At 34.9% G+C, this 115,343-nt stretch carries 91 protein-coding genes and 1 tRNA gene (1 of these 92 only partly in view); 44 read left to right on the top strand and 48 right to left on the bottom strand.

The features are described from left to right. The 3 genes from AB674_RS07310 to AB674_RS07300 form a co-directional block, all read left to right on the top strand. Positions 1–385: the 3' portion of a transposase gene (locus AB674_RS07310; protein ID WP_047775247.1), read on the top strand. 293 nt of this gene lie to the left of the window's left edge; the window shows 385 of its 678 coding nt (coding positions 294–678); the start codon falls outside the window, past its left edge; it ends in the stop codon at positions 383–385. Further along, entirely contained in the window at positions 382–2,442 is a 2,061-nt protein-coding gene (locus tag AB674_RS07305; protein WP_047775245.1) for a M1 family metallopeptidase, read from the top strand. The genes AB674_RS07310 and AB674_RS07305 overlap by 4 nt, the downstream gene beginning before the upstream one ends. 136 nt (positions 2,443–2,578) lie before the next feature. Beyond that, positions 2,579–3,478, top strand: coding sequence for a patatin family protein (locus AB674_RS07300; RefSeq protein ID WP_047775243.1), 900 nt, complete (start codon positions 2,579–2,581; stop codon positions 3,476–3,478). Positions 3,479–3,761: 283 nt separating this feature from the next. Here AB674_RS07300 and AB674_RS07295 read toward each other — a convergent pair whose 3' ends face one another. The 5 genes from AB674_RS07295 to AB674_RS07275 form a co-directional block, all read right to left on the bottom strand. Then, the gene (locus AB674_RS07295; protein WP_047775241.1) at positions 3,762–4,994 is read right to left on the bottom strand and encodes a lanthionine synthetase LanC family protein; all 1,233 of its coding nucleotides are present in this window, start codon (positions 4,992–4,994) and stop codon (positions 3,762–3,764) included. 11 nt (positions 4,995–5,005) lie between these two features. After that, positions 5,006–5,971 (bottom strand): T3SS effector HopA1 family protein, encoded by a 966-nt coding sequence (locus AB674_RS07290; protein WP_047775239.1) that lies wholly within the window; start codon positions 5,969–5,971, stop codon positions 5,006–5,008. Beyond that, positions 5,958–7,061, bottom strand: a complete 1,104-nt coding sequence (locus AB674_RS07285; protein ID WP_047775238.1) for a phosphotransferase family protein — start codon at positions 7,059–7,061, stop codon at positions 5,958–5,960. The genes AB674_RS07290 and AB674_RS07285 overlap by 14 nt, the downstream gene beginning before the upstream one ends. Before the next feature lie 72 nt (positions 7,062–7,133). After that, entirely contained in the window at positions 7,134–8,567 is a 1,434-nt protein-coding gene (locus tag AB674_RS07280; protein ID WP_047775236.1) for a hypothetical protein, read from the bottom strand. 1,152 nt (positions 8,568–9,719) lie between these two features. Further along, entirely contained in the window at positions 9,720–10,241 is a 522-nt protein-coding gene (locus AB674_RS07275; protein ID WP_047775235.1) for a hypothetical protein, read from the bottom strand. Positions 10,242–10,364: 123 nt separating this feature from the next. Between AB674_RS07275 and AB674_RS07270 the strand changes: the two genes are divergently transcribed. Then, a complete protein-coding gene (locus AB674_RS07270) occupies positions 10,365–11,132 on the top strand; it encodes a sulfite exporter TauE/SafE family protein (protein WP_047775232.1) in 768 nt (255 codons plus the stop codon). Between the two features lie 102 nt (positions 11,133–11,234). Here AB674_RS07270 and AB674_RS07265 read toward each other — a convergent pair whose 3' ends face one another. After that, the gene (locus AB674_RS07265; RefSeq protein WP_047775230.1) at positions 11,235–13,949 is read right to left on the bottom strand and encodes a T9SS type A sorting domain-containing protein; all 2,715 of its coding nucleotides are present in this window, start codon (positions 13,947–13,949) and stop codon (positions 11,235–11,237) included. A 236-nt stretch (positions 13,950–14,185) separates the two neighbouring features. Between AB674_RS07265 and AB674_RS07260 the strand changes: the two genes are divergently transcribed. Beyond that, positions 14,186–16,522 (top strand): ATP-dependent helicase, encoded by a 2,337-nt coding sequence (locus AB674_RS07260; RefSeq protein ID WP_047775228.1) that lies wholly within the window; start codon positions 14,186–14,188, stop codon positions 16,520–16,522. Positions 16,523–16,650: 128 nt separating this feature from the next. Continuing rightward, on the top strand, positions 16,651–17,271 hold the full coding sequence (locus tag AB674_RS07255) for an L-threonylcarbamoyladenylate synthase (RefSeq protein WP_047775227.1): 621 nt from the start codon (positions 16,651–16,653) through the stop codon (positions 17,269–17,271). A 483-nt stretch (positions 17,272–17,754) separates the two neighbouring features. On the opposite strand, the gene AB674_RS07250 is transcribed toward AB674_RS07255, so the two are convergent. From AB674_RS07250 to AB674_RS07240, 3 genes are read right to left on the bottom strand one after another with little or no spacing between them, the layout of a single operon-like run. Beyond that, on the bottom strand, positions 17,755–18,588 hold the full coding sequence (locus AB674_RS07250; RefSeq protein ID WP_047775225.1) for a flagellar motor protein MotB: 834 nt from the start codon (positions 18,586–18,588) through the stop codon (positions 17,755–17,757). A 32-nt stretch (positions 18,589–18,620) separates the two neighbouring features. Beyond that, on the bottom strand, positions 18,621–19,640 hold the full coding sequence (locus tag AB674_RS07245; RefSeq protein ID WP_047775223.1) for a glycosyltransferase family 2 protein: 1,020 nt from the start codon (positions 19,638–19,640) through the stop codon (positions 18,621–18,623). A gap of 26 nt (positions 19,641–19,666) precedes the next feature. Next, positions 19,667–20,110: a type I restriction enzyme HsdR N-terminal domain-containing protein gene (locus tag AB674_RS07240; protein WP_047775222.1), complete on the bottom strand. Its 444-nt coding sequence runs from the start codon at positions 20,108–20,110 to the stop codon at positions 19,667–19,669. A 95-nt stretch (positions 20,111–20,205) separates the two neighbouring features. On the opposite strand from AB674_RS07240, the gene holA reads away from it, so the two are divergent. From holA to ettA, 3 genes are all read left to right on the top strand, one after another. Next, a complete protein-coding gene (gene holA, locus AB674_RS07235) occupies positions 20,206–21,210 on the top strand; it encodes a DNA polymerase III subunit delta (RefSeq protein ID WP_047775220.1) in 1,005 nt (334 codons plus the stop codon). A 72-nt stretch (positions 21,211–21,282) separates the two neighbouring features. After that, entirely contained in the window at positions 21,283–21,465 is a 183-nt protein-coding gene (locus tag AB674_RS07230; protein WP_047775219.1) for a CAL67264 family membrane protein, read from the top strand. 34 nt (positions 21,466–21,499) lie between these two features. Beyond that, positions 21,500–23,194 (top strand): energy-dependent translational throttle protein EttA, encoded by a 1,695-nt coding sequence (gene ettA / locus AB674_RS07225; protein WP_047775217.1) that lies wholly within the window; start codon positions 21,500–21,502, stop codon positions 23,192–23,194. Between the two features lie 552 nt (positions 23,195–23,746). Here the strand turns inward: ettA and recQ are convergent. The 5 genes from recQ to aroB all read right to left on the bottom strand — a co-directional run bounded on the left by recQ (position 23,747) and on the right by aroB (position 30,250). Next, on the bottom strand, positions 23,747–25,861 hold the full coding sequence (gene recQ / locus AB674_RS07220; RefSeq protein WP_047775215.1) for a DNA helicase RecQ: 2,115 nt from the start codon (positions 25,859–25,861) through the stop codon (positions 23,747–23,749). A 127-nt stretch (positions 25,862–25,988) separates the two neighbouring features. Beyond that, positions 25,989–26,396 carry a hypothetical protein gene (locus tag AB674_RS07215; protein ID WP_047775214.1) on the bottom strand — a complete coding sequence of 136 codons (408 nt, stop codon included), beginning with the start codon at positions 26,394–26,396 and terminating at the stop codon, positions 25,989–25,991. 9 nt (positions 26,397–26,405) lie between these two features. After that, entirely contained in the window at positions 26,406–27,374 is a 969-nt protein-coding gene (locus tag AB674_RS07210) for a deoxyhypusine synthase family protein (RefSeq protein ID WP_035681188.1), read from the bottom strand. Between the two features lie 107 nt (positions 27,375–27,481). Beyond that, entirely contained in the window at positions 27,482–28,885 is a 1,404-nt protein-coding gene (locus AB674_RS07205) for a decarboxylase (protein WP_047775211.1), read from the bottom strand. A gap of 297 nt (positions 28,886–29,182) precedes the next feature. Further along, positions 29,183–30,250: a 3-dehydroquinate synthase gene (aroB, locus tag AB674_RS07200; protein ID WP_047775209.1), complete on the bottom strand. Its 1,068-nt coding sequence runs from the start codon at positions 30,248–30,250 to the stop codon at positions 29,183–29,185. 91 nt (positions 30,251–30,341) lie between these two features. Here aroB and AB674_RS07195 point away from each other — a divergent pair, with 91 nt between their 5' ends. Further along, entirely contained in the window at positions 30,342–31,511 is a 1,170-nt protein-coding gene (locus AB674_RS07195; protein WP_047775208.1) for a proline dehydrogenase family protein, read from the top strand. Between the two features lie 531 nt (positions 31,512–32,042). Here AB674_RS07195 and AB674_RS07190 read toward each other — a convergent pair. The 3 genes from AB674_RS07190 to AB674_RS07180 form a co-directional block, all read right to left on the bottom strand. Further along, entirely contained in the window at positions 32,043–33,362 is a 1,320-nt protein-coding gene (locus AB674_RS07190) for a hypothetical protein (protein WP_131701522.1), read from the bottom strand. A 96-nt stretch (positions 33,363–33,458) separates the two neighbouring features. Continuing rightward, positions 33,459–34,670: an OprO/OprP family phosphate-selective porin gene (locus AB674_RS07185; RefSeq protein WP_047775206.1), complete on the bottom strand. Its 1,212-nt coding sequence runs from the start codon at positions 34,668–34,670 to the stop codon at positions 33,459–33,461. Between the two features lie 153 nt (positions 34,671–34,823). After that, positions 34,824–36,608: an ABC transporter ATP-binding protein gene (locus tag AB674_RS07180; RefSeq protein ID WP_047775201.1), complete on the bottom strand. Its 1,785-nt coding sequence runs from the start codon at positions 36,606–36,608 to the stop codon at positions 34,824–34,826. Positions 36,609–36,874: 266 nt separating this feature from the next. Between AB674_RS07180 and AB674_RS07175 the strand changes: the two genes are divergently transcribed. The 7 genes from AB674_RS07175 (at position 36,875) to AB674_RS07140 (ending at position 45,372) form a co-directional block, all read left to right on the top strand. After that, positions 36,875–36,952, top strand: a tRNA-Val gene (locus AB674_RS07175). Between the two features lie 234 nt (positions 36,953–37,186). Next, complete coding sequence (locus AB674_RS07170; protein WP_047775199.1) at positions 37,187–38,041, top strand: DUF6602 domain-containing protein; 855 nt, start codon at positions 37,187–37,189, stop codon at positions 38,039–38,041. A 627-nt stretch (positions 38,042–38,668) separates the two neighbouring features. After that, positions 38,669–39,211 (top strand): RNA polymerase sigma factor, encoded by a 543-nt coding sequence (locus AB674_RS07165; protein WP_053004218.1) that lies wholly within the window; start codon positions 38,669–38,671, stop codon positions 39,209–39,211. A 140-nt stretch (positions 39,212–39,351) separates the two neighbouring features. Then, positions 39,352–39,945 (top strand): hypothetical protein, encoded by a 594-nt coding sequence (locus AB674_RS07160; protein ID WP_047775198.1) that lies wholly within the window; start codon positions 39,352–39,354, stop codon positions 39,943–39,945. 8 nt (positions 39,946–39,953) lie between these two features. Then, positions 39,954–42,314 carry a TonB-dependent receptor gene (locus AB674_RS07155; RefSeq protein WP_131701521.1) on the top strand — a complete coding sequence of 787 codons (2,361 nt, stop codon included), beginning with the start codon at positions 39,954–39,956 and terminating at the stop codon, positions 42,312–42,314. Between the two features lie 26 nt (positions 42,315–42,340). Beyond that, positions 42,341–43,558, top strand: a complete 1,218-nt coding sequence (locus AB674_RS07150; protein ID WP_047775196.1) for a hypothetical protein — start codon at positions 42,341–42,343, stop codon at positions 43,556–43,558. A gap of 614 nt (positions 43,559–44,172) precedes the next feature. Continuing rightward, positions 44,173–45,372 carry a PQQ-binding-like beta-propeller repeat protein gene (locus tag AB674_RS07140; protein WP_047775193.1) on the top strand — a complete coding sequence of 400 codons (1,200 nt, stop codon included), beginning with the start codon at positions 44,173–44,175 and terminating at the stop codon, positions 45,370–45,372. A 108-nt stretch (positions 45,373–45,480) separates the two neighbouring features. On the opposite strand, the gene AB674_RS07135 is transcribed toward AB674_RS07140, so the two are convergent. After that, the gene (locus tag AB674_RS07135; protein ID WP_165579363.1) at positions 45,481–46,146 is read right to left on the bottom strand and encodes a hypothetical protein; all 666 of its coding nucleotides are present in this window, start codon (positions 46,144–46,146) and stop codon (positions 45,481–45,483) included. 310 nt (positions 46,147–46,456) lie between these two features. Here AB674_RS07135 and AB674_RS07130 point away from each other — a divergent pair, with 310 nt between their 5' ends. The 3 genes from AB674_RS07130 (at position 46,457) to AB674_RS07120 (ending at position 49,211) form a co-directional block, all read left to right on the top strand. Further along, positions 46,457–47,050, top strand: coding sequence for a hypothetical protein (locus AB674_RS07130; RefSeq protein WP_047775189.1), 594 nt, complete (start codon positions 46,457–46,459; stop codon positions 47,048–47,050). A gap of 46 nt (positions 47,051–47,096) precedes the next feature. Next, the gene (locus tag AB674_RS07125; protein WP_047775188.1) at positions 47,097–47,894 is read left to right on the top strand and encodes a hypothetical protein; all 798 of its coding nucleotides are present in this window, start codon (positions 47,097–47,099) and stop codon (positions 47,892–47,894) included. A 213-nt stretch (positions 47,895–48,107) separates the two neighbouring features. Beyond that, complete coding sequence (locus AB674_RS07120) at positions 48,108–49,211, top strand: pyridoxal phosphate-dependent aminotransferase (protein WP_047775186.1); 1,104 nt, start codon at positions 48,108–48,110, stop codon at positions 49,209–49,211. A gap of 58 nt (positions 49,212–49,269) precedes the next feature. Here the strand turns inward: AB674_RS07120 and AB674_RS07115 are convergent, their stop codons facing one another. After that, positions 49,270–50,184, bottom strand: a complete 915-nt coding sequence (locus tag AB674_RS07115; protein ID WP_053004216.1) for an alpha/beta fold hydrolase — start codon at positions 50,182–50,184, stop codon at positions 49,270–49,272. A gap of 76 nt (positions 50,185–50,260) precedes the next feature. Beyond that, positions 50,261–50,818, bottom strand: a complete 558-nt coding sequence (locus AB674_RS07110; RefSeq protein ID WP_047775184.1) for a Crp/Fnr family transcriptional regulator — start codon at positions 50,816–50,818, stop codon at positions 50,261–50,263. Positions 50,819–51,410: 592 nt separating this feature from the next. Between AB674_RS07110 and AB674_RS07105 the strand changes: the two genes are divergently transcribed. Together AB674_RS07105 and AB674_RS07100 are read left to right on the top strand one after the other, a co-directional pair. Continuing rightward, positions 51,411–54,875 carry a T9SS type B sorting domain-containing protein gene (locus AB674_RS07105; protein WP_165579362.1) on the top strand — a complete coding sequence of 1,155 codons (3,465 nt, stop codon included), beginning with the start codon at positions 51,411–51,413 and terminating at the stop codon, positions 54,873–54,875. Between the two features lie 129 nt (positions 54,876–55,004). Further along, entirely contained in the window at positions 55,005–55,994 is a 990-nt protein-coding gene (locus AB674_RS07100) for a type IX secretion system membrane protein PorP/SprF (RefSeq protein WP_047775181.1), read from the top strand. A gap of 161 nt (positions 55,995–56,155) precedes the next feature. Here the strand turns inward: AB674_RS07100 and AB674_RS07095 are convergent, their stop codons facing one another. The 15 genes from AB674_RS07095 to AB674_RS07025 form a co-directional block, all read right to left on the bottom strand. Beyond that, positions 56,156–56,722: a DUF4256 domain-containing protein gene (locus tag AB674_RS07095; RefSeq protein WP_047775179.1), complete on the bottom strand. Its 567-nt coding sequence runs from the start codon at positions 56,720–56,722 to the stop codon at positions 56,156–56,158. Between the two features lie 22 nt (positions 56,723–56,744). Next, the gene (locus AB674_RS07090) at positions 56,745–57,326 is read right to left on the bottom strand and encodes a YdeI/OmpD-associated family protein (protein WP_047775178.1); all 582 of its coding nucleotides are present in this window, start codon (positions 57,324–57,326) and stop codon (positions 56,745–56,747) included. Positions 57,327–57,349: 23 nt separating this feature from the next. Then, positions 57,350–57,724, bottom strand: a complete 375-nt coding sequence (locus AB674_RS07085; RefSeq protein ID WP_047775176.1) for a DoxX family protein — start codon at positions 57,722–57,724, stop codon at positions 57,350–57,352. 7 nt (positions 57,725–57,731) lie between these two features. Continuing rightward, a complete protein-coding gene (locus AB674_RS07080; RefSeq protein ID WP_047775174.1) occupies positions 57,732–58,199 on the bottom strand; it encodes an SRPBCC domain-containing protein in 468 nt (155 codons plus the stop codon). A gap of 5 nt (positions 58,200–58,204) precedes the next feature. After that, positions 58,205–58,522, bottom strand: a complete 318-nt coding sequence (locus tag AB674_RS07075; RefSeq protein ID WP_047775173.1) for an ArsR/SmtB family transcription factor — start codon at positions 58,520–58,522, stop codon at positions 58,205–58,207. Positions 58,523–58,656: 134 nt separating this feature from the next. Then, complete coding sequence (locus AB674_RS07070) at positions 58,657–59,232, bottom strand: YdeI/OmpD-associated family protein (RefSeq protein ID WP_047775171.1); 576 nt, start codon at positions 59,230–59,232, stop codon at positions 58,657–58,659. A 354-nt stretch (positions 59,233–59,586) separates the two neighbouring features. Then, positions 59,587–59,952: a hypothetical protein gene (locus AB674_RS07065; RefSeq protein ID WP_047775167.1), complete on the bottom strand. Its 366-nt coding sequence runs from the start codon at positions 59,950–59,952 to the stop codon at positions 59,587–59,589. Between the two features lie 186 nt (positions 59,953–60,138). After that, positions 60,139–61,071 (bottom strand): hypothetical protein, encoded by a 933-nt coding sequence (locus AB674_RS07060; RefSeq protein WP_047775165.1) that lies wholly within the window; start codon positions 61,069–61,071, stop codon positions 60,139–60,141. Positions 61,072–61,090: 19 nt separating this feature from the next. Next, the gene (locus AB674_RS07055) at positions 61,091–61,942 is read right to left on the bottom strand and encodes a substrate-binding domain-containing protein (RefSeq protein WP_047775163.1); all 852 of its coding nucleotides are present in this window, start codon (positions 61,940–61,942) and stop codon (positions 61,091–61,093) included. 60 nt (positions 61,943–62,002) lie between these two features. Continuing rightward, positions 62,003–62,476: a DUF4265 domain-containing protein gene (locus AB674_RS07050; protein ID WP_047775161.1), complete on the bottom strand. Its 474-nt coding sequence runs from the start codon at positions 62,474–62,476 to the stop codon at positions 62,003–62,005. Next, positions 62,476–62,868 (bottom strand): VOC family protein, encoded by a 393-nt coding sequence (locus AB674_RS07045; RefSeq protein ID WP_047775159.1) that lies wholly within the window; start codon positions 62,866–62,868, stop codon positions 62,476–62,478. The genes AB674_RS07050 and AB674_RS07045 overlap by 1 nt, the downstream gene beginning before the upstream one ends. A gap of 36 nt (positions 62,869–62,904) precedes the next feature. Then, on the bottom strand, positions 62,905–63,345 hold the full coding sequence (locus AB674_RS07040) for a DinB family protein (RefSeq protein WP_047775157.1): 441 nt from the start codon (positions 63,343–63,345) through the stop codon (positions 62,905–62,907). Beyond that, positions 63,346–64,218 carry a nucleoside phosphorylase gene (locus AB674_RS07035; RefSeq protein WP_047775155.1) on the bottom strand — a complete coding sequence of 291 codons (873 nt, stop codon included), beginning with the start codon at positions 64,216–64,218 and terminating at the stop codon, positions 63,346–63,348. A gap of 160 nt (positions 64,219–64,378) precedes the next feature. Next, entirely contained in the window at positions 64,379–64,711 is a 333-nt protein-coding gene (locus tag AB674_RS07030; RefSeq protein WP_047775153.1) for a translation initiation factor, read from the bottom strand. 115 nt (positions 64,712–64,826) lie between these two features. Continuing rightward, positions 64,827–65,777, bottom strand: a complete 951-nt coding sequence (locus AB674_RS07025; protein WP_047775151.1) for an isopenicillin N synthase family dioxygenase — start codon at positions 65,775–65,777, stop codon at positions 64,827–64,829. 255 nt (positions 65,778–66,032) lie between these two features. On the opposite strand from AB674_RS07025, the gene AB674_RS07020 reads away from it, so the two are divergent. The 3 genes from AB674_RS07020 (at position 66,033) to AB674_RS07010 (ending at position 71,397) form a co-directional block, all read left to right on the top strand. Further along, a complete protein-coding gene (locus AB674_RS07020) occupies positions 66,033–66,782 on the top strand; it encodes a 4-hydroxy-tetrahydrodipicolinate reductase (protein ID WP_047775149.1) in 750 nt (249 codons plus the stop codon). An 847-nt stretch (positions 66,783–67,629) separates the two neighbouring features. After that, the gene (locus tag AB674_RS07015; protein ID WP_047775148.1) at positions 67,630–69,606 is read left to right on the top strand and encodes a thiamine pyrophosphate-dependent enzyme; all 1,977 of its coding nucleotides are present in this window, start codon (positions 67,630–67,632) and stop codon (positions 69,604–69,606) included. 48 nt (positions 69,607–69,654) lie between these two features. Continuing rightward, positions 69,655–71,397 (top strand): DUF885 domain-containing protein, encoded by a 1,743-nt coding sequence (locus AB674_RS07010; RefSeq protein WP_047775146.1) that lies wholly within the window; start codon positions 69,655–69,657, stop codon positions 71,395–71,397. A gap of 791 nt (positions 71,398–72,188) precedes the next feature. Here the strand turns inward: AB674_RS07010 and AB674_RS07005 are convergent. Together AB674_RS07005 and AB674_RS07000 are read right to left on the bottom strand one after the other, a co-directional pair. Further along, positions 72,189–72,602: a thiol-disulfide oxidoreductase DCC family protein gene (locus tag AB674_RS07005; protein WP_047775145.1), complete on the bottom strand. Its 414-nt coding sequence runs from the start codon at positions 72,600–72,602 to the stop codon at positions 72,189–72,191. Positions 72,603–72,951: 349 nt separating this feature from the next. Beyond that, positions 72,952–75,117, bottom strand: a complete 2,166-nt coding sequence (locus AB674_RS07000) for an endonuclease MutS2 (RefSeq protein WP_047775143.1) — start codon at positions 75,115–75,117, stop codon at positions 72,952–72,954. 111 nt (positions 75,118–75,228) lie between these two features. Between AB674_RS07000 and AB674_RS06995 the strand changes: the two genes are divergently transcribed. Further along, a complete protein-coding gene (locus AB674_RS06995; RefSeq protein WP_047775140.1) occupies positions 75,229–75,900 on the top strand; it encodes a uracil-DNA glycosylase in 672 nt (223 codons plus the stop codon). Positions 75,901–75,903: 3 nt separating this feature from the next. Here AB674_RS06995 and AB674_RS06990 read toward each other — a convergent pair whose 3' ends face one another. The 10 genes from AB674_RS06990 to AB674_RS06945 form a co-directional block, all read right to left on the bottom strand. After that, complete coding sequence (locus tag AB674_RS06990) at positions 75,904–76,278, bottom strand: DUF4258 domain-containing protein (protein WP_047775138.1); 375 nt, start codon at positions 76,276–76,278, stop codon at positions 75,904–75,906. 36 nt (positions 76,279–76,314) lie between these two features. Beyond that, positions 76,315–77,514, bottom strand: a complete 1,200-nt coding sequence (locus AB674_RS06985) for an alanine dehydrogenase (RefSeq protein ID WP_047775136.1) — start codon at positions 77,512–77,514, stop codon at positions 76,315–76,317. A gap of 83 nt (positions 77,515–77,597) precedes the next feature. After that, positions 77,598–78,071: a GNAT family N-acetyltransferase gene (locus tag AB674_RS06980; RefSeq protein WP_047775134.1), complete on the bottom strand. Its 474-nt coding sequence runs from the start codon at positions 78,069–78,071 to the stop codon at positions 77,598–77,600. Then, on the bottom strand, positions 78,061–78,825 hold the full coding sequence (locus AB674_RS06975; protein WP_047775132.1) for a DUF4262 domain-containing protein: 765 nt from the start codon (positions 78,823–78,825) through the stop codon (positions 78,061–78,063). The genes AB674_RS06980 and AB674_RS06975 overlap by 11 nt, the downstream gene beginning before the upstream one ends. Before the next feature lie 9 nt (positions 78,826–78,834). Beyond that, positions 78,835–79,242 carry a tRNA (adenosine(37)-N6)-threonylcarbamoyltransferase complex ATPase subunit type 1 TsaE gene (gene tsaE, locus AB674_RS06970; RefSeq protein WP_047775130.1) on the bottom strand — a complete coding sequence of 136 codons (408 nt, stop codon included), beginning with the start codon at positions 79,240–79,242 and terminating at the stop codon, positions 78,835–78,837. Between the two features lie 127 nt (positions 79,243–79,369). Continuing rightward, positions 79,370–80,923 (bottom strand): bifunctional response regulator/alkaline phosphatase family protein, encoded by a 1,554-nt coding sequence (locus tag AB674_RS06965; protein WP_047775128.1) that lies wholly within the window; start codon positions 80,921–80,923, stop codon positions 79,370–79,372. Between the two features lie 165 nt (positions 80,924–81,088). Next, entirely contained in the window at positions 81,089–82,489 is a 1,401-nt protein-coding gene (locus AB674_RS06960; RefSeq protein ID WP_047775126.1) for an efflux transporter outer membrane subunit, read from the bottom strand. Next, positions 82,479–85,655, bottom strand: coding sequence for an efflux RND transporter permease subunit (locus AB674_RS06955; RefSeq protein WP_047775124.1), 3,177 nt, complete (start codon positions 85,653–85,655; stop codon positions 82,479–82,481). Before AB674_RS06955 ends, AB674_RS06960 begins: the two co-directional genes overlap by 11 nt. A gap of 8 nt (positions 85,656–85,663) precedes the next feature. Continuing rightward, positions 85,664–86,782, bottom strand: coding sequence for an efflux RND transporter periplasmic adaptor subunit (locus tag AB674_RS06950; protein WP_047775121.1), 1,119 nt, complete (start codon positions 86,780–86,782; stop codon positions 85,664–85,666). A 20-nt stretch (positions 86,783–86,802) separates the two neighbouring features. Further along, positions 86,803–87,300: a GbsR/MarR family transcriptional regulator gene (locus AB674_RS06945; protein WP_047775120.1), complete on the bottom strand. Its 498-nt coding sequence runs from the start codon at positions 87,298–87,300 to the stop codon at positions 86,803–86,805. Positions 87,301–87,538: 238 nt separating this feature from the next. Here AB674_RS06945 and AB674_RS06940 point away from each other — a divergent pair, with 238 nt between their 5' ends. The 10 genes from AB674_RS06940 to AB674_RS06895 all read left to right on the top strand — a co-directional run bounded on the left by AB674_RS06940 (position 87,539) and on the right by AB674_RS06895 (position 98,397). Beyond that, the gene (locus tag AB674_RS06940; RefSeq protein WP_047775118.1) at positions 87,539–88,768 is read left to right on the top strand and encodes an HD domain-containing protein; all 1,230 of its coding nucleotides are present in this window, start codon (positions 87,539–87,541) and stop codon (positions 88,766–88,768) included. Positions 88,769–88,807: 39 nt separating this feature from the next. Next, entirely contained in the window at positions 88,808–89,851 is a 1,044-nt protein-coding gene (gene lpxD / locus AB674_RS06935) for a UDP-3-O-(3-hydroxymyristoyl)glucosamine N-acyltransferase (protein WP_047775116.1), read from the top strand. Further along, positions 89,844–91,232: a bifunctional UDP-3-O-[3-hydroxymyristoyl] N-acetylglucosamine deacetylase/3-hydroxyacyl-ACP dehydratase gene (locus AB674_RS06930; protein WP_047775377.1), complete on the top strand. Its 1,389-nt coding sequence runs from the start codon at positions 89,844–89,846 to the stop codon at positions 91,230–91,232. The genes lpxD and AB674_RS06930 overlap by 8 nt, the downstream gene beginning before the upstream one ends. A 74-nt stretch (positions 91,233–91,306) precedes the next feature. Beyond that, positions 91,307–92,092 carry an acyl-ACP--UDP-N-acetylglucosamine O-acyltransferase gene (lpxA, locus tag AB674_RS06925; protein ID WP_047775114.1) on the top strand — a complete coding sequence of 262 codons (786 nt, stop codon included), beginning with the start codon at positions 91,307–91,309 and terminating at the stop codon, positions 92,090–92,092. Positions 92,093–92,282: 190 nt separating this feature from the next. Further along, complete coding sequence (efp, locus tag AB674_RS06920) at positions 92,283–92,849, top strand: elongation factor P (RefSeq protein ID WP_047775112.1); 567 nt, start codon at positions 92,283–92,285, stop codon at positions 92,847–92,849. A gap of 109 nt (positions 92,850–92,958) precedes the next feature. Then, the gene (locus tag AB674_RS06915; RefSeq protein WP_047775111.1) at positions 92,959–93,888 is read left to right on the top strand and encodes a UDP-3-O-(3-hydroxymyristoyl)glucosamine N-acyltransferase; all 930 of its coding nucleotides are present in this window, start codon (positions 92,959–92,961) and stop codon (positions 93,886–93,888) included. Between the two features lies 1 nt (position 93,889). Continuing rightward, positions 93,890–94,252: a hypothetical protein gene (locus AB674_RS06910; protein WP_047775109.1), complete on the top strand. Its 363-nt coding sequence runs from the start codon at positions 93,890–93,892 to the stop codon at positions 94,250–94,252. An 85-nt stretch (positions 94,253–94,337) separates the two neighbouring features. Further along, positions 94,338–95,210 (top strand): succinate--CoA ligase subunit alpha, encoded by an 873-nt coding sequence (gene sucD / locus AB674_RS06905; protein ID WP_047775108.1) that lies wholly within the window; start codon positions 94,338–94,340, stop codon positions 95,208–95,210. Positions 95,211–95,345: 135 nt separating this feature from the next. Beyond that, positions 95,346–95,774 (top strand): hypothetical protein, encoded by a 429-nt coding sequence (locus AB674_RS06900; RefSeq protein ID WP_047775106.1) that lies wholly within the window; start codon positions 95,346–95,348, stop codon positions 95,772–95,774. A gap of 100 nt (positions 95,775–95,874) precedes the next feature. Further along, positions 95,875–98,397: a leucine-rich repeat domain-containing protein gene (locus AB674_RS06895; RefSeq protein ID WP_047775105.1), complete on the top strand. Its 2,523-nt coding sequence runs from the start codon at positions 95,875–95,877 to the stop codon at positions 98,395–98,397. Positions 98,398–98,451: 54 nt separating this feature from the next. On the opposite strand, the gene AB674_RS22530 is transcribed toward AB674_RS06895, so the two are convergent. Beyond that, complete coding sequence (locus AB674_RS22530; protein ID WP_053004214.1) at positions 98,452–101,580, bottom strand: T9SS type B sorting domain-containing protein; 3,129 nt, start codon at positions 101,578–101,580, stop codon at positions 98,452–98,454. 153 nt (positions 101,581–101,733) lie between these two features. On the opposite strand from AB674_RS22530, the gene AB674_RS06885 reads away from it, so the two are divergent. From AB674_RS06885 to AB674_RS06850, 8 genes are all read left to right on the top strand, one after another. Further along, entirely contained in the window at positions 101,734–104,208 is a 2,475-nt protein-coding gene (locus tag AB674_RS06885) for a T9SS type A sorting domain-containing protein (RefSeq protein WP_047775103.1), read from the top strand. 269 nt (positions 104,209–104,477) lie between these two features. Further along, entirely contained in the window at positions 104,478–105,089 is a 612-nt protein-coding gene (locus AB674_RS06880; protein ID WP_047775102.1) for an RNA polymerase sigma factor, read from the top strand. Positions 105,090–105,178: 89 nt separating this feature from the next. Further along, positions 105,179–106,291, top strand: a complete 1,113-nt coding sequence (locus AB674_RS06875) for a FecR family protein (RefSeq protein ID WP_047775100.1) — start codon at positions 105,179–105,181, stop codon at positions 106,289–106,291. A gap of 306 nt (positions 106,292–106,597) precedes the next feature. Next, a complete protein-coding gene (locus tag AB674_RS06870) occupies positions 106,598–110,323 on the top strand; it encodes a SusC/RagA family TonB-linked outer membrane protein (RefSeq protein ID WP_053004213.1) in 3,726 nt (1,241 codons plus the stop codon). 11 nt (positions 110,324–110,334) lie between these two features. After that, complete coding sequence (locus AB674_RS06865; RefSeq protein WP_047775098.1) at positions 110,335–111,816, top strand: RagB/SusD family nutrient uptake outer membrane protein; 1,482 nt, start codon at positions 110,335–110,337, stop codon at positions 111,814–111,816. A gap of 23 nt (positions 111,817–111,839) precedes the next feature. Next, complete coding sequence (locus AB674_RS06860) at positions 111,840–112,700, top strand: putative zinc-binding metallopeptidase (protein WP_047775096.1); 861 nt, start codon at positions 111,840–111,842, stop codon at positions 112,698–112,700. 34 nt (positions 112,701–112,734) lie between these two features. Next, on the top strand, positions 112,735–114,096 hold the full coding sequence (locus AB674_RS06855; protein WP_047775093.1) for a DUF4302 domain-containing protein: 1,362 nt from the start codon (positions 112,735–112,737) through the stop codon (positions 114,094–114,096). 961 nt (positions 114,097–115,057) lie between these two features. Beyond that, entirely contained in the window at positions 115,058–115,282 is a 225-nt protein-coding gene (locus tag AB674_RS06850) for a hypothetical protein (protein ID WP_047775091.1), read from the top strand. Positions 115,283–115,343: the final 61 nt, after the last annotated feature.

The following is a 115,343-nucleotide window of genomic DNA, read 5'->3' as shown; positions in this document are numbered from 1 at the left end:
GAACGATGTAGAGACGCACAGTGTAGAGACGCACAGCAGTGCGTCTCTACGGGAACGTAATTTGGAAGATAATTTGGAACATGATTCGAAACATGATTCGAAACATGATTCAAAACATAATCACGATCAAAAATCGGCCCCACAACAAGACCACAATAACCCCAAAAAAATCAAATTAACCCGAAAACCAAATTCAATTTCATCATTTGTTGCGATTTTTAAATCGGTCACAACAAAACAAATCGGTAATGAAACATCAATCTGGCAATCCAATTATCACGATAGTATTGTTAGAAACCATATTGCCTTTGATAAAATCTATAATTACATAAAAAACAACCCTAGAAATTGGGAGACGGATCCCATAAATTCAAATTTTAAATGAAATACTTTCTTCTTTTTATTACCAGCTTCGCTTTTGCACAGCAAACCCAGTTCGTCGATTTTAAATCCGTTTCAGGGCAATTAAAATTAGATACCAAGGAAAAATCTGTTTCTGGTAGCGTTACGTACGATTTTGAAGTCTTGAAAGCTGTAGATACAATTAAAATTGATGCGAAAAACATGGAATTTACCAATGTTGAAATCGACGGAAAAGAAGTGATTTTTCTTAACACAGGCAAACAATTGCAAATCATTGATAATCTTGAAAAAGGCAAAAAGCAGCTTCGTTTTAACTACTCGGTTAAACCCAAACAAGCTTTGTATTTTGTTGCTGTTGAAAATTCAGAAGTGCAAATCTGGACGCAGGGCCAGGGGAGATACACCAGTAATTGGTTTCCGAGTTTTGATGATGTAAATGAAAAAGTAATTTTTAATATGGAAGTTACTTATGAAAAAGGCTATCAGGTAGTCTCGAATGGAATCTTGAAAAATAAAACAGAGCATAACAATCAGGTTCAATGGCAATACCAGATGAAAAAGCCAATGAGTTCTTATTTATTGATGCTTACGGTTGGTAAATATGATAAAAAAGAGTTCAAATCTAAAACAAACATTCCATTAGAGTATTATTTGGAGAATAAGGATTTGGATCGTTTTGAACCTACTTATCGTTATTCGAAACGCATTTTCGATTTTCTGGAAAAAGAAATAGGAGTAGGGTATCCGTGGGGAATTTACAGAGAAATTCCGGTTCGTGATTTTTTGTATGCAGGAATGGAAAACACAACAACCACACTTTTTGCAACGCGTTACGTTATTGATTCCACCGGTTTTGAAGACCGAAATTATACCAATGTCGACGCACATGAGTTGGCACATCATTGGTTCGGGGACCTGATTACGGCCGAAAGCAGCACACATCATTGGCTTCAGGAAGGTTTTGCGACTTATTATGCTTTACTTGCCGAAAGGGATATTTATGGTGAGGATTACTTTTATTCTAAATTATACGAAACCGCACAGCAATTAAAGTTTGCCTCAAGAACAGATACAATTCCGGTTTTAAATGCCAAGGCAAGTTCTTTAACCTTTTACGAAAAAGGAGCTTGGACGTTGTTCGTACTGCACGAATCAATAGGTGATAAGTCCTTTAAAAAAGCCATTAAAAGTTACCTCAAAAAATACGCTTATCAAAATGTAAATACGCAAAATTTCTTTGATGAAATTAAAAAAGTATCCGATTTTGATTTGGATAAATTTCAGAAGACCTGGTTAGAATCAACTGCTTTTGATACCGCAACCGCTAATGCTTTATTGAGCAAAAACAAAGCAATTCAAGTTCGTTTGGAAGTGGATAAACTAAAAAAAACGCCTTTATCAGAAAAGAAAGAATTCTTAATTAAAACTTTAAATTCAGACATCTACCACACTGTAAAAGAAGCTATTGTTAATCAAATAGAAAATGATAAATATGATGCTAAAAAGGAATTATTAGTAATCGCTATGCAAAGTAATGATGTACAGATTCGTCAGGCAGTTGCGGGTAATTTTAATCAAATTCCGGAAGATTTCAGAGTCACCTATGAAACTTTGCTTGATGACAAATCGTACCAAACTCAGGAAATCGCCCTCTATAGTTTATGGAAAAGTTTCCCCGAACATCAGACTGAATACCTGAACAAATCAAAGAATTGGATTGGTTTTAATGACTATAATCTTCGTACACTATGGCTTTCATTGGCTTTATCTACACGAGATTACAGCGAGAATCCGGAAGATTTAGTTACGGAGCTGATTGGTTTTTCATCCACAAAATACGAAGCAACAACAAGACAAAATGCGTTAGAAAAATTAATTGCTTTTAGATTGATAAACGATACTGTTTTAACAAATTTAGTAGGTGCGACAACGCATCATATGTGGCAATTTTCAAAATTCGGAAGAGATTCTATTAGGATTTTATTAAAAAATTTGGAAATGCGTGCGTCGTTTGAAAGAATTTTGCCTAATTTGACATCCGATGAACAGTTTCAATTGAATCGTTTATTAAAGGAGTAAAGAATATAGAACAAAGAATATAGAGCATAGAATATTAGGATGTAGAGCAAGGAAAACACCCCAATCTATATTCTATGTTCTATACTCTATTTTCTCCCCACATTCTAAATAAAAAAATAATACCTACATTAAATTTATGAGAGCATTGGTTATTTCAGGTGGAGGCAGTAAAGGAGCATTTGCGGGTGGTGTGGCACAATATTTAATAGAAGAGAAGAGACACGAATACGATATGTTTTTAGGGACTTCAACCGGGAGTTTGTTAATTCCGCATCTGGCTCTGGGGCATTTGAAAAAAATCCACTGGGTTTACACCAATGTTACCATGTCCAAAATTTTTAATATTTGTCCATTTGTGGTAAAAGTCAAAGACGGAATTGACATCGTAACCATCAATCATTTTAATGTTTTACGTCAATTTTTTAGAGGGAAAAGGACTTTTGGAGAGAGTAAAGGACTGCAAAAATACATCAAAAACAATTTTTCGATAGCCGATTTCAATAAACTCAAAAAACTTAAGAGTGATGTTATTGTTACTGTTACCAATTTAACCAAAAACGAGGCAGAATACAAGTCCGTTAAAGACTGTACCTACGAAGAGTTTTGCGACTGGACTTGGATTTCAAGCAATTATATTCCGTTTATGAGTTTAGTAACCAAGAACAATTATGAATATGGAGACGGCGGTTTCTCTAGTTTGGTACCCATTCGCGAAGCCATAAATCGTGGCGCAACCGAAATTGATGTGATCATTCTGGAAACCGAAGTTAATATGGATAAAATGGTTATCGGCAAAAACCCGTTTTCCTTGATGATTGACTTATTTCGAATTGCTCTGGATCAGGTAGAAAAGCATGATATCGCAATTGGAAAACTAATGGCCAGTAATAAAAATGTAAAATTAAATCTATACTACACACCGACAAAACTCACAAATAACGCTTTGATTTTTAATAGAGAAGTTATGAAAGTGTGGTGGGAGCAAGGTTATGAATATGCTCAGAATAAATCTGAAATTATGAGTGATAATAAGTAGTTTGTAATTTTATAAAGAATAGAAGCATTATTTTCCATTGCCTCCTGCTTTAGCTGGAGGACTATAGTTTAATTTAAAGATTTAATGGCTTAAGCCAAATTAGCGACTTATTTTAGCTAAAGCCAATTACACTTCTCTATCTATATACCTCCAGCTAAAGCTGGAGGCAAATTAAATAAATTGTTGTCTCATTTAAGTTTTTACTTGCTCAAATTTAACAGAAGTTCGGAATTGTAATTACTATATCACCTTATAAGTTAATTACAAAGTGGTTATTAGCTCCCTAAGTCAACCCAAGTTGCGGCAGCAACACACTTTTATGCTTATCTTTATTCAGTAAGCGAAGATAAAAATACCCTGTTCCTGCTATCCCCATCATCAGTCCCGGCGTATACTGTCCGCTACTTAATCCTGTAGACCATTGCATATTATTGTTTGGATATTTGCTAATGCCGGCGTTCCCGACAGCTTCTGCCAGTTGTTGGTATTCAATTCCTCCACAATCCATCATAATATCCGCATTTCCGGCTATACCGTGGCAAATCGAGTAGTTGGTACTCGTCAGATTTTCCATTAGCCCCTGATAAACTGAATTAGCGGTAGTTGCGAGTGCAATATTCATTTCGTTTGTAAAAACAGGATTTGAATCTAATTGATTGGCTTTTAATCTTGAAATTGTAATCCCGGGAGCTCCATGGCACCAGGCTAATCCGCATACATTGGTTGTGGTGCTTGCGACCACATCGTCTCTAAAGTCAGGCCAGTTTTGTTGTGTGTTATCAAAAGACTGGCGTTCGTAATTAAAACCACCTTCAGCAGCTTCCATAAATGTGGGGTTTCCCGTTACTTTATACAATTGCAATAATGCCAAAGCTATCCCTGAAGAGCCGTGTGAGAAACCTGTTAGATTTTTTTGGGATGGAACCGTAGCCCATGACCAAACGGTATTGTTTTTAACCGCCGCATTACACAATAAATGCCCTAGTGCAATTGCTTTATCCAGTAATTCCGGTTTTTTAAAAACAGTATAGGCATCCAGCAGCACCGGTATTGTTCCGGCAGCGCCACTTATAATATCAATTTCATAGGATTGAAGCGATTCAGAAGGAATGCTATCAAGTAAATCAAGTCCATCTTGTACCCAATCTGTTCTGTTTAATTCTTTTCCAATTTTGATTAATGCCGCAGCAATGCCGGGTTTTCCGGCATAGAATCCGTGATTAATAGCAGTATACATGGTACTTTTCATTTGTTCAACGCTGCCTTCTATTGTTTGGAGCAAAATTGGGTCCTCTCTTTCCGTATACAAAGCCGTCAAAAATAAAGCAATACCCGCTGTACCTGAGTAAACATCCGGTCCAAAAGTTCTGATCACCGGTTGATACGTACCATTCAAAGGCTCAAATGAATACCCTTGCCAGGTACAGGATTTATTATGCCAGATACTGGTTTTCATTAAATTAGTTCCGATATTCCATGCCGTTTCAAGGAAAATATTTTTATTGGTCTGATCCATAATTCTTGCTTTTAATTGAATAGTATTTTTGTTCCTTTATTGAGAAAAGTCGTTTTCGGGTCTATTCCTCTTTGTAGAAAAGCGCTTCCAATTTCGTTAACAACAGCTGTAGCCACCAGTTTTTTGTGTGTAGTTCGGAAGAGTGTTTCTGCTAGTATCGTTACTCTGTTCATTCCGAAACTTTCATTCTCATTTGGACTTTCAGCTATACCAACTCCTTTGGCATACGGATAAGCAAAAAGAGGCACATCTTCTTCAAGGTAATCTTCCATTTCGTTACAAATTTCAGGTAGTAACATTTTGATTATAGGAATCATAGTCTCTTCTATATAAAGCACTGCTGCGTCCCTTCGAAAGTACAAATCAGGGTGATTAAGGCATTTAAAGAGAAACGGAATCGAATAATAGTTTAGTTTTTCAGTAATGCTTTTTATAAGTTTTGGCGCACCATCGCTGTTACAATTCCAATATATTCTCGTGAAACTTTGAAACGGATTCATCGATTGATCGCTAAAAACATAATAAAAAGTAGGTTGCCTCTGTCTGTCTTCTTTTGGAAACAAAACCGAAACCGTTTGCCCAATTTCTGCAGTTGATCCGGACGGGACATCTACTAAATGAGAAACATGTATGACTTGTAGTTCGCTCTGTTTTGTTACTTCTAAATACCCGTTTGGATGTATGTTTTTTATAATCCAATCCTTTTCTGTTCTGTTTTTACTTAGATTGTTCTGAGAAAGCAATTCTAAAAAAGAGTCATTAGAGTCCGTAAAATGGAGCGCTCTTTCCTTCTGACCTGACTGATAGCTTTCTTTTAAGGCATAACATTCGGAATACAATATGCTAATGAGACTGCTCATTGCATTCTCAGGCGTAATAGCATATTGTTTTTCTCTAAATTGGAGAAAAGAGTCCGAAATATGAAGTTGACTAATCAGTCGCGTAAGTTCTTTAACAATGGTTTTATCCTGGAACATAATCTTGTTGTAGTTTTATATTAAACAATTCCTGTAATGCGTTAAAAGGATCACTCATGATATTGAATGCCAATTGAATACAACGCATATTATTTGCTTCAATTTTTGAATTATAAGTAATTCCTTCTAAACTCGTCTGAATAATTCTGGCAGCTGTTAGCTGTATTATTTTTACCAAAATAGTACCATAATACGATTCAGGATATTTTTGTATGGCCATATATTCATAAAGGAAAGCCTGTGCCGAAGATTGGGTGTTTTTGATATCGTAAGCTTGCATATACTCCGGTAATTGGTAACCAGCAGGGTCGTTATTATCAAATCCAAGGAGCCAAACACTGATATACGATTGCATGAGTCCGGCAACATCCCACAACGGATCGCCAATGTCAGCAAGTTCCCAATCGATGAGTTTTTGTGTGAAACCTTTTTCATCTTGAGTAATCATAAAGTTGATCCATTTGATATCACCGTGTATCAAGTGGGTGTAATTCCAAGATATCGCCAAGTTTATTAATGCGTTTTGCAGGACCTGATTCTCTTTTATCAGGCTTATAATAGAAGTGCTTGCTTCATTGTTTACAAAAAATTGATCGGCATCGTATTTATCCAATTGTAATACCCACGGCAGGTTTTTTGGAAACATTGATGCACTTGTTTTGTCTTCAGGTACAACATGACATGCTGATAATATAACAGCTTGCTCGCGGGCAAGGTTTAAGTCGAAGTTTTTGGTAAGCATATAATGCTCATATAAGTTTTTTGCATCATATAACAGTTCGGTTACCATTATATTAGCCGTATCATCGTAATCCAATAGTTTAGGAACAACAGCTGCAATTGATGAAAATTCTGCATTGTTTTTAAATAAAGTATAGGTACTGATTTCTCTTTGAAATAAACCGTCACTAACGATATCTTTTTGCATTTGCTTCACAAAAAGAGAATTCTCAGGGCGGACTATTATTTTCATGATGGTATTTCTGGTCTTTACCGGATGTACCATAAAATTGCCTTTAATCACTGCCTCTTCATCAATAAGTTGACGTTTATGTAGATACTGATATACGGTTTCTGGAGTTAATTGCATTACGTAAGATTTAAGGATTAAAAAACAATCGCAGGATTGTTTAGACCCTGCGATTTTTAAAATTAAATAGTATTAACAAATAAAAGGTATTCCGGTGCACGATGCCGTTGGGATACAAGACAAGGCTGGAACACACGATACAGTAGGCACACACTGATTTACCGGTAATGTCGGTATTGCAGCAGCATTACCCTGATAATCAGAGCCTAAATGTCTGCATACTATAGGACTAGTTGGGGCACAATAAAGTGTATAAGTACTTTGTTGTGTACTTCCCGCTTGAGCAGCAACACCATTACAAATAAAAGGTATTCCGGTGCACGATACCGTTGGGATACAAGACACTGTAGGAATACAAGATACCGTAGGTATACATTGATTTACCGGCAATGTTGGAATTGCAGCTGCATCAGCAACAGCTCCTGTTGGTCTACATGCCATTGGCAATGTTGGAAAACACAATACCGTATGTGGTGGTCCCGCATTTACACCGCCAGTACTTTGAACAGCATCATTACAGATAAAAGGGATTCCTGTGCAAGATATCGTTGGAATGCAAGAAACAGTAGGAATACAAGATGCTGTAGGAATACATTGACTTACAGGTAATGTTGGTATTGCAGCAGCATTTGCATCGGTAGCACTTAGTTGTCTGCATACCGGAGGATATGTTGGAAAACAAACTAATGTTCTAGCTTCCGCATTGGCAGTATTTCCAGCTTGAGCAGCGACACCATTACAAATAAACGGGATTCCGGTACACGATACCGTTGGGATGCAAGATACAGTAGGAATACAAGACACTGTAGGGATACATTGATTTACCGGTAGTGTAGGTATTGCCGCTGCATTTGCACCAGTATCTTGCTGTGTAAGACAAATAGGGGATATCCCTGTTACACATGATGTAATAGTTGGAATGCATTGTACAGTTGGTATCGGAAAGCATTTAGTAACCGGTATGGTTGGAAAAGCGGCCTGGCTGCTAAGATAGTTGTTGTAAATATCACCTTTCAACAACGGAGTAGCCGTATCATCGCAGTGACATCCCGCATCTAAAGCACCACTAGCGTGTAACGTTAACAAACTTGTAAAATGAGAATCGTCAATATCACTTTCGATGCCTGCTACTAATAACGGCACAGAGAATGTGTGGCTGAAATTAAAGCATTTCCATCCATAAAACGGAATGTCGATGCAAGGATTCAGAGCCAAATCAAAACTAAAAACACCGCCGGCTTCATTGAAGTTTGCGATGCTTATGGTAACTTTGAATTTACTAAAAGGCTGCCATGTAAAACTTACATTACTATTAAAACTAAAGCTTTTAGATACATTTCCGAAAGGAGTTCTTAATTCTATTGTGATCGTAACCTGACCTTTGACAGCACTGGCAGAGACACACGCGCTACATCCCAGAAATGATGGGGTACACCACTGTGAGGCAGCAAGACTGTCGTACCCTTCGTACACAGCCCCGTTTTCTACGTTAGAAATTTTAGTCATAACTTATTGGTTGATTTGTTACCTACTCTTTTTTAGGGTTTTTCGGCTTCCTTCCCTGTTTTTTGGTTGATTTGCTTATTGTTTGAAATAAATATGGACTATAACTTTTTCTCTTTAGCATGTAAACACATGATGGTTTTTATTGTCATATAATATTCTGATAATAAGATAAATAACAATTGACGCATGCTTTTCAGCTGTTATTAAGGAATAAAATTACTGGGGATGTAAACCTGTAAAGGAAGAAATGACACGAAGAGGGAGAATTTTTGTCATGAAAGCAGAAAAAATAGACATAAAAAAACTATTTCGCGGCAATAAACACATATAAGTAATTAAAAATCAACTATTTAAAACAGAGCATCTAAGTGATTATTTGTGATTTATCGCGATGTAGTTATTGAAGTAAAAAGCCTTTTTTTTCTATAGTCCAGTACTTTCGACGAAGGAGAAATCACATCTAATATTCGACAAAGATTAGAGCTTTTCTTTGCGGAATTCCTAGTGTGATTTCTCCTTCGTCGAAAGGACAAACCGAGGGTATTGTGCAAAATTAGGTGGAGTAGACAAACTAAATTTTAATACTCATTTTTGTTACCGCTTCACAGATTTTGGGTTTGATCCATAATCAGTGCAAATAGGAAATAAAAAAACAGCACGCAGATCTAGCGGATTAAGCGGATTTTCGCGGAATGCGATAATTAAAAATCTGCTACCCGTGCGATAGCGAACTGGCGAAGCAAATCTGCGTGAAAAAAAATCAGTGCTAATCTTTTTAATCTGTGGCAAAAGAACAATTCGTAAAGATTTGTGCAATTCGTGGCAAAAAAACAGCCAGAGCTTTCAATAAAGTATAATTAGCACTTTAACAAAGAGTAACTAACTTTTGAGAAATGACATTCAAATAGGAAATAAAAAAAATAGCACGCAGATCCAGCGGATTAAACGGATTTTCGCCGCAGTGTTTCTGCTATAATCTGCTAGATCTGCGTGAAAAAAATCAGTGCAAATCTTTTTAATCTGTGGCAAAAGAATAATTCGAGAAGATTCGTGAAATTCGTGGCAAAAAAAATAACGATTTCAGACAATAAGGAAGAAAGAGGAAAAAAATTGAAAGATTGACCAAACATCAATCTTTCAAAATAATTTGGTTTACCACATTTCGGCAACCTCATTTTTTATGTAACCCAAAGCTGCGTTACTTGGAGACTGTTTTTCTAATAAATCGTTCAGAATTACTTCACGTAATTTATCAGCATTCTCAACACGGTCGCTCATTGCGGCTTTACGAATAATTTGTATCGTTGAGTTTTTCGCAGTGGTAATAATAGTCCAGCATTCGTCGGACATATAAATCTGTTGCGTCAGATTGTGTTCAAATTCCTGTTCGATCTGATCAATTACAAAATTCTCATAATCGTGTTTTTCGTTAGAAATAGGAGCAATTCTAATCAATAACTTAGTCAGATTAATACGTTCTAAGTACAAAGTCATACGCTCGTATGCCTGTAAACGTATTGGTAAGGATTCTTTATGAGCCTGTTTATTTAATAGAAAAGCACGTTTTCTATCGTTGTTTTTAATATGTAATTCAAAAAAACTGTAGGCTACAAATCCGGTAACGATAGCTGGTAAAGTATAACTGGCTAATTCTATAATTCGTGTAAAATCCATTTTCGTAATTTTTCAACAAAAATATACTTTTTGAGGAGAAATCCACTTTAAAATTATTGTAATAAACAAAATGGAAGGTTACTTTTGTTCCCGATTTATTAAACCTGCTGATACCCAACCAAAATGGAATCCTACTTAATTATTTTACTTTGTTTAGCTGCCTTTGCTGCAGGATTTATTGATGCCATAGTTGGAGGAGGAGGGTTGATTCAAACGCCAATGGGCTTAATTTTGCTACCCAATTTACCAGTTTCTACCGTGATCGGAACTTTAAAAATTCCAGCCTTTAGCGGAACTGCAGTAGCCGCTTTTCAATACTTAAAAAATGTCGTAATTCAGTGGCGATTATTACTGATTATGATGGGGCTGGCAGTCCCATCAGCTTTTTTGGGTTCGACTATTCTAACCCTTGTCAGTAATGACTTTATGAAACCGCTATTATTGGTTGTTTTGTCTTTGTTGTTTATTTATACCTATGTAAAGAAAAACTTCGGACAGCAGGTTGCCAAAGACCATTCAGCAACAACTCAGATATTATATGCTGTTGTAATAAGTATAATTATTGGATTCTACGACGGCTTTATCGGGCCGGGAACAGGAAGTTTTCTGGTTGTGGCTTTTATAGCGCTTTTAGGTTTCGATTTTCTTCACGCTTCCGCGAATGCGAAAATGGTCAATCTGGCAACCAATTTTGGTTCGATTTGCCTGTTTATGATAAAAGGAAAAATCATCTGGACAATCGCCATTCCAATGGCCATTTGTAATGGAATAGGAGGATGGGTTGGCGCCAAACTGGCCATTAATAAAGGAAACGGATTTATCAGGATCTTTTTTTTGGTTGTAGTAATTGGTACTTTGATTCGTTTTGCCTACGACGTATTTTATAAGTAAAGAGACTAAGATAATAAGGCTCTAAGTTTCTGAGATTTCTTTTGAAGAAAAACTTAGAAACTTAGAGCCTTTGTACTTTAATAACTTTAAAAAAGTGGTAGTCTAATTTTTAATAACCTTCAAAGTATCACTTTTACCCTCCGAATATACCTTCACAAAATACAGACCTGATTTTAAAGCTGTAAAATCAATTTCTACACTGTTTTTGTTATAAGTACGACTAAATTGAAGTTGCCCCAGGATATTGTAAACCTGAACTTCGGTAATATCCTCACGATTGGAAATGGTATAATATTCTTTTACCGGATTTGGATAAGTCACCAAATTAGGCAGATTGTTTTCTTTTACTCCAAGTGTAGCAGAATATACGGTTACCGGTAATCTATAGCTGCTTTCTACACCATTTATACTTTGTGATGCGTAATAGGTTGTTCCGTTAACCAAAAGTGTTGTAGCAGGCAACAAAGTTTCAGTATCTGCGGCACTTTTGTTTGTTGTTTTATTGTTGATACCGCAATCACTTTGCAAAGTGTACCATTTTAAAGCTGCTCCATCCACTTTAAGATCCGCCAAAGTCTGTCCATTTGTGAAAGGCTGATAAATTTCGCCAGCTGGATTTGAACTTGAAGTACTGTTGGACGTCTTGTAGCGAACGATTCCACTTTTGTTAACACCATCAAGTTTGTCAAAATACCCGTGAAAAAGCAAATCTTCACAGTTTTGAATCACAAACTCATGAGAGGTATTAAAGGTCGTACTGTTTACTAATTTTCCATCCGAACTAAACGTTACTTTTTTTGTTGAGTCAGTAGCGTAAGTAGCTAAGAATAAATTAATCTCTCCATTTTCATAAAAATCAGAACGATTAACTTTACTTGAAGCAAAAGAATAAGTGGTAAAGGTAGGATCAGCCGAACCATTAGAATTTACTCTTGTCAAATAAAGATCTTCACCATTGGGACCAGTACGATATCGATCATAGTAGGTAATTAATAGTTTACCATCATTTAGTTCTTTTATTTTGGAATAAGGGTAGATCCCGGATTTGAAAGAAGCGTCTTTCGTGCCGTCTTCATTTAATTTTATAACCGGATAATAGGTATAATTTGGATTGTAATCCAGAAAGGAAACTAAAACTTTATTATCGGACAAAGGAGCTATTCTAAATGGCTTTTTGTATTGAACACTTTTGTAGCCATTATCAAGTGAACCATCTGAATTAAGTTGAATGATATTAAAAGAATAATAACTTCCTCCCGTGTTAATAAAAACACCATTTTCACCTATCATTAGAATTTTGCCATTATTTAAAAGCTGGATATCAGAAGGGTTGTAGGACACATACTGATCTATGTTAAAAGTAGGATCAATAGTACCATCAGGTTTTAATCTAATAATAGAGGTTGTACGACCATCTATCAACAGCGTACCATTATGAACCAATATAATTTTTCCGTCTTTCTGCTCCAAAATGCGATATGAACTGTCTGTATCCGCTAATATTCGAATCTTTGGATCCAGCTTAAAACTTGGATCGTAGGTACCGTTTTGATTGAGTCGGCATATATTTCTCACCGGAGTATCATTGTAGGTTGTAAAATTCCCAACTAATAAAACCTTTTGATCTAATAGTACTTTCGATAAAAAAGGAGACGTTTCACTAAAAAATAAATTAGGACCTGAATGCGGATTAAAAGTCAAATCAAGACTTCCATCAACATTTATTCGATGTATATCAGCTCTGGTAATTCCTTGACTGTCTTTAAAACGAGCGCTGATAATCATTTTATCCCCTTGAAAGTGCAAAACTCCTTCGTTTAGAAAACCTACTGTATTGGTGTATTTAAAAGTGGGATCTGTTGACCCATCAGGATTTAGTCGGATAAATTTATAATAGTCAATATTAAGGATGATTTTATTGTCTCTTTGTATATAAACTTTTCTTATTCTTTGCTCTCTGTCTGTAAACAATTTAAATCCCGTATCTCTCGTACCATTAGCATTTAGTCTAACAATAGAGTAAGAAATGGTTCTGCCGTTTTCGACATAATTACATCCAACTGCTATTACTTTTCCATCAGACTGCACAGCTATGTCATCAATAGTACTATTATCTGCCGTTTCAAAGCCATTCGTCACAAATTTTTGCACAGGATCGATAGTAGCAATTATTTTAAAACTTGAATCCATTTTCCCATCAGCAAAATATCGTGATGGTCTTGTTCCGCCTACAGCAACGTAATTTCCATCGTTCTGGATCACTATTTTTTTACCGGCAGATTTCCATTTAAAAGTAGGATCAAGACTCCCGTCCGCATTTAAGCGCACAAAACCTACAGCATAAACGTCATTCAAAGTATCAAACGCACCATAGAGAATGATTTTCCCATCGTCTTGATAAATGATATCATTGATTTTATAAGTATCGGTATTGGTGTTTTTTATAGTTGTAATAGTAAAACCTGCGTTAAGCGTTCCATCTGCATGAAAGGCTTTTAACTTACCGCTGTAATCAAGCGTTAGAAAAGCACCATCTGATTTAGCAAATATCCGAATGTCTTTTGATGAAAAAGAAGCTGCCGTATTAAAAGTATTATCCCGGCTTCCATCCGGATTCAAAAGCAATACATTACATTCAACCTGTCCATTTTTATAGACGCTTAGTATTTTATTGTTTGGAAGCAGAACAGCACCGGATCCAATTTTTTGTTTATAAACTCCATCATCTTTGGGGTTAAAAGTAGGATCTAGTCCCGGGTTTTGAGCCAGTAATTTTAAACTTAAAAATAAAAGTAATAGTAGGTAAAATTTCTTCATAGACAGTTTTTTATAGTTAGGATAAAAGTAAAATTTTATTCAAATAAATCCTGTTATTTTGCCTGAAATTTTAACATTTCTCACAACCTTTTTAGAAAAAGTCAAGATCTTCTGTTTAGAGCGTCTTTTACTTCAAAAGAGAATATAAAATAAGCACGTTTTATTGTTTAGAACCTCAGAAACTTACTAGCTTATTAAAACTAGAATTCTTATTTTTGCCTAAATAGAAAAATTTCATGCAAAATTATATTGACCAGCTAAACGAAGCGCAAAGAGAACCCGTTTTACAAAAAGACGGGCCAATGATTATTATTGCTGGTGCAGGTTCAGGAAAAACCCGTGTTCTTACCATTAGAATTGCTTATCTGATGCATCAGGGTGTTGATGCTTTTAATATATTGTCGTTGACTTTTACGAACAAAGCAGCTCGTGAAATGAAACACAGGATCTCTGATATCGTAGGATCTGCTGAAGCAAAGAACCTTTGGATGGGGACATTTCACTCTATTTTTGCCCGTATCCTTCGTGCCGAATCAGACCATTTGGGATACCCGTCAAATTTTACGATTTATGACTCGCAGGATTCTGCAAGGTTGATTTCTTCGATCATTAAAGAAATGCAATTGGATCGCGATGTCTATAAACCAAAACAGATTTTAGGCCGAATTTCAAATTATAAAAACAGTTTAATTACGGTAAAAGCCTATTTCAACGATCCTGAGTTGCAAGAAGCCGACGCTATGGCCAAAAGACCAAGGTTAGGAGAGATTTATCAGCAATATGTTGAAAGATGTTTCAAAGCCGGAGCAATGGACTTTGATGATTTGTTGTTGAAAACCAACGAATTGTTAACCCGTTTTCCCGAGGTTTTATCAAAATACCAAAACCGTTTTAGATACATTTTGGTTGATGAGTACCAGGATACCAATCACTCTCAATATTTGATTGTAAGAGCATTATCAGATAAATTTCAAAATATTTGTGTGGTAGGTGATGATGCGCAAAGTATTTATGCTTTCCGTGGAGCGAATATCAATAACATTCTGAATTTCCAGAAGGATTACGAAGGAGTAAAAATGTTCCGATTGGAACAAAATTACCGTTCTACCCGAAATATTGTAGAAGCAGCCAACACGATTATCGATAAAAATAAAACCAAACTGGATAAAATCGTTTGGACCGCAAATGATTTCGGACCAAAGATCAAAGTACACCGAAGTTTAACCGATGCCGAAGAAGGTCGTTTTGTGGCGAGTACAATTTTCGAACAAAAAATGCAAAATCAGTTGCATAATGGTTCCTTCGCTATTTTGTATCGTACCAATGCCCAGTCGCGTGCGATGGAGGATGCTTTGAGAAAACGCGATATTCCGTATCGAATTTATGGTGGTTTGTCTTTCTACCAACGTAAAGAAATCAAAGACGTTTTGTGTTATTTGCGTTTGGTTATTAATCCAAAAGACGAAGAAGCATTGATACGTGTTATCAATTATCCGGCTCGTGGAATTGGAGATACAACAGTCGAAAAATTAACTATTGCTGCCAATCATTATAAAAGATCGATTTGGGAAGTAATGGTAAACATCGATAAAATTGATTTGAAACTGAATACAGGAACAAAAAACAAGTTGAAAGATTTTGTGACCATGATTCAGAGTTTTCAGGTTATTGATCAGAATCAGGATGCTTTTTATATTACAGACCACGTAGCCAAAAAAACAGGTTTAGTACAAGAGCTTAAAAAAGATGCTACTCCGGAAGGAATGGCTAAAGTTCAAAATATCGAGGAGCTTTTAAACGGTATAAAAGACTTCACCGAAGGCCAAAGAGAAATTGACGGCGCAAGAGGTGCTTTGTCTGAATTTATGCAGGATGTTGCCCTGGCTACCGACTTAGACAACGATACAACCGATGAAGATCGTGTCGCTTTAATGACCATTCACTTAGCAAAAGGATTGGAATTTCCTCATGTTTTTGCAGTCGGAATGGAAGAAGATTTGTTTCCGAGCGCCATGAGTATGAGTACCAGAAGCGAACTGGAAGAAGAGCGACGTTTGTTTTACGTAGCCCTGACACGTGCCGAGCATCAGGCGTACTTAACGTATGCACAATCGCGTTACCGTTGGGGAAAACTTACCGATAGTGAGCCTTCCCGATTTATTGAAGAAATTGATGGGCAATACCTGGAATATTTAACTCCGGCAGAAACGAATTACAGATACAAATCCCCGATTGACGGTGATATTTTTGGAGATATTGACAAATCAAAATTGCGACTAGCAAAACCGATTGGAAGTACTCCTCCAAAACAGCATACCAATAATGAGCCAAGACCGGATTCAAATGTCCGCAAGTTGAAACCTGTTGCAGGAACGAATCCAAACAGTAGCGCTCCGAATTTATTCGATAATAAGTTAACAATCGGAAATGTAGTAATGCACGAACGTTTTGGTAGAGGAGAGGTAGTCAATTTGGAAGGAGTTGGCCCCGACAAAAAAGCCGAAATTAAATTTGAAGTAGGCGGACTCAAAAAATTATTACTTCGATTTGCTAAATTAGACGTGGTAGGATAACAAGGAATTTGTTTTAAGTTTTACGTTTCATGTTTCAAGTTCTCATTACAAGTCCTTAAACGTAAAACATGAAACATGAAACGTGAAACTTTAAACGTGAAACTTAAAACTTTAAACAAAAAAAACTCATGGCAGAATTTATAAAAATATACCCCGATAAACCAAGTGAAGCTGCAATAGCCAAAGTGGTAAAAGTACTTCAGAATGGTGGTCTGGTAATCTATCCAACAGATACGGTGTACGGATTGGGCTGTGATATTACCAATTCCCGTGCGTTGGAAAAAATTGCAAAAATAAAAGGCGTAAAGCTGGAGAAAGCAAACTTCTCTTTCATTTGTCATGATTTAAGCAATTTATCCGACTATGTGAGACAAATTGATACATCAACGTTTAAAATCCTAAAACGGGCGTTGCCTGGACCTTATACTTTTATTTTGCCGGGAAATAACAATTTGCCAAAAGAATTTAAGAAGAAAACCACTGTCGGTATTCGTGTGCCGGATAATAATATTGTTTTAGAAATAGTAAGACAGTTAGGAAACCCAATTGTTTCTACTTCGATACGTGATGAGGATGATGTAATTGAATATACAACAGATCCCGAACTCATTTTTGAAAAATGGCAAAATCTGGTAGACCTTGTTATTGACGGAGGTTATGGAGATAACGTTGGTTCAACAATTATAGATTTATCTGAACATGAGCCTGTAATTATCAGAGAAGGAAAAGGAGATATTGATATTCTGTAAAATATAAAAGAATACAATTTTAGGATAATAAAGAATGGTTTGATTAATTTACTTGTGAATTAATTAAACCATTTTTCTTTTATTTGAAAAAATTGAGTAATCCGGAATACGCTTTCAGACGGATCGTTTTTACATTTACAAGCAGGAGAGTAACTCAAATATTGAAAAACATCGTTTTTCTGAGTAAATGGGAAGAAAAGAAAGTGGGAGATAAACTGCTGTTAAACGATACAATACAGCAATAAAAATCTAATTTGCAGCTATAAATTGAAACCTTAATAGTGCTTTTGTAAAAAAAAACTTAAAACGTATCGTAATTTAAAAATAATAACTAACTTTAATACAGTTAAAATTTAGTTAGTTAATTAAAAATAATGCTATTCTTGATTTATATTTAATTGGTTATTAAACAAAGTTAAGAATACATAAAAGCAGGTCGTTCGACCTGCTTTTTCTGTTTAAAAATGATATGGAAATAAAGAATTATTTCGATTGTTTTTTCATTTCTTTTTCAATCATATCGTAGAATTGATCGATTTTTGGCATAACCACAATACGAGTTCTTCTGTTACGAGCTTTATTTTCAGGAGTGTCATTTGCAACTAAAGGCACATATGAACTTCTACCTGCAGCAATTAATTTCGCTGGATTTACACCCAGATCATTTGTTAATACACGTACAATAGCAGTAGAACGTTTCACACTTAAATCCCAGTTGTCTAAGATAATTCCGTTGCTTTTGTAAGGAACGTCATCTGTGTGACCTTCAACCATACATTCAAAGTCCGGTTTGTCATTTACAACTTTAGCCACTTTAGCCAAAACTGTTTTTGCTTTATCACTTACGTCATAACTACCACTTTTAAATAATAATTTATCTGCAATAGAAATAAATACAACTCCTTTTTCAACGTTGATTTCGATGTCCGGATCGTTGATTCCAACTGCTCCTTTTAAGCTTGTTACTAAAGCCAACGTCACACTGTCTTTTTTAGTTAAAGCATCTTGAAGTCTTGATATTTTTAAATCTTTCTCTTTTAAACTTTCTAAAGATTTCTCCAGATTTTCAGCTCCTTTTGTAGTTAATACAGTCAAGTCTTTAGAACTGTTTATTAAGTCCTGATTGTGCGATTTATAACTTTCAGCAGTAGCTGCTAAGCCTGCTTTCTCTTCCAAACATGAATTAAGTTTTACAGTACAAGAATTTAATAAGTCTTGAGTCTCTTTGTTTTTAGCTTCTAATGCCGCATATTGTTTCTTCGAAACACACGATGTTAAAGCCATTAATACGGATAGTGCAATTACTATTTTTCTCATAATTTTAATTTAATTAGACGTTGATTACAAATTTAGTTTTTAATATATTGAATTCTGTTAAAGATTTCTTTAAATAATGTCAATTTTTCCACGTAATACAAGTAAACGATACTTTTGACACTATAGTATTGTTGGATCTGAAAATCTTTTCTTTTTCTTTTATACGCAAAAAACAGGCCATAAAATGAGAAATGCGCTTTCAAAATCGCAATAGTGTGTTGAAATTTTCCTTGAAAAAGAAAACGTACTCCCGCAATTCCGTCTAAAACCATTCGGATGAAAAGAGTGGAGAGTAACCCTTTTTTCGGAAGGTTTTTTACCATCATTAGCAACGAATTTCTGAAATTCAGATACGTTTTTCTTGGATTTCCCTGTTGTAAAGTCGCGCCTCCCACATGATACACTATCGATTGTGAATTGTATTTAATAATATACCCTTCATTTAAAGCACGCCAGCACAAATCGATTTCCTCCTGATGCGCAAAAAAAGCAGCATCAAAACCCTCTAATTCATGATAAACAGTACTTCTAATAAAAAAACAAGCCCCGGAAGCCCAGAATAATTCGCAATTATCATCGTATTGACCATTGTCTTTTTCAATCGTTTCGAAAATACGTCCACGACAGTAGGGATAACCATATTTGTCCAAAAAACCACCCGCTGCACCGGCGTATTCAAAATATTCTTTATTTTTAAAGTCCAGAATTTTAGGTTGAATAATAGCTGTTTGCTTTTCATTATCAAATGTTTCGATAATAGGTTTCAACCAATTTTCAGTTACCTCGATATCTGAATTGACTAAAGCGTATAGTTCGGCGTCAATATGTTGTAAAGCATCGTTGTATCCTTTCGCAAAACCATGATTACCATCATTTTTGACAATCTTTATGGCTGGGAAGTTTTCTTTGACGAAATTTATAGAACTGTCCGTTGAAGCATTATCTGCAACATAAATAGTGGCTTCTGCCGAAAATTGGATGACAGAAGGTAAAAACTGCTCTAACAATTTTACTCCATTCCAATTTAAAATTACGACTGCTATTTTATCCAAAAGTATTTTTTTATAATTTATTAAATTTATTTATAGTCCGGAAGCGATGGTAAAAACGCATATTTCTCGTTTTCAAAGTCCATTTGACAATAATAATGATTCAGACCGTTCGTAACATTCAAAAACCGTGCCTGCATTGTCATATTATAACGGGCAATCTGGTCAAAAGTTGCCTGCGATATTTTTACTTCAGGTGCTTTGCACTCTACCAATATATGTATAGAACCATCAGAATTAAAGACCACAACATCGTAACGCTTTCGCAATCCGTTGACTGTCAGGACTTTTTCTACATTTATAAGTGATTTGGGGTATTTTTTCTCCTTCATTAAAAAATGGACGACATGCTGACGCACCCATTCTTCCGGGGTAAGAATGATGAATTTTTTCCTGATTTCATCAAAAATAGACACTTTATTTTCGCTATTTTTGAATCGGAAAGTATAAGTAGGGAAATTTAATTTTAGCATAAAGCAAAAATATAAAATTGTTGCAGGTTTCAAGTTTAAAGTTTCAAGTTATTGGAGCGTAAACTTGAAACCTGCAACTTGAAACATCAAAATGAATGGATGAAGTTGTAAAAATTGTAAATGATATAAAAGCCGGAAATATTAAGCCAATTTATTTTTTAATGGGTGAAGAGCCTTATTATATTGATAAGTTAGCGGAATACATGGAGAAAAATCTACTTGCAGAAGAGGAGAAAGGATTCAACCAGACTGTTTTATACGGAAGAGATGTTTCTGTCGAGGATATTGTTTCAACGGCTAAGCGCTATCCGATGATGGCTGATCGTCAGGTTGTTATAGTAAAAGAAGCGCAGGACTTATCCAGAAATATTGACAAAATAGAATCTTATGTTGCTAATCCGATGGAAACTACGGTTTTAGTCTTTTGTTACAAATACAAAACGCTTGATAAACGTAAAAAAGTAACCAAACTATTAGCTCAAAAAGGAGTAGTCTTTGAAAGTAAAAAATTATACGAAAACCAGGTTGGTGACTGGATCAAACGGGTATTAGCGGGAAAAAAATATACAATTGATCCCAAAGCAAATGCCATGCTGGTTGAATTTTTAGGTACCGATTTAAGTAAAATCAATAATGAGCTTGAAAAATTACAGATTATTTTACCGCAAGGAACTGTAATTACGCCACAACATATTGAAGAAAATATCGGTTTCAGTAAAGACTACAATGTTTTTGAATTAAGAAAGGCAATCGGAGAGCGCAATCAGATTAAAGCCTACAAGATTGCAGAAAATTTTGCTCACAATCCAAAAGAATACCCGCTGGTAATGACAACCGGACTGGTATTTGGATTTTTTATACAACTACTGAAATACCACGGGCTCAAAGACAAGAATCCTAAAAATGTAGCTACAGCCATCGGAGTAAATCCTTATTTTTTAAAGGAATACGACCTGGCGATAAAGAATTACCCCATGCGAAAAGTAAGTCAAATTATAGGCGCATTACGCGATATCGATGTAAAAAGTAAAGGAGTTGGGGCGAATGCATTACCTCAATCAGATTTGTTAAAAGAAATGCTTTACAAAATATTTAATTAAGCCATGAAAATTCACGATATTTGCATTTCCAAAAAAATAAAAATAATCTAGATTAAAAAATAATTCACAATTATGGGAATGAATAAAAATACTGTTTTAGGATGGGCTACTTTTATAATGATACTTATGGGATTGTTATTAATAGGTCTTGGAGCTTTTAGATATAGTGATGTTTCGGGTTGGGGATTTGGAGCTGTAGGTGTTGGTTTCTTTGCTAATGCATGGGTTTTTAATGCTTTAAAAGGTAGAGTTTAAAATAAAAATATAGAAATTTAAAAAATAGATCATAATGTCAGACGATAAGAAAGTAATTTTCTCCATGTCAAAATTGAGTAAAACCTACTCAAGCAGTGACAAACAAGTACTAAAGAATATTTATTTAAGCTTTTTTTACGGAGCTAAAATTGGTATTTTAGGTTTAAATGGTTCCGGAAAATCTTCTCTTTTGAAGATTATTGCCGGAGTTGATAAAAATTATCAGGGTGATGTAGTTTTTGCTCCGGGTTATACCGTTGGTTATTTAGAGCAAGAACCACAATTAGACGAAACAAAAACAGTTATTGATATTGTTCGTGAAGGAGTTGCCGAAACCATGGCAGTTTTAGAAGAATACAACAACATAAATGATTTATTTGGTCTTCCTGAAAATTACGAAGATGCGGATAAAATGGACAAATTAATGGACCGTCAAGCAGCATTACAAGATAAAATTGATGCGCTTGGAGCTTGGGAAATTGATACCAAACTAGAAATCGCAATGGATGCTTTACGTACTCCGGACGGAGATACACCAATCAAAAACCTTTCTGGAGGAGAGCGTCGTCGTGTAGCTTTATGTCGTTTGTTATTGCAACAACCTGATGTATTGTTATTGGATGAGCCTACCAACCACTTAGATGCAGAAAGTGTACTTTGGTTAGAGCAACACTTAGCACAATATGCCGGAACTGTTATCGCGGTAACGCACGATAGATACTTCCTGGATAATGTAGCGGGTTGGATTCTTGAATTAGATAGAGGAGAAGGTATTCCATGGAAAGGAAATTATTCTTCTTGGTTGGATCAAAAATCAAGCAGAATGGCATTAGAAGAAAAAGTAGCTTCTAAACGTCGTAAAAACTTAGAGCGTGAGTTGGACTGGGTTCGTCAAGGTGCAAAAGGGCGTCAGACAAAACAAAAAGCACGTTTACAGAATTACGACAAATTATTAAACGAAGATCAAAAACAACTGGATGAAAATCTGGAAATCTATATTCCAAACGGACCTCGTTTAGGAACAAATGTAATTGAAGCTAAAAATGTGGCGAAAGCATTTGGAGATAAATTATTGTATGATAATTTGAATTTCACTTTACCACAAGCTGGAATTGTTGGAATTATTGGACCAAACGGTGCTGGTAAATCTACTATTTTCAGAATGATTATGGGAGAGCAGGAAACCGACAGCGGGGAATTTTCTGTTGGTGAAACCGTAAAAATCGCTTACGTAGATCAATCACACTCTAACATTGACCCAAATAAAACAATCTGGGAAAATTTCTGCGATGGTCAGGAATTAATCATGATGGGTGGACGTCAGGTAAACTCTCGTGCTTACCTAAGCCGTTTTAACTTTGGAGGAAGCGATCAGAACAAAAAAGTCGCTATGCTTTCGGGTGGTGAGCGTAACCGTTTGCACTTGGCCATGACACTAAAAGAAGAAGGAAACGTACTTTTATTAGATGAGCCTACGAATGATTTGGATGTAAATACACTTCGTGCACTTGAGGAAGGTCTTGAAAACTTCGCTGGTTGTGCTGTAGTAATTTCGCACGACAGATGGTTCCTGGACAGAATTTGTACTCACATTCTTGCCTTTGAAGGAGAATCAGAAGTGTACTATTTCGAAGGTGGATTCTCTGAATACGAAGAAAACAAAAAGAAACGTTTAGGTGGTGATTTAACTCCAAAACGTTTGAAATACAAAAAACTTATCAGAAACTAAATTCCTGAGGGAATTTAAATTCCAATTTTATAAATTCCAAATTCCAATCTTTGCAGGTTGGGGTTTGGGATTTTTTTTGGTGAAAATTTTGAAAATTTAGTTGTAGATGAAATTCTGCGCTATACGGTAATTTTATTGCTAACCTATCAACAGCAAACCCTCACTGTCAGGCTGAGCGAAGTCGAGGTCCTTTATTACTTAAACAGCCTTCGACTTCGCTCAGGGTGACAAATCGTTTTAAATTTTCTATCTGTTGTGATCATTTTATTTTTCAACCAATAACACCAAGACTTAGCACATAAAAAAAACTAATTCCCCCACTGTCAGGCTGAGCGAAGTCGAAGCCCTTTACTACTTAAACAGCCTTCGACTTCGCTCAGGGTGACAAATAGTTTAAAATATTTTATCTGTTATGATCATTTTACTTTTTAACCAATAACACCAAACCATAATCTATAAACAAAAAACAAAGCTAATTCCCTTTCTGTCAGGCTGAGCGAAGCCGAAGCCCCCCCTCAATGTCACGCTGAGCGAAGTCGAAGCGCGCGCGCTCTACTTTTTATTATACCTCTCAATAACCGCAAGACCCAATCTGATTTTGTCATACGAAATACTTCCTTCAAAATGATCAAAATAAGGTTTTAAAGCTGTAGGGTTTTCTAATTTTATTTGCGCTCTTTCTAATAGAGCAATTTCTTTAGAAGTAACAAACTTGCTTAAGTCAATATCATAGCCCTCCACATATAATTTGGCCAAATGTGAGACCACTGTCGAAAGTCCGAGTTTTCTTTTGAAGGCGATTTCTTCAACAGAGCTACCGCTTTGGAATAATTCTAAAGTTTCTTTATAGGTATTGCTTTCTTTTTTGGTTTTTGTGTTGGTCTTTTTCTTTTTATAAAAATCAATAATCGCGTCTATGAACTCTGATCCATATTTTTCAAGTTTGACTTTTCCAACACCATCAATAGTCAAAAATTCTTCATCACTCATTGGACGAACAGTTTCCATTTGACGTAAGGCGGCATCACTAAAAATTACATAAGCCGGAACTTCTTCTTCCTGCGCAATTTCGTAACGTAATTTTCGAAGCGTTTCAAAAAGAGAATTTTTGGCAACTGTTGCTTTTTCTTCTTTTATTGCGTTTTTGTCGATCACTTTTTTGACAACGGTTGTCAGTTTAACTTTTTCGCCTTCAAACAACACTTTCTTTGCAAAGGGCGTTAGTAAAATTTTATTGTGTTGATGAAAGGCAATTTCGCAATATCCTAAATTGATTAGTTGTATTAAATACTGATTCCAATCGTACCAAGAAATATCAGCGCCAATTCCGTACGTTTTTAGCGTTTGATAATTTTTTTCGTAGATATACGCGTTTTTTGAGCCTCTTAAAAAATCAACAATTACAGCTAAGGGTTCGGATTCCTGCAAACGGATAATCGCTGACAATGCTTTCTGTGCTAAAATTGTTCCGTCAAAGAAAACGGGAGGATTTTTACAGATATCACAATTACCACAATTTTCTGTAACCAACTCACCAAAATACGAGAGCAGAATTTTACGTCTACAGCTTAAAGCATCGGCATATTGCTTCATTCGTTCCAGTTTTGCCAATTGCACATCGGCGTTTAAACCTTCTGATGCAAACTTCTGGAGCTGAATCACATCGGCATAACTTTCAAACAAAACAGTTTCAGACGGCAATCCATCGCGACCGGCACGTCCAATTTCCTGATAATAGCCTTCAATATTTTTGGGAAGATTGTAATGCACCACCCAACGCACATTGGATTTGTCAATCCCCATTCCGAATGCAATTGTAGCACAAACCACCTGACAATCATCGTTTATAAATTCATCTTGTGTTTTTGCCCGTAGCTTATTCTCTAAACCGGCATGATACGCTTTTGCTAAAATTCCTTTTTTTCGAAGTTTATCGGCTAATTCTTCTGTTGTTTTACGACTTAGACAGTATACGATTCCGGATTCGTTTGGTCGCTTTTCTATAAAATCTGTAATTTGTTTGATACGATCCAAAGCGGGACGGACTTCAAGACTTAGATTTTTCCTGTCAAAAGAAGCTACAAAAGTTTTTGGGTTTCTTAAATTTAACTGTTTTGTAATATCCGTACGCGTTGCTTTATCAGCTGTAGCGGTCAATGCCAGAATTGGAGTAGAAGGGAAGCGGCTTTTCAAATACCCTAAATTGGTATAGGCCGGACGAAAATCATGACCCCATGATGAAATACAATGTGCCTCATCTATAGCGATTAAGCTGATTGTTAACTCATTAAAAACCGCATCCAAATAAGACAAACTTTCTGGGGCTATATACACCAGTTTAATCGTATTTGACTTTAGGTGATCGATGTAAAATCGTTGTTCTTCAGAAGATTGACTACTGTTAATATAACAGGCCGAAATACCATTCGTTTTCAGACTGTCTACCTGATCTTTCATCAACGCAATTAGCGGAGAAACAACAATGGTAATTCCGGGAAGCACTAGCGCCGGTAACTGAAAACAGATTGATTTTCCTCCTCCGGTTGGCATAATAGCCAGTGTATCCTGACCGGAAAGTATCGTGTTTATAATCGTTTCCTGATTGGGTCTGAACTTTTCAAATCCAAAATTTTCTTTTAGTTTGGCATGTAAAATCTGTGAATTCATCTGGCGCTAGTACTTTAGAATTATATAAATATAGTATTTTTCTTATAAATAATAATAAATTTTATAAGGAAATAATAAAAAAAGGAACCCGAATAGAGTTCCTTTAGTTTATTAAGAAAGAGATAAATTAATCTTCATCGTCTTCATCGTCGTCGTCGTCAGCGATGTCTTCTTTATCTTCGTCGTCATCATCGTCATCTCCACCGTCAGAGTCTGGTTTATCTTGTGTATCCTCATCCTCGTCCTCATCAATATCATCATCAAGATCAAGACCTTTTACCGGCTCGATAGTATCTACATCAACGTCGATATCATCATCTTCGTCGTAGTTTTCGATTCTGTCTGCAAGTTTGGTACTAATTTTCACTAAATAAATAGTGTCTTCAGTACGAACTTCAACCGCTTCGATCAATTCGTTTTTAGCATTTCTAAAACGGATAACATCCGAATCATCATAACCATCAGGAAATTTCTCTACCAAAAGGTTTAAAATTTCGTTGGTAAGTTTAGCGTAGTCTACTATAACTCTTTTCATAAAATTATCCTATAAATCTAATAAATATGCAAAAATTAACGGAGCAACGATTGTAGCATCCGACTCAATAATAAATTTAGGGGTTTTGATGTCTAATTTACCCCAAGTGATTTTCTCGTTTGGAACTGCTCCAGAGTATGAACCATAACTGGTTGTTGAATCTGAAATTTGGCAGAAATAACTCCAAAACGGGATATCATGCATTTCCATATCCTGGTACAACATTGGTACCACACAAATAGGGAAATCTCCTGCAATACCACCACCAATTTGGAAAAATCCAATTCCGTTAGTGCTATTTTTCGGATACCAATCAGCAAGGAATGTCATGTATTCGATTCCTGATTTCATGGTAGAGGCTTTTAACTCACCTTTAATTACATATGAGGCAAAAATGTTACCCATTGTGCTATCTTCCCAACCCGGAACAATGATAGGTAAATTTTTCTCAGCAGCTGCATACATCCAGCTATCTTTTAAATCTATTTCGTAGTATTCTTCTAATACGCCGGATAATAACATTTTATACATGAATTCATGCGGAAAATAACGTTCTCCTTTGTCATCAGCATCTTTCCAGATCTTGTAAATGTGTTTTTGTAAACGACGAAATGCTTCATGTTCAGGAATGCAAGTATCAGTAACACGGTTTAATCCTCTTTCCAGTAATGCCCATTCGTCTTCCGGTGTTAAATCACGGTAGTTAGGAACTCTTTCGTAATGAGAATGAGCTACTAAGTTCATGATATCTTCTTCCAGATTGGCTCCGGTACATGAAATAATCTGTACTTTATCTTGTCTGATTATTTCGGCAAAAATTTTACCAATTTCTGCTGTACTCATAGCGCCAGCCATACTTACCATCATCTTAGCTCCATTTGCCAATTGTTGTTCGTATGCCTTTGCAGCATCAACTAAAGAAGCAGAATTAAAGTGCAAATAATGTTTTTCAATAAACTGACTGATTGGTCCTTTCATTTTCTTGTTTTTTTTGTTTTTTTATTTTGAATTAAAAGTGTAACCTTTTAGATGATACTGCAAATTAATAATTTTAAAGATATTAAATCATCAATTTGCAGCTTTTTTTATATTTTTTTAGAGTAGCCTAATATCTTCAATACATCATCAGAAGTTTGTTGTTCTGAAAAAACTTCAGTAGCCAAAATTCCGTTTTCATCTCGATCTATAAGGATGTGTTTGGGCTGTGGAATAAGGCAGTGGTGTAAACCTCCGTAACCTCCGATTGTTTCCTGATAAGCACCTGTATTAAAGAAACCAATATACAATGGTTTTTCTTTGTTGTATTTAGGTAAATAAATGGCGTTCATGTTTTGCTCGGAGTTGTAATAATCATCGCTATCACAAGTTAAACCTCCTAACAGAACCCGCTCGTAAGTATCGTTCCAGCGGTTTACCGCCAGCATGATAAAACGTTTGTTGATAGCCCATGTATCTGGCAAAGTGGTAATGAATGAAGAGTCAATCATGTTCCATTTTTCTCTGTCATTTTGTTGTTTTTGGTACAAAATCTGATAGATAGCACCACCGCTTTCTCCAACAGTAAAGGATCCAAATTCAGTAAAAATGTTCGGAACATCTACTTCTGCTTCGTCACAGGCAATTTTAATCTGATTGATAATTTCGTCAATCATATATTGGTAGTCGTATTCAAAGGCCAATGAATTTTTGATAGGGAAACCACCACCAATATTCAAGCCATCAAGACCAGGGCATTCTTTTTTTAGTGCAATGTATACTTTGATACATTTCACCAATTCGTTCCAGTAATAAGCCGTATCATTTATTCCGGTGTTAATGAAAAAGTGAAGCATTTTCAGCTCTAATTTATCATTCTCCTGAATTTGTTTCTTGTAGAAAGCAACGATATTTTTGTATCCAATACCTAATCTGGAAGTATAAAACTCAAATTTAGGTTCTTCTTCGGCAGCAATACGGATTCCAATTTTGAATTTTCCTTTTATTTCAGCCTGAAGCAAATCAAGTTCTTCATAGTTATCAATAATTGGAATAGTATTTTTATGTCCGTTATTGATTAGTCTCGCAATGTTGCTGATGTATTCGTCTCTTTTAAAACCGTTACAAATAACATACGTACTTTTGTTTATCTTACCGTTTTCTAACAAATTCTCCACGATATTCACATCAAAAGCAGATGATGTTTCGATATGGATATTGTTTTTGAAAGCTTCATTCATAATGTACTCAAAATGAGAGCTTTTTGTACAGTAGCAATAGTAATACTTTGCTTCGTACTTGTTTTTTTCCATAGATTTTCTGAACCAGCCTTTTGCCTTATTGATGTTGTTCGAAATCTGTGGCAGGTAAGTAAATTTTAATGGAGTGCCGTATTGTTCCACCAATTTCATCAAATCGATATTGTGAAATTGTAAGTTGTCTTTGTTTAATTTAAATTCTTCTTGCGGGAAGTAATACGTTTGATTTATTAAGTCCGAATATTTTGTATTCATTTATTTTTCAATATTTAAGATTGTATTTTTAATTTAGGTAAACGGTGCTAAATCTAAAATTCAAACTCTAATATTGGCGAATATAATCGGCAGTTTTTCGTGTTCTGCTTTTGAACATAAAAAAACATCAAAACAAAACGGACTCTTGCTATTATAAAAACGATTCAACATCCTTAGCAAGGAACTATTGAGGCGGTTTCTATAAGAACTAAATTGTCTTTGTTTTCTGTTTGTTTTCATCGTGGCAAATGTAAAAAATAAAATACACCTAAAGCAAAGCTTTTGCTTAAAAAAAGTTTAAGATTTATAATCCTCAAACGCGTCTAGAATTAATTTATTTTCAACGGATTGGTTAATTTTTATTTTTCCTATTCCTTCAATCAAGGCAAATTGAATGGTACCGTACTCATTTTTTTTGTCGTGAATAAGCAATTCAAGGATCGGATCGATGTCTTTATCATCAAACTTCACGTCGTCATATATACCTTGAATAGCCGTTTTGATTTCGGCATATTCTGTAGCGCTAATCAATTCTTTTTGCAATGAAATATAACTTTCCAGTATCATTCCTACTGCAATCGCTTCCCCATGCAATAAAGTCTTTTTAGTTTCACTTTCTAAAAAGTAGCTTTCAATGGCATGACCTAAAGTATGTCCGAAATTTAATGCTTTACGAATATTCTTTTCTGTTGGGTCCTGTATTACAATTTCATTTTTAATTTCAACGGAACGATAAATCAGTTCATCAAAATCAGCATAGTCAATAGATTTCAGGTCTAAAAATTGTTTCCAATATGGAGCATCATAGATCAAACCGTGTTTCAACATCTCAGCCAAACCGGAACGCATTTCGCTTTGCGATAAAGTTTCCAGATATTGCGTGTCAATTAATACCATCTGAGGTACGTTAATAACCCCAATCTGGTTTTTCAGATTCCCTAAATCAACTCCGGTTTTTCCTCCAACAGAGGCATCCACCATAGATAGTAAGGTAGTCGGAATATTGATAAAGTCAACTCCACGTTTAAAAGTAGAGGCTACAAATCCGCCTAAATCGGTTACAACACCACCACCAAGATTAATTATAAGTGATTTTCTATCTGCACCAAGTTCCGTTAAAACATTCCAGATTTCGATACAGGTGTCAATATTTTTATTGATTTCACCTGCCTCAAATTCAATTATTTCAATAGTTAAATCCGTTTCAAGTAAAGGTAAAAACTTAGACAAACAATGCTCATTTGTATGATTATCGACTACAATAAACAGGTTTGAGTATTTATTTTCTCTTAAATGTACATTTAGAGCTTCGTATGCATTTTGATTAAAATGTACCAGATAATTATTGGCTTGAATGGATTGCATAATTCTTTAGTTAATTGAAAGCGCAAAATAAGGCATTTTTAAGTAAATAATATTGAAACTCTGTCTATATTTGCACAAAAAAATAACCTAAATGGAAAAAATATTCGATAACACTCAGGTTGCATTTTCGTTAAAAAGCGATACGGAACTTGACAGAGCTTATTTTCTTTTTAAAATGATCGACAGTGAACCCTTGGTGAGGATAGGAACGGCTGTTACTAATTTTGCTATTAAAGCACATTTGCCAGTAGAAGGATTAATCCGTGCAACTGTTTTTGACCATTTTTGTGGTGGTATCAACGAAGACGATTGTATTACTGTAGTAGACAAAATGTTTACCAAAGGCGTTTCATCTGTTTTAGATTATTCAGTTGAAGGAAAAGAAGAAGAAGAGCAGTTTGATGCTGCTTTAGAAATGACTTTAAAAACGATTGAATTTGCTAAAGAACGTTTAGCAATTCCGTTTGCGGTTTTTAAACCTACGGGCTTAGGTCGTTTTGAACTTTATGAAAAATTAGGAGAGCAACAAACCTTGTCTCCTGCAGAACAAGCAGAATGGGATAGAGTAGTAGCCCGTTTTGATAAAGTTTGCAGTGAAGCACACAAAAAAGATGTTGCGTTATTAATTGACGGTGAAGAAAGCTGGATGCAGGATGCTGCAGATGACTTGGTAACCGATATGATGCGTAAATACAATAAAGAGAAAGCAATTGTTTTCAATACTTTACAAATGTACCGTTGGGATCGTTTGGATTATTTGAAAAAATTGCATGATATTGCCAAAAAAGAAGGCTTTTTTATTGGAATGAAATTGGTTCGTGGCGCTTATATGGAAAAAGAAAATAAGAGAGCTGAAGAAAAGAATTACGTTTCTCCAATTTGTGTTTCTAAAGAAGCTACAGACGTTAACTATGATGAAGCAGTTCATTATATGTTAGAACATTTAGATACGATGTCCATTTTTGCAGGAACTCACAATGAATTGAGTTCTTATAAATTGATGGAAATGATGCAAAACAAAGGAATTGCCAAAAACGATAACAGAATCTGGTTTGGTCAATTGTACGGAATGAGTGATAATATCAGCTACAACTTAGCCGAAAACGGTTATAATGTTGCCAAATATTTGCCATTCGGTCCTGTAAAAGATGTTATGCCGTACTTGATTCGTCGTGCAGAAGAAAACACGTCTGTAGCAGGACAAACAAGTCGTGAATTATCTATGATTAAAGCAGAACGCAGACGTAGGAAAGGGAAATAGTTTTCAGTTTGCTGTCGCAGTTTACACTTTAGAAGAGGTCGTTTTGGAACTCAAAAAGAGAAAAAGTTAGAAACAGATTAATTCTGCTGCTATCCAGTTAAATGAAGAGGGAATCTCAAGATTATGAGATTCCCTCTTTTTTTATCCTATTTGTCAGTTTAGCACGAGATTTCCTAACTTACACTTTATACTTGATTCCGTGTCATTTCGACGAAGGAGAAATCACACTAGGAATTCCGCATAGAGAGCGACCATTCTTTGTCGAGTCACGTTTGTGATTTATCGTACCTCGAAATGAACAAATGTTTTTCTAACTCACACTTTCACTCGATTCCGTGTCATTTCGACGAAGGAGAAATCACATCAGGAATTCCGCATAGTGAGCGACCATTCTTTGTCGATTTACGCGTGTGATTTCTCCTTCGTCTAAATGACAAGTTTGCGTGTAATTTCAAATTAAAATAGATTGTCGTACAACTCAAAAAAAAAAAAAAGAAGAAATCTCAAGATTATGAGATTCCTTCTTTTTTATTAAAACGAAACCTGACATTGCAGCACCACAGTTCCTAATCGGTCGCTTTGTTTGTATTTTCCAATTAGTGGATTATCGTAGATCGCTCTGTTTTGATAGTTTAGACTGAATTTCGGGCCAAAAGTACCTGTTGTGTAATAATTTGCCCCGATTTCATACATCGTCATTGGAGTGTCCAAGGCTTCTAAAGCAGCAACTTGTGCCGCTACATAGGGCTGGAATCGTCCTTTTTTAGCCGCATTAGAGGATTTAGCAAACAAGTATCCGAATTGTCCGTAATAAATATTTCCTGTACCTACGCCAATAAAACCGGCTCCGGAACCATTGATCAAACCATTATCTCCAACAGCCGGGTTGGGAGTTGAAACAGATTGAATGTAATTTCGACCGTAATTATTATTGTTGTAAGAAGCATAAGCGGTAATAGCAGCTCCTTTATCATTGATTGGACTGTCGTAAAAAACATCAAAGCCTAAAACACTCATGTCATCGTGGGCGATTTTATCGTCAGCTGTTAGATGCCACATCGCTTTTGCTTGTGTCATATAACCCAGTGCCAGATTAAAGACCTTTTTAGTCCCTAAGTAAGTTCCTTTGTGGTATGGATCTTCCAAAGATTCTTTCTCGAAAAAAGAATAGGTTAGGATTCCTGAATATTGTGCTCTCGGCGTTTCTGTACTTAATGTAGAGTTGATACCTAAATTATTTACACTGTTTTTATATGGATTTGTGATTGCAGCTCGGTAATTGAATTTTCCCAAATCTCCTTTGGCATAAATACTCAAGTTTCTGTTTCCAAAAGTAGAAGAGGTATTAATAAACTGCTGATACATCGGTGTATCCAGTGTTAAGTGAGAAGAACTACTATTTGCCGAATATCTTGTTGTTCCGGCTCCCCACGCGGTTAAACCACCACCAATATGAAGTTTATCATTAAAATGGTATTCTCCTAAAGCATCCATAATAGAAAGCGGTGCATTTGAAGGGCCTGAATTTTGTTGAAAATTGATGTTATTTTGCCCCAATTGAAGGTGAAAGAAAATGTTCTCGGTTAACATTCCCATCGCCTGCAAACGCAAACGTCTAATTACGATATCATACGTTTGGTTTACTTCGTCAGTTCCAATTTTGCTTCCGGGATTTAGCTCTGAATAGCGTCCCCAAACCTGAAGATTCATTCCGAATTTAATGTATTGTGATCCGTCTTCGGATAAATTAACTACAAATGGGGATTGTTTTTTTTGGGCGTTTAAATTAGAGAGTGAAAGGAGTAAAACAGCAAAAAAAATTAAACTGCTTCTGTAACGGATTTTTTTCATAATAGAGGCTTGTTTACCGGGTTTAAAGGCAAACATATAAAATCTGAGCTTATTTCAAGTCATAAAATTTTCCCAATTTTACAGAAATTACTTTATTTAAAGTGAAATATCCCATTGCACTCTAAAGCGCCAACCACCTGTATATTGCAGGCTAGAATCCTGGAAATCAAAGTAGGAGACCTCTCCGGTGAGCTTGTTTTTATGACCCTTAAAAAAGTAATTAAAAGCAACCGTAGATTCTCTTTGCAGGTTGTCTTTAAAATTTTTATCAGGACGATAAACCGCATGTCTCCCTGCCATTTCTAAATGTTTAGGAACCCAAGGCCAAATGGTATGAAAAAAGTAGCCAGCTTGTGCATAATACCCTCGTAATCGGGTTAATTGATTGTTGTTTACCCTGTCGATAATATTTTTGTGATGCCATTCGCTTTGCCAGGAAAATCCACGATACATGAATGCGGATTCTATATTGTATTGATTAACTCTGTATTGACCCGGTTTTTCTTCTTCAAATCCTTCCAAAGAACCACCACCGGCTTGAGAAAAACGAGTATATGGACTTCTGTTTGTTACTCCGGCCAAGGCTATGATAGCGGTTGGTTTTTCATGAAATTCTAAGTCTCCTCCTTCAAAATCAAGTGTTCTGCCTAAGAAATTCCATTGTGCTCTACCAAAATACATTAGGTTCTGGTCGTCATTTTTAGTGTTTCCTCTTCCGGTTCCGGTTAGAGCAGCTACCCAATAATTAAAATCGGCTATACCTTTTCCTTTTAGATGACCATAAATCTCAACTCCTTGCTGTCTGTCTGTGGTGAAAGGGCGGTTTAGTATAGAGCGTTCAACCATTTGTTGTTCACCGCTGCTAATAAAACGTTCGCGGGTAAACTCTGTTTTCCATTGCCCTATTTTAAAACTCATCCAGTCCCATTTTTCAATCATGATTCTAAAATCCAACAGATTGGATTGACTTAGCTCATATTCCCAATAATACTTCAACCACGGCTCAAAAGCATGACCTCCAACCTTTAGCCTTGCTCTGTTTATTTTAAAGGCGGTCTGATTGTCCTGATTGAAATCGTCATACGTTAACGGGTCCTGATCGTATGGAGTTGCAAAACGAAACTGTAATCTGCTTTGTAATTGAAACAAGAATTTATTATCTCTGGTCTCTAATTGAATTCCTTTACTTCCATAACTCACATTCATTAGTTTAGTGGAGTCCTTTTGCTCTTGAGAGAATGTAATTGAGCAAAAAGATAAAAGTAAGACACCAAAATAAATTTTCAAATTAAGTTCTTTTTGACTCATATTTAAAGGATTTGATTACGACATAAACTGGAAACGATTTAGGTAAAAAAAAGAAAAGCCAATGAGTTTTTAAACCCATTGACTTCAAATTTAAGTATTTGTTTGTTATTATTTCATATTTTCTTACAAAAAAAAAGAGACTTTTTTTAACCACTAATTATGGGTAAATTGTAAGTTACTCAGGTTTTTATAAGTTCCATTCTCCAAATTTATCAGCTCCTGATGTGTTCCTTCTTCGGTGACTTTTCCGTTGTCTAAAACTAAAATTTTATCGGCACTTCTGATTGTTGACAGACGGTGTGCGATAATAATACTGGTTCTTCCTTCCATTAGAATTTCTAAAGCTTCCTGAACTAATTTTTCACTTTCACTGTCCAAAGAAGAAGTTGCTTCATCGAGAATCAATATACTTGGATTCTTAAGCAAAGCCCTTGCAATGGCAATACGCTGACGTTGACCACCGGACAATTTTACACCTCGTTCTCCAACCAAAGTTTCGAATTTCTCCGGAAAACCATTCACAAAGTTGAATGCGTTTGCTTGTTTGGCCGCCTGAATAATTTCCTCGTCCGTAGCGTCGGGTTTACCGTAAGCAATATTTTCTTTAATTGTGCCTCCAAACAAAATCACATCTTGCGGAACGATACTCATGTTGCCACGCAGATTTTCAAGATCGTACTCATAAATATTCTTTCCATCAACGGTAATTTCCCCAGACGAAATATCGTAAAAGCGCAGTAAAAGAGACGAAATAGTCGATTTTCCGGCACCACTTGGCCCTACGATTGCTATTTTTTGACCAAATTCTGCTGTAAAGCTTACATTCTTAAGCACTTCAATTTCTTTACGCGAAGGATAGCTAAATGCTACATTGTTAAACGCTACATTTCCTTTAATTTTTTCATGCGCACCGTTTGCTTCAAGGTTTATTTCTTCCGGTGTTTCTTCTAATAGTTCAAAAACTCTTTCGGTAGCACCAATTGCTTTCTGTATTTGCGCATATAATTCGGCTATTCCTCCAAAAGACGCCCCTACAAAAGTAGAATACAACACAAATGAAATCAATTGACCGACACTCATTTCACCCGCAATACTCAATCGTACCCCGTACCAAACTACTGCTACAATCGCACCAAACAAACAGAATATGATAAAAGAAGCAAAGTAACCACGGTATTTACCGCCTTTAATCGCCAGTTTTACTACTTCGTTTATTTTGCCTTTGTATCTTGCAATTTCATACCATTCGTTAGCAAATGCTTTCACAATACTAATTCCTTGCATGGTTTCTTCTACAATAACCTGGCTTTCGGCCACCTGATCTTGCACTTGTTTGGAGTATTTTCTAATAAATCTTCCGAAGATTACAGCTGCAACAGCCACCAAGGGCACCACAGAAAGCATTAACAAAGTAAGTTTGAAACTTTCTGTAGCCAATAAAATCACACCTCCGATGATTAATATAAACTGGCGTAAAAATTCTGCTATAGTACTAGTCAGCGTGTCTTGAATCTGCGTAATATCAGCGCTGATACGACTGTTAAGTTCACCAACTCTTTTTTGAGAAAAGAACGTCATAGGCAACTTAACCAAATTGGTATATAAAGACAAACGTAGGGTTGCCAGCGTATTTTCGGTAAAATTGATAAATAAAGACAATCTAAAGAAAGAGAAGAAGGCCTGAAGAAATAGTATAGCAACTAAGCTTAAAGCAATTTTATTGGTCTCTGTATTGTCTTTGTTTTTGACGCAGTCTACTAACATTCCCATTAACTTAGGAAAGGCTAGGGCAGTAGCTCCTGTTAGCAACAGGAAGAATAAACCAACATAGAATTTCCATTGGTGTTTTCCGGCGTATTTGAATATTAGTTTTGCTTTATTGAGAGAAGTAGCGGTAATCTTTGATTTTGGCAAATCATTTTCTTTATATCTGGCCATTTTAAATATACAATTAAGATATACAAAGGTATGATTATAGCGACTGAAACCAAAGTTATATGCTAAACTTAGCCGTTTTGTGATTTTTTTAACGGAACCTGAATAATTATGGAGCAAATGGGATTACATTAATTTACTGTAAAAGAGTTCGCTAAAGAAAAACTCGAAAATTTATTTCACTTTTTTCGCAAATATGCTTGCAAATACAAAATCTAGCTGTATATTTGCACTCGCAATCACGATATGATTGCAACCTATGTAAAATAGGGCGATTAGCTCAGCTGGTTCAGAGCACCTCGTTTACACCGAGGGGGTCGGGGGTTCGAACCCCTCATCGCCCACCAAGAAACTCCTTAAGAAATTAGGGAGTTTTTTTTTGTTAATGTACTTCGCAAATTGCTTCGTCTAACTTAAATAAATCTCAATTTATTAAAAAATAGTAATCGTAGTATTTTGTTTTTATGTAGTATTGTAAAAACTTCTGCTTGGTTACATTGTGTATATACCCATAATAAGTTAGAAATGCACTATAGTAGCTGGTATGTAATATTCAAAACAATAATACTAAAAAATGACTTATGAATGCTGTTCACGGATCAATTATTGAAAATCTAAAACAAATAGAAATCATTTACGAGGAAACTATTGATGCATTTAAAAAGGACAGAACAAATACTGGAGACTCAAAAGAAGTTACAGTCAGTCAATTTATAGCTAGTTATCTTTCCAATGATTATCAAGTAAAATCTACAAGTAAAATATATTCCAGAACCCAAGAAACAAATAACATCGATTGTGTTGTTCTATCTCCAAATCATCCAAGATTAATCACGCCGAAACGTGAAGTTATATTGGCGGAAGGAGTTTTTGCGGCAATCGAAGTAAAACCCGACATTTCAACTTTGACAGAAAAAAGCGAATTTCAACGTGGATTAAATCAAATTAAATCAGTAAAAAACATCATTAGAGATGTAGATCGATTAGAACTTACTGGATTTCCCGGTGAAGAAACGACACCGAAGTATTATGATAAAATTCCTAGTGTAATTTTCTCCTCGAAGTCAACAGAACTTCGAAAAACCGTTGATTACATTTGTGAAAATGTTAGAGAAAGAAAATTAGACCACGAAGAAATACCAGACTTAATTGTCTGTCTAGATAAAGGACTAATTTTTTATTCTCCAGTTTTTTCTTCGACAGACATTGGACAAAATTTAAAAAGCAAATTGCCTTCAATTCCAAAAAAGGCATTTGTGACATATGCTTCATCGGAGAAGCCAATGATTTTAATTATGTTTTTGAGATATTTTCTCAATTTTCCTTCACCACATATGCTACTAACAGATTTTGTTGTTAAAAAATATTTAACTGATATAGAGACAAATTTTGTAGTTAAACTTCTTGACGCAGACAAGATGTTTATCAAAAAATAAAAACTATTACAGCTAACAGGCGTTTGGCTAGATTTCGAATTTAGTTATATATTCATGTCTGCGCTTCACAAGAAATTTTATCTTTATCAGAATAGGCATCAGGTGTTCGACTACAATCCCTGACACCCCACCAATTTCAACAAACCTCCAAAGTCATTGATTTTGGAGGTTTTTTTATGACTCGAAAAAATAATATCTTTTTTTTGAAGTCAGGTTCACTAATTGTGGAGAAGTGTAAATTTTATCGCAAATTTCACTAATTGGCACGAATTGTTTTTTTGCCACAGATTAATTAACTACTTAGACTTTTACTATTTAGCGCTTAAAATAATAGTTTTAAGGAACGATTATATAAAAAGAAGGAGAAATATATTCAAAGATATTTTTTACCGATACACTTAATCTATCAAATTATATAAAGTTCCGAGACCTGCAGATTCTGGTCTTCTATCCTTTAATTCAGTATAATCATATTATAATAATTAAGGCAAAAAGAATACATAACACTATACTTACAAATTTAAAAGTTTATTATTTTTATTTAAAATAATTATAAATAATGTTTTAGAAACATATTCTTTTACATAGTTTTGCATCGTTTTAAGATCAAAATTAAATACGATTCGCTTGCAACTTCCTCACAAAAATAGAACCATACTAACAGATATTAATTCTGAATCAGCATTTAAACTGGCTTATCTCAGGTATTCTGCTAAAGTCTATGGAGTATGCATACATAAAGTGCAGTCAAAAGAAGATGCTGAAGAAATTGTACAAGATGTTTTTAGAAGCGCCTGGGAAAACCGTGAAAAATTTAAAACAGGTAAACCTTTAGAAAACTATTTGATCAAAGCAGCAAAATACAAGCTCATCGATTATTACAGAAAACAACAAGTAAAAAATCAACACTTGACCATTGTAAGTGAAACAGCAGAAACTTCAAATAATAGTACCGAAGATCATATGCGCTTTACTGATTTAAAAGAAACGGTGTTTTCCGCACTTCACAAACTACCATCAAAAACCAAAGAAATATTTTGGATGAGTAGAAAAAAAGGATTAACCAACAAAGAAATTGCCGCCGAATTAAAAGTAAGTGAAAAAACAATTGAATACCATATATCGAGTGCTTTAAAAAAGTTCAAGGTACAACTTGCCGAATATATATAAACATTCGTTAAAGCATAAATCGTTTGTCAATTTTAGCCCTTTGAAATTGATATTTTAAAAAAAAATCCACTTCTCTTTAGGGTAAAACCTTTTTCATACGAATACTTAATTGAACGCCACTTAAAAGGGATTCCATTAAGATGAAAATTACACCACAAATCCTCGAAAAATACGCTCAAGGCAAATGCTCTGAAACAGAAGTAAAATTCGTAGAGCAATGGCTCGATAACCCGCAAGATGAAGAAGCCGAACAAAATGAACATTTATTTACGAATACCCAACAGCAAAGGGTTTGGAGAAAACTGCACAAAACTATTTTCTCAAAGAAAGGCTTGATTTCAATATCGCGCTACGCGGCGGCTGCCTGTTTTGTTGGAGCCGTTTTCTTTGCCGGACGTCAGTCAGCTATGGCTAATTCAGCTAAACTAGCGCAAGAAATAAAAATACAGGAAGCTAATAATTTATTCGTCTACGGAGGAAATGGTGCTTATGCAAAAATCCCCGGTAATGAATTTAGTTTACAGTTTGATGGACAATTAAAACTCTATAACGGTTCCAGAGAAATAAAAACAGTGAAATCAGGAGATAAAATCCATACGCTACACCCCATGAAGACCTATATTTTAATGGGGAATAAACAAAAAACGACACTTATAACAGGACTCGATGCTGAAATGGAGCAAGGAGGTCTTGGCCATCTAAAAGGTGATTTCAGTATTAAAGTTCTTAAATAACAATCGATTTGAAACATATTTTAACTACACTATTGTTTTTGCAAACACTAGTCCTCATAGCCCAAAAGAACCCAAATAACACCATTAAGGGTACGGTACTTGATTACAATAACCACCCAGTTGAAATGGCGCAAATTGTTTTAAAAGAAATCAATAAAGGCACTCAAACTGACAAAAATGGGGAATTCTCTATTACTGATATAGCTCCTGGTACTTATACAATAGTAGTCACACTCTTAGGGTATACCACTCAAGAAAAAACTATTACTACAAAAGAGAGTATAATTATAAATACAACGTTTACTCTCAAAGAAAACACATCAGACCTACAAGAAGTAAAGGTATTTGGAAAAACAGAGACACAAAAACTAGAACAATCAGCACAAGCAGTATCCGTAATAGAAACTCGCGAAGCAAAATTTAAAACTGCAGATTTAGGTGAAGTACTTGCTCAAACACAAGGTATAAGTGTAAGACGAAATGGGGGTCTTGGATCTAAAACTAATTTTTCCTTGAATGGTTTAACGGATAATCAAATTCGATTTTTTCTTGATGGAACACCCTTAGAATATCACGGTTACAACTTTGGGATTTCTACTGTTCCAGTAAATTTAGTCGATCGGATTGAAGTTTATAAAGGTGTCGTTCCTATCGAATTTGGCACCGATGCTCTAGGTGGTGCTGTTAACTTAATTACTCCAAAAATACGCTCCGGTTTTCACGGCTCTTTTTCAAGTCAGGCCGGATCTTTTAGCACTTTTCGTGAATCTCTTGTTCTTTCTAATTATAATAAAGAAAGCGGCTTTTTTATTAAAGCAAATGGATTTTATGATTATTCAAAAAACAACTATAAAGTAGATGTCGATGTAGCCAACGATGCGGGTAAAATAAAAGAAGTAACTGTACCCAGATTTCATGATGCTTACGAAGGATATGGTCTGAATTTCGCAACAGGTTTTAAAGACAGATCTTGGGCTAAAGAATTGAGTATCGAAGGTTTTTACACCAATTACACCAAAGAAATTCAACACAATAAATTAATGGTCGGTGCTCCGTATGGAGAAGTAATGACCTATCGAAAATCGGCTGGTACCATCTTAACCTATCGTAAAGATTTTGGTGAAGCTATTTTATTAGATGTCATTGCAGGTTATAATTACCGAGAGCGACAATTTTTAGACATCTCGGATTATATTTATGATTGGTATGGAAACCGTATTGACAGTTCTGCCGGAAATAGTAGTGGTGAAATTTCAGAAGCCACAGAACCAAGTAACACTTACACTTGGAATAATGATACTTTTTCCCGCTTAAAAGCCTCATGGAAAATCAGTAATCGATACGCTTTAAGCTTTGTTTCCGCTCCAACTTATTCGACACAAACAGGAGATGACAAGATTATCGATGGTTATGATCAAGCCACAGCCAAAAGAGATTTGTTTACTTGGGTAAATGGTGCTGATTTTAAGATTAATGCTTATGATGAACGATTAGAGAATATTCTTTTTGTGAAAAATTATTTTCAAAAAGTAAAATCAGAAGAAAAAATCACTTCAAATAATACCGTAGCAATAACAGAAAGAGACGTCAATTACTTTGGTTTTGGCGATGGATTCCGTTTTAAATTTTCAGAACAATTTTCTACCCGATTAACTTATGAGTATGCGATTCGGTTACCTCAAACCGACGAGTTGTTTGGTGACGGACAATTTGTACAAAGCAATATCGATTTAAAACCAGAACGCAGTCATAATGTAAATTTTGAGCTTTTTTTACAGAATAAAGAGAATTCGTCAAGTAAATGGTTAGTGCAAACCAATGTTTTTCTGAGAAAAATTAGCGATCACATCTTGTTTGTACCGAGTTTAGATCGTGATAATAGCTATAAAAATGTATTTGCCGCTACCTCTACAGGACTCGAAGTATCCGGAAAATGGACTTCTAAAAATGACAAATTAACATTTCAAATAAACAGTACTTATCAGCATTTTTACAACGATTCTGACGAAGGGTCATATGCTGCTTATAAAGGAGATCGCGTACCTAATCTGCCCTATCTTTTTGCTAATGCAGCCACCTCTTATTCTTTTAATCGTGTATTGGATAAGGAGGACAAACTATCGCTTTTCCTGGATTCCAGATATGTTCATGAATTCTACAGAAGCTGGGAAAGCGCTTCAGTAAATCCATTTATTATTCCAAGTCAGCAATTATACAATATAGGAGCTGTCTATCACAACACTATTAAAAGTGTGAAATATGCAATAACAGCAGAATTACAAAATTTCACCAATGAAAAGAATTATGATTTTTTAGGAGTGCAAAAACCAGGAAGATCATACAATATCAAATTAGTAACTCAATTTTAAATACAATTATTAAATAACAATCCATTATGAAAACAAATCTTTTTTTTATGAAATATGCTGTCTTAGCAGCCATATTCTCAGTCTTTGCATTAACATCATGTAGTTCAGATGAATCTAAAAAAGAGGACCAAAAAGAAGGTACTAATCCAACAGTTATAGCAGCTGTTCGTGTAAATACACCTGGAGGAAGGGTCTTTTATCTAGGCGCTTATGAAAAATTTCCTTCCACTCTTGATTATACTAATATGACAGAAATAGGACCAAGTGCAACTATCTATTCTTATGGTGAGCATCCTTATGTTTGGAATGGTACAGCCTTAACTTTGACTAAATACAATGTTAGTAATGATATGAAAATTTCAAGTTCAGATGTTTTCAGTGTCGCAAATACAGGTATAAAAGGTACTTTTGGACCTCCTGCTTTTGTATCTGAAACAGAAGCATATTTTTTCGCTTTAAATGAAGGGAAAATTATAAAGTTCAATCCAACTGCTATGACTATAATAGAAACTTTAGCAGTAACGGCATTACCATTAAGTAATGATGCCGGCATAAAAACTTCTACTTATGCTAGTTATGTTACTTCTGCAGGGAAAATTATTCTGCCTGTAGGAGCAGCCCCAACAGATTTTAACAAGTTCCCGCAATATGCACAAATTGCTGTTTTCGATATAAAATCAAAAAGTGTTACCTATGTAAACGACTCACGTATGTCAATGGGTTATAATACTCTTGCAAAAGGAAATGATGGTAGTTTGTATTACAGACCTGCACGTGAAACAGCTCTTTCGTTAGATTATAGTACGGTAACGGGTAACCCTCCAACAGGTGGATTATTAAAAGTAAATCCTAATGGAACATTCGATGCTAACTTTTTTGTAGATTTAAAAGTGGCATTAAATGCACATTCAGTAAATGTAGTCGCTTATGTTCATGGAGATAAAGCACTTGCTCAGTATTTAGACAATACTTTCACACCTCCAACATTACCTGCTGATTGGTATAAAGCAGTAACAAAATTTGCAATTGTAGATTTGAAAACTTTAAAGACAGAACCTTTTACATCATTTGAAAAATATGGAACTGTATATTCAGTAGGTACAATTGATGGTAAAGAATATTATGGAAACATTACTGCTCCTGATGGTAAATTCAGCCTTTTGAAACAAAATGGCGCTACTGATTTCGAGGCTGTTTCTGAAGCTATTGGTGGAAGTTTGATATTTGTTGGAAAACTAAGATAATCATCTATATAATTACTTACGAAAAAACAAATTACAACTTAGTCTCAATCAGAGTAAAGAAGTTGTCTTGGACAGCCCAAAGAAAAACAACAACGCCATTGGAATCCAATGGCGTTTTTTTTGCTAAAATTCTTCGCAAATTACTTTACTTAATTTTTTAGAATCAGATCCAAAAGTTGTAGGGAAGTAAAAATTAAGCATAAATCTGTGGCTGTTTTTTTCGCAACCAATTACACCAATTTTCACAAATAATCTTTGCCTTTGATTAAAAAAACTTGAACAATTATTTTTATTTTCTTCTACGAAAATCCGCAAACTAGTTATTAGCGACTGCTATTTTAGTACACTCTTAAAAACTACTAAAAAATTCTTTAAGAAATTAAGAAGTTTTTTTATGTCTTTAATTTTTTTAATATTGATTTACCGGCGAAAATTGTTTCTATATTAGTAGCGAGATAATTTCTGGTGTTTGCCACACTTATACCGCTTAAATTAAACGAATTAAGTTTACTATCAAGATTTATTACTTGTAAGCGTGACAGGATAATGTGAAAAAGAAGCCGTATTTTCATATAACCCAAAAAGAAATTAAATTAGCAACCCAAATCTTTAAAATGAAAAAAAAACTAATAACTCTTTTATTTGTATTTACTGTTGTAAATCTGTTCGGACAAACGCCGACCGCAGCAACATCGGGTAAGACCGACCCTTCAGACACTAAGAATGATAAGGTTTTTAATAAAGCGATAAACCCGCTTAAAAAAGTTCCGTTATACGAAAATTCAATTCTGATTCACGATTACGACGGTGTTCTTTTTTCATTTGATTTAGATTCGGAGCAAATTATCTGGACTGTAAAAGCCACGGATTCGCATACTGAAATGTGTGCCAATAAAATAACACTGCTGGATGGAGTTCTGTACGTTCCGTTTATAAACGGTGAAATTTTCGCCATTGACAACGAAACCGGAGCTATTTTTTGGAAATCAAGATTAGGTAATATTACAGATCAGGTTGTACTAAAAGATCAAACTCCGATTATAAATAATGGACAACTGTATATAACGGCTCAAAATCAAGACCAAAGCAGTAACATTTATGCGCTTGATTTAAAAAATGGCAGTTTAATATGGACCTATAAGTTTGATACCCCGAACAATGACATTCCGGTACTCTTTTTTGATAATAAAGTTTTCGCCCAAAGCGCGTCAAATTTCTATTGTTTTGATGCAAATACAGGAAAAGTTCTTTACCAAAAAACCTTTGAAAAAGCGGTGGACGGAAAACCTGTTACAGATGGCGAAAATGTGTTTACAGCAAATGAAGAAGGTATACTTTTTGCCCTAAGCCCTAATAAACCGGATGTTTTATGGCAATTTAAACTAGATGAAAATCAACATAATGTTAAAGAGCGCATCTTGTGCAAAGACAAAAAAGTATATTTTGCAGCTCAGGGCCCAACAGTTTCTTCTTTATACTCGTTAGATTCGAAAACAGGAACTCAGCTTTGGAAAACGGATTTTAAAGACGACAATATCCAATATATTACGGAGCAGGATGATAATATCTGGGGATATACCCGCAAGGGAAGACTTTTTCAATTAGACATCAATAATGGCGAAATTGCCTTCGAAATAAAATTAACCACCTTACCGATTTCAAATTTAGAATTCCCTATTGATGATTCCGTGTTTTATTATTGTGATGCCGGTTTGGTTCAATTTGATTTAAAAGAAAAAGACGAAAACATGACCTACATGCGAACTTCAATTAAAGAAGATGTATACAGTGCTTTTATAAAAATAATTCGATAAAAAAATAAAGAAATTGCCTCGATATCGAGCTCTTAAAACTAATAGTAAGTGATTGATTCTAAATTCAGATACTTTGCAAAAACTCCTTAAAGAATTAAGGAGTTTTTTTTATTTCTGTAATGTAAAGTCTTTTAAATTAATCTTTCCACAAGCAATTACTTTGTCATTAATTCTATAAAAAAGATCCTGTCCTTTTAAGTTAAGCCCTGTCCGCAAAGTACCATTTACTCCTTTATAAGAGAGTATTACAAAATAAAAAACATTTGATTCGTTTGGATTAATAGTTCTTTTTAACGAAGACGGTTTATGAATAGCACTATCCAAAAAAGGTTTTAAGTTAGATAAACCATAATTAAACAAAGACACCTTCTCAAGTGTCATTGTATCAGAAGGAATCAATATTTTAAAGTATCTCTCAGGCGAGGACGGAAATTCAAATGAATCTACAGGAAAATCTATTGTTAATGTAAAAGGATTAACAGTTTCATTCGTTATTCGAGTCCAAAATACGGCATAAACATACACTTTGCCATCCGGGGCTGTGTATTTTAGTCCGCCTTTTGGTAGGCTGTTTTCGATTATCAGATGTTGGCCTGCAGCATCAACATACTTATATTGGGTATCAATAAATTTATAGACAGGATTACTCAATAGCTTCTGACCTTTGCCTTTTTCTTTGGAATTCGAAACTTCTACAGCACCAGCACCTTCTTCTGATTTACTCCCTTGCTTACAGGAAAACAATCCTGTTGTAGCCAAAATTAATAGGAGCATCTTTTTTTTCATATTTTTAGTTTTCATACAACTCGTTCTATAATTGCAAATAAATAACTTTGATCATATAAGCTGCTAATAGGGCTAATATAAGAAATATCTTCGCTAAAACTAATATTAAAGTCGCCCAAAAGGATTTGTCTGGAAGCAAGAAAAATTCAAACCGAAAAATAATTCGACAAAATCCGGAAAGCCGTAGTAAAAATCCAAACAGTAACTATACTTTAGCAAAAAACTTCGTTTAACAACCTATCACGTTTGTCAAATATCAAAACCTTGACAGCGTATAAAAAACTAACATTTAAATACAATGAAATTAAAACAAATGCTTTTCGGAATATTTATTTTAGGCTTTTTATCATTCAGTTGTATTGAAAAAAAGACATTTGAATTTATTTACCCCAAACAGAATGGAGTTAAAATAAGCTTATTGTCGGATCATTTTAAAAAATTCAACAAAGAATGGAGGGGTTCAGATTATTATTACTCCGCTGAAAAAGATGGATTTATATGCTCTGTTTTATTTTATAAACTTGACGAAGAAGAAAAACTTGCTCTGGTTGAAGTCCCTAAACTTGTACTTGGTAAAAAGTTTAAAGATGCAAACAAAGACTTTCCTGAAAACTCACCGGTATTTCCCTATTCCTATTTTAAAAATTACTCCAATTTGAAAAGTATGGAAACAAATGATAAAAGTTGGGGCGAAATCACTGATGATTTTATGTTTAGAGAAAACGAAATCAACATTGAGGGAACTAAATTTACTCAAAAGCACATGTATGGATACGCCATGTTTGGCAATGATTTATTTGTAAATGTTCATCTCTCAAAAATGAATTGTACTGAAGAGGATATTGTGGAAATGAAAGAGATTTTGAATTCTCTAAGAAAAGAATCTAAATAAAAAAAAAGCATCTTTCCAACAACAGTATAATTTCAAATCTTCAAAAATGCAGAAAAAAATACTCCTGTTATTGTTATTTAATTTCTTTTTCGGTGCGCTTGCTTTTTCTCAAAAATGCGATTGTGAAAAATACAATACGTTTATTGAACTTGCTAAAAAGGAAAATGCTGTTAAAAACTATAAAGAAGCCAATAAACTTTTTAAACAGGCTTTTGAAAATACGGATTTTGCATTGGGTACAGATTTGAATCTTGCCTTAAAAGTAGCAGACCAAACCGAAGACAAAATTTGGATGGAACAAATTGCAATAAAATTAGCAAAAGGAGGGATCCCGTTACTCTTTTTTAAAAAATTTGAAAACTATAAGTGGTACAAACAGTTCAACGAGCAATTTCCGGAATATCAAAAATTGTATAATGCTAATTTTGATTTAAATTTTAAAGCAGATCTCATTGACTTAGAGAAATTTGATAAAGAAATCAATACCCATTACCACCAGTGGAGAACAAAAGAGCACGATTATGCAATTGAAATACTAGTTTCTGAAATGAAAGCAGTTTCCTTAAGATTCCAAAATATGGTCGAGAAATACGGCTTCCCGACAGAAAGAAAAGTGGGTTATAACTATGTCAGAAAAAATATTGAAGATCTGCCAACAGCAATATTATTAACACATATTTACCAAAGAGGTGAATTACTCTACAAAGACCAGCTGAAAGAATTAGTCTGTAATGGAAATTTAAGTCCTGGTTACGCTCAACAGCTTCAAACTGTAAGAGGGTTTGGCAATAGTACCGGTATTGAACAAGAAATGGAAGTTAGAAAATTAAAATATAGAAAATAAAGAAGCTGCTAACAGTAGCTCGATCAAATCGTCTTTTTATACCTTTATGCTTTAAGGGACAAAGGATTAAAAGTGTAGAAGTTTAAGTTTAAAAATCAGAATTAACCAAATAAAAACAATAATTTTTTATATTTTTAACAGTTAACTTGTAACATAATTAAGGTTTTACTATCTAATACCTCGTATTTAATAACCTTCTTAACAAATTAATTCATGGAAAATAATAGACGCGACTGGTTAAAAAAAATTAGTGTTGGTGTTGTTGGACTTGGACTTGTTCCGTTTGAAACATTTGCTTTACCCACAGATCATTTTCCTGAAAAAGAAAGCAAAGACACTCCTGTTAGATTAAGTTCAAACGAAAACCCTTATGGTCCGTCTAAAGCCGCAAAAACAGCCATGATCGAAAGCATAACTTTAAGCAACAGATACGGTTGGGAGCTTTCATCAGAATTGGTCAATTTATTAGGAGTAAAAAACAAGGTGAACCTCAACAATATTTTAATTAGCGCAGGTTCAACTGAAATTTTAGATTTAGTAGGCCAATTTGCAGCCTTACAAAAAGGCAATCTTGTTATTGCAGACCCGAGCTACGGATATTGGACGGATACTGCCGAAAAATTAGGGTTAACCAAAATCAAAGTTCCATTAACAGTAGACAAAAAAATTGATCTTCCTAAAATGCTAAGTTCAATTACTGCTGACACAAAGTTGGTTTATATCTGTAATCCAAACAATCCAACCGGAACCATTTGCGAAAGAAACGATTTAATACAATTCATATCTCAGGCCTCTAAAAACTCCATTGTTTTAGTCGATGAAGCCTATATTGATTTTACTGATCAAGAATCGGTAAGTCACCTGGTGCTTGAAAATAAAAATGTAATAATTGCCAAAACTTTCTCAAAAGTATACGGATTAGCAGGCGCAAGAATAGGGTATGCCATTGCCAATTCGAGTACAATTGAAAAACTGAGAGAACTCCAAACCTGGGCTAATGGGGCAGTTAGCGTTGTTTCAACAGCAGCGGCGATAGCATCATTAAAAGACGAAAATTTTGTAAACGAAACAAAAGCATTAAATCAGAAAACCAGAGATTATACCATTGCGGAGTTAGAGAAATTAAACATTTCTTGTATTCACTCGAATTCCAATTTTATCTATTTCTCTTTAAATAATTATAAAAAAGACTTTTTTCACCAGTTAGAAGTCAATAATATAATCGGTACCAAAATTTACGAAGAGGAGGGGAAGTGGTCCAGAATTACGATTGGTAAAAAGGAAGAAATGCAAAAATTCATTGCTTCTTTACAATAAATAAGACAAAAAAACATTTCCAGTTTACGCTCTACCAGATTAAACTGGAATATTTAATTCACCTATAATCAATAAACTGCACAATCTCCTCAATTGTACGATCCGGTTGATCTTCTTGAATATAGGTTCGCGCGTTAGCAATTTCCACAAGTTTTGCATTTGGGAAAACAGCTTTTAAATTTTTGCCTAATTTTAAGGGAAAAAGTTTGAAATCCTGATTCCCCCAAAGTATCAACACCGGTTTTTCGAAGGTTCGCAATTTCCGAGCGGCTTCGATAGTATATTTTGGAGACCACGCTTTGGCAGCACTTGCAAAATTAGCTCTGACTCCTTTATCGCGAATAAAATTATTTAAGTATAAATTTGATAATTCCTCATCTGTTACTTTTAAAGATAATAGTCCCATAATCAAATCCTTTTTCAGCAAAAATTTTAAAGAAAAGACACGACTTAACAAAAAAGTAAAACCCGGAACTCTCACGGCGTATTTTAGATAGGCAAACTTCGCAGGCGGGAAAACAGCAAGAACTTCACAATTTGAAAACACCAGTTTCGATACTTTTTCAGGAAAAAGTGAAGCGAAAATCTGTACATAGGCGCCCCCTGTATCATTTGAAACTACAATAATTTCATTGATACCAAGATGTTCCAGAAATTCATTGAGTAACATAGCAATTCCAATTGGTGTTAAATCAACATTGTCTGCTATCGCTAAATAATTCCCTCCAAGAGGCAAGTCAATGGCAATACATCTATAATTTTGACTTAGAATTGGAATAACTTTCCTCCAGGTATTGGCATTAGATAAGGCACCGTGAACAAATAAAACCGGAATCCCATTTCCTTCATCAATGTATTGAATACCTCCTTTAATTTTTGCAGTATGTCTTTCGAAAACTGGATTTAACGTATGATCAACTTTAAGAGGTTCCTTAGCTTCAGTTGATAAATTGAAATCTGTGGTTGCTGTCATTTGTATACTCTATTGGTTTAGTTTATACAAAGATGGTTCGAAGTAACCTGTTAAGAAATAGACAAATGTCTTCAAATTAAGTACCGTTGCGCAACCTGCTTAAATGCCTTGGAGAAATACCTAAAAAAGAAGAGAGATGTTTCAACGGAATGAATTTGATATATTTTGAATGGTTGGCCGCTAGTGTTTCATAGCGCTCCTTAGCGGTTTGTTTTTGAAAGGAGATCGTTCTGTTTTCCTGATCAATATAGTGCTGTTCGGTTAGCCTCCTGCCTAAATTTTGCCATTCAAAACTATCCCCATATAAGGAATATAACGCATCTCTTTCCAGAATGCTTAGTTCTGTATCGCATAATGCCTGGATATTTTCATAAGTTGCTTCTTGTGTTATAAAACTTGAATAAGCAGTAGTTAATTCATTTTCAAATGCAATACATTTAGTAGTTTCTTTCCCTTCAATATTACTATAATAGGATCTTAAAATACCACTTTTAATTAACACTAATTCAGTACATATTGCACCCTCTTTAATGAAGTACTCCTTCTTTTTTAAGAATTTTGTTTTAGTGATACCCTCTAATTTTTGAAGTTCAGTATCAGAAAGTAATTGCAAAGATTTTAGAAATTGTATCAACTGTATCGTTTTAAAATATTAACTCTGTTTTAACCCGTTGGCTGCAATGAATTTTAATGCACAAAAACATCCTTAGCAAAGTCTAAAAAAGACGTTTTGTATAGACTAAATAACAAAATTCTTTATCAAAATTACATAAAATTAATACAGGAAACCGGAGTAGATTAAAATTCCATTTTTTAATCTTTAAAAATACCAAGTAAGCATCCTTTGCTAATCAAGATCCGGTAAACAAATCTGATCTCACTACTTGAGAGAGCTGGAGAGCACAATTTACATATTCATCCATAAACTAGATAAATACACTTATAAGTTTGATTTAAACAAAATTAGTCTGTTTGATAATTTCGCTCTGTAAATGCAATTATCGTAATAATAAAGAGTGTTTTGTTCTTTCCATAGTTTGTAAAACTGTAAATCTTAAGAAAGGACACTATTCAAAGTTAAAATGACACGACACAACCCAAGCACTCTTGCACTATACCAAATAAAGTTAACTGGTATTTGTAACGTATGCTAATTGCAGCTTAAACCCGAAGTGAGGAAATTTCGAAGAAAACCACTCGAAATCTAAATCTTATTTCAAATGCTTATGAACTTGTATAAATTACGCTATCTTTTATTTTCTATTTTATTCGCCACTACTGCTTCTTACAGCCAGGTAACTTACGAGTTTTGTATGACGGGTAAGTATGGAAAAACTATTGTTTTGGACTTTAAAATTCACAACAATACTTCAGCTCCAATTACAGATTATGACTTTACTTTTAATTGGAAAGGCGTCTCAAATATTACAGTGTGGTCGGGATTAGACGTCATCCAAAATGGAGACAAGGGAGTAGTTGAATTAAAAAAAACGACCTTCGGAAATGCTCTTCCCGCTGGCACAACTACATACAGTGTCACAATGGATTATGAATTAGGGATGTTTCCACCTGACGAAGGCATTTTAAACGGCAATCCCATTACAGGCATAAGTTGTTACACACCTCCTGCACATGAGAACTTTAAATGTGAAAGAAATTTTAGTGCTGCCTGTACGGTAAAGCCAGTTGGCCCGGCTGCTCAGGAAATACGAATAGGTGAAGGATCCGTTTTTGCCTGGAATGCTCCTATACAGGTTTATATTCCCGAGAATCGGAAAGGTTGGGCTATTGCGATAGCGGTGTCCCATTCTTTATTTACGAACCTAATGGGATTTGATGCAATGAGTATCAATGCATACTTTGCTACTGCTATTCAGGAATCACAAGCAAGCTGTGAAGGAAGTCAGCTTATTGCCCCAAATTGGGTCACAAAGACATATCCCCATAATGACATCAATGCACCTTTGTATTGTTATGATGCCAGTGGCGCTGTAGCTGTAGGGTATTTTCAACAGGAAATGGGAGGGAGCTGGACAGAGTTAAATACAAGCTATCCCTGTTTTATTCCACAAATTGATAAAAAAAGTTTTATAGGTACGCCAAATACAGGTTCCAGTTTTGAATTTCAATCGATTGTGAAAGCCTATCATGATTATCGGAATGTAGCATATTGGCAGTATGTTAAATGTTGGAATCCGATTGACTTTTTAAAAAAATCAAACGATCCTTATGCCGCTGTCAAAATAATTGGCATGGCTTATAATCAGGGTATGAATCATTCCTCATTTCAAGATCTTTTTGACAAAGACCGTTCAGCTGCTGTCAGTGCAACGAACCTTATGGATCGTATTTCTCCTTCTACGCCTGCTGCTACCAATCGGCTTTATGCGGAACAAACCAACCGATTAACAAAAGTACTGGACAACAAAGTTGCTGACATCAATTGGACAGATGCCGCTGTTTTTGGCATCACCAATAAAGCAGCACATAGTTTCAGAGGCTATTACGACGCTTTATTTGCGTGGAATGATGTAGAGGAATACATAAAAAAAATAATGCCTTTTTACGCTTCTTTTGGCGTACAGGAACAAAACTTTATAAATACTATTAAACCTGTTTTTGACCGTATTAATGGAGGAAATCCTATTTCTTTCAGGTATCAAATGTCAGCTGTAATAGAAGCAATAGTAACCTTTCTACCAGCTTTTGATCCTAAAAAAGGACTGGCTGAAGTATATGGCGGATCTGGCGCTAACAGCTGTTTTGCACCTACTGCCAGAATGGAAGGTTTTAATGCCACTTGTGGAAAAGAATTATCCTTAAAAGTTTATTTCTCCGGTAAAGCTCCTTATACATTCAGTTATAAAAAGACAGCCGTATCTCCGGAGATTAGTTTTCCGGATGTGACCACTTCGCAAAATCCGTATACCATACAATCAGTTAAAGAAGGCAGCTATGCACTTACTGCTGTGGCAGATGCTGTTAGCGCTGGTGAAGTCGTATGTAGCCCAATAGAATTAAAATATATTGGAGCTGTAGCAACTGCAAAATTAGTTAAATACGGAGGGAATTATTGTACTGGAAAAGGCTCCGGGATTCAGATTGAAATAACAAGTACAGAGCCAGGTCCTTTTATCCTCGAATATGAGATAAACGGAATATCGCAGCCTTCTGTAACCGCAACTAGCAGCCCGTATACTCTTATTACAGCACCCGCTTCAAATGGAATTTATCGATTGACGAAAATCTCTGTTGCCGGATGCACTACTATATTAGATGATAAACTTACTATAACTACAACAGCAGCCAATCCGGTCCTGAATGCTACACTTTCTAAATATGCAGCCTCACCATCTTCCGGAGTAGGCCCCGGTGTCCAGATTGAAATAAAAAGTACTGAAACCGGTCCTTTTTTAATCGAATACGAATTAAACGGAGTGCCGCAACCTACCGTAACAGCAAATAGTAGTCCTTACATTCTTATCCCTTCACCGGCTCCGGAAGGTACGTATCATTTGACAAAGATTTCCGCTTCAGGTTGTGATGCTTTATTAAACAATAGCCTTGTTATACCCCCAATGGCTGCCGGATCAAATTTGAGTGCTAAACTTGTTGCCTATGGCGCATCTATTTGTGCCGGTATCGGACCGGGTGTTATAGTTGAAATAAAAAGTACCAAGCCAGGCCCCTTTACAATAGAATACGAGATAAATGGAGTAGCGCAACCTGTAACAACTATAAATAACAGTCCACACATACTTTTCAAATCACCAGCACCAATCGGTATTTATAGACTAACAAAAATTACTGCAGCAGGATTTGATACCGTATTAGATGAATCTCTAGATATCAATTCCAATGTAGCTACTCCGGATATAGTACTTTCTAAGGTTGACAGATCGACTTGTCAGGGAACAGGCACTGACATTCAGATTGAAATAAAAAGCACTGAACCGGGACCTTATATAATTGAATACAAACTAAACGGAATTTTGCAACCTCGAGTAACAATAACCAACACCCCACAGATCCTCGTTTCGTCTGCATCCATTGGCACTTACAAAATAACCAAAATTTTTATTTCGAATTGTACCTTTTCAATTAATAAGACTCTCACTATTGCTAAAAATAGCGGACTACCAACAGTTAAAATAGAAGGTAATTTCTTTTTCTGTTATCCGTATAAAACCGTTTTAAAGGCTGTAGCAAATTCATCATCTACACAAATTAAATCGTATCAATGGAAAAAAAATAATACAACTATTACTAATGCCAATAGCGATGCTTATATAGCAGACCAAATAGGAGAGTATACCGTTATGATTACAGACCAAAATGGTTGTGTGCTTACAGCGCCAATCGTCAAAGTAGAAGAGAAATGCAATAAGGCCATTTCAGATCCCGATCCACTAACATTAGATTATCCAAAGTTTTTTACGCCAAATAATGATGGACAAAACGATACCTGGCACATCAAAAACTTTGATAATTTTAAAAATCCCGAAATAAGAATTTTTGACCGCTATGGTAAATTTATAGTTCAATTGTCACAAGATTCTAATGGATGGGACGGTACCTTCAACAACAGTCCTCTTACCGCCACAGATTATTGGTTTACAATGACGTACACTGATAAGAATGATCCATTGGTACGAAAAACACTGTACGGGCACTTTTCACTGAAACGTTAAAACACTTTCTTAAGCCACTATTCTAAAGAGCAGCACCGTATTTCCAACAAAATGACTGCTTTATTTGCAACCCAATTTTCTAAAACTACTGTCTTAGTAGTGAATAAAATTTAAAATAAAACTTGAATGATGTATTCACGATTTGTCTCTTATATTGCCCTTTTATTGATCTCTGCACATTGCTTTTCGCAAGAAGGAATTCCGATCTACTCTGATTATTTATCCGACAATTACTATCTCATTCACCCTTCAATGGCGGGAGCAGCCAATTGCGATAAAATAAGATTAACCATTCGCAACCAATGGTTCGGTCACGAGGATGCTCCTGCATTTCAGACCTTGAGTTACAATACCCGATTTGATGAAAAATCGGCTGGAGGAATTATTCTTTTCAACGATAAAAACGGATACTATTCTCAAAAAGGAATTCAACTTACTTATGCACATCACATTATGTTTTCAAGGGATGCTATTGATTTGAATCAACTCTCTTTTGGAATAAGTGGCGGTATCACGCAAAGCCAGTTAGATGAAACCCATTTTCTGGATTCCGGTGTTACAGATCCGATTATTAAAGGAAACGTTGAAAGCGAAACACATGTCAATTTTGATGTCGGAACTTCCTATAATTATCTGGATATGTATTTTCATCTGACTGCAAAAAATGTTTTGGAAACCAAACAAAATAAGGATTCCAATCATGAAACAAGTAACCTAAGAAAATATCTTTTTAGTACCGGTTACATTTTTGGCAATTCAGATTGGTTATCATGGGAACCTTCTGTTATGTTTCAATTTACTGAAATGACAAAAGAAAAGACACTTGATGTAAATTTGAAAACGTACAAGAATTTTAGTGAAGGAATGCTGTGGGCCGGTTTGTCTTATCGTACCGGTTTAGATGCCCAACACCCGGTAAATGGTACTTCAAAACAAAAATTACAATATTTGACACCTATTATCGGTATAAACTATAAAAACTTCCTGTTTGCCTACACGTATTCTTCCGTTTTTGGTAGTGTCAAATTTGACAATGGCGCTTATCACCAGCTTACATTAGGGATGAATTTAGCTTGTAGAAAGGAGAAGTACGATTGTAATTGTCCCGCTGTAAACTAAGACTTTACAGCTTTAGCGAAGTGTAACACAAAGACGATTTACAAATAAAACGAAAGTGTTAGCAATAAAGAAGAAAAACCTATCTCAGTAGTCTTTGACTTGATATAAAAACCTCCGAATTCATTTGATTTTGGAGGTTTTTTATATGTGAAATAACATCATTAAACCAATAATCGGCCACGAAAACCTCTCGCTGCATAATAAGAATCAGCACCATTGTGATAGACAAAAACAGTATTGTAACGAAAATCAGAAAAAAGAGCACCGCCAAGCTTTCTGATATCTGGAGGCGTTATAATCCAGCTGGATGTTTTGGCGTCAAATTTTCCAAATTTTTGCAGGTCACGGTATTGTTCTTCGGTTAGGATTTCAATTCCCATTTCAGCTGCTTTATTAATAGCACTGTCTTTTGGTTTGTGCTCTTTACGTTTTTCCAATGCTTCATGGTCGTAACAAAAGCTTCTGCGACCTTTTGGGCTTTCTATTGAACAATCCACAAAAATGTATTGATCGGTCTCTATATTATACCCCACAACATCCGGTTCCCCTTCAGTTCTTTCCATTTCATCCAATGACCAAATTTTGTCCGGATTAGCTTCTAATTTGGCTTGAATTTTATGCCATTCAAGACCTTCGTGGCGTTTGCTGTTATTCTCAAAGCGAGCTTCTAATACACTAAGCAACTGATCCTGTTGCTCAGCAGATAATTGGTTCTTTTTACTACTCATGTTACTTTGTTTTTTTATGATCTTAAATGTCTTTTAATCCTTTTCCTTTCAGAATTTGGGGCATCGCTTTTTCTATTCGTACTTCTCTGGTTTTGGATTGTTTGGGCTGCGAAAAATAAAGCAGATACCCTCTTTGTCTTCCAGGAGTTAAGGCTTCAAAAGCCGTTTTTAAATCCGGAAGTTCTTCCAGTTTTTTCTGAAATTCTTCGGCAACGGCAAACTCTGTCGTTTTTTTAAAGGTGACTTGCAAACCGGCTCTTTCTATTTCAATTGCTTCATAAATATAAGCTTTAAGAGTCACCTTTATCGCAGTAATGCCCTCCGTATTTGTGAATCGAATCTGGCGTGTGGCTTGCGTATTTTCCGATTGTTGAGTAAGAATGTTTGCCGTGTCTTTTAATAGAGCGCCTTTAAAAAACAGAAAAGCACAATATTCTTTAAAAGCATGTATCAATACGATATTGTTGCCTTTGTACGTATAACACGGAGAATCCCATTTTAGTTCTTCGGTCAACTGGCAATCAAGAGCAATATTTCTTAATTGCTCCTGTTCTTCTTGCCATTTTTTAGCTTCATCAAAATAAAAATCAACGTTTGGATTCATACCAATTGAATTTTAAAAACTAATTACACAATTGCTTTACGATCTGCCGGTCTGAAATACCAGGATACGACTGTCAGTACAATCAATAAAACCGGACCAAAAAGTTCTTTGACACTATCACCACAGTATAAATGAGAAAAAACCGCTCCAGACATCGCAAAGAAAAAGCCCGCATATGCCCATTCTTTCAACAGGGGAAATTTAGGAATCAGTATTGCAATCACACCTAAAATTTTCCAAACTCCCAAAAGAATTAAGAAATAAAGCGGATACCCCAGACGTTGTATCATTTCTGCTTCTTCTTTCATTTGTATCAATTGTACGATTCCTGTTGCAGTCATTCCCAAAGCAAGCCAAAGTGTGGCAACCCAATAGATAATTTTGTTTTTCTTAGTCATAATTATTTTAGTTTAGTTGGTTAACAATATCCTGTAATCTGTTGTGCGCCATATTAATCCCTTGGGCAAAAGGCAATTTCAGCATTTGATCTCTCAGCGCCACCGATTTATAAATAATTTGCATCGTAAGCCTGCTGGTAGAATCCGTAATTTTTTCGAATTCTAAAAACTCTAACTGAGGAGGGAAGGGGCTGTTTTCCATTTCAAACGTACGTGTAATCCTCTCGTCAGGAAGAAACTCCTGAATTACGCCATTGGCCTGAAATACAACATTTCCCTTTGGGTCACTCGTTTCAAATTGCCAGCTGCCGTGTTTTCTATTTTCGAGCTTTATCACTTTTGTTCCCATCCATTGCGCTACAATTTCAGGTTCGATATACGCTTTAAAAAGCAATTCAAGCGGTAAATCGAATTCTCTCGTAATTAGTAGTTCTTGCTTGCCGTCTTCCGCATTAATTTTTGTTTTTCTTTCCATGAGGTTTATTTTTTATAATTTTTCATGATCTCTTCTAATTTATTAAAACGTTCATCCCACATTTTTCTGAAGGGTTCAATGAAGTTGTCAATTTCCTTAATTTTCTCAGCGTTTAAGTGATAATGAATTTCTCTTCCACTTTGTGTCTGATGCAGCAATTCACATTCGTTAAGAATTTGAATGTGTTTTGAAATCGTTTGTCTCGAGGAATCAAAATTGGCTGCTATCGCTCCTGGAGTCATTGCCTGTGCAGCAACCAAACTTAGTATGGCTCTACGGGTCGGGTCGGCTATTGCCTGAAATACATCTCTTCTAATTTCCATTGCGCAGTTATTTGACTGCAAATATAGTGCAGTTATTTGACTGCGCAAATATTTTTGGACTTTTTTTTATTCTTTTTTCAAAATAACATCCTTAAGCACAGTAAACTAAAGGAATTCTCATTTACAAAAAAAGATTATCTAAACTGTTTGGGTTTCAGATTTTGTGCGGCCAATACGGCAATTTCGTTGATCCGATTTTGCCTTGTTTCCGGTCTTTTAGCAGAAACTACCCAATATAGCAGCATCTTTTTTACAGACTTACTTAAACTCGTAAAATATTCTTTTGCGCCGGCATTCACTTCAAAAGCCGCTAACAAATCTTCCGGAACATGTAATTCTTCTACCTGATCCAGAATAGTCCAGGAACCATTCTGTTTTGCTCTTTCCACACTTTCAAGACCAGCCTCAGTCATAAGTCCTTCTGCAACGAGGCGTTCTATTTTTGCCTTATTGATCTTAGACCAATTACTGGAAGGTTTACGTCTGGTAAAAAACTGAATGAATTTATCCGAATCTACCGATTTTCGGGTGCTGTCAATCCATCCAAAACACAGGGCTTCATCAACAGCATCACTCCAGGTAATGGTGGGTACATTGGCCTGTTTTTTATAACAAACAAGCCAGATGGACTGCTTTACATTATGATTCTCTATCAGCCATGCTCTCCAATCCTGGCTACTGGCGGGGTAAAAAGTTTCAATATCCTGCATTTGATTTAGTAGTTAAATGGTATTTATTTAGATTATTGATTAATTACAAATTGGGGTATTATTTTTTTTGCCACGAATTACCCGAATCTTCGCGAATTGTTCTTTTGCCTCTGATTAAAAAGATTCGCACTGATTATTTTTTACGAAAATTTGCTTCGCCTGTTCGCTATCGCTCGGGTAGCAGATAATAAAAGAAACACTGCTGCGAAAATCCGCTTAATCCGCTAAATCTGCGTGCTATTTTATTTTGTCAGTACCAATCTTAACATCATTCTGGTAAACGGCAAAAAAAACTCCTTGAAGTAAGGAGTTTTTTCTTTTGTTGTTGTATTGGGTGTTCAGATCAAGCTGAACTTATATTTTTTTAAGTGTCAATTTCATTTCTTTACTGTCTAATATCAATTGATCTTCTGTTATAGTACTTTCGCACGGATATGGAGTTCCTGTTTCGTCTTTAATGACTAAACTTTTACCGCCTTTTGTCAAAGCATATGTCCCATCTGTTATTTCACTTTGCAAATATCCGGTTACATGTCCGTCTTTAGTAAACGTTAGATTCCCTTGTGTTAAAATTACATTTTTAGCTGAATCAGAAAGAGGCATTTTAGCTTCAACGGCAGTAATTTTCCAAGAATTAACCAGTTTGTTTCGACCTTTGCACGAAATCATTAATACGGCTAATAGTGTAATTCCTAAGATAAGTAATTTAGATTTTCTCATGGTTTTTGATTAATAAGTTAAACAGGAAACAAGTTACAAAAAAAATAAGTTCAAAATACTTAGAATCAATTATTTAAAAAAAGTTAGCTATATCTGGAGTTTTGTTATTAAAAGTTTAGGTTTAATTATCGTTCTATATTAAAAAGTAATAAATCACTAATCCGGCTAATTATTCCTACAAATACGTTAGTTCAAAGTTAAAGCCCCAAGAATCTCTTCATACATAAAAGGGCCACCGGGATATTTGGCTGTATAATCTAAATTCAACCATACCTGACCACGTTCGTCTATGTGATAATGCAACTTTTGCTTGTAACTTTCCTTAACAAAAAGCACGTTTTTGATCAAATAATTGACTTTTTCCAAATCAATCAATGAACCAATTAAGATTTCGGGATAAATATGTCCCTTGGTATGAATCAATCGCGGAGTTCCTCCAATCGAACGTATTGCAGCAGCCATCAATATCGAATGATCATCACAATCACCCGAAAAATATTCTAAAGATTCACTCGCCGTTGCAATGTAATCTCCTTCTTTAGGATCGTTTACATAGTTCCATCGGCTGTTAATCTCTTTAAAAACAGCAAAACACTGAATCGTTGTTCTGTAGTCGGCATAGCCTTTAATGCCTTTAAAATGCTTCGTTGTGGCCATAACAGCAAAATTCCGAACTTTCGGATTCTGATATTCTATGGCATTTATGATTTTAGATTTGTTAGGAAACGGAAGCAATTTTGCCACGATAATATCCTGTGGAAAGGGGTTATCCGACATGGTGTAAATCATCGAATTATAATCTTCCGATATCTCTGTAAAACCATAATTACCAATGACGGTTCCGTAAAATAAAACCAGTAAATAAAGCGCAATGCAAATGATTATTATGGTTCGCAAAAGCATCAGCAGAAAGAAAATTGCCGTAAAAACAACTATAAACAGCAATACACGATCTAAATTAAAAGGCCATTTTAAATCGATGAAATTTTGATGCATAATGATAAAAATCGGAACGGTAATCAGCACACTCAACAGCATAATAATAATCCTGTCCCAAGGTGATTTCACCTGTAGCTTGGATTTTAACTGCGGAAAGTCGATTTTCGGGAATTTTATCATAAGAATCAAAAGCAGTTTTTTATAGTGCTTTTACCATTTCTACAAAAGTACTTTTTTTCTCAATAATTCCGAGATCAAATAATTGATTTTGAATTTTATTGAAGGCTTTTTCATCCAATTGTTTTTGGGACCATTGCGTAAGTTGCAACCAATCCTGAATGTCCTCGATTTTTTGATTAAAAAGTTCCGATAATGTCTGGTCTATATTGGGGATTTGTTTAAAATCGTAAGTTGTTTTATTGATGATTTCCAGTACTTTTTCAACTGTTTTAGAATTTTTTCTCAAAAACTCATCGCGAACCGTAATTACAAAAGAAGGCCATGGAGTAGGGCAGTCACCAACTCTTCTGAAAATTCCCTGGTCTACGAGAGGCTTCGTCATGAAATGCTCCCACATAAAATAATCCGCTGTTCCGTTTGTTAAAGCTTCTACAGCACCATCGATCGTATTTACAATTTCAAATTTCAAATCATCGGTTTGCCAGCCTTGCTCATTGGCATTTACATAAGCCATAAGCTGCGATCCTGAACCCAATCTGGAAATAGCAGCTTTTTTATTTTTAAGGTCTTTTAGCTCCTGAAAATCTGATTTGGCTGCTACGTGAATCCCCCAAATCAAAGGAGATTGTACATAAATCTGAACTATTTTACTAGGATTTCCGGCTGCAATATCTTTTACAATTCCTTCGGTCAGGATAACGGCAATATCTGCCTCCTCATCGCGAAGCATTTGACACATTTTGCCAGTCCCTTCCGGGATATTTTTCCATTGCAAATCAATATTTTCTGCTTCAAACTCCCCATTTTCAATACACAATTGCCAAGGCAGATTGAAGTGTTCCGGAACACCTACTATTTTTACAGTTTTCATTATAATCAAAGTTAAATTGGATATGCGTATGCTAATCTTGGTATTTCAGGCCTGATTGTACTAGTTTTTTAATAAATCGGCCCTGTGTTTTTCTGAAAGACAAGGCTCTGCAAATTCTATGACAGAAAGTGTTTCGTATTCACTCAACAAACTTTTGACGATAGCATAATCGATATCCCTCACTATTTCCACAGCAAAAAAGGTGTCATTTAAGCCTTCAGACAAACAATGAATTGCTTTTAACTTCTCTCTGATAATTTCTTTATCAAAATCTTTGTCTAAAATTACAACCTGCACAATTGAATTCCCAGAACTTTGCAATGTTTTTTTGTACACCAAACGTTCTTCAGTTGTATCGTACTCTGCATAGAAAAGATCATCCGTTGCAATTAAAGGCCCAAAAAAAGGAATATTATCCAGTTTAAAGTGGCCTTTCTCCAAATCGATGATTTCAGCCCACATAGTCTCTACAATAGTATCCTCCAGATAATCACTGTAATATCTGAACAAGATTTTTTTATGCGTATTTTCCATTATTCAATTTCGTTTATTTCTGCTTTTAATGGTGAGATGACGATACGATACCCATCCGGATCCTGAAACATTTTTCCATTCTCGTTCCAAAAAGGATTGCTTGCCGTTATACTTGATATATTATGATTTAAAAGTCTGTTTGTTAATTCAATATATGCTATAATAGTCTCGGGATATAACACAATAACATCATCTTCATCAAAAACATGTTCGGCTTTTGTCTCGGATTGTGTAAACTCAAAGTGCCAGTCCAAACCTGCTTTTCCGATAAAAACACCGTCATAATTATTGTGATTTTGAAAACCGCCCAGACGTTCAAACCCCAGAATATTAACATAAAAATGTTCTATTCTCTCCAGATTGTCGGTATGTCGCGCTACTCGTAAAGTCATAATTATACTTTAATAATTTTATCTTAAAACAAAGACTTAATCTTTAATCTGTTTGATATGATGCTCTAAATGTTCCACATAATCAGTCATTAAAAATCTTAAATCAATAACAGATTGATCTGCTAATATGATTTTATATCCTAAAGCTTCTTCATTAACACTTTTAAATAATCTGACAATTTGCTTATTTAAAGAAAGCCAAAGCTGTATCAGTTCGGGAAAATCCATCTCCTGATACTGGTTCATAACAACGAGATTATGCTGTTGATACGGTCGATGATAATACGGTTGTTCCAGATAATTTATTTCTGTGAAACGTACCAGATTATGAATCGCAGAATCTGTTAAATGGCCTAAAATCTCTTTTTTCGACCATTTTCCAGTTCTTTTTGCCTCTAAAATTGAAATATCAATTGTTGGAAAAGAAACAGCACTTTCGCCAAGCAATTGTTCAAATTTAAGAATTGTATCCTGCATTTAGATCGTGCTTGAAAGTTTGTTTAGTGTGTAAGTAATCAATTCATCTACTGCTTTATACGGATCTTCACTAAAAGTTCCGGAGGCACGATTGGCAATAATAGCATTTAAAGACAAAGCATTATGTCCTAAAAGAGCCGAAAGCCCATAAATAGCAGCCGTTTCCATTTCTAAATTGGTAATTCGGTGGTCATTAAAGTTGAAATTATCCATTTTAGCGTTTAATTCCTCGTCTTGGATATTCAAACGCAAAACACGTCCCTGTGGGCCATAAAAACCACCTGCAGTAGCCGTAATTCCTTTGAATATTCGATCTGATTCGATCACTTTTTCTAATGCTTCCGAACAAGGAATTACATAAGGTCTTCCTTTTCTGTTATCCCAATTCGTATGCGCTATAAAAGCATCCTCAAGCGCTACATTTGTAACTTCATCAATTAAATAGGAGCGAAGCATATTGTCCAATCCCAACCCGAATTTTGACATTACAAAACTGTCAACAGGAATATCGGCTTGTAAAGAACCCGAAGTTCCAATTCTGATGATGTTTAATGAAGTTAGCTTCTCTTTTGGTTGGCGCGTTTCGAGATCGATATTTACTAAAGCATCTAATTCATTCAGAACAATGTCAATATTATCCGGACCAATTCCGGTTGACATTACAGAAATTCTTTTCCCTTTGTATATTCCGGTTTGCGTTTTAAATTCTCTTTTTTGAGTTGAAAATTCAATTGAATCAAAAAACTGAGTGATCTTTTCAACTCTGTTTTGGTCGCCAACAAAAATTATATCGTTAGCTATGTGTTCTGGACGAAGGTTTAAGTGGTAAACGCTTCCATCCGGATTTAATATTAATTCTGATGCTTGTATCATTCTTCTTTAAGTTTCTGAGGTTCTGAGCTACTAAGTTTCTGAGGCTCTTAGTCTCTGAGTTATTTTTGTTTCACGTTTTAGGTTTCAGGTTGTTTGACCTGAAATAAAGCTCCATAAGTTGGAATTTGGAATTTAGCCCGATTACAATCAGTATTGGAATTTAGCCCCCGACTCTTTTGGTTTTAAAGCCTTTTTCTTTTAGAATTGCCATAATTTTGTCGCGATAATCTCCCTGTATAATGATGGAGGCATCTTTGAAAGTACCACCAACACTCAGTTTGGTCTTGATTTCTTTCGCCAGAATTTTAAAGTCTTCATCGCTTCCTTCGTAACCTTCGATTATGGTTGTTGCTTTTCCTTTTCGTTTTTCAAATTTGCAAATCATGGGCTCTTTTTGAATATAAAGCACATGATCCTCTTCCTGAACTTCTTCAGGCTCATTTGATTCGATATGATCCGGAAATAAATTCTTTAATTGATCTTGTAAATCCATAATATTTTTATTCTAAAAGGTAAATTCCAAAATTGTTTGTTTAAAAATTAAATTCCAAATCCCAAGTTTTGATAGTTTTGGAATTTGGAATTTAAAAAATGGAGATTTAAATGTTTTATTTTTTTATTAAACCTAAATCTACCAGACGTTCATACAGATAATCACCTGCTGTAATGTCTTCGAATTTCTTAGGATTCTCTGCATCAATACAGTTTTCTAAACAATCCAGACGCATATCGCTTACAGGATGCATAAAAAACGGAATTGAAAAACGAGAAGTTCCCCATAATTCTCTTGGTGGATTTACCACTTGATGAATCGTTGATTTTAATTTGTTATTGGTGTGTCTTGACAACATATCTCCAACATTGATTACCAATTGATCGTCTTCAGCGATAGCATCAATCCATTCGCCATCGTGATTTTGAACTTGTAATCCTTTTCCCTGAGCTCCCATCAAAAGAGTAATCAGGTTGATATCACCATGAGCTGCAGCACGAATAGCATTTTCAGGCTCAGTAGTAATTGGTGGATAATGAATAGGTCTTAAGATTGAATTTCCGTCTTTTGCATACTGATCAAAATAAAATTCATCTAAACCTAAATGCAAAGCCAGCGCTCTCAATACATAAACACCTGTTTTCTCAAGCATTTGGTACGCTTCTTTACCCACAACATTAAAACGTGGTAATTCTTTTACTTCTACATTGTCCGGGTATTCCGAAGCGTATTTGGAATCTTGGTCAACATACTGACCAAAGTGCCAAAATTCTTTTAAATCTCCCTCTTTACGTCCTTTAGCATGCTCTTTTCCAAAAGAAACATAACCTCTTTGTCCGCCAATTCCGGGAATTTCATAATTATGCTTAGTTTCTACTGGTAAGGCGAAAAATTTTCGAATTTCGCCATAAAGTTCGTCTACCAACTGATCATCAAGAAAATGACCTTTTAGGGCTACGAAGCCAATGTTTTCAAATGCACTGCCGATTTCATTTACAAATTTTTGTTTACGTTTCGGGTCGTCCGAAAGGAAATCACGTAAGTCTACACTAGGAATGTTTTGCATACTTTACATTTTTTATTAAAAGATAAAAGACTATAGAAAGGTCTTTCAGTAACAAAGGTATATAATATTTTATATTTGAATTTTAAATTTTACTATAAAATTGATTTTTAAACCAATAATTTAACTGCAGAACAAGGAATCTTATTTTTGATTTTTCTATAATTTAACAGCAGTTATAGTCCTAAAACATGTTAATAATTCCAAAAATATTCCCATTTGCAATAAAAAAATCCTATTTTTATAAAAAACAACATTATGAAAGTAGGTCTAATTGGATTCGGAAAAACAGGAAAAGCGGTAGCGTCGGTAATTTTGCAAAACAAAAAATTCTCTCTTTCATGGGTTATGAAAAGGAGCCAAACGCTCGAAAACAGGACAGCCGCAGAATACCTCGGAATTGACTCGGAGGAAACAGGTAAAATATACTCAACAGCATCAACTTCTATTACTGAACTACTCGATAATCAGCCCGTTGATGTTATAATTGATTTTTCATCCAACTCCGGGATCTATGCGTACGGAGAGGCAGCAAGTGAGCGAAAAATAAAAATCATTTCGGCAATATCTCATTATACCAATAAGGAGAAAGACTATCTCAAATCGCTTTCCAACCTTACAACCGTCTTTTGGAGCCCAAATATTACCTTGGGGGTAAATTATTTGCTTTTTGCCTCCAAATTTTTAAAGAAAATCGCTCCTTGGGTTGACATTGAAATCATCGAAGAACATTTTAAAGGCAAAGACGGGATCTCAGGAACCGCCATAAAAATTGCCGAAGCACTTGATCTCGAAAAAGAAGACATTAACTCGGTTCGTGCAGGTGGAATAGTAGGCAAACATGAAGTTGTGTTTGGATTTCCGTTTCAGACCGTAAGACTTGTACATGAAAGTATTTCACGCGAAGCTTTTGGAAGCGGTGTCATATTTGTAGCCGAAAATCTAGTGGATAAAAAGGAAGGTCTGTTTAATTTTGAGGACATACTTTCGCCTTATTTTGCGGTATAAATTAAATTTGAAGTGTATTTAGGCTATATTATTTTCTTCAAGATGTTTATTTTTTGAATTGCCGTTGGTTTTAACCAACGGAATGAAAAAGACATTAATAAAGGCTTTAGCCAAAACTATACCCTTAAAGTTTTTGGCTAAAGCCTCTTTGATCAATCATACTTGACCGTTGGTTAAAACCAACGGCAATTGAAAAAGACATTCATTCACCATCAAACTAAGGGTTGTCAAAAAAGTCTCGCGAAGATTTTAGCGGAATGAAATAAAAAACCGCGCCTAATCCGTCTAATCCGTAGAATCTGCGTGAAAAATTTTCTTAACTTATTAACATTGGGTTTTAGAGGCATAAATACAGGCTTTAGCCAAAACTATACTCTTAAGGTTTTTGGCTAAAGCCTTTTCTATCAATCATACCTAACCGTTGGTTAAAACCAACGGCAATTAAAAAAGGCATTCATTAATCATCAAACTAAGAGTTGTCAAAAAAGTCTCATGCAGATTTTAGCGGAATGAAATAAAAAAATCCGCAAAATCTGCAAAATCTGCGTGAAAAAATAACCTAACTTACTGACTAACCAATCCAATTTTCGACAAAGATTGGCGCTTTTCTTTACGGAATCTCTTGTGCGATTTCTCCTTCGTCGAAAGGACAAATAGAGCAAGATTCTAGAAAATCAAATTCTAAAACTAACCCTGATTTATTCTTTAAATCAAATTAAATCGGATGTAGCTATTTTTTCCTATTTTTAATGTTGCAAATTCATAATTTTCATGGTGTTAATTATCTAACAAATAATGTTAAAATTGTTATATTTTTATATATTTGAAAATTATAAAAAACAACCAAATGATCTTCAACAGACAAGAACTAACCGATTCACAGCTTTTAGATTTATATAAAAAAATATTAAAACCCCGTTTAATAGAAGAAAAGATGCTCATCTTAATTCGGCAGGGAAAAGTGTCCAAATGGTTCTCCGGAATAGGACAAGAGGCAATAGCCGTGGGCGTTACAGCCATTCTTGATGAAACGGAATACATATTGCCGATGCACCGAAATCTGGGTGTTTTTACCACTAGAAACATTCCATTATACCGCTTATTTTCACAATGGCAAGGAAAAGCAAATGGCTTTACAAAAGGTAGAGATCGTAGCTTCCATTTTGGAACACAGGACTATAATATTATTGGAATGATCTCGCATCTGGGGCCACAACTGGGAATTGCAGATGGAATCGCTTTAGCGGACAAACTTAAAGATAACAAAAAAATCACAGCCGTTTTTACCGGTGAAGGCGCTACCAGTGAAGGAGATTTTCACGAAGCCTTAAATATTGCCTCAGTTTGGAAATTGCCGGTAATGTTTGTCATAGAAAACAATGGTTACGGACTTTCGACACCAACAAACGAGCAATATTATTGTGAGAATCTAGCCGACAAAGGTATAGGTTACGGTATGGAAAGCCATATCATAGACGGTAATAATATACTGGAAGTATATAATAAACTGGCGCAACTAAAAGCAGAAATGCAAGAGAACCCGCATCCGGTTTTACTGGAATTTAAAACATTCAGAATGCGTGGCCATGAAGAGGCGAGTGGTACCAAATACGTTCCTCAGGAACTAATGGACGAATGGGCCGCTAAAGATCCTGTTGCGAATTACAGAAATTATTTAACAGAGACAGGAGTTTTAACAGCCGAATTTGATGAAGCTTTGCGCAGTGAAATAAAAAAAGAAATTGATGACAATTTAGTGCTTGCAAATGCTGAACCTGAAATCATTCCTACTTATGCCGGTGAATTAGATGATGTTTACAAACCTTACCAACACGAAGAGGTTAATCCATCTGCATCATCGGAAAATATTCGTTTTATTGACGCCATACGCAATGGTTTGAATGAGTCTATGCAGCGCCATAAAAATTTGGTGATCATGGGACAAGATATCGCAGAATATGGTGGTGCCTTTAAAATCACAGACGGATTTGTTGAACTTTACGGAAAAGACCGAGTTCGCAATACTCCAATTTGTGAAAGTGCCGTAGTTTCAGCCGGAATGGGACTGTCTATAAACGGTTATAAAGCGATTGTAGAGATGCAATTTGCCGATTTTGTTTCGACAGGTTTTAATCCTATTGTCAATCTATTGGCTAAATCTCATTACCGTTGGGGTGAAAATGCCGATGTTGTGGTTCGCATGCCTTGCGGTGGCGGAACTCAGGCTGGTCCATTTCACTCTCAAACGAATGAAGCCTGGTTTACCAAAACACCCGGCTTAAAAGTGGTTTATCCTGCGTTCCCGTACGACGCTAAAGGATTGTTAAACACCTCAATAAACGACCCTAATCCGGTTTTATTTTTCGAACACAAACAATTGTACCGCAGTGTTTATCAAGATGTTCCAACCGATTATTACACCATTCCATTTGGAAAAGCAGCCTTGTTAAAAGAAGGAAATGCAGTAACCATTATCTCATTTGGAGCAGCGGTGCATTGGGCATTAGAAACTTTAACCAAAAACCCTGAAATACAAGCCGATTTAATCGATTTAAGAACATTACAACCTTTAGATACCGAAACCATTTTTGCATCGGTTAGAAAAACAGGAAAAGTAATTATTTATCAAGAAGATACTATGTTTGGCGGAATTGCCAGCGACATTTCAGCTTTAATTATGGAAGAATGTTTTGAATCTTTAGACGCTCCGGTTAAAAGAGTAGCTAGTTTAGATTCTCCTATTCCGTTTACAAAAGCACTCGAAGATCAGTTTTTACCAAAAAGTCGTTTTGAAGAAGTTTTATTGGAATTATTAAAATATTAAACTTATTTTACCTTCCTTAAACCTTGTACTACCAAAAAAGAATAAATTATGAAAAAACTGTTTGTTTCTGTTTGTGCGGCTACAGTACTTTTGTCTTGCAATAAAAGTGCTAAAACCGCTGAAAACACACCTTTAGATAAGAAATTCGAGCATTATAAAGAGGGCTTTGTAACCTCTTTATGGGAAATAAATCCGGATTGGGCTTCCAATGTCGGCTACCATAAATTTGATAATGTTTTGGTAATTCCGGACAGCAAAGAAGAAAAAAAGCAACTTGATTTTGCTACAGCACAATTAGATTCTTTAAAACAATATACGATTGAAGAGTTATCCGATAAGAATAAAACTGATTTTTACATGATAAAAAATCACTTAGAAGATATTATTTTCAGCGCTAAAGAATTAAAATCCGGAGAATGGAATCCTTCTGAATATAATGTTTGTGGTTCTTTTGCAGAAATTCTTAACGGAAATTACGATAGTTTAGAAGTTCGCTTAAGAGCTTTCAATACTAAAATGAACGGAATTCCGGCTTTTTATGAAGCTGCAAAAAAGAACATTAAAAACCCAACTGTAGAACACACCCAACTTGCAATAGACCAAAACTTAGGAGGTTCAAGTGTTTTTGAAGGAGAGTTAAGTGATGCTTTGAAAAAAAGTAAATTAACTGCCGAAGAGAAAAAAGAAATCCTTGACAAAGCTAAAGTTTCTGTAAAAGCTATTGCAGATTATGCGGACTGGTTGAAAAAATTACCAAACAAAACACCACGTTCTTTTAGATTAGGAGCGGAATTGTATGCTAAAAAATTCAATTTTGACATTCAATCAGGTTATAATGTCGATCAAATTTATAAAATAGCCGTTGATCACAAAAAAGATCTTCACGATAAGATGTTTGTTATAGCAGATAAACTTTGGACAAAATATAAAGGAACTGCTCCAAAACCAACTGATAAATTAGATTTAATCAAACAGGTTATTGATAAAATCTCCTTACAACACACTACACCGGAAAAGTTTCAATCGGAAATTGAAAAACAAATTCCTGAATTGACTGCTTATGTAAAAGCAAAAGATCTATTGTATATTGATCCGTCAAAACCACTGGTAGTACGTAAAGAGCCAGCCTATATGGCGGGAGTTGCAGGAGCTTCTATTTCTGCTCCGGGTCCTTATGATAAAAATGCAAACACCTATTATAATGTTGGTAGTATGTCTGGTTGGACAGCAGAAAATGCAGAAAGTTATTTACGCGAATACAACGATTATATTCTTCAAATTCTAAACATTCATGAAGCTGTTCCGGGACATTACACCCAATTGGTTTACAGCAATCAATCTCCGAGTATCATAAAATCTATTTTAGGAAATGGTGCAATGGTCGAAGGATGGGCGGTTTATGCTGAAAAAATGATGTTGGAAAGCGGTTATAAAAACTCAGACGAAATGTGGTTGATGTACTACAAATGGAATCTAAGAGCCACTTGCAATACCATTTTAGATATCAGCGTTCACACTAAAAACATGTCTAAAGAAGCGGCCCTTGACTTACTGATCAAAGAAGCTTTTCAACAACAAGCCGAAGCTGATGGAAAATGGAAACGCGTCACCTTATCTCAGGTTCAATTGTGTTCTTATTTTACGGGATACACTGAAATTTACAATTTAAGAGAGGAACTTAAAAAACAACAAGGAAAAGATTTTAAACTGAAGCAATTTCATGAAAAATTCTTGAGTTTTGGTAGTGCTCCTGTAAAGTACATTAAGGAATTGATGTTATCTAAAGAATAAAAAAAAAGGCTTTTTCAACATATGAAAAAGCTTTTTTTTTAAGAATAATTTCTAAGGAATGTATTCAATTATCATTAAAATTTAAGAGTCAAGTTTGCAAAACTCTGTCTCTCATGCGTTTAAAATTAGCCCAAAGCCATTACTAGCAAAGTAATTTAACCTAAAAAGAACAGTCACAGCTTTAACTTGATACTTGATTTTTTTCACGCAGATTTAGCAGATTGCGCAGATTTTTTTTAAAGGAATAAATTATGATCCGCCTAATCTGCTAAATCTGCGTGCAAAAAAATAGCTCTAAAATTATAAAGGAGCCGTAATGTTATAACCTAATACTTGATTTTTTTTCACGCAGATTTAGCAGATTGCGCAGATTTTTTTTTAAAGGGATAAATAAGATCCGCCTAATCTGCTAAATCTGCGTGCTAAAAAATAACTCTAAAATTATTAAGGAGCCGTAATGTTATAACCTCATACTTGATTTTTCTTTCACGCAGATTTAGCAGATTGCGCAGATTTTTTTTAAAGGGATAAATAAGATCCGCCTAATCTGCTAAATCTGCGTGCAAAAAAATAACTCTAAAATTATAAAGGAGCCGTAATGTTATAACCTGATACTTGATTTTTCTTTCACGCAGATTTAGCAGATTGCGCAGATTTTTTTTAAAGGAATAAATATGATCCGCCTAATCTGCTAAATCTGCGTGCTAAAAAAAATTTTAGGCTCCAATAGCTAAAATTGCAGTCTATGCGTTTTACAAAAACTCGCATATAAAAAATGCTGGGTTAAACCTTTAAAGAAACTTCGCCTTAATCTCAGCACTAGGAATCATACAGCTTTCTTTTTTACCGTACCAGTTGTATCGATTTTTAGCAATATAATCATAAATGTAATCACTCATAAAAATGGGAATAATTCTGAAAATAGAAATCAATTTCCAGAGTCCACCAAAATTTTTGGCAATTTCTATAGCTGCTGAAGATTTATAATAATAGGAGACACCCGGATTGTATAAAATAATACTATCCATTTTAGAGAAACTTACACCTAGATGTTTGCATATTGAAATCCCTAATTCCGATTGCAATGCCACAAATCTAAAAATGTCCTTCGTATCGTGTTTGATAATATATTGTACAGCTGAATTGCATAAGTTACAGACTCCGTCAAAAAGAATTATTTTTTTATTTTTTGGAAAATTGAGCATTATTTGATTTATTTTGAGGTTCTGTTACCTTTTTCGTTTGTTTTGTTTCAGGTTTCAGGTTTTTCTTACCTCTATTTTTGTTTTGTTTCAGGTTTTACGTTTCAGGTTCGTTGTAGTTGTCTATTAGTTTTATCTATTGAAATAAAAAATTTTATCGAAATTTTAAATCAAAAACAGCTTTCATAAATAAATTCTGAGCGATTTTCTAAAACATTCCGTCTTCGTTGTTGTCTTTTTAAAAAACGTTACTTAAAACGCTTTATTTCAATTTCGACCCTTTTTTTCTGTTTTTATTTTCAAAACCGAATACTGAGACCGAGACTGAGACCGAGACTGAAAACTTAAAAACTTACTTCTTCACAGCTTCAACCAATTCTAATTCATCTAAACTTACTTTCGAAGTAAAAATTCCATAGTTCACGGTTGCTTTATTTTTTTCGATTGAGTCAATACTTCCAACCGATCTACCGTCTTGCATTCTTACACGATCTCCGACTTTTAAGATTGGTTTTGGTTTTTCGATAACCGGTTTAAGCTTCTTCTCTTTTTTCTCTTTTCTGATTTCTTCTACCTGTACCGTAATTTCAGCAATAACTTCTTTTTTCTTCTCAATTATCGCTTTGGTTTCTTTTGGAGTTGCTTTTTTGCGTTTTGAATTTTCAATTTCTACAATTTTCAAAAATTCACCAATCAGTTCTTTTTTGTTTTTGTTGTTGAAATATTTCTCCGAAATGTCTTCAATTTTTTGTCCAATGTAAATTGTTTTCTGGTTGCTGTCATACAATTCCTGATAGCTTTCCAGTTTTTGTTTGATTTTTACATTGATGTTTTCCATTTTTTTACCTTCTTCACGCGCTCTTGTTTCTTCTTCTTTAAGGTTGATAGAAGTTTTTTCAAGCTTAGAACGCTCTTTTTGAAGTGTGGCTATGGTTTTATCAAAACGGACTTTTCCGACTTCGATTTTCTTTTTCGCACGATTAATCAGTCCAAATGGGATTCCGTTTTTTAAGGCTACTTCAAAAGTAAAAGAACTTCCCGCCTGACCAAGCGCCAATTTGTACATTGGTTCTAATGATTTTTCATCAAACATCATATTGGCATTGGTCGCAAAAGGCAATTCGTTTGCCAAAATTTTCAAATTAGAATAATGTGTCGTAATGATTCCGAAGGCTTCACGGTGATAAAACTCTTCCAGAAAAATTTCTGCTAAAGCTCCACCAAGTTCAGGGTCAGATCCGGTACCAAACTCATCAATTAAAAACATGGTTTTCTTGTTGCATTTTTTCAAGAAATAATTCATATTTTTCAATCGGTAACTATAAGTACTCAGGTGATTTTCAATCGATTGATTGTCTCCAATATCCGTTAAAATTCGATCAAATAAGAAGGTTTCACTTCTTTCGTGAACCGGAATCAACATACCGGATTGCAGCATCAATTGTAATAAACCAACTGTTTTTAAAGAGATTGTTTTTCCTCCCGCATTGGGTCCCGATATAACAATAATTCGATTGTCCTGTTTTAATTCAATGGTTTGCGGATGCGTAATTTCGTTTTTTTGTTTGTTATTCAAATACAAAATCGGATGATACGCTTCTCTGAAAAACAATCTTCTATCTTCCGTAATGGTGGGTAAAATTCCGTTGATTCTATTGGCATATTTTGCCTTTCCGGCCACAACATCAATATCACTTAAAAATTCCTGATATTCAATTAAAAGAGGCAAATACGGACGAATCTCATTCGATAATTGCTTCAGAATTCGGGTAATTTCTTCTTTTTCTTCGTATTCCAGATTGCTTAGTTCACGTGAATATTGCAAAGTCGCTTCCGGCTCAATATAGGCAATACTTCCGGTTTTTGAACTTCCCAGAATAGAACCTTTCACCTTGCGACGATACATGGCAAGAACCGCCAAAACCCTACGGTTCTGAACGAAACTTTCTTTGATATCATCCAAGTAACCAAGGCTGTTGTTATGCGTAAGCGCCGCGCCAAAACTCTGATTTACTTTGCCTCGAACAATATTCATGCTCTGACGAATACTCAAAAGCGCCGGTGAAGCATTGTCTTTTATTTCTCCATATTTATCTACAATCGCATCAACCAAAGTAACAATATCTTTGGTGTATTCGACTCTTGAAGCTCTGGCATTTAAATTTGGATAATAATCATCAAATTTCTTTAGGAAATTCAATAGAAAATTAGATGTCGACGAAAGTGTTGCAATTTTCCTAAAACTGCCCACTTCAAGAAAACTGTCCTCGATAGCCAAGAATTTGATTTCATGCGTAATGGCATCAAAACCATGATTTGGAATCGCATTGTTATTCTCAAATGACGAAACGTATTCTGATGTTTGCATTAAAGCCTGCATCAAAGTTTCTTTATCTCTAAAAGGAGTTATTTCTAAAGCTTTTTGTTTTCCAATATCTGTATTACAGCCTGCTGAAATGGTTTCAAGCACTGTTGGAAATTGTAAATCTTGTAATGTTTTTTCAGTAATGGATATCATTATATATCGTAAGTTGTAAAGTTCAAAGTTACAAAGTTTTAAAACTAAATAGTAGTATTAATTGGTACTTTGCAAAAATCTTTACGTAATTTGTAGTTAAATTTTATTTAAATGAAAATTAATCTTTCTTCAGATTGGCAAACCGTTTTGGCAGACGAAATTCAAAAGACTTATTTTACGGAATTGACTGCTGCTTTAGAGGCCGAATATCAAACGCAGGTCTGCTATCCACCGACAGATTTGATTTTTTCCGCCTTCAATACTTGTGATTTTAAAAACTTAAAGGTAGTTCTTATTGGCCAGGATCCTTACCATGGGGAAGGAGAAGCAAACGGTTTGAGCTTTTCGGTGAATGATGCTGTTAAAATACCACCTTCTTTGCGCAATATTTACAGAGAATTAAGCACTGATTTAGATTCGATTTTTATGCCGACTTCGGGTAATTTAGAAAAATGGGCAAAGCAGGGCGTTTTGCTTTTAAATGCGTCATTAACCGTTCGAAAAGACAGTCCGAACAGTCATAAACATTTAAAATGGAATCTTTTTACAGATGCTGTAATTCAGACCATCTCTGATCAAAAAGAAAACATTGTCTTTTTATTGTGGGGTGCTTTTGCGCAGAAAAAAGGATCAAAAATTGATCGATCCAAACATTATGTTTTAGAATCAGGACATCCGTCACCAATGAGTGCTAATCAAGGGAAATGGTTCGGGAACAAACACTTTAGTAAAACCAATGCGTTTTTGAGCTCTAAAGGAATTCCTGAGATAGAATGGTTGTAAAAACTATTTTTTTGTAATTTCTTCTAAGATTACTTTGTTCTCGTAGTTGATTACTTTTAAGACAATTTCTTGGTTTTTTGCTGTTTTACCTTCAATAACATATAGTTTTCCTTTTTTGAAAGGTACATTACTCTGATCGAAATCAACGTCTCCAAATGTCAATGTGTTTTTTACATCAGCAGTATCAACCCATTTTTCATTTAAAGTCTGAATTGCTTTTTCGGAATATTGAAATGGTTTTGTACGTAAACTGTTCAAAACTCTGGCGTTTGGAAAATAGTTGCATCTGGTATCTTTTCCACTAAAAACAAGGGCTACAAAAAAGCATCCCATAATCAGACCAATCAAATAATAAGCAAAACGATGTACAAACTTCATGAAATATTTTTTTTGCAAAGGTACACTAAAGTTCCCTTAAAATACAAGTAAATTAATATCGTTATCCGGTAAATCAAACCACTCGCCAATTGCTTTGTTAGTTAGGATTCCGTGATACAAATAAACTCCGTTTTTTAGTCCTTTATTGCATCGTATAGAGCTTTCCAAACCACCCTCTTCGGCTATCTGAAGCAGGTAAGGAGTTAGCATATTACTTATTGAAAGTGAGGCTGTTTTGGAATATCTTGAAGGAATATTAGGCACGCAATAATGCAAAACATTACTCTTAATAAAAGTTGGTTTTTCGTGTGTTGTGACTTCAGAACTTTCAAAACAACCGCCTGTATCAATGCTAACATCAACAATTACGGCTCCTTTTTTCATATGTTCCATCATGGTTTCTGTCACTACAATCGGGCAACGTTCTTTACCCCGCATCGCACCAATCGCTACATCACAACGTCTTAACGCTTTTAATAAGGCTTTTTGTTGAATGGTAGACGTAAAGATTCGCTGGTTTAAATTGTTCTGCAAGCGACGTAATTTGGTAATTGAATTGTCAAAAACTTTTACATTTGCTCCCAGACCAATAGCTGTTTTGGCAGCAAATTCGCCAACAGTTCCGGCTCCTAAAATAACAACTTCGGTAGGAGGGACGCCGGTAATATTTCCGAATAAAAGCCCTTTTCCGAATTCGTCGGTAATCATTAATTCTGCGGCAATAAGTATAGAAGCAGTTCCCGCAATTTCGCTTAATGATTTTACGGCCGGATAAGAACCGTCTTCGTCTTTAATATATTCAAACGCAAGTGCGGTTATCTTTTTTAAGGATAAAGCTTCAAAATAAGCTTTCTTTTTTGTTTTAAGCTGAATGGCAGAAATGATAATCGTTTCGGGATTGATCATTTCGATTTCGGCTAAAGTTGGTGGTTCTACTTTAAGAAGCATCGGACAGCCGAAAACCCTTTTCGTATCTTTTGTTACTTCAGCACCCGCATCTGCATATTCTTTATCGGAGTAACTGGAGCTTTCTCCCGCACCCGATTCAATCATCACGCGGTGCCCTTCATACGTCAATGAATTTACCGCATCCGGCGTTAAACAAATACGACGTTCCTGATAACTTGTTTCTTTTGGAATCCCAATAAAAAGCTCTCTTTTAAATCGGCCAATTTCAAGTTTTTCTTCTTGTGGCAACAATTGTTGTTTCGTAAATGGAGTTAAGGTAATTGACATGGGTTGTGCGAAAAATTAAGAGTACAAATTACGTAAAAAGTTTTAAAATCAATGCAAATATTCTGCTAATACTGCATTAATAATCAGGTCAGTATTTTTTCCATTTTTATATCGGCTCTTTCGTACACTCCGTCTTCTAATGTAATTTCGGTAAAACCAAATTTTTCATAGAGATGAATTGCCGGAAGTAAAATTCTATTGGAGTATAAAAACAGCTTTTTAATGTGATTTTCTTTGGCTACAGCCATACAATGCACCAGCATTTTGTTTCCAATTCCCAAACCTTGCGCTCGCTCTGAAATGGCCATTTTTCCTAATTCAAATGTGGTTGTATCTGTTTTAATCAGCGAATAGGTTCCAACAACCTCATCATTGTATTTCGCATAAAAAATCATTCCGCCTTTATCAATAATATAGCGCTGTGGGTCCGAAAGCACTATTTCGTCTTTTTCTTCGACTTTGAAATACTTTTCCAGCCATTCCAAATTTAAGGTTTTGATCGCCTCTTTTAAGTCAGAGGAATAGGGAGTTATTTGTACTGTATTACTACTCATCATCTGGTTCAAATTTATTTCTAATCCATTTATCACCAATAAATCGTCTTTCAGCTTCTTCCCCGTATTCAAGATCAAAAACTTGATTCAAAGTATTGTCTTTTGTGATTAATTGTTCTAACGCAACAATTACACTATCTTCTATTGAAACTTCATCGTCAGTAAAAAAAAGCCAATCTCCATCATGATCATGGACAACTCTAACAACTGACTTTCCTTCGAGCCATTGTTTCGTTGTGAAAGTAGCTAAATTTTTAGGCTCTATAAATTTAAAATTATTATTTCTATCAAGCAAAGGTTGTTTATGACGAAATTCTTCTTCAAAATTTTCCTCCCAAGGAAATTTATCATTTCGATCTGTCCAAACCAACTGAAAAGCTGGAAAATCTTCTTTTTCATAGAAATTGATGGCACTACCAAAATAATCAGATATATTATCAGGGTGAACTTTTAAAAATTCAGCTCTGGCATTTTCAAAAATATCCGGGTAGTTTTTTCCTTCAATTATAGATTCATTTTCTTTAATTATTTCAGCAACATTATTGATTAAAGTTTGAAGAAGAGAATTGGATAATCCAAAACAAATTATTTCAGGATGTCTGTATTTCTGCCAAAATCCTATACTATAGGCAAATGATGGCAAATAATCAGTTGCTTCTATAATTATAACTTGAAGACCATATTTTTCAATATTATTTTTTGCATTCTCAATCAATTGATCAGAATCTATACAATTATGTTTTTTTTCTGAAGTCATTCACAATTACTATTTTAATTTCAATTCTCTCTTTCCGTCCGCCAACAATGTAATGGTCACAACAGAATGTTCTTCAGGAATCAAACTGGCAATCTTTTCAGACCATTCGATAAAACACCAATTACCAGAGTACAGATAATCGTCAACCCCCATATCCAGGGCTTCTGTTTCTTTGTTTAAACGATAAAAGTCAAAATGGTATACAATTTTATTATCCACTGTATCATATTCGTTAACTAAAGAAAAAGTTGGGCTACTGGTCGCGTCTTCAACTCCCAAAGTCTTGCACAGTTGTTTTATTAAAGTTGTTTTTCCAACACCCATTTCTCCATTAAAAAGGATAATTTTCTTTGGATTTTGAGCTAAAATCTGCTCTGCTACTTCCTTAAGTTGTTCTACTGAAAAAACGATATTCATTCTTTGTTTTACTTTTAATTATAATCTATTTTTTAGTCTCAGTCCCAGTTTTTAGTCCCAGCTTTCAGTCGCAGTTTTCAGTCGCAGTTAAGATTCGTGACTGAAAACTGAGTCTGCAAACTCTTTTTTATTTCGGGTTAAATATCAAGAACGGAATAATCATTTCTTCTAATGAAATTCCCCCGTGTTGATAGGTGTTTTTGTAATAACTCACGTAATGATTGTAATTGTTTACATACGCCAAAAAGTAATCGTTTTTAGCGAAAATAAAAGAACTACTCATGTTTATAGCAGGCAGACCAATTGCTTTTGGTTCTTTTACCACATAAACGTCTTTTTGCTCATAGGTCAAACTACGGCCTGTTTTATAACGCAAATTTAGACTTGTATTTTTATCTCCAACAACTTTTGAAGGGTTTTTTACATTAATTGTTCCGTGATCTGTTGTTAAAACCAATTTAAAGCCTAAAAGTTGGGCTTGCTGAATGATTTCTAACAGGGGAGAATTTCTAAACCAGCTCAGTGTTAAGGAACGATAAGCCTTATCATCAGATGCCAATTCTTTTACGACTTCCATTTCTGTTTTAGCGTGTGAAAGCATGTCAACAAAGTTATAGACAACCGTTACCAGATCATTTCCTTTTAAAGCTTTAAAGTTTTCGGCCAATTTTTTACCACCTGCATAATTGGTAATTTTAAAATAGTCTTGTTTGATGTCCAATCCTAAACGCTTTAATTGTGCGGTAAGAAACTCGGCTTCGTAAAGGTTTTTTCCGCCGTCTTCAACGTCATTTTTCCAGTATTGCGGAAATTGTTTTTCCATTTCTATAGGCAATAATCCTGAGAAAATGGCATTTCTGGCGTATTGAGTAGCGGTAGGAAGGATAGAGAAGTACGGAACTTCTTTTTCCAGTTTATAGTAATTAGAAACTACTGTTTCAAAAGATTTCCATTGATCGTAACGCAAATTATCAATCACAACAAACAGTATTGGTTTGTCTTTCTTTTTAATTTCGGGTACTACTAATTCTTTGAATAAGTTATGCGACTGAATTGGTTTATCGGCTTTTGGCGCAAACCAATCTTCGTAGTTGCGCTCGATATATTTACCAAATTGTGAATTGGCTTCGACTTTTTGAGATTCCAATATCTCGATCATCGCCTGATCGTTGATGTTTTCCAGTTCCAACTCCCAAAATATCAGTTTTTTATACAGCTCCACCCAATCCTCAAAGGAGTTGACCATTGCCAGTTCCATTGAGATTTTTCTAAATTCCTTTTGGTAGTCTAAAGTTGTTTTTTCGGAGATTAATCTCGAATGATCCAGATTTTTCTTTAAACTCAATAAAATCTGATTTGGATTTACGGGTTTTATCAAATAATCGGCGATTTTAGAACCAATGGCTTCTTCCATTATATATTCTTCCTCGCTTTTGGTAATCATAATCATCGGAATGGCTGATTTTTTCTCTTTCATTTCCGAAAGGGTCTCCAAACCACTCATTCCGGGCATATTTTCATCCAAAAAAACAATATCAAAATTATCTTCTTCAAAGAGGGTAATAGCGTCTAAACCATTATTACAAGTTGTTACTGCGTAATTTTTTTTCTCTAGAAATAATATGTGTGGCTTTAAAAGGTCGATTTCATCATCAACCCAAAGTATTTTTATTTTATCCATAATTGTTTTGTCTGTTCAAAAGTATTAAAATCTATTGGCAATTTACTTCTTTTTGAAACGGCTATTTATTAATATTATGATAATTTTTACTATAAAAAAACAAAAAACCATCGAATAAAAAATACTCGATGGTTTTTACTTTATAACTAATACTTCCGGACGGGTTTACTGCCAACCACCTCCAAGTGCTTTGTACAATTGGATTACCGCATTATACTTAGCGTATTTATTTTCGATTAATGTCAATTGCGCATTCAAAGCATCATCTTTAGCCGTTAATACTTCCAAGTAATTGACCAAACCATATTTCAACAATTCATCAGAATAATCAGTCGCTACTTTTAAAGCTTCCACTTGCTTTTCGCGAACGGATATTTTGTAAATCTCATTATTGTATTGTGCCAAAGCATCTGAAACTTCTCTACCGGCAGTTAACAAAGATTGTTCAAATTGCAAATAAGCTTTTTCCTGATTGGCTTTTGCAATTTCGTATTTGGTTCTAATCTCACGTTTATTAAAAATAGGTTGTGTTAAACCGGTTACGATGTTAGCAAAAATAGAATTGGCACTAAACCATTCTTTTAAATCAATACTTTGAAGTCCGCCTGTTGCTGTAATTTTAAACGTTGGGTAAAAATTACTTTTCGCCACATTCGTTTGTTCAAAATACGACATGAAATTGTATTCTGCTGCAATTACATCGGGTCTGTTGCGCAATAATGTCGCCGGAACACCTAATGTAATTTCAGGAACCTCTTTTTGAGCTCCAAAACTGCTTCTTTCAATTTTACCTGAGGGCTGTCCTAAAAGAATACTCATTTTGTTTTCGAAAAGAATACCTGCCACTTTTAAATCTGCAATAATAATTTGGGTAGCGTATTTTTGAGATTCGGTTTGCTTGACACCAACTTCTGTAACATTTCCGGCATCTTTTAAGGCTTGAATTGCCACAATGCTTTCGTCTCTGTTTATCAAGGTCTCTTCTGCAACTCTAATCTGTTCGTCGATCGAAATCAATTGAAAATAAGTAGAGCAAATGTCAGCGATTAACTGTGTTCTAACGGCTTGAGTCGCTGCTGTTGTTTGCAAATAAATCGCATTTGTTGCACGTGCATTACTTCTTATTTTTCCCCAGATATCAGCTTCCCAGCTTAAAGTTCCGGTCAATTGATATTGATCGGTACTTCTGTCACGAAGCAAAGCTCCAAACTGACTGTTTTTTGATAATTGTTGATGGGTCCAATCTGTTCCGGCAGACAGGCTAGGGAAGTAGCCGGACTTACCTTGTTTCATAGAAGCTTCTGCTGCTGCGATATTTTGCATGGCAATACGGATATCCAGATTGGTATCCAGTCCTTTTTTAATATAACCTTGCAAAATTGGATCTGTAAAAATGTTGTTCCAGGATATATTGGCCAACGAGACGCTGTCCTTTGCCGCAACTTCGGTTCGGTATAGATTCTCGGTTTTTACATCCGGTCTTTTGTATTCCTTTGCAACGAAGCAGGATTGCATAACAGTTGCCGAGACGACAACTGTTACTATTTTATATACATTATTTTTCATATTCTTCGTCTAAAAGTGTCGTTTCAGATTCATTATTTACTACTGGTTTTCCTGAGATTCGCTCTTGCAAACTTTGGAAAACAATGAACAATATCGGAATTACAAATACACCGAATATCGTTCCGATTAACATTCCTCCAACTGCTCCCATACCAATAGAACGGTTCCCTACAGCACCAACACCGGAAGCCAGCGCTAATGGTAATAAACCAAATATAAAGGCAAGAGAAGTCATTAGAATCGGACGCAAACGTGCTTTTGCACCTTCAATAGCAGCTTGTGCCAGATCCATTCCCTGTCGTCGCCTTTGTATGGCAAACTCCACGATCAGAATGGCATTTTTCGCTAAGAGTCCTATAAGCATGATCAGGGCTACCTGGAAATAGATGTTGTTTTCTAATCCCGCCAGTTTTACAAAACCAATCGCTCCGGCAATTCCGACAGGCAATGAAAGAATTACAGACAAAGGCACTAAATAACTCTCATATTGTGCACTTAACAAAAAGTATACAAATATTAAACTCAATAAGAACACACCAGCCGCCTGACTTCCTGCAAGGATTTCCTCACGGGTCATTCCTGAAAATTCATAACTGTAGGTCTTTGGCAAATGCTGCGCGGCAACTTCCTGAATCGCTTTAATCGCGTCTCCTGAACTGTAACCCGGTTTGGCTTTACCATTTACGTTTACTGCTTTTAACATGTTGAAACGTGCAACCGCCTCAGGTCCGTAAATTCTCTTGAAATCAACAAACTGGCTTATGGCAACCTGCTGTCCGGAATTATTCTTCACATATACGGAATTGATCGATTCCAGATTGGCTCTGTCTGAAGGTTTTGCCTGAATCATAACACGGTATTGTTTTCCGAATTTATTGAAATCAGTCGTATAAAGTCCTCCATAATACCCTTGCATCGTATTAAAAATATCACTGACAGAAACTCCTGCGTTTTTGGCTCTTTCTACATTAATATCCATTTGATATTGAGGGAAAGTAGGGTTGAAGTTCGTGATTGCGTATTGAATTTCAGGTCTTTTCATTAATTCACCCAAAAATTCATTACTCACTTTACTTACTGTTGCCCAATCATCGTCTCCTTTGTCCTGAATTTTAAGCTCAAAACCATCCGCAGATCCAAATCCCTGTACACTCGGTGGTGTAAAAAATAAGGCTCTGGCGTCTTTAAAGTGAGCTGTTTTTGCAAACAATTGCCCCACAATGGCATCCACAGACTGATTGGCTTCTGTTCGGTATTTCCAGTCTTTTAATTTAATAACCATAAAGGCATAAGAACCTCCGTTTACGCTATTCAATAAACTGAAACCTACCACACTCATTCTCGATTCAACGATATCCATTGAAGAAACAATAGAATCTAATTCATTAACGGCTAATTGCGTTTTCTCCAGTGTTGTTCCCGGAGGCAACGTTAAATCGGCCATAATAATCCCCCTATCTTCATTCGGAATAAACCCGGAAGGTGTACTTTGGAATAAAAAGATCGTAATCGCAGAGAAAACCGCCAGTCCAGTAATGGCAATCCATTTTCTTTTGGCCAAAAAACCAAGAGATTTCACGTAGCGGTCATTCATCCTGTCGAAACTGGTGTTGAATGCAATGAAGAAACGGTCTTTAAAATTTTTGTTTTCATGCCCGTGTTCAGAATCTGCATGCGGCTTTAAGAACAAAGCACATAATGCCGGACTTAGCGTTAATGCATTTACAGCAGAAATTAAGATCGCTATCGCTAAAGTAATCGCAAATTGCTGATAAAATACTCCTGAAGGCCCGCTCAAGAACGACACCGGAATAAATACGGCAGCCATTACCAACGTAATAGAAACAATTGCTCCTGTGATTTCGCTCATGGCAGAAATAGTAGCTTCTTTTCCGGATTTAGCTCCTTCGTCCAGCTTGGCATGGACGGCCTCGACGACGACAATTGCATCATCGACGACAATACCAATAGCCAGAATCATGGCAAATAAAGTCAGCATGTTGATCGAAAAACCAAATACCTGCAGGAAGAAAAACGTACCAATAATCGCTACCGGAACGGCTATCGCCGGAATTAAAGTAGATCTAAAATCCTGAAGAAATAAAAACACTACTATAAATACCAATATAAAAGCTTCTACTAAAGTGTGAATTACTTTTTCAATAGAGGCATCCAGGAATGTTTTTGTATTAAATGGAATTACATAATCAACCCCTTTTGGAAAATCGGGTTTGGTCTCGTCAAGAATTTTGGTAACCTCTGTAATAATGTCTTGCGCATTAGAACCGGAAGTTTGAAATACACCAACAGCAACACCTTGTTTACCCATGGCAATATTTTTTGTTCCATAATTGAAACCACCCAATTCAACCGTTGCGACATCTTTTAAATGAAGGAAATTCCCGTTTCCGGTTGATTTGATCACGATGTTTTCATAATCCTTAATTTCAGAAAGACGGCCTTTGTATTTGATTACATATTCGTAAACACCTTCTGCATTTTCTCCAAATTTACCTGGTGCTGCTTCTACGTTTTGTTCTTGTAACGCTGCCTGAATATCTTTAGGAGAAACACTGTAAGAAGCCATTTTCTCCGGATCAATCCAGATTCTCATGGAGTAATCTTTGGCACCAAAAACATTTACTTGTCCAACTCCTTTTACACGTTGTAATTTAGGTACAAGGTTGATTTTAGCATAATTCTGAATATAGGTTTCGTCAAAATCATTATTATTAGAGTACAAGGCAAAAAACATCAAGGCACTAGTCTGACTCTTAAGTGTTGTTACTCCAGTCTGTACAACGGCCTGTGGCAATTTACTTGTGGCACGGGAAACTCTGTTTTGAACGTTTACCGCGGCAATATCCGGGTTAATTCCAAGTTCAAAATAAACAGATATTTTGGCGGAACCGTCATTTGCTGCAGACGAAGTCATATAAGTCATTCCTTCCACACCGTTGATTTCTTCCTCTAAAGGAATCACAACACTGTTAAGTACGGTTTCTGCATTGGCTCCGGTATAGGTAGCACTAACCTGTACGGTTGGAGGGGCTATTTCGGGATATTGCTCGATCGGTAAAGTCATCAATCCTAAAATACCTAAAATGGTAATTAAGATCGAAATTACCGTCGAGAGAACTGGTCTTTCTATAAAAGTTTTTAACATCTTTACTATTATTTTTTAGCGGAAGAATTTGTATTTGCTGTAGTTACAGCCTCATCTTTGGCTTGTTGTGGTGTAATTTCTGCATCGTCTTTTAATTTTGACGCTCCTTCGATTACAACAATTTCACCCTCTTTAAGCCCTGAAGAAACAATATAGTTTAACTCTGTCGTCCCATTGGTCTCAATGATTCTCGACTTTACTTTATTGCCTTTCTCCACCACGTAAATAGTCTGTTTTCCCTGAACCTCGAAAACGGCATTTTGAGGAACCAGAATTACATCTTTTTCTTCAATCGGTAAACGAATAATACCGGTGCTTCCACTTCTTAAAATCCCTTCAGGATTAGCAAATTCAGCTCTAAATTGTGTCGTTCCGGTTTGTGCATTCACCAGACCGTTCATCGTTGCAATTCTTCCTTTTTGATCGTATTCTGAGTTGTCAACCAAAATCAAGGAAACCAAAGGAGCTGCTTTTAATTTTTCGGCAGTTGTCGCTCCTTTAAATGTTTTATTAAAGAACAACAATTGCTTTTCATTCATAGAGAAATAAGCACGAACAATTTTAGTGTCAGATACCGTTGTCAGTGGCATTTCATTAGTAGCACTAACCAAACTTCCTTCTCTGAAAGGCAATCCGCCAATAACACCGTTTACCGGAGAGTAAATTGTTGCATAGCCAATATTGGCCACAATGCTTCCGTATGTGCTTTTCGCCTGAGCCAATTTCGCTTTTGCGGTCTCCAATTGCACCACACTAATGATTTTGCGATCCACCAAAGGTTTCAGTCGGTCTACTTCAACCTGGGCAGCCTGAACAGCGGCTTTTGCTGCAGAAGCATCCTCATTTAACGTTTGTGTTTCTAGTTTAAAAAGCAATTGTCCTTTTTTTACAACCTGACCTTCATCAACATATATTTTTTGAATAAATCCGTTTACTTTTGGACGTATTTCCACATTCTGTTGCCCTTCAAGATTGGCAGTATAGTCTTGATATACCGTCGCATTCTGAATTGTAACAGTTTTAACCGGAAAAGGAGCAGGGCCTTGAGGCGGTGCTTGTTCTTCCTTTTTTTTGCAGGATGCAAAAACTAGCATAATGGCTAACAGAGAAAATGAAATATGCTTCATACTTATTTAATTTGAATTAATTATTTATGGGGATTTGACGGATTTTCTATTTCTGTAAATTCAGATATAGTTTCTTTTATCAGTTCTTCTACTTTTATTACGTGCGCTTTATAAGCTCTGGTATTGTCCAGATTTATTAGCTCTTCCGGACTTGACATCGTTTTTTCGCGATAGGAGAGCATCTTATCAATGATTTTTCTTTCGTAAGCAATAATCTTGAGATAACTGTTTAATCGTTCGCTAAACGGAGAAGACTTGTAGTACTTTTTCCGGTCTCCCGGTATCGTAAAGTAGTTTATCTTTTCCATTTTTAGAAGCAAGTTCAGGTTCGTGGAAACAGAGCTTTTACTGGCACCGGTTTTCTCTACCAATTGTTCAAATGTCAAGCCCTCTTTTATACCGTCAACGATTAGCAATCCAAGGATTCTGGAACCTAATGGTGACATGTGATAAAATGATTCGAAGTAAACTCCGAAAGATTCTATGAGATCTTCTCTCTCTTTTTGAATCGATTTCATCTTTTTTTTGAGCAAAGATAGATTTTGGTTCGTTATTTACAGAACCAACCGAACTTAAATTTGTGTTAAATTTAGGTTACCTAAAAAATGCGTTAAATGAGGCCTTAAAAGACTTCGCAGTCCTCCGGATAAAAACACTTTTGTTGCAGTACTAAAATTGTTTTATTTTTTGAATGCAAACAAAAACCGAATAAGTAGTAATTTAGTTATATTTGTTGTCTTATAAAAAAACCAAATTGTGACTTCAATTAACAAGTTAAAAATATTCAATGATCCCATTTATGGCTTCATTTCAATTCCGAATGAGCTCATATACGACTTAATTCAGCATCCCTATTTTCAGCGTTTGCGACGTATTTCGCAAATGGGACTCTCGTATTTGGTTTATCCCGGTGCCAATCACACCCGTTTTCATCATGCTTTGGGCTGTATGCATTTGATGCAAAAGGCGGTAGAAACACTTCGTTTTAAAGGAGTAGTGGTCTCGTCTGAAGAAGAGAATGCCTTGTATATCGCAATTTTATTACACGATATCGGTCATGGTCCGTTTTCGCATGCTATGGAAAAAAGCATAGTCGAAGATGTCAATCACGAAGCCATTTCATTGCTGTTTATGAATCAGTTAAACGAGGAATTTGACGGAAGATTGAGTTTGGCAATTCAGGTTTTTAAAGGAGAGTACCACAGAAAATTCATGTTGCAATTGATCTCAAGTCAATTAGATATGGACCGTATGGACTATTTAAAACGCGACAGTTTTTACACCGGAGTTGCAGAAGGAAATGTCAATTCGGAGCGATTGATTCAAATGATGAATGTGGTGGATGGTGTTTTGGTAATTGAAGAAAAGGGAATTTACTCTGTTGAAAAATTCCTCCTTTCAAGACGTTTGATGTATTGGCAGGCTTATTTACATAAAACGAGTCTGGTAGCGGAATTAATTCTAATGAAAGTTTTAAAGAGAGCCAAAGAATTGGTACTAAAAGGACAATCATTGCCTTGCAGTGAACCCCTTTTGTATTTTATGAAAAACAAAATTACACTCGAAAATTTCGATGCTGAAAAGTTAGATTTATTTTCTCAACTGGACGATTTTGATATTATAAGTGCTTTAAAAGCCTGGCAGAAACACGACGATTTTATATTGTCTACTTTAAGCAAAATGATAATTAACAGAGATTTATTAAAGATAAAACTCAGTGCAGATAAAATTCCGATGGAAGAATCTCAGTCTTTAAAAGAAGAATTTGCGCAAGAACATAATGTTTCCTTATTAGAAGCTGGTTATTTTATTTTCAGAGGGAAAATAAAAAATCAGGCTTACAGCAAAGAAGCAGAGCCTATACGAATTTTGAAAAAAGATAAAACAATTGAAGATGTTGTCGAAGCTTCTGATCAGTTGAATTTGAAGTCGTTATCTAAATTGGTAACAAAATATTACATCTGTTTTCCAAAACAACTTATCTAAAATTAACATTTAAAATCTATTTTTTATATTTTTGTCGCGATGAAATTTACAGCAGAACAAATAGCAGGAATTTTAGATGGAGAAGTTGTTGGGAATCCCCTTGCAGAAGTTTCTCACTTATCTAAAATCGAAGAAGGTGAGGAAGGGTCGCTGACTTTTTTAGCTAATCCAAAGTATATCAATTACATATACACAACAAAAGCAACGGTAACCATTGTTAACGATAGTTTTACACCCGAAGCAGAAATTACGACAACTTTAATAAAAGTAGAAGATGCCTATGCCTCTTTTTCCAAACTATTGCAGTTTTACAATCAGGTAAAATTGAATAAAAACGGAATTGAAGCAAACTCTTTTATCTCTGAAGGCACTAAATATGGCGAAAATCTATACTTAGGCAGCTTTAGTTATATAGGACAGAATGTGGTCTTAGGAGACAACGTAAAAATTTACCCAAACAGTTTTATTGGAGATAATGTTGTTATTGGCGATAATGTCTATATTTTTGCCGGCGCTAAAATATACTCTGAAACTATAATTGGGAATAATTGTACGATACACTCCGGTACTATTATCGGGGCTGATGGTTTCGGTTTCGTTCCAGATGAAGAAGGAGTATTCAGTAAAGTACCGCAAATCGGGAATGTGATTCTGGAGGACAATGTAGATATTGGCGCCAACACTACAATTGACAGAGCTACACTTGGTTCTACAATTATTAGAAAAGGAGTTAAATTAGACAATCAGATTCAAATCGCTCACAATGTAGAAATTGGTAAAAATACCGTAATTGCAGCGCAAACAGGTGTTGCCGGTTCTACTAAAATTGGCGAAAATTGTATGATTGGTGGGCAAGTTGGTATAGCAGGCCACTTAACTATTGGAAATAATGTGAGAGTTCAGGCACAATCCGGCGTTGCCAGGAATATTAAGGACGACGAAGTTTTACAAGGAAGTCCAACCTTTAGTTTAAGTGATTTTAGTAAATCGTATGTTCATTTTAAGAACTTACCTAAAATCGTAGCCGAACTGGAAGAATTAAAAAAACAAATAATAAACCCAAAAAATGGAAATAATGGTTAAACAGAAGACCATCAAAAATGAAATTTCACTAACAGGAGTTGGATTACACACTGGTAAAGAAGTTACAATGACTTTTAAACCAGCTCCAATTAATAATGGTTTCACTTTTGTAAGAGTAGATTTGCAAGGTCAACCAGTCATTGAGGCTGATGCTAATTATGTTGTTAATACACAAAGAGGCACAAATCTTGAAAAATTAGGAGTTAAAATTCAAACTCCGGAACATGTTTTAGCTGCTTTAGTTGGATGTGATTTGGATAATGTTATTATAGAATTAGATGCTTCAGAACTGCCTATTATGGATGGTTCTTCAAAATATTTTGTTGAAGCAATAGAAAATGCAGGAATCGAAGAACAAGACGCTAAACGTAATGTTTATGTAGTAAAAGAAGTTATTTCATTTACTGATGAAGCTACAGGAAGCGAAATCTTGGTTATGCCAAGCGACGATTATCAAGTTACTGCAATGGTAGATTTTGGGACTAAAGTATTAGGTACTCAAAATGCAACTATGAAAAGTATCGCTGATTTTAAAGACGAAATTTCAAATTCAAGAACCTTTAGTTTCTTGCACGAATTAGAATCTTTATTAGAAAACGGATTAATTAAAGGTGGTGATTTAAACAACGCTATTGTATATGTAGATAAAGAAATTTCTGATGCTACAATGGAAAATTTAAAGAAAGCCTTTGGTAAAGATAAAATTTCAGTAAAACCGAATGGTGTTTTAGATAATCTCACTTTACACTATCCTAATGAAGCTGCACGTCACAAATTATTAGATGTAGTAGGTGATTTAGCTTTAATCGGTGTTAGAATTCAAGGGAAAATTATCGCGAACAAACCTGGTCACTATGTGAACACTCAGTTTGCTAAGAAAATTGGGAAAATCATTAAAATTGAACAAAGAAATCACGTTCCTGTTTATGATTTGAACAAAGAGCCTTTGATGGACATTCACAAAATCATGGCCATGTTGCCTCACAGACCTCCATTTTTGTTGATCGACAGAATCATCGAAATGTCTGATCGTCATGTGGTAGGTTTGAAAAATGTGACGATGAACGAAAACTTTTTCGTTGGACATTTTCCTGAAGCACCGGTAATGCCGGGAGTTCTAATTGTTGAAGCAATGGCACAAACAGGAGGAATTTTGGTTTTAAGTACTGTTCCGGATCCGGAAAACTACTTGACTTATTTCATGAAAATTGATAACGTTAAGTTCAAACACAAAGTACTGCCGGGAGATACCTTAATTTTCAAGTGCGAATTGATTTCTCCTATCAGAAGAGGAATTTGTCATATGCAGGCAAACGCATACGCAAACGGAAAATTAGTTACTGAGGCAGAATTAATGGCGCAAATTGTAAAAAAACAATAATAGTTTAATCAAAATTATTGTTTAGGTTTGTTGCCCAAATCAGACTATTTTAATTTAAAATATAAAACAGACAGATGAATCAACCATTAGCTTATGTTCATCCTGGCGCTAAAATCGCTAAAAACGTTGTAATTGAACCCTTTACAACAATCCACAATAATGTTATTATTGGTGACGGTACATGGATCGGTTCAAATGTGACCATTATGGAAGGCGCTCGTATCGGAAAAAATTGTAATATTTTTCCCGGAGCTGTAATTTCTGCTGTGCCACAAGATTTAAAATTTGGCGGAGAAGATTCTTTGGCTATCATTGGTGACAATTGTACGATCAGAGAATGTGTAACCATCAACAGAGGAACTGTTGCTTCAGGGCAAACGACTTTAGGAGACAATTGTTTGGTTATGGCTTACGCACATATTGCTCACGATTGCGAAATTGGTAATAACGCTATTATTGTAAACGGAGTTGCCTTGGCAGGTCACGTTGTAGTGGGTAACCACGCTGTAATTGGAGGTTTAGCAGCTATTCATCAATTTATCCATATTGGAGATCACGCTATGATTTCCGGTGGTTCTTTGGTTAGAAAAGATGTACCACCTTATACAAAAGCAGCAAAAGAACCGTTATCATACGTGGGAATCAATTCGGTTGGTTTAAGAAGAAGAGGTTTTAGCACCGATAAAATCAGAGAAATTCAAGAAATTTACAGAATTTTATACCAAAAAAATTACAATACAACACAGGCTTTAAGCATTATTGAAGCCGAAATGGAAGCCACTCCTGAGAGAGATGAAATTCTTGATTTTATCAGAAATTCATCAAGAGGAATTATGAAAGGTTATTCAGGCAATTACTAATTTAAGAATTTAGATTTTAGAGTGTAGAATTTTAGATAATGAAAATCTACACTCTAAAATCCAAAAAGACAGATTGATTCTTTTCAGAGAATCTAAAATCTGAACTCTTAAATCTAAAATATAAAAAAGGGAGATTGGTTCTTTTTATAAGAATCTAAAATCTACATTCTTAAATCTAAAATATAAAAAAATGGCATCTACATCAGATATTAGAAACGGATTGTGTATTAAATTCAATCACGATATTTATAAAATTGTTGAATTTCTTCACGTAAAACCTGGAAAAGGTCCTGCTTTCGTAAGAACAAAATTGAGAAGTTTAACTACAGGAAGAGTATTAGACAATACCTTTTCTGCAGGACATAAAATTGATGATGTGCGTGTTGAGACGCATAATTACCAATTTTTATATGCTGAAGGAGATGAATTTCATTTTATGAATACAGAATCTTTCGAGCAAATTTCTTTGAATAAAAACATTCTGGATGCTCCGGGATTATTAAAAGAAGGAACAAGTGTAATGGTTCAGGTAAATACTGAAACAGATTTACCTTTATCAGTAGACATGCCATCTTCTGTAATTCTTGAAGTTACTTATGCTGAGCCGGGAGTTAAAGGAAATACAGCTACTAATGCAACTAAATCTGCTACTGTAGAAACTGGTGCGAATGTAAATGTTCCTTTGTTCATCAACGAAGGAGATAAAATTAAAATTGATACCGCTTCAGGTTCTTATATGGAGCGTGTAAAAGAGTAGTATATTAATTAGATAATGGGATAATGTGTCAATGAGATAATTAAATTTATTATCTTCTAACCAGCACATTATCCCATTATCCAATTGGCAAATTATCTAATTAAAAAATATGAAATTTCCAAAAGTTCACTCTTTACAAGAAATTGCAAATTTGCTTGAGTGCGAATTTATAGGCGACCAAAACTTCCCCGTTTTAGGCATGAATGAAATACATGTTGTTGAACCAGGAGATATTGTTTTCGTTGACCACCCAAAATATTACGATAAAGCTTTACAATCGGCGGCTACAATTGTTTTAATCAACAAAAAAGTAGATTGCCCGGAAGGAAAAGCACTTTTGATCTCTGATGATCCTTTTAGAGATTTTAATACCCTGACCAAACACTTTAAACCTTTTCAATTTGCAAACGTAGCGGTTTCCGCTTCTGCTACCATTGGAGAAGGAACGCATATTCAACCTAATAGTTTTGTTGGGAATCATGTAAAAATTGGAAAGAATTGTTTGATTCATTCTAATGTTTCTATTTATGATCATACCGTTATTGGTGATAATGTAATTATCCATGCCGGAACGATTCTAGGTGCTGACGCTTTTTATTACAAAAAACGTCCGGATGGTTTCGATCAGTTGATTTCAGGAGGTAGAGTTGTTATTGAAGACAATGTTGGTATCGGTGCACTTTGTACAATTGACAAAGGAGTTACAGGAGATACTACAATCGGGGAGGGGACTAAAATTGACAATCAGGTGCATGTTGGACACGATTCTGTAATTGGCAAAAAATGTCTGATCGCTTCACAAACCGGTATTGCCGGCTGTGTTGTTATTGAAGACGAAGTAACAATCTGGGGACAAGTAGGCACCACTAGTGGTATCACGATCGGAACTAAGGCTGTTATTATGGGACAAACAGGTGTTACAAAATCGGTTGAAGGAGGGAAATCTTATTTCGGAACTCCAATCGAAGAATCAAGAGAAAAGTTGAAGCAATTGGCCAATATCAAAAAGATTCCCGAAATTCTAAATAAATTGAAGTAATATGTCTATAAAAGAATTTGTTCAAAAATTTTATAAGTCCGATGCCTTGATTGATAGCGAAATCATGAAAATCTATCTGCATCCGGAAGTCTTGTTAGATTGGAATAGCAGTAAAGGGCTAATTTTGATGAATTATGATTCTTTACTAGGAATGGCCAATGAATTAAGTCGTGCTTATGTGCGGTCTAAAGTCCGAATAAGCCATATTATTGCCGAAGATGATTTAGTATCAATACGTTATTCTCATTACGTTAAAACGATTGAAAACCCAAGAGAGGAGATGTTGTTGGCTCATTTTTCTACCATTTGGCAGATTAAAGACGACAAATTATATCGAGGATTCCAAATGAGTCAATTTTCTTAATATTTTTTGATGACAAAAAGGGTAAAATACATTACAAAACCTTATTTTTGCATCACAATTTTAAAAACTACATAAAATATATATCATGAGTGTTTTAGTTAATAAAGATTCCAAAATAATTGTTCAAGGATTTACAGGTAGCGAAGGAACTTTCCACGCTTCTCAAATGATTGAGTACGGTACTAATGTTGTTGGTGGTGTTACTCCTGGAAAAGGTGGAACTAGCCATTTAGATCGTCCGGTTTTTAATACCGTAAAAGACGCTGTAGAGCAAGCTGGAGCTGATACATCTATCATTTTTGTTCCGCCGGCTTTTGCTGCTGATGCAATTATGGAAGCTGCTGATGCTGGAATTAAAGTAATTATTGCTATTACTGAAGGAATTCCTGTTGCAGATATGATTAAAGCAAATAATTATGTTAAAGAAAGAAATTCCAGATTAATCGGACCAAACTGTCCAGGTGTTATTACTCCGGGAGAAGCTAAAGTTGGTATTATGCCAGGTTTCGTTTTCAAAAAAGGAACTGTTGGTATCGTATCTAAATCAGGAACTTTAACTTACGAAGCTGCTGATCAGGTTGTAAAACAAGGTTTAGGAATTACTACAGCTATCGGAATTGGTGGAGATCCAATTATCGGAACTACAACTAAAGAAGCTGTTGAATTATTAATGAACGATCCTGAAACTGAAATTATCATCATGATTGGTGAAATTGGAGGTCAATTAGAAGCAGATGCTGCTAAATGGGTAAGAGCTGATGGTAACCGTAAACCAGTTGTTGGTTTTATCGCTGGAGAAACTGCTCCTGCTGGTAGAACAATGGGTCACGCAGGTGCTATTGTCGGTGGTTCTGATGATACAGCTGCTGCTAAAAAACAAATTATGAGAGACAACGGAATTCACGTTGTTGATTCACCAGCTGAAATTGGTAAAAAAGTAAAAGAAATACTTGGATAATCTCCAAATATTCAAAATAACAAATTCCAAAAAAGTCTCAATTCGTGTTGAGACTTTTTTACATTTTTAAAAAGAGGATAAATTAAAGCTTAGCAGCTTAGTTTCTCAGAAACTTAGACGCTTAAAAAGAGAGATATGAACAAAGAATTAGAAAAGTTTAAAGTAAGCAATAGCTTTACTTTTACTGTAGAAGATAGCCTAGAACAAGCTTGTAACGCACCGGAATCAGGAGCAGGAGTTTTTGTTGTTTACGCTGTTGAAGGAGATGCAAAAGAGTTAATTATGGTTGGTTCTACCGGAACTATTCAGAATGACGGAACTCTAAAAAGCAAAAACGGCGGTTTATACGACAAAATCGTAAACGGACACCAATTTGCAAAAACAGGAAGAAAATATTCTTGGCCTGCACAAATGAAATTAGAAAACATCACTGCTCTGGAAGTGGTTTGGTATGAAACTTTTACTGCAGAAGTAAAAGGAATTCCAACAACTGTAGAAGGACAGGTTTTACAAAATTTCTTAGATGCAAATGGAAAATTACCTAGATGGAATGTAGCTTTCTAAGGCATTCTATTCTAAAATTATAACATAGCCTTACTAAAAATTTAGTAAGGCTTTTTTTTGCTTTTAATACACTTACTTCCCAAAATAAATTTCTTTATTTATGCCAAAAAAATACTTTTTATTATTGTGCCTTTTTTCATTTATTACTAATGCTCAAATTATAAATTTCCCAAACGATCAACTCAAGGCCACATTACTTAAGGGTGACACATATTCTCCATATTCAATAGCAAAAAATCTTGAAGGCCATTTTTTTAAAATTGACTCAAATAATGATTACGAAATAGATATTAACGAGGCTTCACATGTATCTTACTTAAATTTATCAAGCTATCATTTTAGTAATTTAGATGGACTCGAAAATTTCACAAATCTAAAAGAGTTAAATTGCTCTAATAATATATTAACCTCATTGAACTTAAGCCACTTTCCAAATTTGGAAATACTAGACTGTAATACAAATCGTCTAACTTCATTGAATTTAAGTACGCAAGCTCATATTACTGAAATAATTTGTCACCATAACTACTTAACATCTATCGTAGTAAAAGATCAAAACCCTATCTCTAAATTAATTTGTTATAGTAACGAATTCTCTACCTTAAACTTAGATAATTTTCTAAAAATAAAAGAGTTGAATTGCTCAGGAAACCGTTTAACTTCTTTAGACCTAAATAATCTAAAAGAGTTGGTCACCTTAGATTTAGGCTATAACAAAATTGCATCTATAGAATTAGATAATTTAAGTAATCTCAGAACTTTAATACTTGAATCTAATTTATTCACCAATATTTACTTTCCAAATAATCCTAAACTAACATCACTATATTTTAGTTATAATCAAGTAAAAAATGTTAATATAAAGAACTTGACTGAATTAGAATATTTGTATTGTGGAAACAATTCCATTTCGAATCTTGATTTAGAAAACAACAAATTATTGTCAAGTTTATCATTTGAAGTCAATAAACTTACTTCTATTGATCTAAGTAATCAAAATCTATTAATTCATTTAAACTGCTCCTCAAATACTCTAGCAAGTTTAGATTTGAGTAATCAAAAAAGTTTGCTTTCATTAGACTGTAGCTATAATAAAATTACATTTCTGAATTTAAAAAACGGAAGCACTGAATTTTTTAACGCCACTGGTAATGCATTAAAATTTTTATGTATAGATGAAGAAGATGAGTATACTGCTGGAAACTATTTAACTAGTAGTCATATATATAATTGCAGTTTAAATTCCTATTGTTCGTTTACTCCTAGCGGTGCTTTTTATACCATTCAAGGGAACCAAATACTTGACACTAATACTAATGGATGCGATGAATTAGATCGAGATTTTCCAAATTTAAATTTTAGCATCACAAATCAAACAATCAAAAAAAACTTTATCTCTGATAATTCCGGAAACTTTACTGTTCCTGTAGGGGAGGGGACCTATAGCATCACTCCACTTTTAGAAAATCCCAATTATTTTACTATTATTCCAGAATCTGTTACGGTAACTTTTCCAAACGAAACCAGCCCCTCCATTCAAAATTTTTGTATCACGCCAAAAGGTGAACATCAAGATATTGAAGTTACTATATTATCAGTACTTCCTGCGAGACCGGGCTTTGATGCCACTTATAAAATAATATACAAGAACAAAGCGAATAAAACTGTCTCCGGTACTGTAACGTTGGATTTTAACGATACTGTTTTAGATTATATTTCTTCTATTCCGACCATTACAAATCAATCTTTTAATAAATTACTTTGGGATTATACAGATCTTAAACCATTAGAAACAAAAGAAATAGAAGTAACCTTAAATGTAAATTCTCCCATGGAAACGCCAGCAGTAAACATCAACGACCGTTTGAGTTTTAATGCTTTGATCACTCCGGTAAAGCACGATGAGTTACCGGTTGATAATTCTTTTGCCTTACGTCAAATTGTCGTGGGATCATACGATCCTAATGATAAAACTTGTCTGGAAGGAGATGTAATTACACCGGAATTAATTGGAGAATATGTGCATTATTTAATACGATTTGAAAATACAGGAACTTATCCTGCCGAAAATGTTGTAGTGCGAGACTGGATTGATTTATCAAAATTTGATATTTCAACCTTAACATTAACAAAGGCTAGCCATCCTTATGTAACGAAAATTTCAAATGGAAGCAAAGTGGAATTCATTTTTGAGAAAATCAACCTTCCTTTTGACGACGCCCACAATGATGGTTACATTGCTTTTAAAATTAAAACTTTACCAACACTTACCGTAGGAGATTCTTTTAGCAACGAGGCTAATATTTATTTTGATTATAATTTTCCGATTTTAACAAATAAAGCAACTTCAACCTTCAAAACTTTAGGAGTTCAAGACTTTCAATTTTCAAAATACTTTAGCATATATCCAAATCCTGCTGTTGACTTTTTAAATATCTCATCGAAAGAAAGCACTACTATTCTATCGATGAAAGTTTACGATATTTTAGGTCAGTTGGTTATTGCAATCCCAAATGCACAATCAACATCTAAAGTAGATGTTTCTAAGTTAGGGACTGGAAATTATTTTTTAAAAATAAAATCAGACAAAGGTACTTCTGGTGTGAAATTTATTAAAAAATAGAATCAAAAAAACAGCCTGAGTTAAACTTACTCAGGCTATTTTTAATTTCATAAGTCATCTTTTTAAAGAAAAATGAGATCTGAATTCTTTTTCAACTTGATTTTCCATAAATATTACTTTAAACCAATAATCTGTTGAAGGTAAAGGAATGCCATTATAAGTACCATTCCAACCAGATTCGTTTGCACTCATCTCTTTTATGAGCTTCCCAAATCGATCAAAAACATACACCCTTGCGTTCTGTATATTTTCAAATCCTATAATATTCCACGTATCGTTATGCCCATCACCATTTGGAGTAAAAAATCTCTTATAACCAACGATTACGATCTCTTTAGTTATGTTGGTACAACCTTTAGTATCGACAATATGAAGAGTATGAGTTCCAGGACTAACATCTGTAAACACATTAGAATTTTGATACCCTTTATTATCTAATCGATATTCATATTCGCCTGAATTATTGACATTGGACATTTTAACAGTTATTGTGGAATTTTCAGAGAATAATTCAGATTGTATTATTTCTATTGTACCCGAATCTGTTTTTGTATCTGTAACTATAGCTTCTGCCAAATCAGATACACAAAGAGTTTTTTTATTGATTGCAATCACAGCGTAACTTCCAGCTCTCGTCACTTCTAAAGAATTGTTTTGATGATCATTAATCTTATTTCCATCCAAGAACCATTCAAAATCATATAACTGATTGCTTAATGTGGTATCTAAAATATGAGATTGAATTAGATTATTTGTCCCTTTCTCAATACAAATTTGCCCATCTTTTAATTTTGGCTGTGGTTTTAAATCAACTTCAATAGTAAGTTTCGCAGTGCTTGAACACTGCCCGGAATTTGGAGTAAAAGTATATACTGTTGTTACTAAATTATTTAATATTGGCGACCAAGCGCCATTTATCCCATTGTTTGATTGTGAGGGAAGCAAAATCATAGGATCACCTTCACATATCGCAGCAACAGGATTAAAAACAGGGATTATTTTTGAATTTACTGTAATTGCAAGCTTTGCTGTAGTCGCACATTCTCCTGAATCGGGAGTAAAAGTATATACTGTAGATGTTACATTGTTTAATACTGGCGACCAGGTTCCATTTATTCCGTTGTTTGATCGCAATGGCAATTCAGCTATAATTTCACCTTCACATACTGAAGGAATAGCATTAAACAAGGGCGCTATTTTTGAGTTGACTACAATTGTTAGCTTTGTTGCACTTGCACACTCCCCAATATTTGGAGTAAAAGTATATTCTGTAGTTACTAAATTATTTAATACCGGCGACCAGGTTCCGTTTACTCCGTTGTTGGATCGCAAGGGTAGCTTAGCTATAATTTCCCCCTCACATACTGCTGAAACGGGGTTAAATACAGGTATTGCTTTTGAGTTTACTATAATTATAAGCTTTACTATATTTGCACATTCTCCAACATTGGGAGTAAAAGTATACTCTGTAGTTCTTAAACTATTTAATACTGGCGACCAGGTTCCGTTTATCCCATCTTTTGATTGTAGTGGGAGAGGAATTATTATTTCACCTTCACAAATTGGCGCAATGGTACTAAATACCGGAACTATTTTTGCATTTACAGTTATCGATCCTGTGGTAGTTGCATCTAAACCACAACCTCCTGAAGTAGAGATTGTGTAATTGAATGTTCCGGAAGAAGTAGGAGTTCCGCTTATGGTTAATACATTTCCAACCAAACTAGTTATTACTCCGGGAGGCAAACTTCCTGAAGTTATTAATGCATTTGTTGCACCTCCACCAATAGTATAAGCAACATCCGAAATAGGTTCCTCATAACATAAAGCTTGCGATGAAATTCCTTGGGTTAATACCAAGGTCGGATTTGTCAAACAAATATCAAGCTTACAGGAAATGGAGCTTGGACTAAAACATTCTCTCGGGGTCCCACTTGGAGTAACAGTAATTTTGACCGTTTCGCCATTGGGGACATTTTGCACCGTATAAGTAAATACCTTTCCCAGAAATCCAACATCTACAAGAGAATTGTTTCCGATTTTATAGGCAACTGAAAACCCCGCATCTCCTAAAGCATGCCAATCAAAAGTTATAGAGTTCGCAGTTTTTCTACCGCAGTAAAGATCAGGCTCTAACAAAGTTCCAAACTCAATTTTTATGTCATCAGACACGGGACAACCAATTCCCATAGGTGTCGTTTTTACAGAATAAACTCCAGACTTATTAACTGTAATACTGGGACCATTTTGAGAGGAAATTACACTGCCATCAAGTTTCCACTCATGCAATACCGAAGAATCCAACCCTGTATTTAAAGTATATTCTGTTGAAGAACAAATTTTCAGATCTTCTCCTAAGTCGATTCCGTCTGAACTAAAACTAGCCCCTTCTATAAATACTGCCGAATCATAGTTATTGTCGCCAACATTACCAATAATTAATTTAATATGATAGGTTTCTCCACATTGTACAGGAGACAGAGCCTTTAATACGGTCGTGAATCCATCATATTGTATAGAGTCTCCGTTTTTGTTATCTGTGTAATACTGACAAAATTCACATGGACCCTTATTACCGTTTCCATTATTCAAATTGTTAATCGAGACTGGTATTGTTGAATTTGGAATCAAAGCAATATTTTTCGCATTTCGGGAAAAAGCACCATTTATTCCCGGACCACTTATGAAGAAGGCAAAATTATCATTATAAATATCATTAACATATTCAGGGTATTCTTCTGAGGCAAAAACAAAATTAAAACTCAATCTATTTCCAACAGGGACAAAATCAAATTCCAGAACAGCAACATTTTTTATGATTTGATTATTAGTCAATACAGATAAATCACCATCACCTTCAAAAGGATTTGAGGTTGGCAAAGTTGCCAAATCCCTGTCGTTCGGTCCTTTGGCAATTACAGCATTTCCAGTACTTAGAACAATACCTTTGTTTAGGCCAATACTAGTTGTTATACCACTATCAAATTTTGCTATTTGATCGCTTATCGTATTTGAATTTATTACAGATCCATTGAACTTTATATTTGAGATATTTATACCTTGACCCAGTAATACATTTTCAGCAAGCTGCTGCGGCGTGAATGTGGTGTTATCAATAAGTAATTGTGCTTTGGTAATACTCGGAGTCAGCATTAACAATAGGATAAATAATATTTTTTTCATTTAAATTTTAAAGGAATCATTCTAAGAAAAGCAAATATAATTAACCCAATGTTGAGAATTAAGTTTTCTAAATAAATTCTTAAAATAAATACTTTAATACACAAATTACATCGCTAATTTAAACGTTATATTTGTTTTTTTTAAACATAAATTATGAAAAAAAATTACTTATTCTTTTTTGCACTTTTTATTTTTCTTCCCACCAATGCCCAGAACATTGAATTTAAAGATGAAAATCTTAAATCAAAATTGCTTGAGGCTGATATTACAAATAACATAGCAAAAGATTTACAAGGCAATTTTTGCAAAGTAGATTTAAATGGCGATCTAGAAATACAAATTACCGAAGCTCAAAACATAAGCTGGTTAAATATTTCGTATTACAGAATTAAGAATACAACCGGAATTAATAGCTTTTCTAATTTAGAGTATCTAGATCTTTCCATAAATGAGATTTTAGTCTCGAATTTTGATGCATTACAAAAGCTTAAAATTTTAATTTGCGGAGGATATATTGGCGATAGCATAGACCTTAGACCACTTATTAATCTTGAAAAATTATATTGCGCATCAACTAAATTGAGATCAATTAATTTGTCCGGATTAAAAAAATTGCAATTTTTAGATTTAAAATTCAATTCATTAGAAAATTTAGATTTATCCGGACTTTCCAGTTTAAAAGAAGTTTACTGCTCTGAGAATTACAAAGGCATCATAGAAGGCCTTGATTTAAAAGGCCTAACAGGACTAGAAGTCCTGGATTGCGGAGCTACCGGAATAAAATATTTAAAAAACCTTTCAGATTGTAAAAAACTAAAAAAATTATATTGTGAAAGTAACAAATTAGAAACCTTAGATATTTCCGGTTGTGAAAGTTTAGAGGCGCTTATTTCCGTATATAATCCTTTCGAAACTTTAAATATTACAGGTTTGAATAATCTCATATCTCTTGAAGTTGGAGGCTCTAAATTTAGCTTTCTGGAAGCAAATAGCTTGATTAACGTCAAATATTTTACTCTAATTTATTCCAATGTAATCACATTGGATCTGTCAAATTTTGTTAATCTCGAAACAGCCTTATGCAATTATAATGATTCCTTAACAAATATTTTTACCAAGAATGGAGTAGCCGAAGTACTCTATTTTAGCGCTTGCCCAAGTTTAAAGTACATTTGTGCTGATGAAAACCAATTTCAAGGAATTAAAGATGAGATCCAAGCCTATCAATATAAAGATGTACATTATAACAGTTATTGTTCGTTTGGACCGGGAGGAGTTTACTCTGTAATAAAAGGAACAACAAAAATAGATTTGGACAAGAAAGACTGTAATGGCAATGGAGAGATCTTTTCAAATTTCAAACTTAATATTACAGATGGTTTTTCAAAGAGTACAGTAATTACAGATAATTCGGGTAATTATAGCTTACCAATTGGAATGGGTACATATAGAATTGAACCTTCCTTAGAAAACAGTAATTACTTTAAAGTTTATCCGGAATTTCTTACAGTTAGTTTTCCGGAATCGCAAAGCCCATTTATCCAAAATTTTTGTGTCACACCAGATGGGAACCATCAGGATATCGAAATTACAATCGTACCATTATCTGTAGCAAGGCCAGGCTTTGACGCAATTTATAGTGTTATTTATAAAAATAAAGGAAACAAAACAGTATCAGGTTCTGTAACATTAGATTTTAATGATGCAATTCTGGATTATATTTCGGCCACACCCATGATTAACAATCAAGTAATAAATAAACTCGAATGGAATTATGAGAATTTAAAACCTTTTGAATCAAAAGAAATTACCGTTGTTTTTAATGTTAATTCTCCTATGGAAACTCCTGCTGTTAATATTGATGACAGATTGAGTTTTAATGCCGTTATAACGCCAATAACAGATGATGAAAAACCAGTAGATAATTCTTCCGCATTACGTCAAATCGTTGTTGGATCATATGATCCAAATGATAAAACATGCTTAGAGGGAGATGTTATTAAACCAGAATTAATTGGAGAATACGTTCATTATTTAATTCGATTTGAAAATACAGGAACTTATCCTGCTGAAAATGTAGTAGTAAAAGATATGATCGATTTATTAAAATTTGACATTTCAACTTTGGTCCCTACAAGCGCAAGCCACGCCTATACCACAAAAATTTCCGCGGGCAACAAAGTCGAATTTATTTTCGAAAAAATCAACCTTCCTTTCGATGATGCCAATAATGACGGATATATTACCTTTAAAATAAAAACTTTGCCAAGTCTTTCTGTAGGCGATTCATTTACAAACGAAGCAAATATCTATTTTGATTATAATTTTCCAATTTTAACAAATAAAACCAACTCAACTTTTAAGACATTGGGTGTTCAGGATTTCAAATTTTCTAAGCATTTTAATATTTATCCAGTTCCGGCTAAAGATCTTTTAAACATAAATTCTAAAAACAATATTGAAATTATTTCAATAGCTATTTATGACACTGTAGGAAAGCTAGTTATCGTTGTACCAAATGCAAATTTAATTTCTAATATCGATGTTTCCAAGTTAGAATCAGGAAATTATATTCTGAGAATTAAGACCGATAAGGGAACAACGGCAACTAAGTTTATTAAAAAGTAAACTTAAGACTTAATAGTAGTAAAATCTCACAATTAAAAAAAAGTAAAAAAAAATGGTTGCGTCCCAAAATAGTTAAAACTTCGTTAAAATAAAGGCGTAGAGACGGTTTTCCTGTATTAGGAAACCGTCTCTTTTTTGTAAAAAAATTGGTTTTAAATTTTTGCTTTTATACATTTAGAGCATTAAGTTAAAAGATAATGTTAAAAAAGTATCTTCTTGATATTAACTAACAGTACTCTTTATCAATAATTCTATGCCAAAACCAAGTTATGAAAACCAAAATTTTACAAACCCCATTTGATGACATTACGCTTTGGACTAACCTGAAAGAAGGCGATGAGAAATCATTTTCATTACTATTCGAAAGGTATTACAGAGATTTGGTTAATTACGGTAATTCACTTTCGCCCTTTGCCGAGAAAGTTCAGGATTGCATACAAGATGTATTTACTGATGTATGGGTCTACAGGAACAGCTTGCAAAGTTCTGTTGTTGTAAAAGCTTATTTATTATCAAGTGTTCGTAAAAGAATTGCACGTTTACACGAAAGAGACCACATCTTTCGCAAAGCAGCAAGCACTGATTCTGTAGCTTTTTTATTGAAATTTTCGGTAGAGCATGAACTTATCGACGATGATGATGATACTACAAGAGCAAAAGTGACGCATTTGAATGAATTATTAAATAATCTTCCGGTAAGACAAAAAGAAGCCTTGTATCTTAGATACCATCAGGGACTTACAGTTGAACAGATCGCAGAAATGCTGGATGTCAATTATCAGTCCGCAAGTAATCTCTTGTACCGCGGTTTACTTACGCTTCGCAAGGAATGGAAAGGTACTTTTTCTATAATTGCACTACTATCCTCAAGTACTTTTTAATTTTATTTTTAAAAATATAAAAAAAATCACAATTTGGTGAGTATATAATAAGAGTACTGTCCTCTATGTCTTTGTAACCTCAAATACAGATGCAAGAACGTAGTACATATACCGAAATAGAAGATTTTTTATCTGATAAATCATTCCAGTCCTGGATCCTCTCTCAAATTGACGAGGACGGTTGGGAGGAATGGACTTTAGAAAATCAGCAACGTGCGAAATTGGTTGAAGATGCAAGATTGTTTTTGCTTGCAATGAAAGCACCAAATTCAGAATTATCCAATTCCGATATTCACAAAGCGTTGCAGGATACCTGGAGCAAAATTGAAAAAAAAGAGAATCAAATTGATTCCACTCAAAACAATACATTTAGTTTTCTAAAAAAATATTTTTTAGCTGGAGTTGCTGCCGCATTATTTTTTTGCTTAATGTCGGTTTGGTTTTACAAAAGCACTTCAAGCACAAGTCATGAAGTTGTTACCTACAATGAACTAATTGATGACAATAAAGAAGGATTGGTGGAACAAACAAATAATTCCAGCAAACCTCAAATCATTACATTATCAGACGGAAGTTCTGTTTTATTACAACCCAATAGTAAATTAAGTTATCCTAAAATCTTTACCGGAAACGAAAGAAAGGTGTATTTGTCCGGCGAAGGTTTCTTTGAAATTAGTAAAAATCCTAAAAAGCCTTTTTTCGTTTACGCAAACGAAATTGTTACAAAAGTTGTTGGAACCAGCTTTAGGGTTAAAGCTTATTCCGATCAGCCAAATGTAGAAGTTCTCGTTCGCACCGGTAAAGTTAAGGTTAAATCGAATGAATTAGTATCGATGTCGGATAGGGAGGTCGTTTTACTCCCTAATCAGGCATTGCGTTTTCAACGAAGTGATTTAACTTTTAACAAAATCACCAATATTACTCAGGACAAAACATTGGTAAGCAGTGTTGGTAATATCGAACAATTAAGTTTTGAATTTACCGATATACCGGTCGCTCAAATTTTTGAAACAATCGAGCAAGCTTATCTGATTGATATTGATTATCCTAAAGATAAACTAAAGGAGTGTCATCTTACCACTTCGCTTAGCGATCAGCCTCTGACGGAGAAATTAAGAATTGTATGCAAAAGTATCGGTAATAATACCAGCTTTGAAATGAATGGAAACCAGATTATCATACTATCTGAAGGATGTAATTAATCTATTTTTTGTACTAAAGTCTTCATGGCTTTGAGAAATTATTTTTCGCTGAATAATCCCATAGAAAAATAAAAATAGATAAAGGATTTCTTTAAATAGAACAAGTTTAAAAACAACCAAAACCAAAATAAAATAACCAAAAAAAACAAAAGAATGCCTATGTAAATAGTAGAATGCAAAAAAAAAGTGTCGAAATGCTGTAACATTATCGACACTTCATTAAAGTTGAATTGTTCTCTGTAAAGAATAATTCAGTCGTTTCTTAGAATACGCACGAAACAGTATTAATCAAAACAAACCAAAATTATGAAAAAACCAGTTGTTAAACAACGATTACTCCATCGAATCATGAAAATAACACTATTTCAGTTTGTCTTAGCACTTATCTTTTCAAGTGTTGCTATGGCAAACGATATAAATGGACAAAAGAAACTAGACACCAAAGTTACAATTACAGTTGAAAATTTAACTTTGGATAACGCATTGTCTAAACTTGCAAAATCGGCTCAGGTTAAGTTTTCTTATAATTCAAGAATAACACAACTCAACCAAAGAGTCAGTATAGAAGCAAATGATGAGACCTTATCGGCAATTTTGTCGAGAATTCTGGAGCCTTTAAATATTTCATACGCTGAAATTAGCAATCAGATTATATTGCAAAAAAGCAGCAAGAATATTTTTTCAGGTGCAGAAACTCCGGCTTCATTATTTGATGTTCTGGTTCCGGGACCAATCATTAGAGGTAAAGTTACGGACCCAAGTGGGGTTCCGTTACCTGGTGCAACCGTATTGGCTAAGGGATCAAAAGTAGCTGTATTGACGGACTTTGACGGTAATTTCTCTATCGAAATGCCGGCAAATAGTACCGCTTTAGTAATTTCTTATGTTGGTATGGAGACTAAAGAAATTGGAATAACGAATACTACCCCAACTATTGTTTTGAACGAAGCAGGACAGAACTTAAAAGAGGTTGTAGTAACTACCGGTTACGAAAAAACATCAAAAAGAACTTTTACAGGAGCGATCAGTAAAATTTCGGGTACTGAATTAAAAGTAGACGGTGTTGTAGATATCAGTAGAATGATTGAAGGAAAAGCGGCGGGTGTAACGGTTCAAAACGTTACCGGAACATTTGGTACTGCTCCTAAAATTACAGTTCGTGGATCTTCTTCCATTTTTGGTGATACAAAACCATTATGGGTTATCGATGGTGTGGTACAAGAAGATATCATCAACATTTCGTTTGCAGATTTAGCTTCAGGAAACTCTGAAACTTTATTGAGTTCTGCAGTTGCGGGATTAAACTCAAATGACATTCAAAGTATTGAAATTTTGAAAGATGCATCAGCTACTTCAATCTACGGTTCAAGATCATTAAATGGAGTTGTAGTTGTTACAACAAAACAAGGACGTAGAGATTCTCCTTTAAAAGTAAGTTATTCTGTTGAAAATACAGTTAGAACAGTTCCAAGTTACACACAGTACGATATTTTAAATTCTCAGGAGTCTATGAGTATTTTAAAAGAAATGGAACAAAAAGGTTTTCTTGATATGCCATCGACTCTTCAGGGTAGATATGGTGGGGTTTACAATATTCTTTCAAAAGAAATTAACACCTACAACACATCAAATGGACAGTTCGGGGTTAGAAACGAGCAACCTTATATGAATCAGTTTCTAAAAAAATACGAATTAGGAAACACAGATTGGTTCAAAGTTTTATTCAGACCTTCAATTACACAAAATCACTCTTTAAGCTTTTCAGGTGGTGGAAAAAACAATACTTTTTATGCATCATTGGGTTATTACACAGATCCGGGATGGACAATTGCTGACAGTGTAAAACAATTATCATCGAATATTAAAGGAACTTTTTATGTAAACGACAGATTAAACATCACGTTGTCTACCTTAGCTTCTGTTCGTGATCAAACCGCTCCCGGAAGTTACGAAAGCCAACAAGATGTTGTATTCGGTAACGTAACCAGAGATTTTGATATCAACCCGTTCAATTATGTTTTAAGTACAAGCAGAACGCTTCGTCCTTATAATGATGCAGGTGGATTAGAGTACTACAGAAATAACTGGGCTCCAATGAATATTATTAACGAATTGCAAAACAATGTTTTAGAAATTAAAGTAAAAGACATCCGTTTTCAATTGGATTTAGATTATAAAATCAACAAACATTTAAGTTATAATCTTACAGGTTCTGCGCGTTATGCCAATACTTCAAGAGAGCACAAAATTTACGAAAATTCAAATGTAGTAGGAGCTTACAAAGCGGGTACAGAATATGGTGCAGATGGCGCAAACACAATCGTTAGAGATGCTAACATCTTTTTATATAAAGATCCGAACGATTTAACAGCACAACCAATTTCTGTATTACCTAATGGTGGATTCTTAAGAAAATTCACTAACGACCTGACTTCTTACAATATCAGAAACAGTGTAACGTACAGAAATACTTTGAACGAAAAGCATGAATTAGAAGGCTTTTTCGGTACAGAGCTAAGATCCTTGGACAGAAACAGTGATAATTTTACTGCTGCAGGACTTCAATACGACAGAGGATTAACCGCTTTTACTGATCCAAAACTTATTGAAAAAATTATTAATGAAGGAAACTCTTACTATGGATTAAGTGCTGAAAGAGAAAGAACAGTTGGTTTCTTTGGTAAAGTAGGATATACTTATGATCGTCGTTATACAGGATCGATTACAGGTCGTTATGACGGATCAAACAGACAAGGGAATAGTGGTTCTTCCAGATGGCTTCCAACTTATACTTTTAGTGGAAAATGGAATGTTGCTGAAGAAAAATTCATGAAAAATGTAGAATCTATCAATAATTTAGCTTTAAGAGCATCTTATGGACTTACTGCAACAGCCGGTCCGGCGACCAACTCATTAGCGATCTACAAAAGTTTTATTACAGACCGTCTAGGCATACCAGACAGAGAAACAGGAATTGATATTGAGCAGTTACAAAACTCTGATTTAACTTGGGAAAAACAGTACGAAACTAACATCGGTGTTGATTTAGGAATGTTTAATAACAGAGTTCAGTTTACAACAGACGTTTATAGCCGTAAAGCATTTGATTTAGTTGATTTTGTTGTTACTTCAGGAATTGGAGGACAAAAAATCAAGCAAGGAAATAATGCTAATATGGAAACTAAAGGTATTGAGATTGGTTTTACTACTCAAAACATTGTTACAGATAAATTTAAATGGTCAACAACACTTAATTTCTCTGTGTTTAACCAAAAGATTACAAAATTAGAAAATCAACCTACAGCATTTGATTTAGTTGATGGAAATGGAGGAAATGCTCTTGGTCGTCCTAGAAATTCAATCTATTCTTACCAATTTACAGGTTTAAATAATCAAGGATTACCAACTTTTGTAATGCAGGATGGTGAAGATGATAAAGTAACTGGAGCTAATTTCCAGGATACTGAAAATGTAACTAAGTACTTGAAATACGAAGGTTCAATCGAGCCAAACAAATCAATTGGTTTAGCTAACACGTTTACATACAAAAGCTGGTCATTATATGTGTTTTTCGTAGGATCAGGTGGAAACAAAGTTCGTTTAAACCCGGCATTCAGCAGTCAATACGATGATTTAGCTGTGTTTACAAAAGATTTCACGAATCGTTGGATCAATCCTGGTGACGAACAACGTACAGACGTTCCGGTTATTGCTGACAAACGTTTGATTACAAATTATGGTGGAGTTAATACGCTTGGACGTGCTTACAATACTTATAATTATTCTGATGTTAGAATTGCAGATGGTGATTTCATAAGACTAAAAAATGTTTCACTTAGCTGGGAATTCCCTAATGATTTCAAGAAAAAATTAGGCGTAAGTACCTTTACATTAAAAGGTTCAGCAGTTAACCCTTGGTTGATCTATTCTGATAAGAGATTAAACGGACAAGATCCTGAATTCCGTAATACAGGAGGTGTAGCTTTCCCAATTACAACACAATACAGTTTTACTTTAAACCTTTCATTTTAATATAGTTGATTATGAAAAACATAAAATATATAAAAATAACCGCTGCCTTATTACTGCTCGTTGGTGTTAGTAGCTGTGATGATTTTTTGTCAGAGGTTCCCGATAACAGAACTCAAATAGATACACCGGAAAAAATATCCGAGTTACTGGTTAATGCATACCCGCTGGCTTCTTATATGGATTTGGGAGAAACAATGTCTGATAACGTTGCCGATGCTGAATTAAATAACGCCAGTGTAAAAAGTACACAAAGTTACTATTGGGAAATGCAAGACGAGACCAATATAGATACTCAGGCTAATTATTGGGACGCTTGTTACAGAGCTATTGCACATGCTAATCAAGCTTTACAGTCCATTAAAGAACTAGGAAATCCGACTAGCTTAAATCCTCAAAAAGGAGAAGCTTTATTAGCAAGAGCGTACTCTCATTTTATGTTGGTTACCTTTTGGTCAAACCGATATAATCCGGCTACTGCTGCAACAGATTTAGGGGTTCCTTATGTTACAGAACCGGAAACAGAATTACTGAAAAGTTATAAAAGAAATACCGTAAAAGAAGTTTTTGATTTCATTCAACAAGATATTGAAGAAGGATTGAGATACGTATCGAATAACTATAAAGAGCCAAAATTCCATTTCAACAAAGAAGCAGCCAAAGCATTTGCCAGCCGTTTCTATTTAATAAAAGGAGATTGGGATAAGGTACTTGAAGTTTCAAGCGGATTAGGATCTAAACCAGTTGGTAAACTAAAAGATTATGTAACTTTGTCAAGTTTAGCTCCGGATATTCAATTTATCGAATACAGTAAATCTTCTCTTACGTCAAATTTATTAATTGGATCACCAAATACATTAGTCGGAAGATCTGCAAATGGTAGTAATTTTTATTTGACAGATGAGAAACAAAGAGAACTTTTTAATGGAACGAATCCATTTGGAAAAGCTTGGCTTTTTGATTTTTACAGCTACAACAGCAGCAGTACTTTATTTACACCAAAATTTGAAGAGTATTTTAAATATACAAATCTAACGGCAAATATTGGAATTGCTTATTGTGGAATCGTACTTTTGTCTAATGATGAGTTTTATCTAAACCGTATTGAGGCACTTGTTATGAAAAACAGAATTGCAGATGCCAACACAGAATTAGAATACTTTTTAGGAACAAGAACAGCCGGATACAATGCCGCAACAGATAAACTTACTGAAGCAGATGTTGTAGCAGGATACCCTGTAATTGCAGATGAGTTAACACCGTTCTATACGATGACAGACGTACAAACTTCTTATGTTAAAGCGCTTACCGAAGCGAGAAGAAGAGATTTTGTTCATGAAGGATTAAGATGGTTTGATGTAAAACGTTTTAATATTGTTGTAAGCCGTGAAGATCAAGGAAAACCTGTAAACACATTGGTTAAAGACGATAAACGAAGAGCATTACAAATACCGCTAAGTGCATCAAACTACGGCGTAGAAAAAAATCCTAGATAAATTTTTATTAAATTTAAGATACTATGAAAATATTTAAAATATATAGAACGATGATACTTGTTGCAGGAGTTTTAACTTTTGCAGCTTGTGCTCATGAAGATCAACCTAAGGAAAGTCAATTGGATTTTTCACCTCTTCCAAAAACGGAGCTAGACAAATGGATCACAACAAATTACCTGGATCCCTATAATATTAACGCACAATACTTATGGAATCAGAATAAAGTCGATAACAACAGATTTCTTTTTCCTCCATTAGTAGATAAAGTTAAACCAGCTTTAAATATCGTTAAACAAATCTGGATCGATAGTTATTCAGAAGTTGGAGGGGCTGATTTTGTAAAAATCATCGCACCAAGAGAAATTGTTTTGGTTGGTGGAGTAAATTCAAATTCAAACGGAACCAGAACACTTGGTATCGCAGATTCAGGTCAGAGAATCACCCTTTTTGAAGTAGATTATCTGAATCAAAAAAACAGAGACAATGTTACTGAATTCATCCATACCATTCAACATGAGTATGTACACATTTTAAATCAAAACAAACCTTTTGACGAGCAAGCTTGGCAAAAAATTACTCCAGGGGATTATACAGGAACCTGGCATTTAGAAAATCTTGCAGTTTCAAGAAATCTAGGTTTTGTTACGAACTATGCAAGAAACAATGTTACTGAAGATTTTGCTGAAACAGCTTCTGTTATATTGATAAGTTCAGTAGCAGAATACGACGCAATTCTTGCCAGTATTACAAGCGCTGACGGAAGGGATAAATTGAAAAGAAAAGAAGCAATCGTAGTACAGTATTATAAAGATGCTTTCGGAATTGACTTTTATGCTTTAAGAGATGCAGCGCAGAGAAATACAACCAACGTCGTAAATAACTAAGTGTCCGTTAATGTATAATTAAAATAGTAATATTATGAAACTAAAAAATATATTTAAGTACTCGATGTTTGCTTTTTTAGCAATGTCTTTGGGTGCTTGTACCAATAATACAGACGCGGAAAAAATCTTTGATAAAACTCCGGTCGAGCGAATAAACGCACAGAAAAGTGAGTTGAGAACAGCCTTACTTTCTTCAGAATTTGGCTGGAAAGCAGTGTATTTTACAGATGACACCCAATTGGGAGGTTTTACCCATTTGTTTAAATTTACTGACGACGGAAAAGTACAAATGGCATCCGATTTTAATGCCGATACAAAAACGTACGAAAGCCAGTTTGATGTGGTATTAGGAAGCACTATGAGCGTGGTATTTACTACCTTTAACAGAATACACCTTTTGTCAGATTCAGGCAATGCTCCAACTGCAGCTTTAAGAGGAAAAGGATACTTAGGAGATTTCCAGTTTTTATACTACGGAAAACAAGCCAATGGTGATATTCTTTTTAAAACCAACAGATTAGTTAGAGATGTTCGTTTTGTAAAAGCAACTGCTCAGGATTGGGCTGATTTACCTAAGAATACAATATCACAACAAAATTTCATTGGAAATAGCAGTAGCCCACTTTTCAGATTGCTGGAAACTAACGACGGAACTACCACTAAAAAGTATAGTTTTTCTGTTTCGCAAGCAAGCAGATATTCCATTTCAACAGCTTTAGACGGATCTGGAGATGTTATCAGAACAGGAGTTGCTTATACGCCAACAGGAATCACTGTTAGTCCTGCTATAGTTGTTGCAGGTCAAAAATTAACCGACTTTACCTATAATGATACTGATAAAAGTTTTACTGCTACGGGAACAGGAGGGGTAACAGCTTCCATTAAATTCTCTAACACACCTTTAGCCTTAACAGACGATTACAAACTATTACTGCCTGGAAGTGGAAATAATGTATACGCTTATATATTTAATACAACAAAAGGTGAAGCAGCAAACTCTCAGTTATTCCTGACTTTATTAAATGATTCAGAGCAAGCAGCCGGATTTATGCTTACAAGAGTACAACTTTGGTTTAATAATGCTGATGGAAGTAATTTTATTGAGTACAGATTCGGAAATGCCAGTGGCGCCACTGTAGCCCGAAGATACCACTACTTTACTTTAACTGCCGATGCCACAAAGAAAACGGTTACATTTACCCCTGGAGTTTGGAAATCAAGTACAGCACCTACAGCACCAGCAATAGCGGCTCCATCTTTCCTGCAAGCGTTAGATAATCAATTCATGAATCCTCAAGGTCTTTATTTTGCCAAGGCGCAGGTTTCAGGTTATAGTGGTTATACTTTTACGAGTACATCAACTCCTTTTAGAATGGTTGCATACTCATTCCAATAATTAGCTTAAAACAGAGAAAGGTCGTCTCAAATTAGAGACGACCTTTTTTTAATTCTAATCTTCAGGATAGTTTTTTATTTCAATTATTAAATCAAACAAGTTCAAAATATTTGCATTAAGATTCCTTGTAAAGGATATGCTGATACTTATTGGACGGCAGATTCTATTGGTAAATACACCAAAACAATAAAGTAATCTTTTAGCATAATGAAAAAGTATCTTACATCAGTAAATACCGTGTTTTTTTTATGGGGTATTATACTTATAGCAATATCAGAACTTTACCCGGGCTTTACCCGATATTATTTGTACTTGTCCATAATAGTGATCATTCCTGTAATGATTGTTAATCTCATAAAACAGAGAAAAGACGACAAAATTAATAACACTACACTGTTTCAGTCCTCTATTTACAGGATGCTAATTTTAGCGGTGGCAGTGACAATTTTGTTTTTTGCAACAAAGCAAAATCATATATTTTAGTTTTTTTTTATTTTATTTTGAATTAAGGCAGCTCGCTTTTGAGCTGCTTTTTTTAAGGAAAAAATTAAAATATATGACTTTGTTCTTTATTTAAAAACAGCAGAAAAGACAATTAGAATACGTTTTATGTCTGAAACTCAACGGACACAAAATGATTGAGAAAACCAACTATTAACAACCAATTTTATTATGTTAAAAACTTTTTTAAATTTTTCAGGAATCGAAGTATTAAGCAGCGAAGAGCTGAAAAGCCTAAACGGAAACGGTAGCGGAGGAATAAGATGCACTGTGCCTTGGTCGCCCTTTACTTACAACGGACCTTGTATCATGCTCCCACGTGAGGAAGAAGTAATACCACTATGCACCGTGACAATAGACGGTATAATTTGTTAATACTGTTTTAAAATGAAAAACGCTGACAGAATAATGCAGCGTTCATATTAGATTGATAGCTAAAAAATTAACCAAAAAACCAACTATGTTAAAGACTATCTTAAATTTAGAAGGAGCTAGACTTCTAAATGACGAAGAACAAAAAAATATTACTGGAAAAGGTCCTAATGACCCAAAACCTGTAGAAAAATGTAAAACCTATGCGCCTCCGGGCGCTAATCGTATAGACTATCCGTTCTATCCATGTGCAGACATTATACGCGAGAATCCATTTCCTATAGATGATCCTTGTGTAGGGCTTGGATGCTAATTAGGTTTATTTAAAAAACAAAAATACCGTTTCAAATTTTGGAACGGTATTTTTATTTTCA

Source organism: Flavobacterium sp. ABG, from assembly GCF_001027725.1.
GTDB classification, from domain to species: domain Bacteria; phylum Bacteroidota; class Bacteroidia; order Flavobacteriales; family Flavobacteriaceae; genus Flavobacterium; species Flavobacterium cupriresistens.
The sequence above is the reverse complement of the archived record's forward strand: the minus strand, read 5'-3'. Positions and strand labels throughout refer to the sequence as shown.

Bases quoted from the DNA above. Each gene is read 5' to 3' on its own strand.
- AB674_RS07305 (WP_047775245.1), top strand. From the start codon at position 382: ATGAAATACTTTCTTCTTTTTATTACCAGCTTCGCTTTTGCACAGCAA.
- AB674_RS07300 (WP_047775243.1), top strand. From the start codon at position 2,579: ATGAGAGCATTGGTTATTTCAGGTGGAGGCAGTAAAGGAGCATTTGCG.
- AB674_RS07295 (WP_047775241.1), bottom strand. From the start codon at position 4,994: ATGGATCAGACCAATAAAAATATTTTCCTTGAAACGGCATGGAATATC.
- AB674_RS07290 (WP_047775239.1), bottom strand. From the start codon at position 5,971: ATGTTCCAGGATAAAACCATTGTTAAAGAACTTACGCGACTGATTAGT.
- AB674_RS07285 (WP_047775238.1), bottom strand. From the start codon at position 7,061: ATGCAATTAACTCCAGAAACCGTATATCAGTATCTACATAAACGTCAA.
- AB674_RS07280 (WP_047775236.1), bottom strand. From the start codon at position 8,567: ATGACTAAAATTTCTAACGTAGAAAACGGGGCTGTGTACGAAGGGTAC.
- AB674_RS07275 (WP_047775235.1), bottom strand. From the start codon at position 10,241: ATGGATTTTACACGAATTATAGAATTAGCCAGTTATACTTTACCAGCT.
- AB674_RS07270 (WP_047775232.1), top strand. From the start codon at position 10,365: ATGGAATCCTACTTAATTATTTTACTTTGTTTAGCTGCCTTTGCTGCA.
- AB674_RS07265 (WP_047775230.1), bottom strand. From the start codon at position 13,949: ATGAAGAAATTTTACCTACTATTACTTTTATTTTTAAGTTTAAAATTA.
- AB674_RS07260 (WP_047775228.1), top strand. From the start codon at position 14,186: ATGCAAAATTATATTGACCAGCTAAACGAAGCGCAAAGAGAACCCGTT.
- AB674_RS07255 (WP_047775227.1), top strand. From the start codon at position 16,651: ATGGCAGAATTTATAAAAATATACCCCGATAAACCAAGTGAAGCTGCA.
- AB674_RS07250 (WP_047775225.1), bottom strand. From the start codon at position 18,588: ATGAGAAAAATAGTAATTGCACTATCCGTATTAATGGCTTTAACATCG.
- AB674_RS07240 (WP_047775222.1), bottom strand. From the start codon at position 20,110: ATGCTAAAATTAAATTTCCCTACTTATACTTTCCGATTCAAAAATAGC.
- holA (WP_047775220.1), top strand. From the start codon at position 20,206: ATGGATGAAGTTGTAAAAATTGTAAATGATATAAAAGCCGGAAATATT.
- AB674_RS07230 (WP_047775219.1), top strand. From the start codon at position 21,283: ATGGGAATGAATAAAAATACTGTTTTAGGATGGGCTACTTTTATAATG.
- ettA (WP_047775217.1), top strand. From the start codon at position 21,500: ATGTCAGACGATAAGAAAGTAATTTTCTCCATGTCAAAATTGAGTAAA.
- recQ (WP_047775215.1), bottom strand. From the start codon at position 25,861: ATGAATTCACAGATTTTACATGCCAAACTAAAAGAAAATTTTGGATTT.
- AB674_RS07215 (WP_047775214.1), bottom strand. From the start codon at position 26,396: ATGAAAAGAGTTATAGTAGACTACGCTAAACTTACCAACGAAATTTTA.
- AB674_RS07210 (WP_035681188.1), bottom strand. From the start codon at position 27,374: ATGAAAGGACCAATCAGTCAGTTTATTGAAAAACATTATTTGCACTTT.
- AB674_RS07205 (WP_047775211.1), bottom strand. From the start codon at position 28,885: ATGAATACAAAATATTCGGACTTAATAAATCAAACGTATTACTTCCCG.
- aroB (WP_047775209.1), bottom strand. From the start codon at position 30,250: ATGCAATCCATTCAAGCCAATAATTATCTGGTACATTTTAATCAAAAT.
- AB674_RS07195 (WP_047775208.1), top strand. From the start codon at position 30,342: ATGGAAAAAATATTCGATAACACTCAGGTTGCATTTTCGTTAAAAAGC.
- AB674_RS07190 (WP_131701522.1), bottom strand. From the start codon at position 33,362: ATGAAAAAAATCCGTTACAGAAGCAGTTTAATTTTTTTTGCTGTTTTA.
- AB674_RS07185 (WP_047775206.1), bottom strand. From the start codon at position 34,670: ATGAGTCAAAAAGAACTTAATTTGAAAATTTATTTTGGTGTCTTACTT.
- AB674_RS07180 (WP_047775201.1), bottom strand. From the start codon at position 36,608: ATGGCCAGATATAAAGAAAATGATTTGCCAAAATCAAAGATTACCGCT.
- AB674_RS07170 (WP_047775199.1), top strand. From the start codon at position 37,187: ATGAATGCTGTTCACGGATCAATTATTGAAAATCTAAAACAAATAGAA.
- AB674_RS07160 (WP_047775198.1), top strand. From the start codon at position 39,352: ATGAAAATTACACCACAAATCCTCGAAAAATACGCTCAAGGCAAATGC.
- AB674_RS07150 (WP_047775196.1), top strand. From the start codon at position 42,341: ATGAAAACAAATCTTTTTTTTATGAAATATGCTGTCTTAGCAGCCATA.
- AB674_RS07140 (WP_047775193.1), top strand. From the start codon at position 44,173: ATGAAAAAAAAACTAATAACTCTTTTATTTGTATTTACTGTTGTAAAT.
- AB674_RS07135 (WP_165579363.1), bottom strand. From the start codon at position 46,146: ATGCTCCTATTAATTTTGGCTACAACAGGATTGTTTTCCTGTAAGCAA.
- AB674_RS07130 (WP_047775189.1), top strand. From the start codon at position 46,457: ATGAAATTAAAACAAATGCTTTTCGGAATATTTATTTTAGGCTTTTTA.
- AB674_RS07125 (WP_047775188.1), top strand. From the start codon at position 47,097: ATGCAGAAAAAAATACTCCTGTTATTGTTATTTAATTTCTTTTTCGGT.
- AB674_RS07120 (WP_047775186.1), top strand. From the start codon at position 48,108: ATGGAAAATAATAGACGCGACTGGTTAAAAAAAATTAGTGTTGGTGTT.
- AB674_RS07115 (WP_053004216.1), bottom strand. From the start codon at position 50,184: ATGACAGCAACCACAGATTTCAATTTATCAACTGAAGCTAAGGAACCT.
- AB674_RS07105 (WP_165579362.1), top strand. From the start codon at position 51,411: ATGAACTTGTATAAATTACGCTATCTTTTATTTTCTATTTTATTCGCC.
- AB674_RS07100 (WP_047775181.1), top strand. From the start codon at position 55,005: ATGTATTCACGATTTGTCTCTTATATTGCCCTTTTATTGATCTCTGCA.
- AB674_RS07095 (WP_047775179.1), bottom strand. From the start codon at position 56,722: ATGAGTAGTAAAAAGAACCAATTATCTGCTGAGCAACAGGATCAGTTG.
- AB674_RS07090 (WP_047775178.1), bottom strand. From the start codon at position 57,326: ATGAATCCAAACGTTGATTTTTATTTTGATGAAGCTAAAAAATGGCAA.
- AB674_RS07085 (WP_047775176.1), bottom strand. From the start codon at position 57,724: ATGACTAAGAAAAACAAAATTATCTATTGGGTTGCCACACTTTGGCTT.
- AB674_RS07080 (WP_047775174.1), bottom strand. From the start codon at position 58,199: ATGGAAAGAAAAACAAAAATTAATGCGGAAGACGGCAAGCAAGAACTA.
- AB674_RS07075 (WP_047775173.1), bottom strand. From the start codon at position 58,522: ATGGAAATTAGAAGAGATGTATTTCAGGCAATAGCCGACCCGACCCGT.
- AB674_RS07070 (WP_047775171.1), bottom strand. From the start codon at position 59,232: ATGCAGGATATTGAAACTTTTTACCCCGCCAGTAGCCAGGATTGGAGA.
- AB674_RS07065 (WP_047775167.1), bottom strand. From the start codon at position 59,952: ATGAGAAAATCTAAATTACTTATCTTAGGAATTACACTATTAGCCGTA.
- AB674_RS07060 (WP_047775165.1), bottom strand. From the start codon at position 61,071: ATGATAAAATTCCCGAAAATCGACTTTCCGCAGTTAAAATCCAAGCTA.
- AB674_RS07055 (WP_047775163.1), bottom strand. From the start codon at position 61,942: ATGAAAACTGTAAAAATAGTAGGTGTTCCGGAACACTTCAATCTGCCT.
- AB674_RS07050 (WP_047775161.1), bottom strand. From the start codon at position 62,476: ATGGAAAATACGCATAAAAAAATCTTGTTCAGATATTACAGTGATTAT.
- AB674_RS07045 (WP_047775159.1), bottom strand. From the start codon at position 62,868: ATGACTTTACGAGTAGCGCGACATACCGACAATCTGGAGAGAATAGAA.
- AB674_RS07040 (WP_047775157.1), bottom strand. From the start codon at position 63,345: ATGCAGGATACAATTCTTAAATTTGAACAATTGCTTGGCGAAAGTGCT.
- AB674_RS07035 (WP_047775155.1), bottom strand. From the start codon at position 64,218: ATGATACAAGCATCAGAATTAATATTAAATCCGGATGGAAGCGTTTAC.
- AB674_RS07030 (WP_047775153.1), bottom strand. From the start codon at position 64,711: ATGGATTTACAAGATCAATTAAAGAATTTATTTCCGGATCATATCGAA.
- AB674_RS07025 (WP_047775151.1), bottom strand. From the start codon at position 65,777: ATGCAAAACATTCCTAGTGTAGACTTACGTGATTTCCTTTCGGACGAC.
- AB674_RS07020 (WP_047775149.1), top strand. From the start codon at position 66,033: ATGAAAGTAGGTCTAATTGGATTCGGAAAAACAGGAAAAGCGGTAGCG.
- AB674_RS07015 (WP_047775148.1), top strand. From the start codon at position 67,630: ATGATCTTCAACAGACAAGAACTAACCGATTCACAGCTTTTAGATTTA.
- AB674_RS07010 (WP_047775146.1), top strand. From the start codon at position 69,655: ATGAAAAAACTGTTTGTTTCTGTTTGTGCGGCTACAGTACTTTTGTCT.
- AB674_RS07005 (WP_047775145.1), bottom strand. From the start codon at position 72,602: ATGCTCAATTTTCCAAAAAATAAAAAAATAATTCTTTTTGACGGAGTC.
- AB674_RS07000 (WP_047775143.1), bottom strand. From the start codon at position 75,117: ATGATATCCATTACTGAAAAAACATTACAAGATTTACAATTTCCAACA.
- AB674_RS06995 (WP_047775140.1), top strand. From the start codon at position 75,229: ATGAAAATTAATCTTTCTTCAGATTGGCAAACCGTTTTGGCAGACGAA.
- AB674_RS06990 (WP_047775138.1), bottom strand. From the start codon at position 76,278: ATGAAGTTTGTACATCGTTTTGCTTATTATTTGATTGGTCTGATTATG.
- AB674_RS06985 (WP_047775136.1), bottom strand. From the start codon at position 77,514: ATGTCAATTACCTTAACTCCATTTACGAAACAACAATTGTTGCCACAA.
- AB674_RS06980 (WP_047775134.1), bottom strand. From the start codon at position 78,071: ATGATGAGTAGTAATACAGTACAAATAACTCCCTATTCCTCTGACTTA.
- AB674_RS06975 (WP_047775132.1), bottom strand. From the start codon at position 78,825: ATGACTTCAGAAAAAAAACATAATTGTATAGATTCTGATCAATTGATT.
- tsaE (WP_047775130.1), bottom strand. From the start codon at position 79,242: ATGAATATCGTTTTTTCAGTAGAACAACTTAAGGAAGTAGCAGAGCAG.
- AB674_RS06965 (WP_047775128.1), bottom strand. From the start codon at position 80,923: ATGGATAAAATAAAAATACTTTGGGTTGATGATGAAATCGACCTTTTA.
- AB674_RS06960 (WP_047775126.1), bottom strand. From the start codon at position 82,489: ATGAAAAATAATGTATATAAAATAGTAACAGTTGTCGTCTCGGCAACT.
- AB674_RS06955 (WP_047775124.1), bottom strand. From the start codon at position 85,655: ATGTTAAAAACTTTTATAGAAAGACCAGTTCTCTCGACGGTAATTTCG.
- AB674_RS06950 (WP_047775121.1), bottom strand. From the start codon at position 86,782: ATGAAGCATATTTCATTTTCTCTGTTAGCCATTATGCTAGTTTTTGCA.
- AB674_RS06945 (WP_047775120.1), bottom strand. From the start codon at position 87,300: ATGAAATCGATTCAAAAAGAGAGAGAAGATCTCATAGAATCTTTCGGA.
- lpxD (WP_047775116.1), top strand. From the start codon at position 88,808: ATGAAATTTACAGCAGAACAAATAGCAGGAATTTTAGATGGAGAAGTT.
- AB674_RS06930 (WP_047775377.1), top strand. From the start codon at position 89,844: ATGGTTAAACAGAAGACCATCAAAAATGAAATTTCACTAACAGGAGTT.
- lpxA (WP_047775114.1), top strand. From the start codon at position 91,307: ATGAATCAACCATTAGCTTATGTTCATCCTGGCGCTAAAATCGCTAAA.
- efp (WP_047775112.1), top strand. From the start codon at position 92,283: ATGGCATCTACATCAGATATTAGAAACGGATTGTGTATTAAATTCAAT.
- AB674_RS06915 (WP_047775111.1), top strand. From the start codon at position 92,959: ATGAAATTTCCAAAAGTTCACTCTTTACAAGAAATTGCAAATTTGCTT.
- AB674_RS06910 (WP_047775109.1), top strand. From the start codon at position 93,890: ATGTCTATAAAAGAATTTGTTCAAAAATTTTATAAGTCCGATGCCTTG.
- sucD (WP_047775108.1), top strand. From the start codon at position 94,338: ATGAGTGTTTTAGTTAATAAAGATTCCAAAATAATTGTTCAAGGATTT.
- AB674_RS06900 (WP_047775106.1), top strand. From the start codon at position 95,346: ATGAACAAAGAATTAGAAAAGTTTAAAGTAAGCAATAGCTTTACTTTT.
- AB674_RS06895 (WP_047775105.1), top strand. From the start codon at position 95,875: ATGCCAAAAAAATACTTTTTATTATTGTGCCTTTTTTCATTTATTACT.
- AB674_RS22530 (WP_053004214.1), bottom strand. From the start codon at position 101,580: ATGAAAAAAATATTATTTATCCTATTGTTAATGCTGACTCCGAGTATT.
- AB674_RS06885 (WP_047775103.1), top strand. From the start codon at position 101,734: ATGAAAAAAAATTACTTATTCTTTTTTGCACTTTTTATTTTTCTTCCC.
- AB674_RS06880 (WP_047775102.1), top strand. From the start codon at position 104,478: ATGAAAACCAAAATTTTACAAACCCCATTTGATGACATTACGCTTTGG.
- AB674_RS06875 (WP_047775100.1), top strand. From the start codon at position 105,179: ATGCAAGAACGTAGTACATATACCGAAATAGAAGATTTTTTATCTGAT.
- AB674_RS06870 (WP_053004213.1), top strand. From the start codon at position 106,598: ATGAAAAAACCAGTTGTTAAACAACGATTACTCCATCGAATCATGAAA.
- AB674_RS06865 (WP_047775098.1), top strand. From the start codon at position 110,335: ATGAAAAACATAAAATATATAAAAATAACCGCTGCCTTATTACTGCTC.
- AB674_RS06860 (WP_047775096.1), top strand. From the start codon at position 111,840: ATGAAAATATTTAAAATATATAGAACGATGATACTTGTTGCAGGAGTT.
- AB674_RS06855 (WP_047775093.1), top strand. From the start codon at position 112,735: ATGAAACTAAAAAATATATTTAAGTACTCGATGTTTGCTTTTTTAGCA.
- AB674_RS06850 (WP_047775091.1), top strand. From the start codon at position 115,058: ATGTTAAAGACTATCTTAAATTTAGAAGGAGCTAGACTTCTAAATGAC.